This window comes from Microbacterium sp. CFSPD4_SD4 (assembly GCF_057364585.1).
Genome location: NZ_JBNFOC010000003.1, coordinates 223,248 through 311,985 on the forward strand (window position 1 = coordinate 223,248; position 88,738 = coordinate 311,985).

87 protein-coding genes, 1 tRNA gene, 6 pseudogenes and 1 riboswitch (1 of these 95 running past the window's edge) are annotated in these 88,738 nt (G+C 71.5%); of the genes and pseudogenes, 64 read left to right on the plus strand and 30 right to left on the minus strand.

Annotated features, from left to right (window positions below; translation table 11 throughout):
• Positions 1–119, plus strand: partial view of a carbohydrate ABC transporter permease gene (locus AC2W7E_RS07405; RefSeq protein ID WP_025104419.1) — the 3' portion only. It extends 715 nt beyond the left edge of the window; only the last 119 of its 834 coding nucleotides appear in the window; the start codon falls outside the window, past its left edge; the stop codon is at positions 117–119.
• Positions 116–736: pseudogene (locus AC2W7E_RS07410) on the plus strand (glycoside hydrolase family 3 N-terminal domain-containing protein); the annotation flags it as partial. The gene AC2W7E_RS07405 and the pseudogene AC2W7E_RS07410, both read left to right, overlap by 4 nt.
• 56 nt (positions 737–792) lie before the next feature.
• On the opposite strand, the pseudogene AC2W7E_RS07415 reads toward AC2W7E_RS07410, so the two are convergent.
• The 3 genes and pseudogenes from AC2W7E_RS07415 to AC2W7E_RS07425 form a co-directional block, all read right to left on the minus strand.
• A pseudogene (locus tag AC2W7E_RS07415) lies at positions 793–1,392 on the minus strand (phosphoenolpyruvate-utilizing N-terminal domain-containing protein); the annotation flags it as partial.
• Positions 1,389–1,670 (minus strand): HPr family phosphocarrier protein, encoded by a 282-nt coding sequence (locus AC2W7E_RS07420; RefSeq protein ID WP_062636567.1) that lies wholly within the window; start codon positions 1,668–1,670, stop codon positions 1,389–1,391. The gene AC2W7E_RS07420 and the pseudogene AC2W7E_RS07415, both read right to left, overlap by 4 nt.
• Positions 1,667–1,984, minus strand: a complete 318-nt coding sequence (locus AC2W7E_RS07425) for a PTS sugar transporter subunit IIB (protein ID WP_025105675.1) — start codon at positions 1,982–1,984, stop codon at positions 1,667–1,669. The genes AC2W7E_RS07420 and AC2W7E_RS07425 overlap by 4 nt, the downstream gene beginning before the upstream one ends.
• 163 nt (positions 1,985–2,147) lie before the next feature.
• Here AC2W7E_RS07425 and AC2W7E_RS07430 point away from each other — a divergent pair, with 163 nt between their 5' ends.
• A complete protein-coding gene (locus AC2W7E_RS07430) occupies positions 2,148–4,070 on the plus strand; it encodes a BglG family transcription antiterminator (protein WP_062764717.1) in 1,923 nt (640 codons plus the stop codon).
• 3 nt (positions 4,071–4,073) lie between these two features.
• On the opposite strand, the gene AC2W7E_RS07435 is transcribed toward AC2W7E_RS07430, so the two are convergent.
• Genes AC2W7E_RS07435 through AC2W7E_RS07445 form a run of 3 tightly spaced genes read right to left on the minus strand, consistent with a single transcriptional unit; the run spans position 4,074 to position 6,840 of the window.
• The gene (locus AC2W7E_RS07435) at positions 4,074–4,337 is read right to left on the minus strand and encodes an HPr family phosphocarrier protein (protein ID WP_062636571.1); all 264 of its coding nucleotides are present in this window, start codon (positions 4,335–4,337) and stop codon (positions 4,074–4,076) included.
• A gap of 2 nt (positions 4,338–4,339) precedes the next feature.
• Positions 4,340–6,010 (minus strand): phospho-sugar mutase, encoded by a 1,671-nt coding sequence (locus AC2W7E_RS07440; RefSeq protein ID WP_303709475.1) that lies wholly within the window; start codon positions 6,008–6,010, stop codon positions 4,340–4,342.
• Positions 6,007–6,840: a purine-nucleoside phosphorylase gene (locus tag AC2W7E_RS07445; protein WP_485988839.1), complete on the minus strand. Its 834-nt coding sequence runs from the start codon at positions 6,838–6,840 to the stop codon at positions 6,007–6,009. Before AC2W7E_RS07445 ends, AC2W7E_RS07440 begins: the two co-directional genes overlap by 4 nt.
• A 48-nt stretch (positions 6,841–6,888) precedes the next feature.
• Between AC2W7E_RS07445 and AC2W7E_RS07450 the strand changes: the two genes are divergently transcribed.
• Entirely contained in the window at positions 6,889–8,337 is a 1,449-nt protein-coding gene (locus AC2W7E_RS07450) for an NAD(P)H-quinone dehydrogenase (protein WP_025105680.1), read from the plus strand.
• An 81-nt stretch (positions 8,338–8,418) separates the two neighbouring features.
• On the opposite strand, the gene AC2W7E_RS07455 is transcribed toward AC2W7E_RS07450, so the two are convergent.
• Positions 8,419–10,185: an acetyl-CoA carboxylase biotin carboxylase subunit gene (locus AC2W7E_RS07455; protein ID WP_485988840.1), complete on the minus strand. Its 1,767-nt coding sequence runs from the start codon at positions 10,183–10,185 to the stop codon at positions 8,419–8,421.
• A 78-nt stretch (positions 10,186–10,263) separates the two neighbouring features.
• On the minus strand, positions 10,264–10,899 hold the full coding sequence (locus tag AC2W7E_RS07460) for a Maf family protein (RefSeq protein ID WP_062766938.1): 636 nt from the start codon (positions 10,897–10,899) through the stop codon (positions 10,264–10,266).
• A 23-nt stretch (positions 10,900–10,922) separates the two neighbouring features.
• On the opposite strand from AC2W7E_RS07460, the pseudogene AC2W7E_RS07465 reads away from it, so the two are divergent.
• From AC2W7E_RS07465 to AC2W7E_RS07485, 5 genes and pseudogenes are all read left to right on the plus strand, one after another.
• Positions 10,923–11,006, plus strand: a pseudogene (locus AC2W7E_RS07465) (hypothetical protein); the annotation flags it as partial.
• Positions 11,007–11,995: 989 nt separating this feature from the next.
• On the plus strand, positions 11,996–12,166 hold the full coding sequence (locus tag AC2W7E_RS07470; protein WP_485988872.1) for a hypothetical protein: 171 nt from the start codon (positions 11,996–11,998) through the stop codon (positions 12,164–12,166).
• A 43-nt stretch (positions 12,167–12,209) separates the two neighbouring features.
• Positions 12,210–12,867, plus strand: a pseudogene (locus AC2W7E_RS07475) (response regulator).
• The gene (locus AC2W7E_RS07480) at positions 12,857–14,092 is read left to right on the plus strand and encodes a sensor histidine kinase (RefSeq protein ID WP_485988841.1); all 1,236 of its coding nucleotides are present in this window, start codon (positions 12,857–12,859) and stop codon (positions 14,090–14,092) included. Before AC2W7E_RS07475 ends, AC2W7E_RS07480 begins: the two are co-directional and overlap by 11 nt.
• Positions 14,089–15,111 (plus strand): hypothetical protein, encoded by a 1,023-nt coding sequence (locus AC2W7E_RS07485; protein ID WP_025105328.1) that lies wholly within the window; start codon positions 14,089–14,091, stop codon positions 15,109–15,111. The genes AC2W7E_RS07480 and AC2W7E_RS07485 overlap by 4 nt, the downstream gene beginning before the upstream one ends.
• A gap of 196 nt (positions 15,112–15,307) precedes the next feature.
• Here AC2W7E_RS07485 and AC2W7E_RS07490 read toward each other — a convergent pair whose 3' ends face one another.
• The 5 genes from AC2W7E_RS07490 to AC2W7E_RS07510 form a co-directional block, all read right to left on the minus strand.
• Positions 15,308–15,550, minus strand: a complete 243-nt coding sequence (locus AC2W7E_RS07490; RefSeq protein ID WP_253247416.1) for an acyl-CoA carboxylase subunit epsilon — start codon at positions 15,548–15,550, stop codon at positions 15,308–15,310.
• Entirely contained in the window at positions 15,547–17,136 is a 1,590-nt protein-coding gene (locus AC2W7E_RS07495) for an acyl-CoA carboxylase subunit beta (protein ID WP_374209026.1), read from the minus strand. The genes AC2W7E_RS07490 and AC2W7E_RS07495 overlap by 4 nt, the downstream gene beginning before the upstream one ends.
• Positions 17,137–17,223: 87 nt before the next feature.
• Positions 17,224–18,213, minus strand: a complete 990-nt coding sequence (locus AC2W7E_RS07500; RefSeq protein ID WP_485988842.1) for a hypothetical protein — start codon at positions 18,211–18,213, stop codon at positions 17,224–17,226.
• Positions 18,214–18,292: 79 nt separating this feature from the next.
• The gene (locus tag AC2W7E_RS07505) at positions 18,293–18,985 is read right to left on the minus strand and encodes a phosphocholine cytidylyltransferase family protein (protein WP_060923420.1); all 693 of its coding nucleotides are present in this window, start codon (positions 18,983–18,985) and stop codon (positions 18,293–18,295) included.
• A gap of 187 nt (positions 18,986–19,172) precedes the next feature.
• Positions 19,173–19,880 carry a hypothetical protein gene (locus AC2W7E_RS07510; protein WP_485988843.1) on the minus strand — a complete coding sequence of 236 codons (708 nt, stop codon included), beginning with the start codon at positions 19,878–19,880 and terminating at the stop codon, positions 19,173–19,175.
• Between AC2W7E_RS07510 and AC2W7E_RS07515 the strand changes: the two genes are divergently transcribed.
• From AC2W7E_RS07515 to AC2W7E_RS07525, 3 genes are read left to right on the plus strand one after another with little or no spacing between them, the layout of a single operon-like run.
• Positions 19,855–21,237 (plus strand): ABC transporter ATP-binding protein, encoded by a 1,383-nt coding sequence (locus AC2W7E_RS07515; protein WP_485988844.1) that lies wholly within the window; start codon positions 19,855–19,857, stop codon positions 21,235–21,237. The two genes, AC2W7E_RS07510 and AC2W7E_RS07515, sit on opposite strands and share 26 nt — an antisense overlap.
• Positions 21,213–22,778 carry a hypothetical protein gene (locus tag AC2W7E_RS07520; RefSeq protein ID WP_025105321.1) on the plus strand — a complete coding sequence of 522 codons (1,566 nt, stop codon included), beginning with the start codon at positions 21,213–21,215 and terminating at the stop codon, positions 22,776–22,778. The genes AC2W7E_RS07515 and AC2W7E_RS07520 overlap by 25 nt, the downstream gene beginning before the upstream one ends.
• 40 nt (positions 22,779–22,818) lie before the next feature.
• Positions 22,819–23,085: a DUF3039 domain-containing protein gene (locus tag AC2W7E_RS07525; RefSeq protein ID WP_025105320.1), complete on the plus strand. Its 267-nt coding sequence runs from the start codon at positions 22,819–22,821 to the stop codon at positions 23,083–23,085.
• Between the two features lie 6 nt (positions 23,086–23,091).
• On the opposite strand, the gene AC2W7E_RS07530 is transcribed toward AC2W7E_RS07525, so the two are convergent.
• Positions 23,092–24,417, minus strand: a complete 1,326-nt coding sequence (locus AC2W7E_RS07530; protein ID WP_025105319.1) for a nicotinate phosphoribosyltransferase — start codon at positions 24,415–24,417, stop codon at positions 23,092–23,094.
• Between the two features lie 63 nt (positions 24,418–24,480).
• On the opposite strand from AC2W7E_RS07530, the gene murI reads away from it, so the two are divergent.
• The 4 genes from murI (at position 24,481) to AC2W7E_RS07550 (ending at position 27,704) form a co-directional block, all read left to right on the plus strand.
• The gene (murI, locus tag AC2W7E_RS07535; protein WP_060923537.1) at positions 24,481–25,317 is read left to right on the plus strand and encodes a glutamate racemase; all 837 of its coding nucleotides are present in this window, start codon (positions 24,481–24,483) and stop codon (positions 25,315–25,317) included.
• Between the two features lie 33 nt (positions 25,318–25,350).
• Entirely contained in the window at positions 25,351–26,088 is a 738-nt protein-coding gene (rph, locus tag AC2W7E_RS07540; protein ID WP_315107371.1) for a ribonuclease PH, read from the plus strand.
• 2 nt (positions 26,089–26,090) lie between these two features.
• The gene (gene rdgB, locus AC2W7E_RS07545; RefSeq protein ID WP_126893625.1) at positions 26,091–26,684 is read left to right on the plus strand and encodes an RdgB/HAM1 family non-canonical purine NTP pyrophosphatase; all 594 of its coding nucleotides are present in this window, start codon (positions 26,091–26,093) and stop codon (positions 26,682–26,684) included.
• Between the two features lie 99 nt (positions 26,685–26,783).
• Positions 26,784–27,704, plus strand: coding sequence for a cation diffusion facilitator family transporter (locus AC2W7E_RS07550; RefSeq protein ID WP_025105315.1), 921 nt, complete (start codon positions 26,784–26,786; stop codon positions 27,702–27,704).
• A gap of 12 nt (positions 27,705–27,716) precedes the next feature.
• On the opposite strand, the pseudogene ligD reads toward AC2W7E_RS07550, so the two are convergent.
• Positions 27,717–29,695: pseudogene (gene ligD, locus AC2W7E_RS07555) on the minus strand (non-homologous end-joining DNA ligase).
• A 57-nt stretch (positions 29,696–29,752) separates the two neighbouring features.
• Here ligD and ku point away from each other — a divergent pair.
• Positions 29,753–30,565, plus strand: coding sequence for a non-homologous end joining protein Ku (gene ku / locus AC2W7E_RS07560; RefSeq protein ID WP_025105313.1), 813 nt, complete (start codon positions 29,753–29,755; stop codon positions 30,563–30,565).
• Between the two features lie 12 nt (positions 30,566–30,577).
• Here the strand turns inward: ku and AC2W7E_RS07565 are convergent, their stop codons facing one another.
• The 6 genes from AC2W7E_RS07565 to AC2W7E_RS07590 form a co-directional block, all read right to left on the minus strand.
• Positions 30,578–31,342, minus strand: a complete 765-nt coding sequence (locus AC2W7E_RS07565) for a DedA family protein (protein ID WP_249520872.1) — start codon at positions 31,340–31,342, stop codon at positions 30,578–30,580.
• 78 nt (positions 31,343–31,420) lie between these two features.
• Positions 31,421–31,502 (minus strand) — tRNA-Leu (locus AC2W7E_RS07570).
• A 67-nt stretch (positions 31,503–31,569) separates the two neighbouring features.
• Positions 31,570–32,151: a DUF2238 domain-containing protein gene (locus AC2W7E_RS07575; protein WP_485988845.1), complete on the minus strand. Its 582-nt coding sequence runs from the start codon at positions 32,149–32,151 to the stop codon at positions 31,570–31,572.
• Complete coding sequence (locus AC2W7E_RS07580; RefSeq protein ID WP_315109089.1) at positions 32,148–32,996, minus strand: endonuclease/exonuclease/phosphatase family protein; 849 nt, start codon at positions 32,994–32,996, stop codon at positions 32,148–32,150. Before AC2W7E_RS07580 ends, AC2W7E_RS07575 begins: the two co-directional genes overlap by 4 nt.
• The gene (locus tag AC2W7E_RS07585) at positions 32,993–33,790 is read right to left on the minus strand and encodes a glycosyltransferase (RefSeq protein ID WP_485988846.1); all 798 of its coding nucleotides are present in this window, start codon (positions 33,788–33,790) and stop codon (positions 32,993–32,995) included. Before AC2W7E_RS07585 ends, AC2W7E_RS07580 begins: the two co-directional genes overlap by 4 nt.
• Positions 33,791–33,884: 94 nt before the next feature.
• Entirely contained in the window at positions 33,885–34,277 is a 393-nt protein-coding gene (locus AC2W7E_RS07590; RefSeq protein ID WP_485988847.1) for a hypothetical protein, read from the minus strand.
• Between the two features lie 101 nt (positions 34,278–34,378).
• Here AC2W7E_RS07590 and AC2W7E_RS07595 point away from each other — a divergent pair, with 101 nt between their 5' ends.
• The 4 genes from AC2W7E_RS07595 to AC2W7E_RS07610 are packed head-to-tail and all read left to right on the plus strand — an operon-like array spanning position 34,379 to position 37,683.
• Positions 34,379–35,557: a TadA family conjugal transfer-associated ATPase gene (locus AC2W7E_RS07595; protein ID WP_315109082.1), complete on the plus strand. Its 1,179-nt coding sequence runs from the start codon at positions 34,379–34,381 to the stop codon at positions 35,555–35,557.
• Complete coding sequence (locus AC2W7E_RS07600) at positions 35,554–36,411, plus strand: type II secretion system F family protein (RefSeq protein WP_085603500.1); 858 nt, start codon at positions 35,554–35,556, stop codon at positions 36,409–36,411. The genes AC2W7E_RS07595 and AC2W7E_RS07600 overlap by 4 nt, the downstream gene beginning before the upstream one ends.
• Complete coding sequence (locus tag AC2W7E_RS07605; RefSeq protein ID WP_315109079.1) at positions 36,408–37,346, plus strand: type II secretion system F family protein; 939 nt, start codon at positions 36,408–36,410, stop codon at positions 37,344–37,346. Before AC2W7E_RS07600 ends, AC2W7E_RS07605 begins: the two co-directional genes overlap by 4 nt.
• Before the next feature lie 40 nt (positions 37,347–37,386).
• Positions 37,387–37,683 carry a DUF7882 family protein gene (locus AC2W7E_RS07610; RefSeq protein WP_025105304.1) on the plus strand — a complete coding sequence of 99 codons (297 nt, stop codon included), beginning with the start codon at positions 37,387–37,389 and terminating at the stop codon, positions 37,681–37,683.
• 24 nt (positions 37,684–37,707) lie between these two features.
• Here AC2W7E_RS07610 and AC2W7E_RS07615 read toward each other — a convergent pair whose 3' ends face one another.
• Complete coding sequence (locus AC2W7E_RS07615; RefSeq protein ID WP_485988848.1) at positions 37,708–37,980, minus strand: hypothetical protein; 273 nt, start codon at positions 37,978–37,980, stop codon at positions 37,708–37,710.
• A 10-nt stretch (positions 37,981–37,990) separates the two neighbouring features.
• A complete protein-coding gene (locus tag AC2W7E_RS07620; protein WP_485988849.1) occupies positions 37,991–38,170 on the minus strand; it encodes a hypothetical protein in 180 nt (59 codons plus the stop codon).
• A 596-nt stretch (positions 38,171–38,766) separates the two neighbouring features.
• Here AC2W7E_RS07620 and AC2W7E_RS07625 point away from each other — a divergent pair.
• Genes AC2W7E_RS07625 through AC2W7E_RS07635 form a run of 3 tightly spaced genes read left to right on the plus strand, consistent with a single transcriptional unit; the run spans position 38,767 to position 40,011 of the window.
• The gene (locus AC2W7E_RS07625) at positions 38,767–39,150 is read left to right on the plus strand and encodes a TadE/TadG family type IV pilus assembly protein (RefSeq protein ID WP_485988850.1); all 384 of its coding nucleotides are present in this window, start codon (positions 38,767–38,769) and stop codon (positions 39,148–39,150) included.
• Positions 39,140–39,574 carry a TadE family protein gene (locus AC2W7E_RS07630; protein WP_485988851.1) on the plus strand — a complete coding sequence of 145 codons (435 nt, stop codon included), beginning with the start codon at positions 39,140–39,142 and terminating at the stop codon, positions 39,572–39,574. Before AC2W7E_RS07625 ends, AC2W7E_RS07630 begins: the two co-directional genes overlap by 11 nt.
• Entirely contained in the window at positions 39,571–40,011 is a 441-nt protein-coding gene (locus AC2W7E_RS07635) for a pilus assembly protein TadG-related protein (RefSeq protein ID WP_485988852.1), read from the plus strand. Before AC2W7E_RS07630 ends, AC2W7E_RS07635 begins: the two co-directional genes overlap by 4 nt.
• A 12-nt stretch (positions 40,012–40,023) precedes the next feature.
• Here the strand turns inward: AC2W7E_RS07635 and AC2W7E_RS07640 are convergent, their stop codons facing one another.
• Positions 40,024–41,265, minus strand: a complete 1,242-nt coding sequence (locus AC2W7E_RS07640; RefSeq protein WP_085603589.1) for an MFS transporter — start codon at positions 41,263–41,265, stop codon at positions 40,024–40,026.
• A 122-nt stretch (positions 41,266–41,387) separates the two neighbouring features.
• On the opposite strand from AC2W7E_RS07640, the gene prfB reads away from it, so the two are divergent.
• Positions 41,388–42,497, plus strand: coding sequence for a peptide chain release factor 2 (gene prfB, locus AC2W7E_RS07645; RefSeq protein ID WP_025105296.1), 1,110 nt, complete (start codon positions 41,388–41,390; stop codon positions 42,495–42,497).
• 57 nt (positions 42,498–42,554) lie between these two features.
• Here prfB and AC2W7E_RS07650 read toward each other — a convergent pair whose 3' ends face one another.
• Positions 42,555–43,886 carry a DUF2510 domain-containing protein gene (locus AC2W7E_RS07650; RefSeq protein WP_485988853.1) on the minus strand — a complete coding sequence of 444 codons (1,332 nt, stop codon included), beginning with the start codon at positions 43,884–43,886 and terminating at the stop codon, positions 42,555–42,557.
• Between the two features lie 174 nt (positions 43,887–44,060).
• On the opposite strand from AC2W7E_RS07650, the gene ftsE reads away from it, so the two are divergent.
• The 3 genes from ftsE to smpB all read left to right on the plus strand — a co-directional run bounded on the left by ftsE (position 44,061) and on the right by smpB (position 46,621).
• A complete protein-coding gene (gene ftsE / locus AC2W7E_RS07655; protein ID WP_485988854.1) occupies positions 44,061–45,077 on the plus strand; it encodes a cell division ATP-binding protein FtsE in 1,017 nt (338 codons plus the stop codon).
• 84 nt (positions 45,078–45,161) lie between these two features.
• Complete coding sequence (gene ftsX / locus AC2W7E_RS07660) at positions 45,162–46,076, plus strand: permease-like cell division protein FtsX (protein WP_025105294.1); 915 nt, start codon at positions 45,162–45,164, stop codon at positions 46,074–46,076.
• Between the two features lie 68 nt (positions 46,077–46,144).
• Positions 46,145–46,621 (plus strand): SsrA-binding protein SmpB, encoded by a 477-nt coding sequence (gene smpB / locus AC2W7E_RS07665; RefSeq protein ID WP_050722832.1) that lies wholly within the window; start codon positions 46,145–46,147, stop codon positions 46,619–46,621.
• 10 nt (positions 46,622–46,631) lie between these two features.
• Here the strand turns inward: smpB and AC2W7E_RS07670 are convergent, their stop codons facing one another.
• Complete coding sequence (locus AC2W7E_RS07670; protein ID WP_485988855.1) at positions 46,632–48,494, minus strand: S9 family peptidase; 1,863 nt, start codon at positions 48,492–48,494, stop codon at positions 46,632–46,634.
• 184 nt (positions 48,495–48,678) lie between these two features.
• On the opposite strand from AC2W7E_RS07670, the gene AC2W7E_RS07675 reads away from it, so the two are divergent.
• Positions 48,679–49,626 carry a methylenetetrahydrofolate reductase gene (locus AC2W7E_RS07675; RefSeq protein WP_062764648.1) on the plus strand — a complete coding sequence of 316 codons (948 nt, stop codon included), beginning with the start codon at positions 48,679–48,681 and terminating at the stop codon, positions 49,624–49,626.
• A 21-nt stretch (positions 49,627–49,647) separates the two neighbouring features.
• Positions 49,648–51,957: a 5-methyltetrahydropteroyltriglutamate--homocysteine S-methyltransferase gene (gene metE, locus AC2W7E_RS07680; RefSeq protein ID WP_485988856.1), complete on the plus strand. Its 2,310-nt coding sequence runs from the start codon at positions 49,648–49,650 to the stop codon at positions 51,955–51,957.
• Between the two features lie 82 nt (positions 51,958–52,039).
• Here metE and lexA read toward each other — a convergent pair whose 3' ends face one another.
• The gene (lexA, locus tag AC2W7E_RS07685; protein WP_025105289.1) at positions 52,040–52,726 is read right to left on the minus strand and encodes a transcriptional repressor LexA; all 687 of its coding nucleotides are present in this window, start codon (positions 52,724–52,726) and stop codon (positions 52,040–52,042) included.
• 283 nt (positions 52,727–53,009) lie between these two features.
• Here lexA and AC2W7E_RS07690 point away from each other — a divergent pair, with 283 nt between their 5' ends.
• The 6 genes from AC2W7E_RS07690 to AC2W7E_RS07715 all read left to right on the plus strand — a co-directional run bounded on the left by AC2W7E_RS07690 (position 53,010) and on the right by AC2W7E_RS07715 (position 57,418).
• Positions 53,010–53,378: a LysM peptidoglycan-binding domain-containing protein gene (locus tag AC2W7E_RS07690; RefSeq protein ID WP_025105288.1), complete on the plus strand. Its 369-nt coding sequence runs from the start codon at positions 53,010–53,012 to the stop codon at positions 53,376–53,378.
• A 59-nt stretch (positions 53,379–53,437) separates the two neighbouring features.
• Complete coding sequence (locus AC2W7E_RS07695) at positions 53,438–54,532, plus strand: histidinol-phosphate transaminase (RefSeq protein WP_172400031.1); 1,095 nt, start codon at positions 53,438–53,440, stop codon at positions 54,530–54,532.
• Complete coding sequence (gene hisB / locus AC2W7E_RS07700; protein ID WP_025105286.1) at positions 54,529–55,146, plus strand: imidazoleglycerol-phosphate dehydratase HisB; 618 nt, start codon at positions 54,529–54,531, stop codon at positions 55,144–55,146. The genes AC2W7E_RS07695 and hisB overlap by 4 nt, the downstream gene beginning before the upstream one ends.
• Entirely contained in the window at positions 55,143–55,778 is a 636-nt protein-coding gene (hisH, locus tag AC2W7E_RS07705) for an imidazole glycerol phosphate synthase subunit HisH (RefSeq protein ID WP_085603532.1), read from the plus strand. The genes hisB and hisH overlap by 4 nt, the downstream gene beginning before the upstream one ends.
• Before the next feature lie 112 nt (positions 55,779–55,890).
• A complete protein-coding gene (gene priA, locus AC2W7E_RS07710; protein WP_025105284.1) occupies positions 55,891–56,637 on the plus strand; it encodes a bifunctional 1-(5-phosphoribosyl)-5-((5-phosphoribosylamino)methylideneamino)imidazole-4-carboxamide isomerase/phosphoribosylanthranilate isomerase PriA in 747 nt (248 codons plus the stop codon).
• A complete protein-coding gene (locus AC2W7E_RS07715; RefSeq protein WP_025105283.1) occupies positions 56,621–57,418 on the plus strand; it encodes an SseB family protein in 798 nt (265 codons plus the stop codon). The genes priA and AC2W7E_RS07715 overlap by 17 nt, the downstream gene beginning before the upstream one ends.
• An 18-nt stretch (positions 57,419–57,436) precedes the next feature.
• Here AC2W7E_RS07715 and AC2W7E_RS07720 read toward each other — a convergent pair whose 3' ends face one another.
• Positions 57,437–57,835, minus strand: a complete 399-nt coding sequence (locus AC2W7E_RS07720) for a DUF1844 domain-containing protein (RefSeq protein ID WP_025105282.1) — start codon at positions 57,833–57,835, stop codon at positions 57,437–57,439.
• A gap of 257 nt (positions 57,836–58,092) precedes the next feature.
• On the opposite strand from AC2W7E_RS07720, the gene infC reads away from it, so the two are divergent.
• The 24 genes and pseudogenes from infC to argH all read left to right on the plus strand — a co-directional run bounded on the left by infC (position 58,093) and on the right by argH (position 82,612).
• Positions 58,093–58,707, plus strand: coding sequence for a translation initiation factor IF-3 (gene infC / locus AC2W7E_RS07725; RefSeq protein ID WP_102209100.1), 615 nt, complete (start codon positions 58,093–58,095; stop codon positions 58,705–58,707).
• Between the two features lie 72 nt (positions 58,708–58,779).
• On the plus strand, positions 58,780–58,974 hold the full coding sequence (rpmI, locus tag AC2W7E_RS07730) for a 50S ribosomal protein L35 (protein WP_025105280.1): 195 nt from the start codon (positions 58,780–58,782) through the stop codon (positions 58,972–58,974).
• 32 nt (positions 58,975–59,006) lie between these two features.
• Positions 59,007–59,393, plus strand: a complete 387-nt coding sequence (gene rplT / locus AC2W7E_RS07735) for a 50S ribosomal protein L20 (RefSeq protein ID WP_025105279.1) — start codon at positions 59,007–59,009, stop codon at positions 59,391–59,393.
• An 88-nt stretch (positions 59,394–59,481) separates the two neighbouring features.
• The gene (locus AC2W7E_RS07740; protein ID WP_062764629.1) at positions 59,482–60,294 is read left to right on the plus strand and encodes a TrmH family RNA methyltransferase; all 813 of its coding nucleotides are present in this window, start codon (positions 59,482–59,484) and stop codon (positions 60,292–60,294) included.
• Between the two features lie 22 nt (positions 60,295–60,316).
• Positions 60,317–60,988: a response regulator transcription factor gene (locus AC2W7E_RS07745; RefSeq protein ID WP_025105277.1), complete on the plus strand. Its 672-nt coding sequence runs from the start codon at positions 60,317–60,319 to the stop codon at positions 60,986–60,988.
• Positions 60,989–60,991: 3 nt separating this feature from the next.
• Positions 60,992–62,017 (plus strand): HAMP domain-containing protein, encoded by a 1,026-nt coding sequence (locus AC2W7E_RS07750; RefSeq protein WP_485988857.1) that lies wholly within the window; start codon positions 60,992–60,994, stop codon positions 62,015–62,017.
• The gene (locus tag AC2W7E_RS07755; protein ID WP_485988858.1) at positions 62,014–62,364 is read left to right on the plus strand and encodes a sensor histidine kinase; all 351 of its coding nucleotides are present in this window, start codon (positions 62,014–62,016) and stop codon (positions 62,362–62,364) included. The genes AC2W7E_RS07750 and AC2W7E_RS07755 overlap by 4 nt, the downstream gene beginning before the upstream one ends.
• Positions 62,361–63,323, plus strand: coding sequence for a TAXI family TRAP transporter solute-binding subunit (locus tag AC2W7E_RS07760; RefSeq protein ID WP_485988859.1), 963 nt, complete (start codon positions 62,361–62,363; stop codon positions 63,321–63,323). The genes AC2W7E_RS07755 and AC2W7E_RS07760 overlap by 4 nt, the downstream gene beginning before the upstream one ends.
• 262 nt (positions 63,324–63,585) lie before the next feature.
• Complete coding sequence (locus AC2W7E_RS07765) at positions 63,586–64,332, plus strand: amino acid ABC transporter ATP-binding protein (RefSeq protein WP_025105274.1); 747 nt, start codon at positions 63,586–63,588, stop codon at positions 64,330–64,332.
• Between the two features lie 46 nt (positions 64,333–64,378).
• Positions 64,379–65,293: a glutamate ABC transporter substrate-binding protein gene (locus AC2W7E_RS07770; RefSeq protein ID WP_025105273.1), complete on the plus strand. Its 915-nt coding sequence runs from the start codon at positions 64,379–64,381 to the stop codon at positions 65,291–65,293.
• An 85-nt stretch (positions 65,294–65,378) separates the two neighbouring features.
• Positions 65,379–66,026 (plus strand): amino acid ABC transporter permease, encoded by a 648-nt coding sequence (locus AC2W7E_RS07775; RefSeq protein ID WP_062636670.1) that lies wholly within the window; start codon positions 65,379–65,381, stop codon positions 66,024–66,026.
• Positions 66,023–66,947, plus strand: a pseudogene (locus tag AC2W7E_RS07780) (amino acid ABC transporter permease). Before AC2W7E_RS07775 ends, AC2W7E_RS07780 begins: the two are co-directional and overlap by 4 nt.
• 49 nt (positions 66,948–66,996) lie before the next feature.
• Entirely contained in the window at positions 66,997–68,037 is a 1,041-nt protein-coding gene (gene pheS, locus AC2W7E_RS07785) for a phenylalanine--tRNA ligase subunit alpha (protein WP_025105270.1), read from the plus strand.
• Positions 68,037–70,577, plus strand: coding sequence for a phenylalanine--tRNA ligase subunit beta (gene pheT / locus AC2W7E_RS07790; protein WP_485988860.1), 2,541 nt, complete (start codon positions 68,037–68,039; stop codon positions 70,575–70,577). Before pheS ends, pheT begins: the two co-directional genes overlap by 1 nt.
• Positions 70,578–70,636: 59 nt before the next feature.
• Positions 70,637–71,446, plus strand: coding sequence for a DUF402 domain-containing protein (locus tag AC2W7E_RS07795; RefSeq protein WP_315107964.1), 810 nt, complete (start codon positions 70,637–70,639; stop codon positions 71,444–71,446).
• Between the two features lie 186 nt (positions 71,447–71,632).
• A complete protein-coding gene (locus tag AC2W7E_RS07800; RefSeq protein WP_485988861.1) occupies positions 71,633–72,604 on the plus strand; it encodes an NAD-dependent epimerase/dehydratase family protein in 972 nt (323 codons plus the stop codon).
• A gap of 7 nt (positions 72,605–72,611) precedes the next feature.
• A riboswitch (TPP riboswitch) is annotated at positions 72,612–72,705 on the plus strand.
• Positions 72,696–73,544: a hydroxyethylthiazole kinase gene (gene thiM, locus AC2W7E_RS07805; protein WP_485988862.1), complete on the plus strand. Its 849-nt coding sequence runs from the start codon at positions 72,696–72,698 to the stop codon at positions 73,542–73,544. Its footprint overlaps the riboswitch before it by 10 nt.
• The gene (locus AC2W7E_RS07810; protein ID WP_485988863.1) at positions 73,541–75,688 is read left to right on the plus strand and encodes a bifunctional hydroxymethylpyrimidine kinase/phosphomethylpyrimidine kinase; all 2,148 of its coding nucleotides are present in this window, start codon (positions 73,541–73,543) and stop codon (positions 75,686–75,688) included. Before thiM ends, AC2W7E_RS07810 begins: the two co-directional genes overlap by 4 nt.
• A 239-nt stretch (positions 75,689–75,927) precedes the next feature.
• Positions 75,928–76,989, plus strand: coding sequence for an N-acetyl-gamma-glutamyl-phosphate reductase (argC, locus tag AC2W7E_RS07815; protein ID WP_485988864.1), 1,062 nt, complete (start codon positions 75,928–75,930; stop codon positions 76,987–76,989).
• The gene (gene argJ, locus AC2W7E_RS07820; RefSeq protein WP_101844878.1) at positions 76,986–78,143 is read left to right on the plus strand and encodes a bifunctional glutamate N-acetyltransferase/amino-acid acetyltransferase ArgJ; all 1,158 of its coding nucleotides are present in this window, start codon (positions 76,986–76,988) and stop codon (positions 78,141–78,143) included. Before argC ends, argJ begins: the two co-directional genes overlap by 4 nt.
• Entirely contained in the window at positions 78,140–79,057 is a 918-nt protein-coding gene (gene argB / locus AC2W7E_RS07825; protein WP_025105262.1) for an acetylglutamate kinase, read from the plus strand. Before argJ ends, argB begins: the two co-directional genes overlap by 4 nt.
• A complete protein-coding gene (locus tag AC2W7E_RS07830) occupies positions 79,054–80,259 on the plus strand; it encodes an acetylornithine transaminase (RefSeq protein ID WP_249520849.1) in 1,206 nt (401 codons plus the stop codon). The genes argB and AC2W7E_RS07830 overlap by 4 nt, the downstream gene beginning before the upstream one ends.
• On the plus strand, positions 80,256–81,185 hold the full coding sequence (gene argF, locus AC2W7E_RS07835; protein ID WP_025105260.1) for an ornithine carbamoyltransferase: 930 nt from the start codon (positions 80,256–80,258) through the stop codon (positions 81,183–81,185). Before AC2W7E_RS07830 ends, argF begins: the two co-directional genes overlap by 4 nt.
• Complete coding sequence (gene argH / locus AC2W7E_RS07840; RefSeq protein WP_249520848.1) at positions 81,185–82,612, plus strand: argininosuccinate lyase; 1,428 nt, start codon at positions 81,185–81,187, stop codon at positions 82,610–82,612. Before argF ends, argH begins: the two co-directional genes overlap by 1 nt.
• 22 nt (positions 82,613–82,634) lie before the next feature.
• On the opposite strand, the gene AC2W7E_RS07845 is transcribed toward argH, so the two are convergent.
• Positions 82,635–83,219 carry a DUF1349 domain-containing protein gene (locus AC2W7E_RS07845; protein ID WP_249520847.1) on the minus strand — a complete coding sequence of 195 codons (585 nt, stop codon included), beginning with the start codon at positions 83,217–83,219 and terminating at the stop codon, positions 82,635–82,637.
• A 59-nt stretch (positions 83,220–83,278) separates the two neighbouring features.
• Between AC2W7E_RS07845 and AC2W7E_RS07850 the strand changes: the two genes are divergently transcribed.
• The 4 genes from AC2W7E_RS07850 to AC2W7E_RS07865 all read left to right on the plus strand — a co-directional run bounded on the left by AC2W7E_RS07850 (position 83,279) and on the right by AC2W7E_RS07865 (position 86,880).
• Positions 83,279–83,923, plus strand: a complete 645-nt coding sequence (locus AC2W7E_RS07850; protein ID WP_025105257.1) for a SatD family protein — start codon at positions 83,279–83,281, stop codon at positions 83,921–83,923.
• Positions 83,924–84,095: 172 nt separating this feature from the next.
• Positions 84,096–84,701 carry a hypothetical protein gene (locus tag AC2W7E_RS07855; protein ID WP_485988865.1) on the plus strand — a complete coding sequence of 202 codons (606 nt, stop codon included), beginning with the start codon at positions 84,096–84,098 and terminating at the stop codon, positions 84,699–84,701.
• A gap of 52 nt (positions 84,702–84,753) precedes the next feature.
• Positions 84,754–86,055, plus strand: a complete 1,302-nt coding sequence (gene tyrS, locus AC2W7E_RS07860; RefSeq protein WP_157524065.1) for a tyrosine--tRNA ligase — start codon at positions 84,754–84,756, stop codon at positions 86,053–86,055.
• 12 nt (positions 86,056–86,067) lie between these two features.
• Positions 86,068–86,880 (plus strand): DUF4184 family protein, encoded by an 813-nt coding sequence (locus AC2W7E_RS07865; protein WP_485988866.1) that lies wholly within the window; start codon positions 86,068–86,070, stop codon positions 86,878–86,880.
• A 33-nt stretch (positions 86,881–86,913) separates the two neighbouring features.
• On the opposite strand, the gene AC2W7E_RS07870 is transcribed toward AC2W7E_RS07865, so the two are convergent.
• On the minus strand, positions 86,914–88,248 hold the full coding sequence (locus AC2W7E_RS07870; protein WP_485988867.1) for a CoA transferase: 1,335 nt from the start codon (positions 88,246–88,248) through the stop codon (positions 86,914–86,916).
• Positions 88,249–88,738: the final 490 nt, after the last annotated feature.

The following is an 88,738-nucleotide window of genomic DNA, read 5'->3' on the forward strand; positions in this document are numbered from 1 at the left end:
ACGACTGGGGCAGCATCATGGCGGCCTCGACGATCATCACCGTGCCCGTCATGATCTTCTTCGTCATCGTGCAGCGCCGGCTCTCCGCCGGCATGGTCGCGGGGGCGGTGAAGGGATGACCGACGAGCTCGAGCGCCTCGCGAACGGCGTGCTCTGGCCCGGATTCCTCGGCACCACGGCCCCCGCCTGGCTCCTGGAGGAGCTGCGCGACGGCCTGGCCGGTGTCGTGTACTTCGGCCAGAACGTCGGCGAGGGACTGCCCGCGCTGAGCGCGCAGATCCTGGACGCGAACCCGGACGCCCTGATCGGCGTCGACGAGGAGGGCGGCAGCGTCACGCGCCTGGAGTCCGGGAGCGGCTCCACCCTTCCCGGTGCCGCGCAGCTCGGCGCCCTCGACGACGTCGTCGCATCGGAGCGGACCGGGTCGGAACTCGCCCGCCGCGTGCGCGCCGTCGGGGCGAACGTCGTGCTCGGTCCGGTCGCCGACGTCAACACCGACCCGCGCAACCCCGTCATCGGCGTGCGCTCGTTCGGGGCCGAGGAGGCGCTGGTGACGCGTCACGTCGTCGCCACGGTCGACGGCATCCAAGACGGCGGGGCGGCCGCGTGCGTCAAGCACTTCCCCGGTCACGGCGACACCCACCTCGACTCCCACCACGCACTGCCCGAGATCGCGCTCGACGTGGCCGAGTACGAGCGCGTGCACCTCGAGCCGTTCCGCGCCGCCGTGGAGGCGGGGGTGGACGCGATCATGACCGCGCACATCGTCGTCCCCGCGTGGGGCGCGCAGCCGACGCCGACCACGGCCACGATGCCCTTCTCCCTGGCGAGGATCGCCGTGTGGGAGGTCGGGCCGCCGTCGGTGGTGACGAGGGCGAGCACCTGGTCGAGGTTCAGCAGTGCGGTGTCGGCGGGCGCGAGGTCACGCGCCACGAGGACGAACGGGTGCCCAGGGTCGGGCACGCCGGGGGCCTCCACGCCGCGCAGCCGGGCGAGCACCCGCTGCGCGATGTCGTCGAGATCGGCGGCGCGCTCACCGAGGTAGCCGCCGACGGCTTCGAGCGTGGCCCGGAAACCCGCGAAGGCGTCGTGCACGGCCCACTCCGCGGTGGCGCCGGCGTCGATCCTGCTGTCGACCTCGTCCTGCAGGGTGGGGTCCTCGGCGATCATCGCCTGCGCCTCGAGCACCTCCTGCGCCGCACCACCGGCGGCCTCGCCGCGCTGGGTCAGCTCCTGCGCCACGACGGCGACGGCCTCGCGGACCCGCGCACGCTCGGTGTCCGCCCCCGCGGTGCTCGGCGTGTTCTCGGGCGCGGGCAGCGCCTCAGTCATGCGGACGACCGGTCCCTGCGCGACGCCGAGACCGATGCCCACCCCTCGCAGCGCGCTCATCCGGCGGCGTCCTGGTCGTGGTCGGTGGTCAGCAGCTCGGTGAGCGTGTCCAGGACCCCCTCTGCGCCGTCGCCGTCGGCCGTGAGCGTCACGTAGTCGCCGTGCTCGATGGCCAGGGCGATCACCCCGAGGATGCTCGCGGCGTTGACCGGCTTGCCGGAGTCCTTGGCGATCGTGACCGCGAGGCCGGAGTCCTTCGCGGCCTGCGCGAAGATCTTGGCGGGCCGGGCGTGCAGTCCATGCGAGGAGCCGATGCGGACGGTGCGGGTGGCGGTCATGGTGTTCCTTTCGGGGCCCCGCCGGCAGCGGCGAGGGTCGACTGGGCGAGGAGAAGCGTGCGGCCGCCGTCGCGATCGGCGAACACGTCATCCGGCAAGACCGCGACGGGCGCGCGGGTCAGGTCGCGGATGGCGCCGAGGCGCTCGCGGAGGTGTGGGCCCACGAGGACGAGGTCGTGCCCTCCGAGGGAGACGGTGCTCTCGACGCCGGCGTCCGCGTCCCAGTCCAGTCCCGCCGCGGCGGCGGCGGTGCGCAGGCGCTGGGCGACGAACGTGCTCGACGCCCCGGCGCCGCAGACCACGAGAATCCTCATCGATGTCACCTTCCTGAGAACAGTCTGGGAAACCAGGCCGCGGTGGCACCAACACGTTCTCTTCCGCCCCTGCGGAACCCTGCTCGCCGCGCCCCTGTCGCCGGAGGCTGTCATCATGGAGAGCAGTCGGACAGTGCCGTCAGCACGGGAACTCGGAGGGATCATGTCGCGCCAGCGTCAGGACCAGCTCCTCGCCGCCCTGCTGCGCGAGGAGGGCTGGGCGACCGCGGGCACGCTGGCCGACCTCCTCGGCGTGACGCCCCGCAGCATCCGTTCCTACGTCGCGGCCCTGAACGCCCGCACGCCCGGCGCCGCGGTCGTCGAGTCCGGCCCGGCGGGCTATCGGGCGGGCCCCGGTGCCCGCGGTGCGCTCCGGGTGCGGCAGGGCGGCGACTCCGCGCCCCGCGAACGGCTGCACGCCCTGGTCCGGCTGCTGCTGGACGCGGAGGAGGGGATCGACGTCTTCGACACCGCGGACGCCCTGCATGTGAGCGAGGCGACGCTGGAGGCGGACCTCGTGCGGGTGCGCGGCCTCCTCGACGGCACGGACCTCACGCTCGAACGCGCACGGGAGCGGGTGCGGCTCCGCGGAGACGAGGCCGCCCAGCGCCGGCTGCTCAGCCGCCTCGCGCACGACGAGATGGACGACGCCTCCTTCCACCCCGAGATCTTCCGGCGGGCCCTCTCCGGCACGGCGGTGGATGCGCGGGCGGTGGGACCCTTCAAGTCCGCCCTGGTGGGAGAGCTCGGCGAGCTCGGCTACTACGTCAACGAACTCGCGATCGCCGACGTGCTGCTGCACATCGCGATCGCCGCCGAGCGGGTGGCCGCCGGGCGCGCCCTCGACGCGCCGCCGGTGGGAGCCCGACCGGAGATCCCGCGGGTGGGCGCGGTGATCGCCCGCCTCGCGGCCGAGCACTTCACTGTGGTCCTGGGCGAGGGCGACAGCGGTCACCTCGCCTCCCTGGTCCTCACCCGGATCGTCGCCCCCGGTGGCGAGGCGGCGCAGGAGCTCGCCCGCAGCGGCGTCGCCCCGGACGTGGAGGCGGCGGTCCGCGCGGAGATCGCGCGGGCCGCGGAGGACTACCGCGTCGACCTCGTCGACGAGACCTTCGTGCTCCGTCTCGCGCTGCACGTGCAGAACCTCCTGCGCCGCGCCGAGGAGAGCGCCCTCACCCGCAATCCGCTGACCCGCTCGCTGAAGACGACCTACCCGATGATCTTCGAGGTCGCGGTGTCGATCGCGAGCGGTCTGCACGACCGGCTCGGCACGCCCATCCACGACGACGAGATCGCCTACATCGCCATGCACGTCGGGGGCCGGCTGGAACGGAGCCGCAAGGCGGAGTCCATCCTCACCGCGACCATCGTCTGCCCCGGCTACTACGAGCTCCACGAACTCCTGCGCTCGAGCGTGGACCGTTCCCTGGGCTCCGCGATCGAGGTCACCAGCGTCGTCACGAACGTCGACCCGGACTGGGCGTCGTTCGACACCGACCTGGTGCTGAGCACGATCGAGCCCGGGGCCTCGGGCGACCGGTTCGTGCGCATCCAGCCGTTCCTCACGGACGCGGACGTCGACCGCATCCAGCAGGCCGCCGGGCGCCTGCGCCGGGGGCGGCGGCTGGCACGGCTCCGAGAGGAGCTCGCGCGCTACTTCCACCCCGACGCCTTCGTGCATCCTCTTCCGGACGAAGGGGAGGAGGCCATCATCCGGCGGCTCGGCGCGCCGCTCGTGCGGGCCGGCCTGATCGGCGACGACTACGTGGAGAACACGATCGTCCGGGAGCGCATGTCCTCCACGGCGTTCACCGACGCGCTGGCCGTGCCGCATGCGCTGCAGATGACCGCGGCCCGCACGGCGATCGCACTCGGCGTGGCGGAGGGGTCGGCGGCCTGGGGCGAGGGACGCGTGCAGGTCGTCGCGCTGGCCGCCTTCAGCGAGAGCGACCGCGCCGCCTTCCAGACCGTGTTCGAGCAGCTCGTGGAGGTGTTCAGCGAGCGCGAGAGCGTGCAGCGGATCGTCCGGCGCAGCGCGACCTTCGAGGGCTTCCTCGACGAGCTCGTCGCCGTGATCGACGGCTGAGGCTCAGGCGTCGGGGGCCAGCACCAGGGCGAGCTGGTCGAGGACGCTCTCCGATGCCGGGCCCGCCGGCGTCTCCAGCGTCACGGCGTCTCCGGGGGCGAGGGCGAGGTCCATCACCGCGAGGACGCTGCGCAGATCCACGGCCGCGCCGTCCGCGGTGCGCAGCGTGACCGGGAGCTCGTGCGCCTGCGCGAGGCGCACGAGCTCCGCGACCGGTCGTGCGTGCACGCCGTTGTGGGCGCTGACGACGACGTGGCGGACGGGCATGGTCAGGAGCGCTCGTCCAGGAGGACCCGGACGCCCGCCTCCAGCTCGGCGACGGCCGTTGCGGCCGCCTCGGCGGAATCACCCGTGGCGTCGATGTACACCTTGAGCTTCGGCTCCGTGCCGCTCGGCCGGACGATCACCCGCGAGCCGTCCGAGAGCCGGTACCGCAGCACGTCTCCGGAGGGCTGCCCCGGAGCGCTCTGCAGCAGGTCCTCGGCCGACGCGATCGAACGCCCCGCGATCTGCGTGGGCGGAAGCGAGCGCAGCGACAGCATCACCGTGCCGATGAGCGACAGATCCGCCACCCGGACCGACACCTGGGCGCTCGCGAAGTGGCCGTACGTGTCGCCCACCTCGCGGACGAGGTCGGCGAGGGTGAGCCCGCGCTCCTGGGCCTCGGCGGCCAGGCCGAGCACGGCGACCGCGGCGGAGATGCCGTCCTTGTCGCGCACGGTCTCGGGGTTGACGAGGTAGCCCAGGGCCTCCTCGAAGCCGAAGACGATGCCAGGGGCCCGGGAGATCCACTTGAACCCGGTGAGCGTCTCGTGGAAGTCCAGCCCGTGCTGCGCGGCGATGGCGCCGAGCCCGGGGGAGGAGACGAGCGAGCAGGCGAGCGAGGCGCCCGGGGTGCCGTCCGCGGCGCGCGCGGCGCGGGCGCCGAGCAGCAGGCCGACCTCGTTGCCCGTGAGGCGGCGCCAGCCGTCCGCGGCGGTCTCGTCCGGGATGGCCACGGCGAGGCGGTCGGCGTCCGGATCGTTGGCGAGGATGAAGTCCGCCTTCGCCCCCCGGGCCCTGGCGAACGCGAGATCCATGGCCCCCGGCTCCTCCGGGTTCGGGAAGGAGACCGTGCGGAACGTCGCGTCCGGATGCAGCTGCTCGTCGACCACGATCGGTCGCGGGTAGCCGGCGGCATCGAGGATGCGGGCGACCGTCTCCCAGCCGACGCCGTGCATCGCGGTGTAGACCCAGCGCAGGCGGCGGGCCCCCGCGGGCGCCGGGGCGACGGCGGCGGTGGCGGCGACGTAGGCCTGGACGAGATCCTCGCCCGCGGTCTCGTAGGCGGTGGACCGCGGCAGAGCCCGCACGTCGCCGCTGTCCGCGACCCGCTGGATGTGGGCGGCGATCTCGGCGTCGGCGGGAGCGACGATCTGCGAGCCGGCATCCGCGCCGCCGAGGTACACCTTGTAGCCGTTGTCGTCCGGCGGGTTGTGGCTCGCGGTCACCATCACGCCGGCGTCGGCGCCGAGGTGCCGCACGGCGAAGGCCAGCACGGGCGTCGGCAGCAGGCGGGGGAGCAGGATCGCGCGCAGGCCGGCCCCGGCGAACAGCTCCGCGGAGTCCTGGGCGAACACCCGGGAGTTCCGGCGTCCGTCGTAGCCGATCACGACCGTCGGCGTCGCCCCGGCGGCCCGCTCGCGCAGGTACGCCGCGAAGCCCGCCGCGGCCTGGGAGACGAGCACCCGGTTCATCCGGTTGCTCCCGGCCCCGAGGGCGCCGCGCAGTCCCGCCGTCCCGAACGCGAGACGGCTGCCGAAGCGGTCGTCGAGCTCCGCCAGAGCGGCCTCGTCCCCGGAGGCGGCCCGGGTGACGATGCCGGCGAGCTCGTCGCGGGTCTGCGGATCCGGGTCCTGGCGGAGCCAGGCGCGGGCCTGGGCGAGCCGCTCCTCGCTCACAGGGCCTCGACCACCCGGGCCAGCAGGGCGGAGATCACCGGCTCCGCCTCGCGTCCGGCTTCGATGACCTCGGCGTGGCTGAGCGGCGTCTGCTGGATGCCGGCGGCGAGGTTCGTGATGAGCGAGAACCCGAGGATCTCCATGCCGGCCTCGCGCGCGGCGATCGCCTCGAGTGCGGTGGACATGCCGACGATGTGCCCGCCGATGTGCTTCGCCATCTGCACCTCGGCCGGGGTCTCGTAGTGCGGGCCGCGGAACTGCGTGTAGACGCCCTCGTCGAGCGTGGGGTCGACCGTGCGGGCGATGTCGCGCAGGCGCTTCGCGTACAGGTCGGTGAGGTCGATGAACGTCGCGCCCTCGAGCGGGGAGTCGGCGGTGAGGTTGATGTGGTCGCTGATGAGCACGGGCTGACCGGGCTTCCACGTCTCGCGGATGCCGCCGGCGCCGTTGGTGAGGACCATGATCTTCGCCCCGGTCGCCGCGGCGGTGCGGACGCTGTGCACGACCCGGCGCACGCCGTGGTTCTCGTAGTAGTGCGTGCGGGCGCCGATGACGAGGACGTTCTTCCCGCCCGGCGTCCGGATGCTGCGCAGGGTGCCGACGTGGCCCTCCAGAGCGGGCTTCGAGAACCCGGTGACCTCGGTCGCGGGGATGGTCGCGACGGTCTCGCCGATGAGGTCGGCCGCCTTGCCCCAGCCGCTGCCGAGCGTGAGGGCGATGTCGTGCTTCTCGACGCCGGTCAGCCGCGCGATGTCGGCGGCGGCTTCGGCTGCGACCTCGAACGGGTTCGCAGTGGAGTCGTCGAGGGGGTTGCTGTGGGTTTCAGGCATGGATCCACTCTAGGAAGTGGCAGGCTCCGGTGCCAGGATTGCGGAAGAATGGAGAGCATGTCTTCCACCACTTTCGAGCGCACTCAGCGCGTCGCCGTCCTCGGCGGCGGACCCGGCGGTTACGAGGCGGCCCTGGCGGCCGCCCAGCTCGGAGCGGAGGTCACCCTCGTCGAGCGCGTCGGTGTCGGCGGTTCGGCCGTGCTCACCGACGTCGTGCCGTCGAAGAGCCTCATCGCGACGGCGGACGCCGCGGTCGCCATCTCCGAGGCCAGCGACCTGGGCGTGAACTTCTACGCCAAGGGCGAGAACGGCAAGCCGCTCAAGCCGGAGATCGCCATCAACCTCGCCGCCGTGAACAAGCGCCTCGTGGCGCTGGCCGGTCAGCAGTCCGAGGACATGCGCACCACCCTCCTCGACGCGGGCGTGCGGATCCTCTCCGGTCACGGCCGGCTGGAGGGTCCGAACGCGATCGTCGTCTCCACGGGCGAGCGGGGCACGGACTTCGACCGCGTCGAGGCCGACACCATCGTCGTCGCGGTCGGCGCCTCGCCGCGCGAGCTCGACTCCGCCAAGCCCGACGGCAAGCGCATCCTCACATGGACCCAGCTCTACGACATGAAGGCGCTGCCCGAGCACCTCATCGTCGTCGGCTCCGGCGTGACCGGCGCGGAGTTCGCGTCCGCCTACATGAACCTCGGGGCGAAGGTCACGCTCGTCTCCAGCCGCGAGCAGGTCCTCCCCGGCGAGGACCAGGATGCGGCGCGCGTGCTGGAGAAGGTGTTCAAGCGCGGCGGCATGCAGGTGCTGTCCAAGTCGCGGGCCGAGAAGGTCGAGGTCACAGGCGACGGCGTCACCGTGACCCTGTCGGACGGTCGCACCGTCGAGGGCAGCCACTGCCTCATGGCTGTCGGCTCCATCCCGAACACCGCGGGCATCGGCCTGGAGGAGGCCGGCGTCGAGCTCGACGATTCCGGTCACGTCCGGGTGAACCGCGTCGCGCGCACTTCGGTGCCGAACGTGTACGCGGTCGGGGACTGCACGAACTTCTTCCCGCTGGCCTCGGTGGCCTCGATGCAGGGGCGGACGGCGGTGTTCCACGCGCTGGGCGACATCGTCATCCCGCTCGAGCTCATCAAGATCACCTCCAACATCTTCACGGCGCCGGAGATCGCGACCGTCGGCTACGGCGTCAAGGACGTGGAGGACGGCCTCGCCGACGGCATGGTCTACAAGCTCCCGCTCGCCGCCAACCCCCGGGCGAAGATGATGGGCATCAAGGACGGCTTCGTCAAGCTCATCGCCCGCAAGGGCTCCGGCACGGTGATCGGCGGCGTGATCGTGGCCCCGAAGGCCTCCGAGCTCATCTACCCCATCGCGATCGCGGTCGAGCGTCGCCTCACCGTGGACCAGGTCTCCCGCGTGTTCGCCGCGTACCCCTCGCTGTCGAGCAGCATCACCGACGCGAGCCGCGCGATGCACCTCGTGAACATCTCCTGACCGAGACCCCGCGCAATCGCCGAGACCCCGGGCTGCAGACATCTGCAGCCCGGGGTCTCGGCGTGAAAGCGGGGTCTCGGGTCAGGAGATCGTGAGGAGCTGGTGGCCGGCGGAGACCGTGGTGCCCGCGGCGGCGTCGATGTTGCCCACCACGCCGTCCTTGTGCGCCTGCAGCGGCTGCTCCATCTTCATCGCCTCCAGGACGACGACGAGGTCGCCCTTGACGACCTGCTGCCCCTCCTCGACCGCGACCTTGACGACCGTGGCCTGCATCGGCGACTTCACCGCGTCACCGGACGCACCGGCGTTGGCGACAGTGGCGTGGCTGCGGCGCGACGGCGGCACGGCCGCCGGGCGGCCGGTGGTGCCGGGCGCGACCGCGACGCGATCGGGCAGGCTGACCTCCAGGCGCTTGCCGCCGACCTCGACGACGACGGTGTGCCGGGCGTTTGCCGGAGCCGGCGCCTCCAGCTCGCCGTCCCACGCGGGGATGTCGTTGTCGAACTCGGTCTCGATCCAGCGCGTGTACACCCCGAACGTCCCGTCCTCGGCCGTGAAGGCGGGGTCGCGGACGACCTTGCGGTGGAAGGGGATGACGGTGGGCAGACCCGCGACCTCGAACTCGTCGAGGGCCCGACGCGCGCGCTCCAGGGCCTCGGCGCGGTCCTTTCCGGTGACGATGATCTTCGCGAGCAGCGAGTCGAACGCGCCGGAGACCGCATCCCCGGCCGTCACACCGGAGTCGAGGCGGATGCCGGGGCCGCCGAAGGTCTTGAAGACGTGGATGGGGCCCGGCTGGGGGAGGAACCCGCGACCCGGGTCCTCGCCGTTGATGCGGAACTCGATGGAGTGGCCCTGCGGCTGGGGGTCGGCGTAGTCGATCGTGCCGCCGGCGGCGATGCGGAACTGCTCGCGGACGAGATCGATGCCGGTGACCTCCTCGGACACCGGGTGCTCGACCTGGAGGCGGGTGTTCACCTCGAGGAAGGAGACCGTGCCGTCGGCGCCGATGAGGAACTCGCACGTGCCCGCGCCGACGTAGCCGACCTCCTTGAGGATGGCCTTGGACGCCGAGTAGAGCTTCTCGTTCTGCTCGGGCGTGAGGAACGGGGCCGGTGCCTCCTCCACGAGCTTCTGGTGCCGGCGCTGCAGCGAGCAGTCGCGGGTCGAGATGATGACGACGTTGCCCTCGGCGTCGGCGAGGCACTGGGTCTCGACGTGGCGGGGCTTGTCGAGGTACTTCTCCACGAAGCACTCGCCGCGGCCGAAGGCGGCGACGGCCTCGCGGGTGGCGGATTCGAACAGCTCCTCGACTTCGTCGAGCTCGCGGGCGACCTTGAGGCCGCGTCCGCCGCCGCCGTAGGCCGCCTTGATCGCGATCGGCAGACCGTACTCCTGGGCGAAGGCGACGACCTCGTCGGCACCGGAAACCGGGCCGGGGGTGCCGGGCGCGAGGGGCGCGCCGACCTTCTCGGCCACGTGGCGGGCGGTGACCTTGTCGCCGAGCGCCTCGATCGCCTCCGGGGAGGGGCCGATCCAGATCATCCCGGCGTCGATCACCGCGCGCGCGAATTCGGCGTTCTCTGCGAGGAAGCCATAGCCGGGGTGCACGGCGTCGGCACCGGCGCGGCGGGCGACGGAGAGGATCTTCTCGATCTGGAGGTACGTCTCGGCGCTGGTCGCGCCACCGAGCGCATACGCCTCGTCGGCCAGGCGCACATGCAGCGCGTCCCTGTCCTGGTCGGCGTAGACGGCGACCGAGGCGATCCCGGAGTCACGAGCGGCACGGACGATGCGGACGGCGATCTCGCCGCGGTTGGCGACGAGCACCTTCGCGATTTCAGGCATGGTTGCCAGCCTAGCGAGTAGCATCCCGATACTTTTGACGACTCTCGACAAGAAAGAGGGAAAAACGTGGAGGGGAGTCTACGACCACAGATCCGTCCACCGGACCCCGAGGTCGGCGGTGAGGCGGCGCACGGTGGACAGCGACATGCCCACCACGGTGGAGGGATCGCCCTCGACCCGGGTGATGAAGGCGCCGCCGAGGCTGTCCACGGTGAAGGCCCCGGCGACGTGCAGCGGTTCCCCCGATGCCACGTACGCGGCGATCTCCTCATCGCTGATGTCCTCGGCGAACGTCACGGCGGCCTCCGCGACCGCGGTCGCCTCGACGAGAGCCGCGCCGGGGGAGACACGGAACACGGAGTGCCCGGAGTGCAGCACCCCCGTGGCGCCGCGCATCTCCTGCCACCGGCGCGTGGCCTCCTCCGGCGTGTAGGGCTTGCCGTACACCCGTTCCCCGAGCGCGAACATCGAGTCCCCGCCGATGACGATGCCGTCGAACGCGCCCTCGGCGGCCAGCCGCTCGGCGACGGCCGCGGCCTTGGCGCGGGCGAGCAGCAGCACCAGGTCGGCGGGTGCGACGGGACCCATGCGCTCCTCGGCCGCGGCGGCGAGGGCGTCCTCGTCCACCTCCGGCGACAGCGTGAGGGGTTCGATGCCGGCCTGACGCAGCAGCATGAGCCGGGCGGGGGAGGTGGAGGCGAGGCAGACGCGCATGGAGACCACCGTATCCTCGAAGGATGATTTCCTCCGCAGCCGACGTGCTCGATCTCGACATCACCGGCATCGCCCACGGAGGCACCTTCATCGCCCGTCACGAAGGCCGCGTGATCTTCGTCTCGGACGCGATCCCGGGCGAGCGCGTCCGTGCCCGCCTGCTGGATCCGTCCCCCGCCGCCGGGGAGCCGGACACCCGGAGCTTCTGGCGCGCCGAGACGCTCGAGGTCCTCGACGCCTCACCGCATCGCCGGCCGCACATCTGGCCGGAGGCGGACGTCGCGCACGACCCCGCCCAGCGACCCGGCGGCGCCGACCTCGGGCACATCGAGCTCGACCACCAGCGCGCGCTCAAGCGACAGGTGCTGGCGGAGGCGTTCGACCGCTTCGCCGGTCCCGGACTCGACGCCCCGGAGATCGAGGCCGTGGAGTCCGGCGACGGGACGGGGTGGCGCACGCGGGTGACCCTGCACGTCGACGATGCCGGGCGGATCGGTCCCTTCGCCGCCCGCAGCCACCGCGTCGTGCCGGTGTCGACCTACCCGCTCGCCCGCCCCGCGATCGCCGAGGCCGCCCTGGCCCTGCAGGGCGAGAAGCCCGGGCGCATCGAGCTCGTGGAGCCCGCGGACGGTCGCGTGCGCATCCTCCGGCACCCCGAGGCCGAGCGCCGGGCGCCCAGGGACCGCCGCCCCCGGCCGAAGCCCGAGGTGGTGCAGGAGCGCGTCGGCGACCGCACGTTCGACGTCGACGCCGGCGGGTTCTGGCAGGTGCACCCCCGCGCCGCCTCCGTCCTCGACGGCGCCGTGTACGGGCTGCTCGACGGACACGTGGTGCCGGACGCGACGCACTACGACCTGTACGGCGGAGTGGGCCTGTTCGCGCGGACTCTCGCGGATCTCGGCGGCACCGACGTCGTGACCGTCGAATCCAGCCGCCGCGCGACGCAGCACGCCGCCGCGAACCTCGCCCCGCTCGACGTGACCGCCGTCACGGCCCGGGTCGACCGCTTCCTGCAGCAGCCGCGGCGCGGGGCGCGACGGGGGCGGTGGTGCTCGACCCGCCCCGGTCCGGCGCCGGGCGCGCGGTCGTGGAGGGCGTGCATGCGCTGGCTCCGTCCGCGATCGCCTACGTCGCCTGCGACCCTGTCGCCCTCGCGCGCGACCTCGGTACCTTCCGCGGTCTGGGGTGGCAGGTCGACGCGCTCCGCGGGTTCGACCTCTTCCCGCATTCGCATCACTTCGAGGTCGTCGCCCTGCTCACCCGGTGAGCGCATTCCCGGCCCCCGGTCCGCGACTCACTAGGCTGTGGGCATGAGCACCGTCGCCCTCATCGACGACCACGAGTCCGTCCGCCTCGGCCTCGAGGCGCGTGCGCCAGGGACGGGCAGACCGTCGTGTTCACCGGGAGCACGGTCGGCTCCTACCTCGTGTGGCGGTCCTCCATAGGCGCCCCGCCGGCCGACGTCGTCGTGCTCGACCTCACGCTGGGGGACGGGACGACGGTGACGGAGAACGTCGTGTCCCTCGTCGCCGACGGCGCCAGCGTCGTGATCCACAGCGTCGCCGACCGGCCCGCAGCGGTGCGGGAGGCCCTGGCGGCGGGGGCGGCCGGTGTCGTCAGCAAGTCGTCGGCCCTCGACGACGTGCTGGACGCGATCCGCACCGTGGCGCAGGGCGAGGCGCTGAACAACGTCGAATGGGCGAGTGCGGTCGACGGCGACCGCGCGTTCGCCGATGCCCAGCTGTCCAGCCGCGAGCGGGAGGTGCTGCGCCTGTACGCGACGGGCCTGCCGCTGAAGGCCGTGGCCGAGCGTCTCGGCGTCGCGTACTCCACGGCGAAGGAGAACATCACCGGATCCGGGTGAAGTACGTCGAGGTCGGTCGGCCGGCGCCCACCAAGGTCGATCTGCTGCGGCGCGCGATGGAGGACGGCATCGTGACGGCCGACGGGGCGCCGAGTGCCCGCTGAGCCGCTGAGCGTCCGCGACGCCTGGAGCAAGATCCCTTCTCCCGGCAGCGCGGAGAACGGCTTCGAGCGGTTCACTGGCAAGCGGATGGAGCGCATCCTCGCGATCGTCGTCGCCCTGGGGTCGGCCGTGCTCGGAGCGCAGGCGCTGATCGCGGCCGTGCAGACGATGTCCCGCGCGGACGCGCCCCACATCTCGATGCTCGTCGCCGTCTTCGTACCGCTGACCGCGATGCTCGTCGCCTGTCTGGTCGGACGCGGCGTGCGCCTGGCCGCGGGGGTGTTCGCCGTCGTGTACGTGCTCGCGCTCGCGGCGTGGCCCGTCGTCGTCGACCCCACGGACAAGGTGGCGGGCGACCAGCCGTGGATCTTCTTCCTCGTGAACGTGGGCGTGGTGGCGGCGATGCTGGCCTTCCCCGTGCGGTTGCAGTTCGCATGGGCCGTCGGCGTGCCCTTCGTCTACGGGTACGTGCGTCTGGTGCAGGGGGAGTTCTCCCGGGAGTTCTGGGTGACGACGGCGTTCGACGTCTCCTTCACGCTGATCCTCGGCGTCGTGATCGTGTCGCTCGGCTGGATGTTCCGTTCGGTCGCCGCGGGCGTGGACGAAGCGCGGGGGACGGCCGTGGCCTCGTATGCCACGGCGGCCGCGGCCGCGGCTGCGGAGGAGGAGAGGGTCGCGATGTCGGCCCTCATGCACGACAGCGTCCTCGCGGCTCTCATCGCCGCCGAGCGCGCGGAGGGCGAGCGGGCACGGGAGCTCGCCGTGGCGATGGCCAGGGAGGCCCTCACGCGGCTCGCGAACACCGAGGCGGCGGTCGCGGAGGAGGGCAGCGACGAGCCGGTGGGGGCCGCGCAGATCGTCGTGGAACTGCGACGAGCACTCTCCGAGCTGGGCGCGGACGCCATCGTGGAGGAGCGTGGCGGCAGCGGCCTCATCCCGGGGCGGGCCGCGCGGGCCCTCGTGCTCGCCGCCCGCCAGGCGATCGGGAACGCCGTCGCGCACGCCCTTGGTCGTGGTCTGCACATCCTCGTCGTCGGTCACGGTGACGAGGGCATCGCCGTGACGATCTCGGACACCGGTGGCGGCTTCGACGTCGACGCCATCGGTCCCGACCGGCTCGGCATCCGCGCCTCGATCCTCGCCCGCATGGCCGGTGTGGCCGGGACCGCGCACATCTCCTCGGATGCGGAAGGCACCGTCGTGACCCTCGGGTGGGAGCGCTCATGAACCGGACCGTCCGCAGCGTCGCCACCTCGCTCGCCGTCGGCTTCGCGCTGTACTTCGTCGCCCGGGGGATCTGGTGGATCGAGCAGCCGACGGCTCCGCTGCTCATGGTCCTCGCCATCGCCGTGTACCTCGTGGTGGTGAACATCGCGATCCTCGGGAGTCCGGTCACGGTGCGCATGCCGTTGTGGTCGGCGCTCCTCGCCCTCGGAGCGAGCGCGGTCATCCCGGTGCTGGTCACCCTCTCGCTGGATCCCGACGATCGGACGGCGCCCTTCGCCACCTGGTACATCGGAGCCCTGGGGCTGCTCGGCATCGTCTGCGTGGTCCGTCGCCGCGCGTGGGCGGGCTGGGCGACGCTGGTCGTGCTCGTCGTCGCCGCCTCCGCCGCCCTCGGGTTCGGAGTGGCGTTGAACCTCGGCGTCGTGGGGTCGATCATGTGGGTCGCGGTCGCCCAGCTCCTGGTGATGTTCTGGGACCGCGCCGTGAGCGACACGGAGCGTCTGTCGGAGATCCAGCAGGCGGTGTCGGCCTGGCACGCGACGCAACGGGTGCGCCAGCGCGAGCGCCGCCTCCGTACCCAGTTCGCCCTCGCGGTCGCCGGCCCCGTCCTCAGCCGGGTGGTGGCGTCACGCGGCCAGCTCGACGAGGACGAGCGGCTGGAGGCGCGGCTCGCCGAGGGGCGCCTCCGCGACGAGCTGCGCGGGGCGGACCTGCTGAACGACGACGTCCGCAACGCGATCGATGCCGCCCGCCGTCGCGGCGCCTCGGTGACCGTGTTCGACGAGGGCGGACTCGACGGCGTCGACGAGGGCCGCCGCATGGAGATCCGCGACGAGCTCGCGTCGGTGCTCCGCAGCGCCGGGACGGGGCGCATCATCATCCGCTCCGCACGAGACCCGCTCGTCGCCGTCACCGTCGTCGGTCGCGCGGGTCTGCGGGCATCGGACGACGATTCCGTGGACCTGTGGCACGAGATCACGAGGGAGCGGCGCGGGACGACGTCTGACGCGCGGAGATGAGAGTGGGCGAGGGGCGGCGAATCCGCCTGCCCCTCGCCGTGCGGACAGTTACCCGAAAACCGTCCGCTGGTGGCCGATCAGCGTCTGTCTACCCTGGGACAGAGAGACCAGCCGAACGCGAAGCGTCTCCTCTAGTCTGCGGTCCCGAGCAACGGTTGTCTGTAGGTATTTTGGGGGACAAGATCCGGGCCGGAACTCAGCCGGCGAAACGTCCCCAGGGGATGTCCCGGCGCAGGGGCCGGCGCAGCGGACGCTGGGTGCGGGTCCACGCGGAGACCCGCGGCTCCTCGACCGTCGCCTCCGCCTGCTCGTTCGCATAGGCGTCCCCCAGCACCGCGATGAGGGCAGCGAGCTCCTCCTCGTTCGCGGTGCCGCGGGTGACCTCCAGCATCACGGGCGCAGGCGCCGCCCCGTCGACGGCGGGTTCCTGGCCGCTCACAGCGGGATGTTCCCGTGCTTCTTCGGGGGCAGCTCGGCACGCTTGCCCCGCAACGCCCGGAGAGCCTTCGCGATGGCCACCCGCGTGTTCGCCGGCTCGATGATCCCGTCGAGCTCGCCGCGCTCGGCCGCGAGGAAGGGCGAGGCCACGTTGTACGTGTACTCGTTCGCGAGGCGCGTGCGGACCGCCGCCACGTCTTCGCCCGCTTCCTCCGCCTTGCGGATCTCCCCGCGGTAGAGGATGTTGACGGCGCCCTGTCCGCCCATCACGGCGATCTCGGCGGTCGGCCAGGCGAGGTTCACGTCGGCGCCGAGCTGCTTCGACCCCATGACGATGTACGCGCCGCCGTAGGCCTTGCGGAGGATGACGGTCACGAGCGGCACGGTGGCCTCCGCGTACGCGTAGAGGAGCTTGGCGCCGCGGCGGATGACGCCGGTCCACTCCTGGTCGGTGCCCGGGAGGTAGCCGGGGACGTCGACGAGGGTCACGATGGGGACCGAGAACGCGTCGCAGAAGCGCACGAACCGGCTCGCCTTCTCGCCGGCCTCGATGTTGAGCGTTCCCGCCATCTGGGACGGCTGGTTGGCGATGATGCCGACCGAGCGGCCCTCGATGCGTCCGAAGCCGATGACGATGTTCGGCGCGAACAGCGGCTGCACCTCGAGGAAGTCGCCGTCGTCCACGACGTGCTCGATCACGGTGTGGATGTCGTACGGCTGGTTCGGGGAGTCCGGGATGAGCGTGTTGAGCGTGCGGTCCGCGTCGGTGGTCTCGAACTCGAACGCGCTCTCGTAGGAGGGCAGCTCCGCCATGTTGTTGTCCGGCAGGAAGCCGAGGAGCGTGCGGGCGTAGTCGATCGCGTCGTCCTCGTCCTCGGCCAGGTAGTGCGCGACACCGGAGCGGGTGTTGTGCGTGTAGGCGCCGCCGAGCTCCTCCATGCCGACGTCCTCGCCGGTGACGGTCTTGATCACGTCGGGTCCGGTGACGAACATCTGGCTGGTCTTGTCGACCATGATGACGAAGTCGGTGAGGGCGGGGGAGTAGACCGCGCCGCCGGCCGCCGGGCCCATGATGATCGAGATCTGCGGGATCACGCCCGAGGCGCGGGTGTTGAGGCGGAAGATCTCGCCGTACTTGCCGAGGGCGACGACGCCCTCCTGGATCCGCGCGCCGCCCGAGTCGAGGATGCCGATGCAGGGCATGCCGCCCGCCAGGGCGAACTCCATGATCTTGACGATCTTCTCGCCGGCGACCTCGCCCAGCGACCCGCCGAAGGTGGAGAAGTCCTGCGAGTACACGGCGACGGTGCGGCCGTGGATGGTGCCGACGCCGGTCACCACGGAGTCGCCGTACGGACGCGAGCGATCCATGCCGAACGCGGTGGTGCGGTGCCGCACATACTCGTCGAACTCGACGAAGCTGCCGGGATCGACGAGGAGTTCGATGCGCTCGCGGGCGGTCATCTTGCCCTTGGCGTGCTGCTTCTCCTTCGCCTTGGCCTCGGCGTCGACGACGGCCTCGGTGTAGCGAGCGCGCAGGTCCGCGATCTTTCCGGCGGTGGTAAAGGGGTCGGGCTTGTCCGTCACGGATTCCACCCTAGCGTCGGCTCCGCGCCGTCCGTTGGATGATCGGCACAACGGGGCGGCGGATCCTTTGGCGAGGTGCACGCTCCCTCATTCGGCGGTCGTGTCGGAACCCGGGCGCGGTGGCAGTCCGTGATCGCCGTCTCCGGGACGGGCGTCGAGCTCGTCGGCGGAGTGTTCCCGTCGGCGGCCGGCGATCTCGCCGACCCGGTGCCCGACCCATCCCGCGCCGCGCGCCACGGTGCCCGCGGCTCCCGCGACCGCGTTGCCGGCGTAGCGCGCTCCTCTCAGCATCCGCAGCTCCACCTTCTCGGCGCCGGGGATGGGCTCCAGCTCGGCAGGGAGGGTGAGGGGTGCCGCCCCGAAGGCTCGGTGGGAGGTGGTGAGCACGCGGCGTCCGAGGATGTGGTTGCCCGCCCCGCCGATCGCCGCGCCGATCCCGAAGGGCATCGCCTTGCCGATGAAGGAAGCCCCGCCCTTGGCCGCGAACTGCTTCACGAACATCCCTTTGAGCTGGTCGACGAGCGGCCCCACGGCGGCGCGGGGGAGCGACTTCGTCACCAGCTCGCCCCAGTACGCCGACCGGCTGCTGCCGCGACCGGTGACCTGCCGGGCGAGCTGCCCGACGAGGTCGACGCCCTCCTTGCCGAGCATGAGGGTCATGACGAGAGCGCGGGCACGGTCGGGGTTGCCCACCGCGATGCCGTGCACCTCGGCGACCGACTGCGCGAAGAGGGCCGTGGATTCCACGAACCCCACGGTCTCGACGCCGGAGAGCGCGAGGGTGATCCCCGTGCCGATACCCGGCACGACGGCGGTCGCGCCCACCGCGGCCCCACCGGTCGTGACGGCCGCGAGGTAGCGGCGCTCTAGGATCCGGATGATCTCGTCAGGGGTCGCGTGCGGGTTGCGGAGCCGGATGCTGCGGATGTGGGCGAGCACCAGGGGGCGCTGGATCGAGAGCACCCGGTCGAGCCCGCGGACCATCATCGGGTGTTCCGGGGAGCCGACCGGCGGCACGCCCTTGTCCCACGGGGCGTCGTCCGGGAGGGAGTGGATCTTGTGCACCTTGGGGGCCATGTGCCGATCCTATGAAGCCCGTCCGCGAAAACACCGAGAGCCCCGGTCCGTGGCGGATCGGGGCTCTCGGACGGGAGCGTCACACGAAGAGGTTCGCGCGCTCCAGGTCTTCCGCGAAGTCGACCTCGACCGCGTACAGGTCGGAGACGTCCATCGGCTCGAGCAGCAGGCCGTCCTCGGCGATCGCCAGCTCGAGACCCCGCTCGAAGTAGTCCTGGTCCTCGACCCGCTGCAGCTGGCGCATGAACGCCTTCTTGAAGCCCGAGGAGATGTAGTTGATGCCGACCGCCTCGCCGAGGCCGCCCTTGACGGACTTCGACAGCTCCTTGATGAAGCCCTCCGCCGTGACGGTGTACTTCACCTCTTCATCGCTGACCTTGGCGGTGTTGACGGTGACGAACGACTGGTCCCGCTCGATGTACGCGGCGGCGCGACCGAGGATCATCGGGTCGAACACGACGTCGCCGTTCATCCACAGCACGCCGCTCTTGCCGGTGGCGCTCAGGGCGCGCAGCAGGCTCTTCGAGGTGTTGGTCTCGTCGTAGCGGTCGTTGTGGACGTAGTTCACGGAGGGGAAGGCCTCGATGATGGTCTCCGCGCGGTAGCCCACGACCGTCGTGATGCGTGCGTCGGATCCGAAAGCGGCCCGGATGTTGTCGTGCTGCTGGCCCATGATCGTGCGGCCGTCGTTGAGCTCGGTGAGCGGCTTGGGCAGCGCACGGCCGAGGCGGGAGCCCATTCCGGCTGCGAGGATGACGGTCTGAAGAGTCACGAATACTCCTAAGGAAGTTGTGTTCACGGTCGGTTCACCGACCAGACACTTCGTCGTGCCGGGGATCATGCTAGCGATTCCCCCTGGAAAGCCCGGGGCCAGGTGGGCCCCGTTGCCATTTCGTGACCGAGTACACACGCAACGCACAGGGACGACAACCCCCTTGCAAAACCGGCGGAGAAGGGGTTCAGGCGGCGGAATCGCGCGTGGGGCCTTGGCTCTCAGCCACCCGTTGATACCGTAGGACGGTGACTTCCTCCCCTGATGACCCCACCCCCCAGGCAGAGGGAGCCGAGACCCCGGCCGAGGCCCCCGCGCCCGTTCGGAAGCCGGCCGCCAAGCGGCCTGCCTTGTCCTCTGCCGCCGCGAAGAAGGCGGCCGCGACCTCCACCGCGGGCACGTCCGCCGCGGACGCGTCGACGGCGAAGAAGAAGACCGCGGCGAAGACCTCGACGGCGAAGACCCCTGCGGCGAAGACCGCGAGCGCGAAGTCGACGAGCGCGAAGACCGCGACCTCGACGTCCACCGCTGCGAAGTCCCCGGCGGCGAAGACCGCGAGCGCGAAGTCGCCTGCGGCGAAGGCCACCGGTGCGACGTCGACCTCAGGCAAGACCGCGGGTGCGAAGGCCGCTTCGGCGAAGACCACCACGACGAAGTCCTCCACGACGAAGTCGTCCACGACGAAGTCGTCCGCGGCGGCGAAGGCACCCGCGGCGAAGTCCCCCGCGGCGAAGAAGCCGGCCGCCGCGCCGACCAAGGCCGCGGCCGAGAAGGCGGCCCCCTCGTCCGAGGTCGTGGTGGAGCCCACGCCCGCAGCGAGCGTGGATCCCGCCGCTGCGCGCACGGCCTCCGCAGCCCGAACGGCCGCGATGAAGAACACCGCGGCGCGCACCACCGGCTCGAAGCGTCCGTCCGCGACGACCACGAAGCCGAGCACGGCTGCCGCCAGGACGACGGCCGCCAAGACGGCTGCGGCCAAGGCCGCGGCGGCGAAGACGGCCGCCGCGAAGGCATCGGCGGCCAAGACGACGGCCAAGACCACCGCCGCCAAGACCGCGGCGGCGAAGGCGGCCGCGGCCAAGGCGGCTGCCGCGAAAGCCGCGGAAGCAGAGGCGGCGGAAGCACAGGCCGCGGAAGCACAGGTCGCGGACGCCGAGGCCGCTGCGGAGACGCAGCCGGAGGACTCCGGCGCCGTGTCGTCGCCGACCGCGTCCGCAGAGGCCACCGACAACGACACCGACACCGCCTCAGCCGAGACGGCGTCGGACGACGGAACCGCCGAAGCTGCGACGCTCGTCGAGGACCCCGCGGTCACCGAGGACCGTGCCACGGAGCCCGCCGTCGAGGTATCCGACACCGCTCTGCCGGTGACGACGGAGCCCGCGCCCGAAGACGGCCGCGTCGCGGAGGTCGAGATCGTCGAGGTGGTCGACGCGGCGATCGCCGAGGAGCCGCCGGCGGAAGCCGATGACGACGCGGCGGCGGAGCCCGGCACCGAGGCCATCCGCATCCGCGGCCTCGTGAAGCAGTTCGGCGAGAACCGCGCGGTCGACGGCATCGACCTCACGGTGCCCGCGGCCTCCTTCTACGGCATCGTGGGGCCGAACGGCGCCGGCAAGACGACGACCCTGTCGATCGTCGCCGGCCTCCTGCGCGCCGACGAGGGCAGCGTCCTCATCTGCGGCATCGACCAGGCGACCGACCCGCTCGCTGCGAAGCGCGTGATGGGCGTGCTGCCCGACCGGCTGCGCACCTTCGACCGCCTCACCGGGCGTCAGCTGCTCTATTACTACGGACTGCTCCGCGGGCTCGCCGCCGACGTCATCGAGAAGCGCACCGGCGACCTCGCCAGGGCCTTCGACCTCGGCGACGCCCTGAACCGGGTGGTGTCCGATTACTCGGCCGGCATGACGAAGAAGATCATGCTCGCGGGCGCGATGATCCACTCGCCCCGCGTGCTCGTCCTCGACGAGCCGTTCGAGTCCGTCGACCCCGTGTCGTCCGCCGTGATCCTCGACATCCTGCGGGCGTACGTGTCGCACGGTGGCACGGTGATCCTGTCGAGCCACGGCATGGACCTCGTGGAGCGCGTGTGCTCCCGGGTGGCGATCATCGTGAACGGCGAGGTGCTCGCCGAGGGCACGATCGACGAGGTGCGCGCGGGCCAGACGCTCGAGTCCCGATTCGTGGAGCTCGCGGGCTCCAGCGGCGAGGTGGAGGGGCTCGAGTGGCTGCACACGTTCTCCGACTGAGGTTCGCGCTCCTCCTGGGCGCTCTGCGCGGGGAACACCGGGTGCGCACCCTGCTCTCCTTCGGTGCGGTGATCGCGGTCACCGTGGTGGTGTGCGTGGCGGTGTTCAGCCTCGGCGGCGCCCCCGTCCCGGTATCCAAGGCGGTGACGGTGCTCGGCGGGGCGGCCGTCCTGCTCGGCTTCCTCGTGGGGCCGCTGCTCGTGGGAGCCGTCGACCAGCTCGATCCGCGGCGCTTCGCGGTGTTCGGCGTCGACGAGCGGAAGATGCCCTGGGTGCTCGCGATCGCGTCGCTCGTCAGTGTCCCAAGCCTCGCACTCCTCGCGGTCTACATCAGCGTGACCGTCGTCGCGATCAGGGCCGGCGCGCCGTGGCTCCCGGCCGTCCTCCTGGCGCTGATGGGGCTGCTGTCGACCATCCTCCTCTCGCGGGTGGGGATGGCGCTCAACGCGCTCCTGCTTCCGGAGCGTCGCTCCCGGGAGCTGACCGCGCTGTTCGCCCTCGCCCTGATCGTCATCGCGTTCCCCGTCGCGGTGTTCCTCGGCTCCCTCCGCTGGGACGGCGAGGTGCCGGCATCGCTGGCGACCCTGACCTCCGTGATCGGCTTCACCCCGCTCGCGGCCTCCCCGGCGGCGATGTTCGCGGCGGCGGAAGGGGAGACGGCCGCGGCCTGGATCAGCGGCCTGGTGGCCGTGGTCACCCTGGCGCTGCTGTGGCTCGCCTGGACCTGGTTCGTGCGTCGCCTGCTCACCACGACCGAGCGTCCGGTGGCGGCACGGGAACGGAGCGGACTCGGCTGGTTCGGTCTCCTGCCCTCGAACGCCTTCGGCGCCATCGCGGCCCGGAGCCTCGTGTACTGGCTGCGCGACCGCCGGTACATCATGAACATCATCGTGGTGCCGGTGGCGGGCGTGCTCACCGTGTTCCCCCTCATCGTCGCGGGTGTGCCGGTCGAGATCGCCGCCCTCGTGCCCGTGCCCGTCATGGCCCTGTTCTTCGGCTGGCTGCCCCACAACGACGTCGCCTACGATTCCACGGCCCTCTGGACCCACGTCGCGAGCGGCGTCCGCGGTCTTCCTGACCGTCTCGGGCGCCTCGTGCCGGTGCTGCTCGTCGCCGTCCCCGTGCTGGCGATCGCGGTGCCGCTCTCGCTGCTCCTCGCCGGTCGGTGGAGCCTCCTCCTGCCGCTGGTCGGTCTCGGAGCGAGCCTGCTGTTCAGCGCCCTCGGGATCTCGAGCGTGGTGTCCGTGGTCGCGCCCTACGCGGTCTCCCGCCCGGGGGACAGCCCGTTCCAGCAGCCGCAGCGGCCGACGTCCCGCGGCGTGTACGGCCCCGCGGCGGCGTTCCTCGGCGCGATCGTGCTGAGTGTGCCGACGATGTGGCTGTTCGCGGCGAGCATCGTCGCCGATTCCGGCTACGCGCCCGCCGCGTTCTGGGTCGGCATCCTCACCGGGATCGCGGTGTTCCTCGGGGGAGCCGTGCTGGGCGGCCGCATCTTCGAGCGCAGCGGCGAACGTCTGATGGAGTTCGTCGAGACCGCGTGAGACCGCCCCGCCGAGGGGGAGACGCGGCTAGAATCGCGGGATGAGTACTCCGCTGGACAGCCCCGATCAGGGTGGCGTGGCAACGCTTGATCGCGAACTGGAAGAACTCCTCCGCGAGGAGAACATCGAACCGGGCGACCACGAGCGCTTCTCGCACTACGTCAAGAAGGACAAGATCCTCGAGTCGGCGATCACGGGCAAGCCCGTCCGCGCCCTCTGCGGCAAGAAGTGGACGCCGGGCCGCGACCCCGAGAAGTTCCCGATCTGCCCGACGTGCAAGGAGATCTACGAGTCGATGGTCCGCTGACCCCGGTCAGTCGGCCTCGACGTAGACCGTCGGGATCGCGGGGTCGGACTTGCTGAGCGCGAGGGCGCGCACCGGCAGCTCTTCGCGGACGCGCAGGTGGTGTGCGCGGGCAGCGGCGGTCCCTGCAGCACCCTCGAAGGCGCTGTCGATCTCCCCGCCGTCGACGAGGGTCACCTGGAGCGGGCGTCCGTCCGGGTGCTCGGCAGGCGTGTCGAGTGCTTCGAACCCGTCGGAGACGACGACCGTCTCCGCCGCGGCGACTCCGTCGCTGAGCGTGCGGAACGCCGCCTTGCGGCCGCCGAACGAGGCCTTGTCGGCGGACGCCTTGGCGACCCCGATCCACGAGCCGTCGGCATCCTGCCGGGCCACGAGCTTGTAGACCATGCTCGCGGTGGGATAGCCGGAACCCGTCACGACGGACGTGCCCACGCCGTACGCGTCCACGGGCGACGCGGCGAGAGCGGCGATCGCGTACTCGTCGAGATCGCTCGTGACCGTGATGCGGGTCTCGGTGGCGCCGAGCTCGTCGAGCTGTGCGCGCACCTCTGCGGCGACGATCGGGAGGTCACCGGAGTCGATGCGGACGCCGCCCAGCCCGGTCCCGGCCACCCGGATCGCGGTCTCGACGCCGGTGCGGATGTCATAGGTGTCCACGAGGAGGGTGGTGTCCACGCCCATGCTCTCGACCTGCGCGCGGAAGGCGTCCTCCTCGCTGTCATGCAGCAGGGTCCACGAGTGGGCGGCGGTGCCCATGGTCGGGATGCCCCAGGAGCGACCGGCCTCGAGGTTGCTCGTGGCGCCGAAGCCGGCGATGTAGGCCGCCCGCGCCGCGGCCACGGCGGAGCGCTCCGCCGCGCGGCGCGAGCCCATCTCGGCGAGCGGTCGCTCCCCGGCAGCGATGCTCATGCGCGCGGCGGCCGTGGCGACGGCGGAGTCGTGGTTGAGCACACTCAGCGCCAGCGTCTCCAGGACCACCGCGTCCGCGAACGAACCCTCGACCGTGAGGATGGGCGACCCGGGGAAGTAGAGCTCGCCCTCGCGGTAGCCGCGGATGGTCCCGGTGAAGCGGTAGCGCTCCAGGGAGGCGAGGGTCTCGGCGTCGACGACGTGCTCGTCGCGGAGGAAGCGCAGCTCGTCGTCCCCGAAGCGGAAGTCACGGAGCAACCCGAGCAGCCGCCCGGTGCCGGCCACGACGCCGAAACGGCGTCCGCCGGAGAGACGCCGGGAGAAGAGCTCGAAGACGCTCGGTCGGGACGCGGTGCCGTCCCGGAGCGAGGCGGCGAGCATCGTGAGCTCGTAACGGTCGGTGAGCAGCGCCGTCGACGTGGTCATGCGCTCAGCTTAGTGAGCGCCGCGATGCACGCGGCGCCGCGCACGCGGGTAGGCTTGGGGGTCATGAACGACGCGCCGATCGGGATCTTCGACTCCGGTGTCGGCGGGCTCACGGTGGCCAGGGCCATCCGGGCCCAGCTGCCCCGCGAATCGTTCGTCTACATCGGCGACACCGCCCACTCGCCGTACGGCCCCAAGCCCATCGCCGACGTGCGCCGCTACGCGCTCGAGGTGCTGGACACGCTGGTCGACCAGGGCGTGAAGATGCTCGTGATCGCCTGCAACACCGCGTCCGCGGCCATGCTGCGCGATGCGCGCGAGCGCTACGACGTGCCCGTCGTCGAGGTGATCGGTCCGGCAGTGCGACGCGCGGTGTCCACGACGAGGAACGGCCGGGTCGGCGTGATCGGCACGGTCGGCACCATCGGCTCGCGGGCCTACCAGGACATGCTCGAGGTGAACGAGCGCCTGCAGGTGTTCACGGCGGCCTGCCCCCGGTTCGTCGAGTTCGTCGAGGCCGGCGTGACCGGGACCCCCGAGGTGCTCGCCGTGGCCGAGGAGTACCTCGCGCCGCTGCGGGAGGCCGACGTGGACACGCTCGTCCTCGGCTGCACGCACTACCCGTTCCTCCGTGGCGCCATCAGCTACGTCATGGGGGAGGGCGTGACCCTGGTCTCCAGCGACGACGAGACCGCGGGCGACGTGTACCGCCAGCTCGTGCGCGGCGATCTGCTGGCGCCGCCCGACGCCACCGCGACCTACGTGTACGAGGCCACGGGCGACTCCGCCGACGACTTCACGGCGCTCGCGAACCGGCTCATGGGCCGCGAGGTGCGCGACGTGCAGCTCGTCCAGACCGGCGTCATCACGCTTCCCGATTCCGCCCTCGACGCGCGCTGAGCCCGTCGCTCCATCCCCGACCGAGAGAAGCACATGACCGACATCGTCCGCGCCGACGGCCGTTCCACCTCGCAGCTCCGCGAGATCACCATCGAGCGCGGCTGGAGCGCGCAGGCCGAGGGCTCGGCTCTCATCAGCTTCGGCGGGACGAAGGTGCTGTGCACCGCCTCGTTCACGAACGGCGTGCCCCGGTGGCTCACCGGCAAGGGCAAGGGCTGGGTCACGGCGGAGTACGCGATGCTCCCGCGCGCGACGAACAGCCGCAACGACCGGGAGAGCGTGAAGGGGCGCATCGGCGGCCGCACGCACGAGATCTCCCGCCTCATCGGACGCGCCCTCCGCGCCGTCGTCGACACCAAGGCGCTGGGCGAGAACACCATCGTCATCGACTGCGACGTGCTCCAGGCCGACGGCGGCACCCGCACGGCGGCGATCACCGGCGCCTACGTCGCCCTGGCCGATGCCATCGAATGGGGCCGGGACAAGAAGTTCATCGGCAAGAACTCGACGCCGCTGCTCGACTCGGTCTCCGCGGTGTCGGTCGGCATCGTCGACGGGGAGCCGATGCTCGACCTCGCCTACGTCGAGGACGTGCGGGCCGAGACCGACATGAACGTCGTCGTGACCGGCCGCGGCCTGTTCGTCGAGGTGCAGGGCACGGCCGAGGGAGCGCCGTTCGACAAGCGCGAGCTCGACGCGCTCCTCGACCTCGGGGTCGCCGGCTGCGCGGAGCTGAAGGACCGGCAGCTCGCCGCTCTGGCGGAAGCCTGAGCATGCGCGTCGTCCTCGCGACCCACAACCCGCACAAGGTCGGGGAGTTCCAGCAGATCGTCCAGCAGACGCGGCCCGACCTGGAGGTCGTCGGCTACGACGGTCCCGAGCCGGTCGAGGACGGGGTGACGTTCGCCGAGAACGCGCTCCTCAAGGCGCGAGCGGCCGCCGCGCACACCGGCCTCGCGGCGCTCGCCGACGACTCCGGCATCTGCGTGGACGTGCTCGGCGGGTCGCCCGGGGTGTTCTCGGCGTACTGGGCAGGACAGAAGAAGGACGCCACGGCGAACCTGGAGCTGCTGCTCGACCAGCTGCGTGACATCGCCGACCCGCATCGCTCGGCGCACTTCACCTCGACCATCGCCCTCGTCCTCCCGGACGGTCGCGAGCACGTCGTCGAGGGGATCTGGCCCGGACGCCTCGCCCACGACGCCTCCGGGGGCGGCGGTTTCGGCTACGACCCGATCTTCATCCCGGACGGCCAGCCCGACGGCGCGGAGCGCACCGTGGGGGACTTCACGGCCGAGGAGAAGCAGTCGCAGTCGCATCGCGCCCGCGCCTTCGCGGCGCTCGTGCCGCTGCTCGCCGCGCTCTGAGGATCCCGCGGAAGAACCCCTGCTGACGGTGAGAATCGTTACTGTTCCCGACTAGGCGGAACGGCCTCTCCGCACCCGATGCCGGGCTAGCCTGGGGGCATGCACGATCACGCGCCCGCGCCCGGCGGTCTCCGTTCGGCGAGCAGCCGTCGCCTGCTCGCGATCTCGTTGACCCTCACGGCGACCGTGATGATCGTGCAGGTCGTCGGAGCCCTTCTCACGGGCTCGCTCGCGCTGCTCGCGGACGCCGCGCACATGTTCACGGACGCCTCGGCGCTCGTGATCGCCCTCATCGCCGCGACCGTGGCGGCGCGGCCCGCGGACGACCGGCGGACGTTCGGCTATCAGCGGGCCGAGGTGTTCGGCGCCCTCATCAACGCGGTCATCCTCATCGCCCTCGCCACCGTCGTCGCCGTGCAGGGGGTGCAGCGGCTGCTGAACCCCTCCGAGGTCGAGGTCGCGGGCGGGCTCATGCTCGTCGTCGCGGTCGTCGGCCTCGTCGCCAACGCGGTGTCGATGTGGCTGCTCAGCCGGGCCCAGCGCACGAACCTGAACGTGCGGGGCGCCTACCTCGAGGTGATGGGCGACCTGCTCGGCTCGCTCATGGTCATCATCGCGGCGGGCGTGATCCTCGTGACGGGCTGGATGCCGGCCGACGCGCTCGCCTCGCTGTTCATCGCGGCGATGATCATCCCGCGGGCGTTCGTGCTGCTCAAGGAGGTGTTCTCCGTGCTCGCCGAGTCGGCCCCGAAGGGCATGGCCGTCGGCGAGATCCGCACCCACCTGCTCGGCTACGACGGCGTCGTCGGGGTCCACGACGTGCACGTGTGGCAGCTCACCCGCGGGGCGCCCGTCTTCACCGCGCACGTCAGCGTGCGACCGGACCTGCTGGCGGACGGCCGCTCGGCGGCGCTGCTGTCGGAGATGCAGGCGTGCCTCGCGGATCACTTCGACGTCGCGCACTCCACGTTCCAGATCGAGCCGGCCGAGCAGAGCGACTGCGAACCGCACCACGCCTGAGCAGCGTGCCGCTCACGCCTCGACGGTGATCTCGCCGACGGTCTTGTCCGGGCGCAGACCTCGCCAACGCGCGTGCCGGAGGATGCCGTCCGGCGTCCAGTTCGCGAACTCCACCTCGCCCACGAGCTCGGGGCGCACCCACAGGGCGTCGGAGGAATCGGGTCGGGGCACGCCGTCGAGCGGTGCCCGCGGCACGCGCAGCGGCTCCAGGCGCGCGATGAGATCGCGAAGGATCCGGTCGGTGAATCCGGTGCCCACGCGGCCGATGTAGCGGAGGTCGCCGCCCTCCGGGACCGCGAGGAGGAGAGAGCCGAGAGTGCCCTCCCGCTCGCCCTTTCCCGGGCGGATGCCGACGATCACCGCCTCCTGCATGCGGGTGTTCTTGAGCTTCAGCCAGGAGGGCGAGCGCTGGCCGGCGCGGTACCGCGACGCCGGATCCTTCACGACGACGCCCTCCAGACCGAACTCCTCGCTCGCCGCCAGTGCCGCGTCCACGTCGTCGAAGACGGGTGGGACCTGGATGGGCGCGTCGACTCCCGCCACGATGTCACCCAGGAGCGTGCGGCGCTCGCGGAGCGGCATCCCGGTGAGGTCGTGGCCGTCGAGGCGGAGCAGGTCGAACAGCATGTACACGACCGGTGTGCGCACCACCTCACGCTCGATCTCCCGGGGCCGGGTGAGGTGCATGCGGTTCTGCAGCAGGGAGAAGCTCGGCCGGGCGGCGCTGTCGAAGGCGACGATCTCCCCGTCGACGATCGCCTCGTCGACCGGGAGGAACGGGGCGCCGTCGGCCGTCAGCTCGGGGTAGCGGGCGGTGATGTCGGTGCCGCGACGGGCGTGCAGCGACATGTGCCCGTCGCGCCAGGTGCCGATCGCACGGATGCCGTCCCACTTCACCTCCACCCAGGACGGGGTGCTGAGGTTTCGAGCGATCGCGGGGGTGCCGTTCTCGGCGAGCATCGCGGCGAGGGAGGGGAGGGTGGTCCCGGCGGGTGACGGTGCGGGCGCGGCGAGCGGCCGTCCGCGGCGGGTGGGGGCGGGGGCCGCCGCCCGGATCGCGGGAGCCGGGGGCGAGGCGGGCACGTTCGAGGGCAGTGCCGGAGCGTCGGGGCGGAGCGACGAGAGGGGGTCGAACCCCGCAGCCGCGCGTGCGAGCACGTCGTCCAGTTCGAGGTGGGCGAGCCCCGGGTCGTCGAGCTCCTCCCACGTGCGCGGCGACGCGACGCCGGGGCGGCGCGCCCGCGCAGGGAGTACGGGGAGATCGTCGTCTTCTTGCCGTTGTTCTGGCTCCAGTCGAGGAACACCTTGCCCCCGCGCACGGCCTTGGACATGACGCTCGTCGCGAGGTCGGGGTGGTCGTTCTCGATAATGCGGGCCAGTTCTTTGACCACGGCGGAGACCTCGGCGCTGGTCTGCTCGCCGGGCAGGGACGCGTAGAGGTGGATGCCTTTGCTGCCGCTCGTCACGGGCAGGGGGTCGAGGCCCATGCCGGTGAGCAGCGTCCTGGCGATCCGGGCGACCTCGGCGCACTGCGCGAGGTCGGCGCCGGGTCCGGGGTCGAGGTCGAGCACGAGACGGTCCGGGCGTCCGGGCAGACCCTCCGGGGTGAACCGCCACTGCGGTACGTGCAGCTCGATCGCCGCGACCTGCGCGAGCCACACGAGCGTGGGCACGTCCTCCACCAGCGGATACGCCTTGGGGCCGTCGGAGTGCTGGATGTCCTGCCGCGGGATCCAGTCCGGAGCCCCGGGCTCGAGCTGCTTCGTGAAGAACGAGTCTTCGGGGGCGGCCGCGGTGCCGACGCCCTCGACCCAGCGCTTGCGGGTGACCGGGCGGCCGTCGAGGAGCGGTAGGAGCAGCGGCGCGATGGCGGTGTAGTAGGCGATGACCTCGCCCTTGGTCGTGCCCGTCTCTGGATAGACGACCTTGTCGAGGTTGGTCACGCGCAGTCGCCGGCCGTCGACCTGTACGACCTGCGCCTCTCCCACCATGGAGCCAGCGTAGTCAAGGGGTGGTCGTGACGGGTGGGGCTGGTGTCTACTGGTGTGATGAGGACGATCTGGAAGGGCGCCCTGACGTTCGGGCTGGTGAACGTGCCGGTCAAGGTGTACTCCGCGACCGAGGACCACGACGTGCCGCTGCATCAGGTGCACGACAAGGACGGTGGCCGCATTCGCTACCAGCGGACGTGTGAGGTGTGCGGCGAGACGGTCGCCTACTCCGACATCGACCGCGCCTACGTCGACGACGGGCAGACGGTCGTGCTCACCAAGGACGACCTCGCCGCGCTGCCGGCGGAGAAGAGCCGCGAGATCGACGTGGTGGAGTTCGTGCCCTCCGAACAGGTCGATCCGCTCACCCTCGACAAGCCGTACTACCTGGAGCCCGACTCGAAGTCGCCCAAGGCGTACGTGCTGCTGCGCAAGACCCTGGAGCAGACCGACCGCACCGCGATCGTGCGGTTCACGCTGCGCCAGAAGACGCGGCTCGCCGCCCTGCGCGTGCGGGGCAAGGTGCTCGTGCTCCAGACGCTCCTGTGGTCGGACGAGGTCCGGGAGGCAGAGTTCCCGTCCCTCGACGAGGACGTGCGGATCTCGAAGAAGGAGCTGGAGCTGTCGTCTTCGCTCGTGGACAGCTACTCGGCGGACTTCGACCCTGAGGAGTTCGTCGACGAGTACCAGAAGGAGCTCCGCACACTCATCGACGCGAAGATCGAGGCCGGGGAGACGTTCGATGTGGCCGAGACGTTCGGCGGCGACGGCGAGAAGGCGGCGGACGGCGGCGAGGTCATCGACCTGATGGAGGCGCTGCGCGCGAGCGTTGCCCGCTCCAAGGAGAAGCGCTCGAAGAACGCGGGCTGATCCGCGACGGGGTCAGTGCTTGCCGTCGCCGTCGAGGTCGGGGGCCCGGTCGAACACGTCGGCGTCGAGGACGAGCTCCTCCGCCTCCTCGTGGTCGGTCACGACGTCTTCGCCCGCGGCCGCGGCCTTCTTCGCCTTGTGGCGCTCGGTGAGGTAGTGCCACAAGGTGACGATCGCCGTACCGCCGACGGCGATGAGCAGGATGATGTCGATGTACTCGACGACGAGGTGCCGGATCCACGGGATGTAGGCGATGAGGTAGCCGACCATCGTGAGGCCGAAGCCCCAGATCATCGCCCCGATGAAGTTGTAGAGCGAGTAGCGCCGCCAGGGCATGTGGCCCACGCCGGCCGCGACCGGAGCGAACGTGCGCACGATCGGCACGAAGCGCGCCAGGATCACGGTGAGTCCGCCGAAGCGCTCGAAGAACGCGTTGGTGCGCTCGACGTTCTTCCTGCTGAACAGGCCGGACTCCTTGCGTTCGAACACCGCGGGGCCGCCCTTGTGCCCGATGACGTAGCCGACCTCGCCGCCGATGAACGCCGAGAGGGCGATGAGCAGCGAGACGACCCAGATGTTCACGCCGAAGACGTTGCTCGTGTGGGTCAGCAGGCCCGCGATGATGAGCAGCGTGTCACCGGGCAGGAGGAAGCCGACCAGCAGACCGGTCTCGGCGAAGATGATGAAGCAGACCACGAGGAGCGCCCACGGACCCGCCGCCCCGATGATCGTCTGCGGATCGAGCCACGGGATGAGCGCGGTGGGGGCGTGCAGCATGCTTTCGAGCACTGGCGGGATTCCCGTCGGTCGTGAGGTGTCGGCGGTGGAGCGATGCGGGCGCCGAAGCACCCGTCGTGCGGAAGGTGGGACTTGAACCCACACGCCCTGGGGCACAGGAACCTAAATCCTGCGTGTCTGCCAATTCCACCACTCCCGCGCGGTGGCTTCAGTCTACTGACCCGCGCGCTGTTCGACCCTGGGGATCGTCCCGCAGTTCCGCGCCGTCACGCAGGGCGATGACGCTCCAGTCGGACGACGGCGACGAGGACTCCCGCCGCGAGCGCACCGAGTCCGCCCATCGCCATGTCGCCGATGGTGTCCTCGTAGGTGACGAAGATCTCGTCGGTGACGAAGGTGCGCCCCGCCCACTCGATCATCTCCCACACGGCGCTGGCCGCGAGCCCGATGACGGTGCAGAGGACGATCGGGATGCGGGGGCGGAACGCGGGTGACTCCTGCGCGGTGACGATGCCGAGGCGGGAGAGCACGAGGTAGGCGCTGGCGGCGAGGGCGCCTGTGCAGACGAAGTGCACGACGAGGTCCCACCCGGTGAGCGTGCGGTACAGGTCGAACACGTTGCTCGCCGCCGCGATGAGCACGATCAGGCCGATCGCGAGGTCGATGCCGCCGCGCATCCCGAGGACGCGGGGGAGCATGAGGGCGGGAAGGGCGAGCGCGAGGATGCCGGCGTCGGTCGGGGTCGACCAGATCGCCGCGACGAGGACGCTGAGGATGCCGATCACCCGGACGGCGTCGGCGCCGTACTCCGCCACGGACTGCGGCGGGCGGAGGAAGTCCTCCTTCATGCGGGCTCCTCGGGTACGGCAGCGGCGGGCGGGGCGAGATCGATCAGGGCGTGCAGGGGGAGGTGATCCGACGGCCAGCCCCCTCCATACTGCCGCGCATCGATGCCGGCCCGGCGCACGGGAAGCGCGGGGGAGACGAGGATGCCGTCGATGCGGCGTCCGCGGCGGGGCGACCGGTAGCCGGAGAACGTGCTCCAGGCGGGGGTGCGGCGGGAGACGGCGGCCGTCCACGAATCGCGGAGGACGCCGTCGGCTTCCAGGGCGCGCCACGGTGCCGAGCCCGCGGCGGCGTTGACGTCCGCGAGGAGGATGACGGGTGTCGCAGAGGCGACGGCGAGGTCGTGCACCGCCTCCGCCTGACGGAGCCGCGCCCACGGCGAGAACGCGTCGAGGTGGGTGTTGAGCACGGTGACGGGGGCGTCCGTGCGGCGGTCGCGGAAGGACGCCTCCACCGCCACCCGCGGCGCGACGCTCAGCCAGGAGCGGGAACCGGGGCGATCGGGGGTGCGGGAGAGCGCGACCTGTCGCCAGGTGCGCAGCTCCAGCCGATCGGCGTCGTAGAAGAGGGGACAGCCCTCGCCGCGGGGTCCGGGGAGGCGACCGTGGCCGACACGGCGGAACGACGGGCCGAGCGCGGCGGAGACGGCGGCAGCCTGCGTGGGAAGGGCCTCCTGCACACCGAGGAGGTCCGGCCGCTCGGTGCGCAGGAGCGCGGTGAGCCGGGGGCGTCGGATCTCCCAGCGGTCGGCGCGCGGCCAGGCGAGGGCACCGAGGTCGCGGCGGATGTTGAGGGTCATGACGTGCAGCTCGGTGGCGGACGGTGTTCCGAGGAGCGGGGCGGTCATCGGCGGGCTCCGGGCGCGGGGACGCCGAGGCGGTGCAGTACCCGGCGGAGGGCGAGCCGCACCCAGCGCACGGGAGGGAAGTCCTCCGGCCAATGTACGAGGACGGTGCGGGCGCCGATCCAGGCCCGACGGGCGAAGGAACGGCCGCTGCCGAACGGGCGCATGGAGATGCCCATGTCGGTGTGCAGGAGCCAGCGGATGCGGTGGCGCTCGCCGACGTGGAAGGCGAGGTCGAGGTCGTCGTGGAGTTCGGCGTCGGCGCGGTGCACGCGGGCCCGGACGGCGAGCCAGGCCGTGCGGCGGAGTGCGAGGTTCGACCCGAACAGCGGTGCGTGGCCGAGGGCAGAGCCGCAGACGACGACGTAGGAGAAGAGGTAGGCCGCCGCGAGGGGGCGGCGCAGGAACCGCGGGCCGTCCACGAAATGTGCCCCGCCGGTCCAGGCGCCGACCCGCGGGTCGCGTGTGCACGCGGTCGCCATCGTCTCGATCCATCGCGGCCCCGGGACGCCGTCCGCGTCGAGCCGCAGGATCACGTCGCCCGTCGCCGCGTCGTACCCGGTCGCGCTCGCCGCGGGGATGCCCGGGGTGTCGCACCGCACGACCCGTGCACCGTGCTGGGCGGCCACGGCGGCCGACTCATCGGTCGAGGCGTTGTCCACGACGATGATCTCGTCGGGCGGGAGCGTCTGCCGGGCGAGGGCGCGGAGACACCGCCGCAGTTCCGCCGCGTCGTCCTTGACCGGGATGACCACGCTCAGGGTCGGTTCGGGGGCGGCTGGTGTGGCGCGGTGCACGTCGTCTCCTCGCAGGTCTGCTCCTCAGCCTAAGGAGCGCGACGACGGGGGACGTACCGGTTGACACCGGGGCGGGCGGCTCGATACGGCGGCGTCAGGAGGAGCTCTCGATGCAGACCGCTTGTCCCTCGACGAACGTATCGATCGCGGTCCGGCGGAGTTCCTGTTCGCGGTCGGGGTCCGCGTCGTCGCCGTTCTGGACGCCGACACGGTAGTCGTAGAGCGCGCGCAGGTCGTCACTCACCGCCGTCGCCGCCTCCTGCACCTCGCCGTCGACGTCCAGCTCGGCGTACTCGTCGGCGAGCTCCTTCAGGCGCTCGGTCTGCTCCGGGCTCGGCCTGCCGCCGACCGTGTCCTTGGCGAAGAAGGCCTCGAGCTCCGTATCGACGGCGGCCACGCTCTGGCACTGCAGGAGATCGGCACTACTGGTGCAGCCTGACAGGACGAGAACGCCGAGGAGCCCGCACGAGACAGTGAACCGCTTCATGCCTGCACGGTACCGGGTGCCGGACGGCCTCCGTTCGAAGGCGGCGGATGGGGTGTGGATAACTCCACAGGCCGGGAGCGGAACGTTGCGAGGATGCAGGGATGGAGCAGCCCGCGTCGATCATCGCCGACCTCGTGAGGCGTCGGCTGCGGACCGAGGGGGTGGATCCGGCGACGGACCCGGAGCGGGCGCGGGAGGTCGCCCGGGCGGAGGTGCGGCGTCACGATGATCGGGCGCTCGCGCGGGGCGGCGTGCTGGTCGAGGACGAGGCGGCGTGCGTGCGGGACGTGCTGGCGGCGGTGAGTGGCTTCGGTGCTCTGCAGCCGCTGCTCGACGACCCGGGCATCGAGGAGGTGTGGGTCAACGGCGACGGGGTCGTGCACACGGCGCGGGGTGGGGTCGCGGAGCGGACGGCGCTGCGGTGGGACGGGGCGACGGTTCGGGATCTGGTGGAGAGGATGCTGCAGGCGACGGGGCGGCGGGTGGACATCGGGCAGCCGTTCGTCGATGCCTCGCTGCCGGACGGTTCGCGGCTGCACGTGGCGATCGCCGATGTCGTGCGCGGGGCGTGGGCGGTCAACATCCGCAAGTTCCTTCCCGGGCACCGCTCACTCGACGCTCTCACGGCGCAGGGCGCACTGACTCCCGATGCCGCGCGGGCCCTCGGTGAGGCGATGCGGACGGGCGCATCCGTGATCGTGTCGGGAGCGACCCATGCGGGCAAGACGACGATGCTCGGAGCGCTGCTCGCCGCCTGCGCGGCCGAACAGCGCATCATCACGGTGGAGGAGACGTTCGAGCTCGCGGTGGACGGCCCCGATGTGGTCGCGCTGCAGGGGCGTCAGCCGAGCCTCGAGGGGACCGGCGAGATCACGCTGAGGCGGTTGGTGAAGGAGGCCCTGCGGATGCGACCGGACCGGCTCGTGGTGGGGGAGGTGCGCGATGCGGAAGCACTCGACCTCGTGCTGGCGCTCAACACCGGAGTGCCCGGGGCCTGCACGGTCCACGCCAACTCCGCCGCGGAGGCGCTCGACAAGCTGTGCCTGCTGCCCCTCCTCGCCGGCCGGAACATCGACCGCGGCTTCGTCGCCCCGGCGATCGCGTCGTCCGTCGACCTCGTCGTGCACTGCACGCGCGATGCGGCGGGGCGCCGATACGTCGAGGAGATCGTCGCCCCGACGGGCGAGGTGATCGAGGGGCGGGTGCTCAGCACGCCGGTCTTCGGAGCCGGGCGCCCCCGCGGCCGATCGGGCCCGGTCGGCTCGGAGCCTCTCGCATGACGATCCTCCTCGGCGCGACGCTCGCGGCCGGCGTGCTCCTGATCCTGTCACCGTGGCTGTGGCCGGCGGGAGAACGCTCCGCTACTGCTCCGCATCGCGGTCGTCTGGCTCGTCTCGCGGGCGAGGCGGGGTTCCCGGCGGTGCAGACCCGCTCTCTCCTGATCGGCATCGCCGGTGCCGCGCTCGGCGCCGCCTCCCTCGCCTGGCTCGTCACGGGGAGCGCCGCGCTCGCGATCCTCGCCGGGCTGGCCGGAGGCACGGCGCCGATCGCCTACCTGCGTGGCCGCCGTCTGCGGCTGCGGCGTCTGCGGCGCCAGCTCTGGCCCGATGTCTGCGACCTGCTGATCGCCGCGATCCGCGTCGGTCTGTCGCTCCCCGATGCGGTGGCCACCCTCGCGGAATCGGCTCCACCGCCGCTCCGCCCCGCGTTCGACGTGTTCGCCCGAGACCTGCGGAGCAGCGGACGGTTCGACGCCAGTCTCGACCGGCTGAAAGCCGTCCTCGCTGATCCTCTCGGGGACCGGATCATCGAGACCCTGCGGATGGCGCGGCAGGTCGGCGGGACCGAGCTCATCGGCGTGCTGCGGGCGCTCTCCTCGTCGGTCCGTGCCGACGCGGCGCTCCGCGGCGAGGTCGAGGCGCGGCAGTCGTGGATCCGCGGGGCGGCCGTCCTCGGAGCCGTGGCGCCGTGGGTCATCCTCACCCTCCTGATCCTGCGCCCGGAGGGGGCCAAGGCCTATGGCACGCCGGAAGGGATCGCCGTGATCGTCGTGGGCGCGGTCGTGTCCGTCGTCGCGTTCCGCCTCATGATCCGGATCGGTCGGCTGCCCGAGCCGCGTCGGTGGTTCGGGTGAGCGGGCTCTCTGCGCTCGCCGTGGCCGTGCTGCTCGGCGGGGGATTCGCCGCGGGTGTCCTCTCGCTTCTGGCGGGCCTCCCGCGGTGGCGGGCGGCGTCGCTCGCGTCGCGGATCGCGCCGTACGTGCGGGACGTCGTCGACGACGAGGTGTTGCCGCGCGATGCCTTCCCCAGACCAGGCACCCTGCCCGCCGGAGGGTTCCGCCTCGGTGCGCGCGGGGCGCGGGCGCTCGACCGTCTGCTCGGCGGGACGGATGCTCTCCGACGGCGGCTCGCGCAGGCGGGGTCGACACTCGATCCCGTCGCCTTCCGCGGTCGTCAGCTCGCGGTGATCGTGAGCGGAATCGTCGCCGGGGCGCTCGCCGTCATCGTTCTCGTCGTGATGGGTCGGTGGTCGCTTCCGGTCGGGTCGATCCCGCTCCTCGCGGGAGCGGCGGCCGGTGTGGGGTACGACATGCGACTGTCGGCGCGGGTGCGTGCGCGGAAGGTGCGTCTGACCGAGGAGCTTCCGACGACGCTGGAGTTCCTGGCGCTCTGCCTCTCGGCGGGGGAGGGGTTCCTCGATGCCGTGAAGCGCGTGGCCGGTGTGGGATCCGGGGAGCTCACCGTGGAGCTGCGTCGCGTGGTGCTGGAGGTCGGGACAGGGTCGCCGCTCGCCGACGCGCTGAGCGCCATGGCGGCTCGGCTGGAGCTGCCGGGACTGACCCGGGCCGTGGACCAAATCGTCGCCGCGCTCGAGCATGGAGCTCCGCTCGCCACCGTCCTCCGCGCGCAGGCCGACGACACGCGGGAGGAGGCCAAGCGCACGCTCATCGAACAGGCCGGACGGAAGGAGATCTTCATGCTCTTGCCGTTGGTGTTCCTCATCCTGCCGTTGTCCGTCGTGTTCGCAATCTACCCTGGTCTGTTCATCCTGCGCCTCGGCATCGGGTGAGTGGTCGGCCGAGGCGGTCCCGGGGGCCTAACGTTTGTCTATGGGAAGTCTCGAGTACAACAGCTCTCGTCCGCCGATCGATGTCGAGGACACCCTGCTGGCGCATCTGAAGATCGTTATCTCCACGAAGCTGCGGCGCCAGGAGAGCTTCATGATGACGTGGCCGTCGGGGAAGAAGAGCCCCGGTCGGCTCTCCGCGTGGATGCACCCGGCCATCCCGCTGGTTCTCGAGTTCGACGCCGACCCGGTCCCGGCGATCGACCCGGCCCGGGTCAGTCACATGATGGAGCGCTTGAACGCGCGCGGCGAGCTCCTCATCGACGAGTTCACCTCCTGACGCTGCCGCGGCTTCCCGCGGCGCTCAGACGTCCCAGTCCGGTAGTCCCCCGAGGTCTTCGGCGATGCTTCCCTCGCCGGCTACCTTGACCCGGAAGAGGAACACTCGCGACGTCGGGTGGACGAGGACACTCGCGAGGCCGTCCGACGTGGCGAACGAGACGAATGTCGGCTCGGTACGTGCGGCGGCTTCGATCCGTTCTCGGAGGGCGACGACATCGGTGCCGCGAGGCAGAGGATAGGTGAGCCCGTCGATCTCGACCCGCGCCCGCATCTCATCGTCAGGTCCGGGGCGCATGCGTGACAGGCTATCCCTCGTCGTGGTGTCCGGACCCGGGGTTGTGCGAATCGTGCGACGGGAGTACAGAACCCCGCCGCTTCGCCCTTCGCGCAGCGACGACGATGATGATGACGAAGACGAGGATCACCACGCCGACGACGATCGCGATCAGCACCGGAATCGACGGCAGCAGGGGGTTGGGTTCCATGGGGCAGGAGCCTATTGCGCTCCCGCGGCTTCCGGTAGACGACCATGAAGGCCGCCCCTGTGGATAACGTCCGCGCCGCGGCGGGTCTCCGATGCACACTGGCGGCATGATCTCTCGTGCGCGCTCGATGCTCCGTGCCCTCCACGACGACGAACGGGGAGACGTGCCCGGCTGGGCTGTGGTTCCGTTCCACCTATGTCAGAGGGCGACGGGGCTGGTGCCGCTCGAACCCATCTTTGATACGCTCAACTCGACCTCGCCCAAGGTGCTTCTACACGGTACGGACGTGCCCGGCCCGCAGCCTGGTGGGGGTGGCAGCCCGTTCGAGCCGGGCCGAGGGCCGAGGAACTCGGGGCACTGCGGGAGCCCGAGTTCCCGCCAACGATCGTGGCGGAATGCGTCGCAATGGGCCGCTGACAGCGTTCGCGACCTGGCGGAGGACGAGACCGGAGACGTCCCCGGGTGGGTGCTCGTGACCCTGATGACCGCGGGCCTCGTCGTGCTCATCTGGGCGGTCGCCGGACCCGCGCTCACCTCCCTCTTCGAGCAGGCCATCCAGCGGGTATCGGGGCTCTGACATGCGTGCGCCTGCGGGGGTGACCGACGACCGCGGATCGAACCCGGTGGAGTTCCTCCTCGTCGGCACCCTGCTCACCGCGCTCACCCTCGCGGTGCTGCAACTGGCGTTCGCGATCTACGTGCGCAACGTCGTCCATGACGCCGCGGTCGAGGGGGCGTACTACGCGGCTCTCGCGGACACGACGGCGGCGGAAGGGGAGGAGCGGGCGCGTGAGGTCATCCGTCGTGCGGTCGGCCCCTCCTATGCCGACGACATCACGGTGGCCTCGGCACGGCGGGGCGGACAGGAGACCGTCGAGGTCCGCATCCGGACGACGCTCCCGGTGTTCGGGCTCGTCGGTGTGCCTGCGGCCTTGCAGGTGGAGGCTCACGCACCGGCGGAGTCGTTCGATGCGCGATGACGCGGGCTCGAGTTCGCTGGAGTTCATCGCCGTCGGGGTGATCATGCTCGTGCCGCTGCTGTACCTCGTGATCGCCGTGGGCTCGGTGCAGGAGCAGTCGCTGGGCGTCGAGGCTGCGGCCCGCCAGGCCGCACGTGCCATCGCCTCGGCACCCGACATCGCGGCGGCGTCCGACCGAGGGGAGGAGGTGCTGGACGGGGTCGTCTCGGAGTACGGCATCGATCGCGGAGCGGTCGACGTCTCCGTGTCGTGCCGTCCCCGGACCTCGCCCTGTCCGGCGGCGGGAGCGACGGTGGTCGTCACGGTCTCGACGCGGGTACCGCTGCCGCTCGTGCCGGGTGTGCTCGGACTCGACCAGGCGACGTCCGTTCCCGTGGAAGCCGTATCGGTGCAGAAGGTGTCGCGGCGATGGGGCGGGGGATGAGGCGACGCGTACCGGCCCTGAAGCAGCATCGTGAGGGCGGCGACGACGGGAGCGTGCTGCTGCTCGTGCTCGGCTACCTCCTCCTCGCGCTCGCGGTGCTGTTCGTGTGCATCTGCGCCACGGATCTCTACATCGCCCAGAAGCGGCTGGACGGGCTCGCGGATGCGGCGGCGCTCGCCGGAGCGGACGGCTTCACGCTGCAGGTGGAGGGGGAGGTGCCGCGCGCGACGCTCACCGACGCGGGGGTGGCCGAGCAGGCGGTGCCGCTCGTCCTCGGAGCGGGGTTCGAGGCGACCGTCGTCGACGCGGGCACCCCGGACGGCGTGAGCGCGCGCGTCACCGTCGCGGCGACCTGGCACCCGCCGCTGCTCTCGCCGTTCGTGCCGGACGGGGTGCCGCTGCAGGCGACGGCCACGAGCCGGACGGCGCTGCGCTGAGCGACCGGGTACTCAGTCGTCGCCCGGGTCCGGCGTGCGCGGCGGCGTGCGGGGCACGAACCGGGGGATCCAGCGGAGGAACCCGGCGGCGCCGACGAGTCCGATCAGGCCCATGGCTCCCGCCGCGAACGACAGGGACGCGACCGCGGTGATGCCCGAGACGAGGAGCGGGGCGACCGCGCCGCCGGCATCGGTCAGCGTGCGCCACGACCCGAGGAACGCGGCCGGGTCGTGCTTCGGGGCGACGTCCGCGCCGAGAGTGAGGAGGATGCCGCTCGACAGTCCGTTGCCGACGCCGAGGACCGCGGCGAACATGCCGAACCAGAGCACGGCGGAGTCGAGGTCGTGCGTGACCGACAGGGCGAGGAACCCGGCGCCCATCAGCACCATCGCGGGCATCGCCGCCCAGAGCCGGCCGAAGCGGTCCATCACCTGGCCGCTGGCGTAGAACAGGGCGAAGTCGATGGCTCCGGACACGCCGACGACGAGAGCGATGGTCGACGCGTCGAGGCCCAGGGAGAGCCCCCACAGCGGCAGGACGACCTGCCGTGCCGACCGCACCGCCGACAGCGAGGCCGCGGCGAGTCCGAGCCGACCGAGCACTCCGCGCTGCCGCCACATGGTCTGGAAGATCCCGGCCCGCTCGACGGTGGGGATCGAACCGGTCACGGCCTCTCCGCTGTCCTCCGCGAACCGGATCGTCGTCCGCAGCGGGGCGACCGTCTTCTCGGGATCCGGTCCGAAGAGCACGAGCACGACCATGACCACGAGGCAGGCGAGGAAGAACCAGATCGCCGCGGCCTCGGTGCCGAAGAGCTGCAGGAGACCGGCGGAGACGAACGGGCCGATGAAGATGCCCAGACGGAAGCTGCCGCCGAGCAGGGAGAGCGAGCGGGCGCGGAACGCCAGCGGCACCCGCGTGGTCATGAACGCGTGCCGAGCGAGCCCGAACGCCGCGGCGCACAGGCCCAGGAGGAACACGGACGCCGCGAGCACCCCGAGCGACGGCGCGAACACCATGCCGACGGCGGCGAGGATGGCGATGACGCCTGCGATCACCATCGTGAAGCGCTCGCCGATGCGCCCCACAGCCCAGCCGGCCGGGAGATTGCCGCACAGCTGACCGACCACGAGCGCCGAGGCGACGAGGGCGGCGAAGGCGACGTCGGCCCCCATGGACGCGGCGATGACCGGGATGAGCGGGATCACAGCGCCCTCGCCGAGGGAGAAGAGGACGGTCGGCAGGTACACCATCGGCCCGAACTGGCGGAGGACCGTGGATGCACTGCTCACGCCCTTCACGCTACTCCGGTCGGCGCGGACGACCGGACACCACCGTCCCCGCGCGCGCGGGCGGCACGTTAGGCTGAGGTGTCATGCTCGAACTAGATCTCTCCGCCGAAATCCAGGCGCTCAGGCACACCTTCGGCGACATCAGCGAGGTCGTCGATGTCAACCGTCTCCGCGAGGACATCGCGCGTCTCAGCGAGGAGGCCGGCGCGCCCGACCTCTGGGACGACACCGAGAACGCCCAGAAGGTCACCAGCGCGCTGAGCCACCGTCAGTCGGAGCTCGCCCGCATCACCGGCATCGCCCAGCGCCTCGACGACCTCGAGGTGCTCGTCGATCTGGCGAACGAGATGGGTGACGAGGAGTCGGCGATCGAGGCGCGCAAGGAGCTGCAGACGCTCACCGACCTCATCAACCAGCTCGAGGTGCAGACGCTGCTCGACGGCGAGTACGACGAGCGCAGCGCCATCGTCACCATCCGCTCCGGCGCCGGCGGCGACGACGCCACCGACTTCGCCGAGATGCTCATGCGCATGTACCTGCGCTGGGCGGAGCGTCACAAGTACCCCGTGAAGGTCATGGACACCTCGTACGCGGAGGGCGCGGGCATCAAGTCGGCGACCTTCGAGATCGACGCGCCGTACGCTTTCGGCACGATCTCGGTCGAGGCCGGCACGCACCGCCTCGCCCGCATCAGCCCGTTCGGCTCCGCGGACAAGCGCCAGACGTCGTTCGCCGCCGTCGAGGTCATCCCGCTCATGGAGGAGGCGACCGAGGTCGACATCCCCGAGAGCGACATCCGGGTCGACGTCTTCCGCTCTTCCGGCCCCGGCGGCCAGTCCGTCAACACGACCGACTCCGCCGTGCGCATCACGCACCTCCCGACCGGAATCGTCGTGTCGATGCAGAACGAGAAGTCGCAGATCCAGAACCGCGCCGCGGCCATGCGCGTGCTGCAGAACCGCCTCCTCCTGCTGCAGAAGGAGCAGGAGGCCGCCAAGAAGAAGGAACTCGCGGGCAACATCACCGCAAGCTGGGGCGATCAGATGCGCTCCTACTTCCTCTACGGACAGCAGCTCGTGAAAGACCTCCGTACGGGCCAGGAGTCCGGCAACCCCGCCGCCGTGTTCGACGGCGACCTCGACGACTTCATCTCGGCGGGCATCCGCTGGCGCAAGCGCAAAGACGAGGACTGATCCTTACGACGAAGGCCCCGGGAGTTCCCGGGGCCTTCGTCGTGCGGTGCGGACGGGTCAGCGAGCCGACGCCTCGACGGTCACGCGCGCGACCTCCTGCAGCATCTCGTCCGTGATGACGACCACGTAGGACGAGCTCTCGGCGACGTCGAACGAGACGGTGCCCTCCGCCGTGGACCCGGCGTCCTGCTCGCTGGACTCCAGCGTCGCCTCGCCGAAGATGTCGTAGTCGCCCTCGGCGCCGTCTGCGGTCTCGACGGAGAAGTAGAGCGGGTTGACGTAGGTCGTCCCGTCGAGCGTCTCCCAGGCGACATCGATCACCAGGTAGCCGCCGTTCGCGGGCTCGAAATCCGTGCCGTTGGTCGGGCCGAACGTGGCGGACCGGATGGTGACCTCGGCCGTGCCCTCGAGCTGCGGCACGGTGACCGGCTCTCCCAGCGTGCCCTCGGCGACCTCACCCGTACCCGCGTCGCCGGAGTCGTCGGTCTCCGGCGCCGGGCTCTGAGTCGTGCCCTCGTCGTAGTCGGGAAGCGTGACCGGACGCACGGTGTTCGCGACGGCCAGCACGAAGAAGATGCTCACGACGATCGCGACGATGCCGCCGAGCACCGACACCCCGAGCCCCGTGATCCCCGGCCACTTGGTGCCCTTCAGGAAAAGGGAGATGAGCGAGACGATGAATCCGGCCGCCAGGAGGAACCAGGCGAACGGCAGCGTCACGGGGATGAACGCGAGGAGGAGGCCGAGCGCGGCGAGCCCGAGGCCGACGAGTCCGAGCACCGAGACCTTCTTCGGCGCCGCGGGAGCCGGCGCCTGACCGGGGTACGCGCCCTGACCGGGGTACGCGCCCTGGCCGGGATACGATCCCTGCCCCGGATACGTTCCCTGAGCGCCCGGTGCCTGGCCCGGGTATCCGCCGGCGCCCTGCGCACCCGGGTACGCGCCCGGTGCCGGGTAGCCGCCCTGGCCCTGGTACGCGTCCTGACCGGCACCGGCCGGCGGGGCGATCGGCGCCGCGCCGGGGAGGTCGTGCGCGCCGCTGGTCGGTGCGGTCCAGTCCTGTGCCGGCTCAGGCGCGACGATGAACTCGGTCGCGGGCTCGTCCGGAGCGATCTCGCGCTCAGCGGCGACGGGCTCGGGAGCGACGGTCTCCGCCGACGCCGTCGGCTCCTCTCCGAGGGGAGCGCGGTCGTCGGTCGCCGCGGCGGGGCTCTCCGTCGGGGTGCCCTCCGCGCCCGCGTCTTCGGTCGCTGTGGTGTCGTCAGTCGCCGTCGCGGTGGTGTCGCCTGTCGCCGTCGTCTCCGGGGCGAAGTGCTCGGTCCACTGCTGGCCGTCCCACCAGCGCAGGCGCCCGGACCCGTCGTCGTACCAACCAGCAGGTGTCGTCATGGGGATCCCCTCCGTGTGTGCGCTCGCGTGGGGCACGCGAATCGACACTCCATGTATAGCAGCGGGCGACGACGCCGGTGGGGCCCGGGGTGCGGAGGAATCGCGGGGCGGCGTGCTGCGCGGCGGGGTGTCGTGCCGAGCCGGAGGCGGTGGCGCGCTTAGGCTCGATTCGCCATGATTCGGTTCGAGAACGTCACGAAACGCTACCGCGGGACGTCGAAGCCCGCCCTGTCCGGTGTCGACTTCGAGGTGCAGCGCGGGGAGTTCGTCTTCCTCGTCGGCGCCTCCGGGTCCGGCAAGTCCTCCTGTCTGCGCCTCATCCTCCGCGAGGACGTGCCGACGAGCGGTCGGGTGGCCGTCCTCGGCCGCGACCTGCGGGCGCTCGCGAACCGGAAGGTGCCGTACTTCCGTCGGCACATCGGCTCGGTGTTCCAGGACTTCCGGCTGCTGCCGTCCAAGACTGTCTATCAGAACGTCGCCTTCACGCTGCAGGTCACCGGCTCGTCCCGCGGCTTCATCCAGCAGGCCGTTCCCGAGGCGCTCGCCCTCGTCGGGCTCGACGGCAAGGAGAAGCGCATGCCGCACGAGCTCTCCGGCGGGGAGCAGCAGCGCGTCGCGATCGCCAGGGCGCTCGTCAACCGTCCGCAGGTGCTGCTGGCCGACGAGCCCACCGGAAACCTCGACCCTGCGACCTCCGTGGACATCATGCAGCTGCTCGCCCGGATCAACGCGGGCGGCACGACGGTGCTCATGGCCACGCACGAGGCCGGCTTCGTCGACCAGATGCGCCGCCGCGTGATCGAGCTCCGCGACGGCGAGATGGTCCGCGACGAGGTGCACGGCGGATACGGCGACACCTCGAACATCCCGCGCCTGGTGCCGGAGGAGGTCCGCGGTGCCGCGGCCGCCGCCGCCCTCACCGCCGTGCAGGAGGTGCAGCGCCAGACCGCCGACCTCTCCGTGGTGCGCGCCGCACTGGCCGAGGAGCTGGACGCCCAGCGCCGGGCCGCGGCCGCGTCTCCCGCGGTCACCAAGCCCGCCGCCGACCCGGCCCCGCAGGTGGTCGAGCCGCCGGAGCCGCGCGGGAGCCGGGCGTGGTCGAACCGCCGGACGTGGTGCATCCCCCGGCCGCGCCGCCGTCCGCCGCCGCGCGCCCCGCCCCCGGGGCGCCGGGGACGCGTCCGATCGTGATCCCGGACGTGGACGTCGCGAGCTCGGCGTGGCGGACCGCCTCGGCCTGTCGGACCAGGACGACGAGGAAGTGGGCCCGACCTCATGAGAATCGGCCTGATCCTGACCGAGGCCCTCGTCGGCCTGCGGCGCAACATCTCGATGGTGATCTCCGTCGTGCTCGTCACGTTCGTGTCGCTGACGTTCGTCGGCGCCGCGATCCTCATGCAGTCCCAGATCGGCGTCATGCGCGGGTACTGGTCCGAGCGCGCCCAGGTGGCCGTCTACATGTGCTCCGCGGTGTCTGAGTCGGACACCTGCGTGGACGGCGCGGCGAGCGAGGAGCAGGTGGCCGCCGTGCGCGCCCAGCTCGAGGGCGACGCGCTGTCGCCGCTCATCAGCTCCATGACCTTCGACACGAAGGAGGAGACGTACGCCAAGCTCGTCGAGCAGGTGGGGGAGGAGCAGGCCAGCGTGCTCTCGCCCGACCAGGCGTTCGAGGTCTTCTTCGTGACCATGAAGGACCCGGGCCAGTCGCAGGTGCTCGCCGAGGCGTTCAGCGACCAGGCCGGAGTGGAGCAGGTCCAGGACCAGCTCCAATACCTCGAACCGCTGTTCTCCGCGCTGACGGTGGCCACCTACATCGCCGTCGGCATCGCCGTGCTCATGCTCATCGCCGCGACGCTGCTGATCGGCACGACGATCCGGTTGTCGGCCTACGCGCGGCGCAAGGAGATCGGCATCATGCGCCTCGTGGGCGCGTCGAATCGCTTCATCCAGACCCCGTTCGTGCTGGAGGGCGTGTTCGCCGCGCTGCTGGGTTCCGCCCTCGCCAGTGCCGCCGTCGTCGCGGGCATGCACTTCGGCGTGAACGGCTACCTGCGCGGCCGCGTGCCCTTCATCACCACCTGGGTGACCATGCAGGATGCGGCGCTCGTCGTCCCGGTCCTCGTCGGGATCGGCGTGGTCCTCGCGGCCCTGTCGGCGGGCTTCGCGATCCGACGGTGGCTGCGCACCTGATACCCTGAAAGGCTGCTCGGCCGATCCGCTGCCGAGCCGTCCACGGCACCACAGCACAGGAGATCATCATGCCCAGGGAACGCGGGGAGAAGGTCATCGCGACCAATCGTCGCGCGCGTCACGACTACAACATCGAGAAGTCGTACGAGGCGGGGATGGTGCTCACCGGCACCGAGGTGAAGTCGCTCCGTCAGGGGCGCGCGAACCTCAGCGACGGGTACGCGTTCGTGAAGGGCAACGAGGTCTTCCTCGACGCCGTGCACATCCCGGAGTACTCGCAGGGGCACTGGACGAACCACTCGGCCAAGCGCATCCGCAAGCTCCTCCTGCACCGGGAGGAGATCGCGAAGCTCGCCCACGCCGTCTCCGCGGGCGGATACACGCTCATCCCGCTCAAGCTGTATTTCTCCGACGGTCGCGCCAAGGTCGAGATCGCTCTCGCGAAGGGCAAGCGCGAGTACGACAAGCGTCAGACCCTCCGCGAACGCCAGGACACCCGTGAGGCCGAGCGGGCGATGCGGCTGCGCAACCGGGTGGGCGAGTAGCCGCCCACGCTCAGAGGCTCGGCGTGAAGCCGAACACCCGGCCGAGGAACGCGAGTTCGCGTTCCAGCGCGTCGACGATGGTCTCGGCGCTGCGGAACCCGTGACCCTCGCCCGGGTACAGCACGTACTCGTGGTCGATGCCGTTCGCCGCCAGCGCGTCGCGGATGGCCTCCGACTGGGACGGCGGCACGACACGGTCCTCCCCGCCCTGCAGCAGCAGCACCGGCACGTCGATGCGGTCGGCGTGGGTCAGAGGCGAGCGCTCGATGTACACGTCCTCGGCGGCGGGGAGCGGACCGACGAGCCCGTCGAGGTACGACGCCTCGAAGTCGTGGGTCTCGGCGGCGAGCATCCGCAGATCCGCGACGCCGTAGCGGCTGATGCCCGCGGCGAACGTGCCACCCCGCACGAGCGCCGAGAGCACCGTCCAGCCGCCCGCCGAGCCGCCGCGGATGGCGATGCGCGCGGGATCGGCGAGCCCGGCGTCGGCGAGCCCGCGGGCGGCCGCGACCACGTCGTCCACGTCCACGACGCCCCACTCTCCCTGCAGGCGGTCGCGGTACGCCCGACCGTAACCGGTGGACCCGCCGTAGTTCACGTCGAGGACCCCGACTCCCCGGCTCGTGAAGAAGGCGATCGAGGCGGAGGCCGCTCCCGTGACATGGGCGGTGGGCCCGCCGTGCACGAGCACGATGTAGGGCGGGAGCTCGCCGTCGGCGCCGCGGGGCTCTCCGGGCGCGGCGGGCGGATAAGCGAAGGCGTGCACGGGGCCGTGCGCCCCCTCCACGACGAGCTGCTGGGCCGCCGGCATCCAGTCCTCGTCGACCGGAGCGCCGCCGGTGACGGTCTCGACGGCCCCGCTGTCGACGTCGACGCACCAGATGCCGGAGGTCACGCGCGAGCCGTCTCCGCTGAGCAGCACGCGGGAGCCGGAGACGTCGTCAACGCTGAGATGCCCGTCGCCCGGGACCGCGATCGCGCGCGTCTCGCCGTCCGGGGACACGAGCTGCACCTCGTCGCGCCCGTCGGTGCGGACGGCCACGAGGCTGCCGTCCGCCAGCGGCTGGAACCAGCGGTTGCCGAGCACCCACAGGCCGTAGCCGGTGTCCGCGTCGGATGAGGTGAGCGGGCGGGAGGCACCGGCCTGGAGGCCGTCGAGCGCGAGGTGATGGAGCTGCCAGCGTCCCGAGCCGTCGTCGGCGAACACGAGCGCGTCGTCGCCGATCCATTCCGGCTGCAGGGCGGCGGAGGTGGGGACCCGGGTGATCGTCCCGCCGGCCGCCGATCCGATCGCGAGCGCGGCGCTCTCCCAGGGCATGCTGTCCGCCTGCCATTCGACCCAGGCGACGCGGCTGCCGTCGGGCGAGAGCGCGGGATGGGCGAAGAAGCCGGGACCCTCGACGATCACCCGGATCGCGGAGGCGTCCTCGGCGGCCGAACCGTCCACGGGGATCTCCACGATCGCGCGGCGGTGCGGGTCGGTCGAGAGGTCTTCCCGCACGGCCAGCAGTCGGCCGCTCTGCACGCGCAGCCCGCCGTACGCGGGGCCGGCGGCGGTGAGGGGGCGCGGTTCCGTCCCGCGGTCCATCCGGTGCACGCGCTGGTCGGCCCCGGAGACGAAGTACAGGGTGTCGCCGTCGACGGTCCAGGCGCCGCCCCCGTACTCGTGCACGCGGGAGCGGGCGTTCCAGGGTGCCGGGAGGATCTCCGCGCCCGTCGAGCTACGCACCGTGACGCGTCCGCCCTCGGCGGGCACGGACTCGGCCCACCACACCTCGTCGCCCACGAAGCGGGCCCCGTCGATGCGCGGTGCCGCTCCTGCGACGGCTGCGGCGGTGAAGGGGGAGGACCAGGAGCCGAACGGTGAGGACATGCCTCGAGCCTACGGGCGGTGACACACGACGTCACACTCGTGCGGCGGGCCGAGGGCGTGCTCTAGGTTTCTGGAAACGCCCGGTTCATCCCGGGCGTGGAGCGACAGCCGAGCCCGGCACCCGCCCGCGAACGACGTGCTCTTCGTCGTGCGCGGACCCCGGCCCCTGTCCCCTGGAGAGAAGATGTCTTCCACGTTCGACGCCTCCCGCGCCTCCCGCGTGCCGTTCTCCTTCGAGCTCTACCCGCCGCGCTCGGAGTCGAGCCAGGAGGCCCTGCACGAGACCGTCCGTCGTCTCGCCGCGGCCGGCCCGGAGTTCCTGTCGGTGACCTACGGCGCCGGCGGCTCGACCGGTGGCCGCTCGCTCGATGTGCTGCGCTTCATCCGGGAGCACACCGACGTCGAACCCCTCGCTCACCTCACCTGCGTCGGCAACACCTACGCCGGAGCCACCGCGCTCATCCGGGAGTTCCTCGACGCCGGGATCCTCCGCTTCCTCGCCCTGCGCGGAGACCCGCCCGCGGGGCAGAGCGAGCCGTTCCTGGGCGACCTGGAGAGCGCCGCCCAGCTCGTACAGCTCATCGATCGCGTCCAGGCCGAGCGCGCGCCGTACCAGGAGTCTCCGGTCCCCGGTCTCCCCGGGGCCGCACTCGTCGCCCCGCGGCAGAAGGTCGACATCGCGGTGGCCGCGTTCCCGAAGGGGCACCCCCGGGCCACGCACCGCACGCAGGATGTCGAGGCGCTGCTCGCCAAGCAGGCCGCGGGGGCGACCTTCGCCATCACGCAGCTCTTCTTCCACCCCGATGACTACCTCGCCTTCGTGGAGCGCGCTCGCGCCGGAGGCGTCACCATCCCGATCCTCCCCGGCATCATGCCGATCACATCGCCGGCCCGGCTCGCCCGGGTGCTGGAGCTGACCGGGGAGGACCTGCCCAGCGAGCTCGCGATCGCCCTCGATGTCGAGCCGACCGCCGAAGGGCGCCGGGAGATCGGGATCTCCTGGGCCGCGCGCCTCGCCGCCGACGTCGTCGCCGGCGGGGCCCCCGGCGTGCATCTGTACGCCTTCAACCAGCACGAGACCGTCCTGACCGTCCTCGCCGAAGCCGGCATCGTCCCGGCGCTCCGGCACTAGTCCCCGCCGAAAGGAAACACCATGACCGCATTCCCCGAGGGCACCATCCTCGGCTACCCCCGCATCGGCCGTCGCCGCGAGCTCAAGAAGGCCGTCGAGGCGTTCTGGGCCGGCCGCATCGACGAGCAGGAGCTGGAGCGGACGGCCGCGGAACTGCGCGCGGCGACCCGCGAGCGCCTGGCGGGGCTCGGCCTCGGCCGCACGGACTCGTCCATCCCGGAGTCCTTCTCCTTCTACGACCAGGTCCTCGACGCCGCTGTCACGGTCGGCGCGATCCCTGCCCGCTTCGACGACCTCCGCGAGGCCGACGGGTCGATCGGCCTCTCCGCCCTATTCACCGTCGCCCGCGGCGAAGGCGAGCGGGCGCCGCTGGAGATGACGAAGTGGTTCGACTCGAACTACCACTACCTCGTGCCGGAGATCGGCCCGGAGACGGTGTTCTCCCTCGCCAGCGACCGCCTGGTGCGCGAGGTCGCCGAGGCCGTCGCCGCCGGCTTCGTCACGCGTCCCGTGGTCGTCGGACCGGTCACGCTGCTGGCGCTCGCGAAGGCGTCGGACGACGCGCCGGAGGGCTTCGAGCCGCTCTCGCGGCTGGAGGACGTCCTGCCGGTCTACGTCGATCTGCTCGCCCGTCTGCGCGCCGCGGGCGCCGAGTGGGTGCAGCTCGACGAGCCCGCCCTCGTGAGCGAGTCCCTGCCGGCGACGACCGCGCAGCTCGCGTCCGCCGCGGAGCGCGCGCTCGCAGTGCTCGGGAACGCCGAAGAGCGGCCCTCGATCCTCGTCGCGGCCCCGTACGCGAGCCTCGGCGCGACGTTCGCGACCGTGGCCGCCGCCCCCGTCGAGGCCATCGCCGTGGATCTCGTGCGCGGCACCGTGCCCGACGCGGTGCCGGGCCTCGAGGGCAAGACCCTCGTCGGCGGTGTGATCGACGGTCACAACATCTGGCGTGGCGACCTGTCCGCGGCGTTCGATTCTCTGGAGGCGCTCCGTGCGCTCGGGGCCCCGGTGTCGGCATCGACCTCGACCTCGCTGCTGCACGTGCCGCACGACGTGGAGGACGAGACGGCGCTGGACGCGCGCCTCGTCTCCTGGCTCGCCTTCGCGGATCAGAAGGTGCAGCAGGTCGTGACCCTCGCCCGCGGCCTGTCCGAAGGGCGCACGGCGATCGGGGCCGAGCTGGACGCCGCGACCGCTGCGCTGCAGGACCGCCTGACCGCTCCCGGTGTGCGCGACGGTGCGGTGCGTTCCCGTGCGCTGAGCGACGCCGACTTCGCCCGTGCCCCGTACCAGGAGCGGGAGGAGGCGCAGAACGCCCTCGGCCTGCCGGCGCTGCCCCTGACGACGATCGGCTCCTTCCCGCAGACCGGCGACATCCGCCGCGCCCGCGCCCAGTTCCTCCGCGGCGAGATCCCCGAGGACGACTACGAGGAGTTCCTGCGCCGTGAGGTCGCGGCGGTCGTCTCCCTGCAGGAGGACCTCGGTCTCGACGTCCTCGTGCACGGTGAGCCGGAGCGCAACGACATGGTGCAGTACTTCGCGGAGAACCTCGACGGCTTCGCGGTCACGCAGCACGGCTGGGTGCAGTCGTACGGCTCGCGAGCCACGCGCCCGTCGATCCTCTGGGGAGACGTCTCGCGTCCCGCGCCCATCACGGTCGGCTGGTCGGCGTACGCGCAGTCGCTCACGGCGAAGCACATGAAGGGGATGCTCACGGGCCCCGTCACGATCCTCGCGTGGTCCTTCGTCCGCGACGACCAGCCGCTGGGGGAGACGGCGAACCAGGTGGCGCTCGCGCTCCGCGACGAGATCGCCGATCTGGAGGCCGCGGGCATCCAGGTGATCCAGGTCGACGAGCCGGCGCTCCGGGAGCTGCTCCCGCTGAAGCAGGCCGACCAGCCGGCGTACCTCGACTGGTCCGTCGCCTCGTTCCGTCTGGCCACGGGCGGCGCTGCGGCGGCGACCCAGGTGCACACCCACCTCTGTTACTCGGAGTTCGGCGTCGTGATCGACGCGATCCGTGCGCTCGACGCGGACGTCACGTCCATCGAGGCGGCCCGGAGCCGCATGGAGGTCGTCGCGGACATCGCCGAGGTGGGCTTCGACCACGGCATCGGCCCCGGCGTGTACGACATCCACTCGCCGCGCGTGCCCACCGTGGAGGAGGTCGAGTCCCTGCTGCGGCGTGCGGTGGAGGAGATCCCCCTCCGTCAGCTCTGGGTGAACCCGGACTGCGGTCTGAAGACCCGCGGATACGCCGAGACCACGGCGTCGCTGCGGAACATCGTCGAGGCCACGCGGCGCGTGCGCGAAGACGTGGTGGTCACCGCCTGACGCGGTCGTCCCCGGACACACGAAGGCCCTCCCGGTGCACCCGGGAGGGCCTTCGTCCTCGTCTGACCGACGATGCGGTGTCTCAGACGGCGCGCATGACCGCGACGACCTTGCCGAGCACGACCGCCTCGTCGCCCAGGATCGGCTCGAACGCGGAGTTGCGGGGGAGCAGCCACGTGTGGCCGTCGCGACGCCGGAGCACCTTGACGGTGGCCTCGCCGTCGAGCATGGCGGCCACGATCTCGCCGTTCTCCGCCGTGTTCTGCGAGCGCACGACGACCCAGTCGCCGTCGCAGATGGCGGCGTCGATCATCGACTCCCCGGAGACCTTGAGCATGAACAGGTCGCCCTTGCCGACGAGCTGCCGGGGGAGCGGGAAGATCTCCTCGACCTGCTGATCCGCCGTGATCGGCACGCCCGCGGCGATACGCCCCACCAGTGGGACCAGTGCGGCATCGCCCACGGGGGTCGCCACGTCCGCCGGGTTCTCCGCGCCCGTGCCGGGCAGGTCGATGAGGACCTCCATGGCACGCGTCTTGCCCGGGTCGCGACGCAGGTAGCCGCTGAGCTCGAGCTGACCGAGCTGGTGGGTGACGCTGGACAGCGACTTGAGCCCGACGGCGTCGCCGATCTCGCGCATGCTCGGCGGATAGCCGTTCTGCGCGATCGAGGCCTGGATGACCTCGAGGATCGCCATCTGCTTCGGGCTGAGGCTCTTGCGACGGCGGGTGCGCGGCGCCTCGGACTCGAGGGCTGAGGTGTCGCTCATGGTGCTCCTTCACTGCGTGATCCGACGTGCCGCTTCGAATGTCGGTGGCCCGTGGTGGGGTGTCCTTATCGAAACCGTATCCGAGAAAAGCGCCGATCTGGAAGATCTGTTCGAGCGTGTCGGCTGATTCGCGGGGCATGGTTTCGAAGACAGCTTGACAGATGTTCGAACTCGAAGATATCTTCGGAACGTAGCTTCGCATCCACGGCTCCCGGCCGAGGCGCGGATGCGAAAGCTACGCCAACCTCCCCGGGCTCCGGCGCCGGGACAGTAAGGAGCAGACATGAGCAGCATCAGCCTCAGCACCGCGACCGCCCTCCCGGCATCGGCCCGTCCGGCCACCCGGCTGCGGATCACGGCACGCGGCCGTCGCACTCTGCTCGCGCTCGCGTCGGTCCCGCTCGCGGCGGGCATCGCCTTCGCCGCCCTCAGCGGGGGCAGCGCGACCGCTTCCGGCGCGGATGCGCCGGCCGTCTCCGTCGAGACCGTCACGGTCATGCCTGGCGACACCCTCTGGTCGATCGCGAGCAGCATCGCTCCCGAGGCCGACCCGCGGGATGTCATCGGTGAGATCACCCGCATGAACCTGCTGCGCGGCGGGGAGCTCCAGGTCGGCCAGGAGCTCGCACTGCCGGCGCGGTACACCGACTGACGCCGAGTCCTCCCGGCCGAATCGTCACGATGACCTCGGCTCTCCCTGCTCCTCTTAAGATGGGAAGGGTGACCTTCTCCCTCAACGATCTCCCGCTCCGCGACGATCTGCGCGGACTCACCCCGTACGGAGCGCCGCAGGCCCCGCTGCCGGTGGCGCTGAACGTCAACGAGAACACGCATCCGGTTCCCGACGAGGTCGCGAGCGACATCCTCGATGACATCGCCGTGGCGATCCGAGACGTGAACCGGTACCCGGACCGCGAGTTCACGACGCTGCGGGAGGCGTTCGCCGACTACCTGGGTCACGGCCTCACGCCGGAGCAGATCTGGGCGGGCAACGGGTCCAACGAGGTGCTGCAGCACATCTTCCAGGCGTTCGGCGGGCCGGGACGCACGGCCTTCGGATTCGCGCCCACGTACTCCATGTACCCGCTCATCGCGAAGGGGACGGGCGCGTCCTGGATCGCGGGCACCCGTCAGCCCGACTACACGGTCACCCCGGAGGAGGCGGCGCAGCAGGTGCGCGCGGCCGACCCCGACATCGTGATCCTCTGCTCGCCGAACAACCCGACCGGCACCCCGCTGGGGCTCGACGTCGTGGAGGCCGTCTACGAGGCGGCCCGCGGCGTCGTGATCGTCGACGAGGCCTACCAGGAGTTCGCGCCACGGGATGCGGCGTCGGCCCTCACCCTCCTGGAAGGACGACCGCGCCTCGCCGTCTCCCGAACGATGAGCAAGGCCTTCGCCTTCGCCGGCGCCCGCGTCGGCTACCTCGCGGCCGACCCGGCGTTCATCGACGCGCTCCGGCTCGTGCGACTGCCGTACCACCTCAGCGCTCTGACGCAGGCCGCCGCGGTCGCCGCCCTCCGCAACGCCGACGTCATGCTCGGCATGGTGCAGGAGATCGTGGAGCAGCGGGACCGCATCACGGCGACGCTCGAAGCCCTCGGGTACACCCCGCACCTCTCGTGGTCCAACTTCGTGCTGTTCGGCGGCGTCGCGGATCCGCAGGCGACGTGGCAGCAGCTGTACGACCGCGGTGTGCTCGTCCGCGACGTCGGCATCCCCGGCCACCTGCGGGTGAGCGCCGGCACGGAGGCGGAGACGACGGCGTTCCTGGACGCCCTGGCCTCGATAGGATCGGCATCATGACCATCCCCGCGCCCACCGCACGCACCGCGAGCCGCGTGCGCAGCACGTCGGAGTCCACCGTCGAGGTCGAGCTGAACCTCGACGGCACCGGTGCGAGCCGCATCGACACCTCGGTGCCGTTCTTCGACCACATGCTCACGGCGTTCGCCAAGCACTCGCTGACGGATCTCACCGTGCGGGCCTCCGGGGACACCCACATCGACGCGCACCACACCGTGGAGGACGTCTCGATCGTGCTCGGCCAGGCGATCCTGGCCGCCCTCGGAGACAAGTCCGGCATCTCCCGGTACGGCGACGCCCTCGTCCCCCTGGACGAGGCGCTCGCGCAGGCGGTCGTCGACATCTCCGGCCGCCCGTACCTCGTGCACGAGGGGGAACCCGCGGGCTTCGAGCACCACCTGATCGGCGGGCACTTCACGGGATCCCTCGTGCGGCACGTCTTCGAGGCCATCACCTTCAACGCCGCGCTGACCGTGCACGTGCGGGTGCTGAGCGGGCGCGACCCGCACCACATCGCCGAGGCCGAGTTCAAGGCGTTCGCGCGAGCGTTCCGCCAGGCGAAGGCCCTGGATCCGCTCGTCGACGGCATCCCGTCGACCAAGGGGGCGCTGTGAGCGCCGCGCCGCGGGTCGCCGTCTTCGACTACGAGTCCGGGAACGTCCACTCCGCTGTGAAGGCGCTCGTCGCCGCGGGAGCCGATGCCGTGCTGACCCGCGACCGCACCGAGGCGCTGGAGGCCGACGGGTTCGTCGTGCCCGGTGTCGGCGCCTTCCAGGCTGTGCGGGACGCCCTGCACGCCCACGGCGGCGACGAGATCATCGGCCGTCGTCTCGCGGGGGGCCGACCGGTACTCGGCATCTGCGTCGGCATGCAGGTGCTGTTCGAGCACGGCGTCGAGCGGGGGCACGACACCGCGGGCCTCGGCGAGTGGCCGGGTGCTGTGACGGAGCTCGACGCCCCGGTCCTGCCGCACATGGGCTGGAACACGGTGGAGCCGGGGGAGGACACCGTCCTGTTCCGCGGCATCGAGCAGGAGCGCTTCTACTTCGTGCACTCCTATGCCGCGCAGTCCTGGGAGCTGGACGTGATCCCGCCGTTCCCGCAGCCCGTGCTCACGTGGGCGACCTACGGCGGCCCCTTCCTCGCGGCCGTCGAGAACGGCCCGCTCTCGGCGACGCAGTTCCACCCGGAGAAGTCCGGGGACGCCGGCATCCAGCTGCTCCGGAACTGGGTGCAGAGCCTCTGACCCCCAGCCGCGTCGGCGCCCGGCGTCACGCGGTTTGTCCCGCGCCCCCCGGCGGACTACCCTCGTCTCTCGTGCCCGCTCGGGCCGCAGACCCACCCGAACCAAGGACCCCATGAACGACTTCGCGCAGTCCCCCTCGCTCACGCTCCTTCCCGCGGTCGATGTCGCCGGCGGCAAGGCGGTCCGTCTCACGCAGGGGGAGGCCGGGACCGAGACGAGCTACGGCGACCCGCTCGACGCGGCAGGGGAGTGGGTGTCGCAGGGGGCCTCCTGGATCCACCTCGTCGACCTCGACGCGGCGTTCGGACGCGGCAGCAACGCGCCGATCCTGCGCAAGGTCATCAAGCAGTTCAAGAACGTCAACGTCGAGCTCTCCGGCGGCATCCGGGACGACGCGAGCCTGGAGGCCGCTCTGGAGAGCGGCGCCGCCCGCATCAACCTCGGCACGGCCGCTCTGGAGAACCCCGAGTGGGCGGCCGACGTGATCAGCCGCTTCGGCGAGGCGATCGCCGTCGGCCTCGACGTCCGCGGCACGACCCTCGCGGCGCGCGGCTGGACGAAGGAGGGCGGCGACCTGTGGGAGGTGCTCGAGCGCCTCGAGGACGCCGGCTGCAGCCGTTACGTCGTCACCGACGTGACCAAGGACGGCACGCTGCGCGGCCCGAACCTGGAACTCCTGCGCGAGGTGACCTCGCGCACGCCGAAGCCGGTCGTCGCGTCCGGCGGCATCTCGAACCTCGACGACATCGCCGCGCTGCGCGACCTCGTGCCCTTGGGCGTCGAGGGCGCCATCGTCGGGAAGGCTCTGTACGCGGGCGCCTTCACGCTCGCGGAGGCCCTGGATGTCGCCGGAGACTGATCCGCACGCCTGCGGTCCGGAGTCGCACAACCGGGCCGATTCCGCCGGCGTCCCCTGGGAGGGGCGCAGCTTCGAGTCGAATCCGCACGCGGCCGACGACGGCTCGGCGGACCCGGCTCTGCTCGCCGCGCTGCATCGCTTCCGTGCGGGCGAGGGGAGTCAGGCCGAGGTCGTCGACGCGTTCCGCTCCGCCCGGGTGCTCGTGCCCCTGATCGCGGAGAAGGGCGAGGAGGGCGTGGCGCCCAGCGGTCTCGCGGTGGACAAGACGCAGGAGCTCTCGATCGTCACCGTGGCCGCACCGGACGGGCGCCGCGTCCAGCCGGTGTTCTCGTCGGTCGAGACGATGCAGCGCTGGGACCCGTCGGCCCGCCCCATCCCGGTCGAGGCCGTTCGCGCGGCCCTGGCCGCGTCGTCGGAGGATACCGATCTCATCGTGCTGGACCCCACGTCCGACACCGAGTTCGTGATCCGCCGCCCCGCCGTCTGGGCCGTGGCGCAGGGGCACGCGTGGGAGCCGAGCTTCCTCTCTCCCGAGGTCGTCACCGCCCTTCGGGAGAGCATCGCCCACGAGCTCGCCGTGATCGACGTCTCCGTCGCGCCGGGTGACCCGGACGCGCGCCTCCGCGGACCGGAGCTCATCGTGGTCCTGGAGCTCGTCGACGGCCTAGAGCGAGAGGTCCTGGATGCCGTGCTCGCGCGGCTCGCTCAGCGCTGGGCGGCGGACGACCGGATCGCCGTCCTCGCCGACTCGCTGACAGTCAAGCTCCGCCGCAGCATCTGAGGCGGAGCGTCAGCCGGATCAGGTGACGGGACCGGTCCACTTCTCGCCCGGCCCCTTGCCGATCGGGTCGGGGATCGTCGAGGCCTCGCGGAAGGCGAGCTGCAGCGACCGGAGGCCGTCTCGCAGCGACCGGGCGTGCATGTCGCTGATCTCCGGGGCGCCGGCGGTGATGAGCCCCGCGAGGGCATTGATGAGCTTGCGCGCCTCGTCCAGGTCGAGCTGGGCCGCGGCGTCCGGGTCGTCCGCGAGGCCGAGCTTCACGGCCGCCGCGCTCATGAGGTGCACGGCGGCGGTGGTGATCACCTCGACGGCCGGGACGTCGGCGATGTCACGGACGGCCGAGGAGGCTGCCTCCTCCTGCCGAGCCCATCGCTCCTCGCGCTCGCGGGCCGCCTCGTCCGATGCCTGGTTCGTCACTTCGCCTTGCTTTCTGTTAGACTTTGGCGGGCTCCGGAGCGTCGTGCTCCGGAACGAAAGAGGATTCACTTCCCACCCGCGCTTGCCGTTCCAGGCTACCGGGTCTTGCACTCCGCCGGCTCCGCTCGTCACGAGAGGACCGGTAGACAGGGTGCGGAGCCGGCGTCTGAGAGCCGGTGGGTGGGGGACGACTCCGATTTCGCCCGGGATGCAGACAGCATCGCGGTGGCCGAATCACATCGTCTAAGGAGCTCCGCATCAGCGATCCCCGTACCAATGAGCGCATCCGCGTCCCCGAGGTCCGCCTCGTCGGCCCCGCGGGTGAGCAGATCGGCGTTGTCCGCATCGAGGCAGCGCTGCGTCTCGCCCAGGAAGCCGATCTCGACCTCGTCGAGGTCGCCCCGAACTCGAAGCCGCCCGTCGTCAAGATCATGGACTACGGCAAGTTCAAGTACGAGGCCGCGCAGAAGGAAAAGGAAGCGCGTCGCAACCAGGCGAACACGATCCTCAAGGAAGTCCGCTTCCGTCTGAAGATCGAGGCGCACGACTACACGACGAAGCTCAAGCGCGCCGAGGGCTTCCTCAAGGCCGGCGACAAGGTCAAGGCCATGATCCTCTTCCGCGGTCGCGAGCAGTCGCGCCCGGAGCAGGGTGTCCGTCTGCTGCGCAAGTTCGCCGAGGACGTCGCCGAGTTCGGCACGGTCGAGTCGAACCCGACCATCGACGGCCGCAACATGGTGATGGTCGTCGCGCCGCACAAGAGCAAGTCCGAGGCGAAGCAGGAGCAGAACGCCGTGCGCGCCGCGAACAAGCAGGCCGCGCGCGACGCGAAGAACGACGCGGACGCCTCCGCGGACGCCAAGGCGGAGTAGGTCCGCCCCCAGAACTCCCGCACCGCGGGTTGACACCGTCGCCTGAGAAGGCGCCATACGAAGGAAGAGAAGATGCCGAAGCAGAAGACCCACTCGGGTGCTAAGAAGCGCTTCAAGATCACCGGCAGCGGCAAGCTGAAGAAGCAGCAGGCCGGGATGCGCCACAACCTCGAGCACAAGTCGAGCCGTCGCACCCGTCGTCTGAACCAGGACCAGGTGCTCGCGAAGGCGGACTTCAAGGTCGCGAAGAAGCTTCTCGGTCGCTGACGCGCCCGATCGCAGGATAGGAACACAGGAAAATGGCAAGAGTCAAGCGGGCGGTCAACGCCCACAAGAAGCGTCGGGTCATCCTCGAGCGCGCCTCCGGCTACCGCGGTCAGCGTTCGCGCCTCTACCGGAAGGCCAAGGAGCAGGTCATCCACTCCCTGGTCTACTCGTACCGGGACCGCCGCAAGCGCAAGGGCGACTTCCGTCGTCTGTGGATCCAGCGCATCAACGCTGCGGCCCGCCAGAACGGCATGACGTACAACCGCTTCATCCAGGGGCTGGGCCTCGCGGGTGTCACGGTCGACCGTCGCATGCTCGCCGATCTCGCGGTGAACGACGCCGCGACGTTCGCGACGCTGGTCGAGACGGCGAAGAAGGCTCTGCCTTCCGACGTCAACGCGCCCAAGTCCGCGGCGTAAGCATCTCGCTTCCGAACGGGCGTCTTCCTCCGGGAAGGCGCCCGTTCCGCGTATCCGGACGGTGTCGGGCTGACCGTAGACTGAGTTCGTGCTGGAGAACCCCCGTTCCCCCCGAGTCCGTGCCGTCGCCAAGCTGACCAAGCGCAGCGCCCGCACCGAGACCGGTCTTTTCCTGCTGGAAGGTCCGCAGTCCGTCCGCGAGGCGCTGACGTACCGCCCGGAGGCGATCGTCGAGCTCTTCGCGACCCCGCACGGCTGGGAGAAGCACGCGGACATCCGCGCGAAGGCGGCGGACGCCGACGTCGAGGTGGAGTACGTGAGCGAGGACGTGCTCAACGCGATGGCCGACACGGTGACGCCCCAGGGACTCGTCGCGGTGGTCCGCCAGACGCCGACCTCGGTCCGCGAGATCTTCGACGGCACGCCGCGCCTCATCGCGATCTGCGAGGAGGTGCGCGACCCCGGCAACCTGGGCACGATCATCCGCGCGGCGGACGCGGCGGGCGCCGACGCGGTGGTGCTGACCGGCCGCACCGTCGACCCGTACAACCCCAAGGTGGTTCGGGCGACGACCGGCTCGCTCTTCCACCTCCCGGTCTCGGTGGGCGGCGAGCTCGACGAGGTCGTCCGGCGGGCGCACGAGGCGGGAATGCAGATCCTCGCGGCGGACGTGAAGGGGGACGACCTCCTCGCCGCACGCGCCGACGGCGTCCTCGGCGAGCCGACCGCGTGGCTGTTCGGCAACGAGGCGCGCGGACTCGAGGACGAGGCTCTGACCAGGGCCGACCGGGTGCTCCGGCTGCCGATCTTCGGGCGTGCGGAGTCGCTGAACCTGGCCACCGCGGCGAGCGTGTGCCTGTACGAGAGCGCGTTCGCCCAACGCGCGGCTCCGGCCGGCTGAGCGTGAGGCGGGGCGCGGGGAGATGAGGATTCTGATCGTCGAGGACGACGAGCGGGTGGCGGGGGCCTTGCAGGCCTTCCTCGCGCGCTCGGGCTATGCCACCGTGCACGCGGCCGATGGGAACGCGGCGCTGGAACACCTCGATGCCGACACCGAGGTCGTGCTGCTCGATCTCGGGCTGCCGGATGTCGACGGCATCGACCTCTGCCGCCGCATCCGCGGGCGCTCCGACGTGCCGATCGTCATCGTCACCGCGCGCAACCAGGTCGCCGAGCGCATCAAGGGACTGCGCGCCGGCGCCGACGACTTCGTGGTGAAGCCCTACGACGTGCACGAGCTCCTGGCGCGGATCGAGGCGGTCACTCGGCGGTCGCGGCCGCTGCGGACGGAGCCGGACACCCGCGTGCTGCTGCATGGCGGCGCGGTGCAGATCGACCTCGTCGCGCGGGAGGTGCAGGTCGGCGGGGTGCCGCTGGCGCTCACCCGCAAGGAGTTCGACATCGTGGGCGTGCTCGCGCGGTATCCGGGTGTCGCGGTGCCGAAGGAGCGCCTCATCCGCGAGGTCTGGAACACCGACTGGCGCGGCTTCGGCCACTCGCTGGAAGTGCATGTGGCGGCCATCCGGAAGAAGAGCGGCGACCGCGCGTTCATCGAGACCGTGCGCGGCGTCGGCTACCGGCTCGCGGGGTCCTGACACGTGCGCCGCCGCCTGACCGTCGTCTTCCTCGTGCCGCTGATCGTGGTGCTCGTCGCGCTCGGCGGCGTGACGGGGTGGAGCGCGGCTCGCAGCGTCCAGCAGTCGTTCTACGCCGAGCAGCTCGGCGACCTCGGGTACTTCGCGACGAGCGCCCGACAGGCGCTGCGCTCCGGGAGCCCGGCGGTGATGGACGCCGAGGTCCGCCGCTTCCAGCAGGTCTACGGGATCGAGGTGACCGTGTTCGATCTCACCGGCAGCCCGTGGGCGGCGGGGGACCACGGAGACACGGTCCTGTCGGAGGGGGATGCGCAGCGGGTGCGGCTGGCGCTCTCCGGACGCCGCGCCGAGCAGCCGACCTCTTCCGCCTGGATCGTGTCCGATGCGGCGCTCGTGGAGCCGGTGTTCGACGACGGCGACGTGATCGGCGCCGTGCTCGTGACCGGAGGCACCCAGACGCCGCAGACCGTCATCCTCCGGCAGGCGCTCGTGCTCGGCCTCATCGTCGTGCTGCTGTGCGCGCTCGGCATCCTCCTGGTCGCCGGGCTGGCCCGTTGGGTGCTCTCCCCGGTGCGCCGCCTCGACGAGACGATGGCGGCGATCGAGCGGGGGGAGATGGACGCGCGGGTGGCCGAGGGCACCGGACCGCCCGAGCTGCGGCGCATGACGCGGGTCTTCAACGGCATGGCCGACGAGATCGAGCGCGTCATGACCCGGCAGCAGGAGTTCGCGCTGAACGCCTCGCACGAGCTGCGGAATCCGCTCAACGCGCTGCTGCTGCGCGTCGAGCACCTCGCGACGGGTCTGGGACGCGAGTGGGACCACGACGTGGAGGAGACGAGGGAGGAGGGCCGGCGGATGGCCCGCATCCTGGAGACCCTCCTCGGCTCGCCCGCGGCGGTCGCACCGACTCCACCATGTCGGCGGTCGATCTCGCCGCCGTCGCCGGACGCCGGGTCGAGGCCTGGCAGGAGGTGGCGGCGCAGCGGGCCATCGTGCTGCGCCGGACGGGGGAGTCGTCGGTCATGACGATCACCGACCGCACCATCGTGGAGAGCGCGCTCGACGCCGCGATCGACAACGCGGTGAAGTACTCGCCGGAGGGCTCGTCCATCGAGGTCGGCGCGCAGCGCGCGGGTGACGAATGCCGTCTCACCGTGCGCGACCACGGCCCCGGACTGTCGCCGGAGGATGCGTCGGCGGCGGCCGATCGCTTCTGGCGGAGCGCGGACAGCGGCGACATGCCGGGGACCGGGCTCGGGCTGGCGATCGCGACCGACCTCCTCGCGACGGTCGGGGGCGAGCTGCGGGTGCAGGGGGCCGACGGCGGCGGGCTCCTCGTGGCCCTCGTCCTCCCGACGGAGGCGGCGGCATGAGCGCGTGGGGGCGGCGTGTCGTCGCCGGCATGCTCGCGCTGGTCACCGCCGTCGGGCTGAGCGCGTGCAGCCCGCGCTCCGCGGACTGGACGGACACCGTCGCCGTGCTCGCCGCCGGCAGCCCCACCGGTGTCTACCACGACTACGGCAGCCACCTCGCGGCCGAGCTGTCGCGTGAGCTCGACGTCGACCTCACGGCGGAGGTGACGGCGGGATCGGTGGACAACCTGTTGCGCGTGAGCGCGGGGGACGCCCTCCTCGGCTTCGCGCAGGGTGATGCGGCGGCGGATGCGGTGGCGGGGACGGGCGCCTTCACCGAGGCCTTGGACGTGCAGGCGATCGCCCGTCTCTACGACGAGTACCTGCAGATCGTCGTGCGCGACGACTCGGCCCTGGACGACCTGGCCGACCTCTCCGGGCGGAGGATCTCCCTCGGAGCCGAGAACTCGGGGGTGAACGTCATCGCCACCCGGGTGCTCCACGCTGCCGGCGTCGCCGCCGACGCGATCGACGATCCGCAGCTCGACCTCGGCGGGTCCATCGCCGCCATGGAGCGCGGCGAGATCGACGGCTTCTTCTGGGTGGGCGGGCTGCCGACGCCCGGAATCGCGGACCTCGCGGAGACCGTGGATGTGCGCCTGCTCCCGGTCGAGCAGGACTGGGTGAACGCGGTCAACGAGCGGTACTCCCACGCGTATCGGCCCGCCGACGTGCCTGCGGGCACCTACGGACTCGACGTCTCCGTCACGACGATGGCGGTGCCGAACTACCTCGTCACCGCCGGGAGCACCCCGACCGGCGTCGTCCACGATCTCGTCGCGGGCCTGTTCGCCGCGCGTACCGCGCTCGCGGCCGACGTGCCGGCGGCGGCGCTGCTGGACCGTCGGTCGGCGATCTTCACCGGACCGGTGCCCCTGCACCCCGGTGCCGAGCAGTACTACCGCGACCTGCGCCGGTGACCGGCGCCCCCTCAAGAAATCCTCAAGATCCCTGACAGCCGTGCGCCGGCTCTGCCAGGGTGAGGTCGATCGCACACGATCGGACACCTGCTGCCTGCTGTCGCTGGGAGCGTGGCAGCAGGGCGATCCCGCGGCCCGAGGGGGCGGGCCGTGGGGTGCCCCTGCGAGGATGCATTGGCGCCGCGATCAGGTGATTACGAACGTGTAAACCTCACCGTGGTGCCTGGAACCGCGCGCATCGCGTGGCTAGTTTGGAGAAATGATGACCTCTGAAACCCCGCTCGTCGTCGTCGAGAACGTCCAGAAGCACTACGGCGAGTTCCAGGCGCTCAGCGACATCGACCTCACCGTCAACGCGGGGGAGGTCGTCGTCGTGATCGGCCCCTCCGGCTCGGGCAAGTCGACGCTCTGCCGCACGATCAACCGTCTGGAGACCATCACCAGCGGCTCGATCCGCATCGATGGCAAGGAACTGCCCGCGGAGGGCAAGGCGCTCGCGCACCTGCGCGCCGACGTCGGCATGGTCTTCCAGTCCTTCAACCTCTTCGCGCACCTCACGATCCTCGAGAACGTGACGCTCGGCCCGATCAAGGTCCGCGGCCTGAAGAAGTCCGACGCCGAGGCGGAAGCCATGATGCTCCTCAAGCGCGTCGGCGTCGCGCAGCAGGCGAACAAGCTCCCCGCGCAGCTCTCCGGCGGCCAGCAGCAGCGCGTCGCGATCGCACGGGCCCTCGCCATGCAGCCGAAGGTCATGCTCTTCGACGAGCCGACAAGCGCGCTCGACCCGGAGATGATCAACGAGGTCCTCGACGTCATGGTCGAGCTCGCCCAGGAGGGCATGACCATGATCGTCGTCACCCACGAGATGGGCTTCGCCCGCAAGGCGGCCGATCGCGTCGTCTTCATGGCGGACGGCCGGATCGTCGAGGAGGCCAAGCCCGAGGAGTTCTTCACGAACCCGAAGAGCGACCGCGCCAAGGACTTCCTCTCGAAGCTCCTCACGCACTGACTTCCCAGACCCAGCACCCACAGCACAGCACACGAAGGAGACGCACATGCGACGCACACGGACACTGGCCGGATTCGGGATCGCCACGGTGGCGCTGCTCGCGCTCACGGCCTGCAACAGCGGCACGCCGTCGAGCACCGGCACGTCGGGAAGCGACGAGGGCGACACCTCGAGCAGCACGCCCTGGACCGTCGAGGAGGACGTCACGATCGAGGGGAGCCCCACGTTCGACCGCATCTCCTCGTCGGGCACCGTCAAGGTGGGCGTCAAGGAGGACCAGCCCGGTCTCGGCTACCTCGACCCCGTGACCGGGGAGCGGACCGGCTTCGACGTCGACATCGCCCGCTGGATGGCGGCGTCCCTCGGAGTCGACCCGGAGAAGATCGAGTTCCAGGCGATCGCCTCCGCGAACCGCGAGCAGGCCATCGTCAACGGTGACATCGACTACTACGTCGGCACCTACTCCATCACGGACAAGCGCAAGGAGCAGATCGCCTTCGCCGGTCCCTACTTCGTCACCGGCCAGGGCCTCCTCGTCGCCGCCGACAGCGACATCGCGAGCGTCGACGACCTGGACTCCTCGACGACGGTCTGCTCGGCGACGGGTTCGACGCCGATCCAGAACATCAAGGAGAACTACCCCGAGGTGAAGACGAAGGAGTACGACACGTACTCCAAGTGCGTCGAGGACCTCAAGAACGGTCAGGTCGACGCGGTCACCACCGACGAGGCCATCCTCATCGGCTACGCGGCGCAGGACCCCGACAACCTCAAGGTCGTCGGCGAGCCGTTCAGCGAGGAGCGCTACGGCATCGGTGTGGCGAAGGGCGACGACGCGCTCGTCGAGTACTTCAACACGCAGCTCACCGACGGTGGCGACATCTGGCAGCAGATCTTCGACAACAACCTCGGCGCCTCCGGTGTGAAGGCCGAGCAGCCCGAGGTCGACCCGGTCGGTTGATCTCTCCGGGGGCGGTCGGTCCGACCGGCCGCCCCCGTCCTCCTCGGCGTCGATCTGACGCGGAAACGAACCGAAAGGCACAGCAGTGGGAGTGATCTCGGACCACCTCGACCTCTGGGGTGAAGCGCTGTGGGGAACCATCGCGCTGTTCCTCGGCGGTGGCCTCATCGCCGTGGTGCTCGGACTCATCGTCGGAGCGGCCCGCGTGTCCCCGGTCCCGATCGCGCGCGGCGTGGGCGCCGTGTACGTGAACTGGATCCGGAACACCCCGCTCACGCTGGTGATGTTCTTCTTCGCGTTCTGCCTTCCGATCCTGCTGGGGGAGCGGGTCAACTCCCTGCTGCTGGCCACGATCGCCCTCGGCATCTACACCGCCACGTACGTCGCGGAGGCGATCCGCGCCGGCATCAACACGGTGCCGGTCGGACAGGCGGAGGCGGCACGCGCCATCGGCCTCAACTTCGGCCAGGTCATGCGCTTCGTCGTGCTGCCCCAGGCCACGCGGTCCGTGGTCCCGCCGCTCATGAGCGTGCTGATCGCCCTCATGAAGAACACCACGGTGGCCGCCGGCTTCTCGGTGGTCAACCTCGGCACGATCCGGGCGGCGCTCAGCGAGCGGGGCGAGAACGCCCTTGTCGTGCTGCTCTGGGTGATGGTCATCTTCGTCGTGCTCGTGCTGCTCCTGAGCTGGGTGCAGCGCGTGCTCGAGAACAAGTGGAGGATCGCGCGATGAGTTCCGTCCTGTTCGACGTCCCGGGCCCCGCGCGTCGCCCGCAACCGGATCATCGGTGCCGTCACGATCCTCGTCGTCCTCGCCGTGCTCGGCTGGGTGGTCTGGCGCCTGTACGCCACCGGCCAGTTCTCCGCGGAGAAGTGGAACATCTTCACCTACTCGGCGGTCTGGGTGCGTTTCGGGGAGGGCCTGCTCAGCACGCTCTCCGCCTTCGCCGTCGCCGGTGTCGGCTCGCTGGTCCTCGGCTTCGTCCTCGGCATCGGCCGCCTCTCCGAGCACGCCTGGGTGCGCGAACCGGTGCGGTGGATCATCGAGATCATGCGGGCGATCCCCGTCCTGATCCTCATGATGCTGCTGTACTACGGCCTTCCGGTGATCGGCATCCGGATGCCCCCGTACTACGCGGTGGTCATCGCGCTCATCGTCTACAACGGCTCCGTGCTCGCGGAGGTGCTCCGCGCCGGGATCGAGTCGCTGCCGCGCGGACAGAAGGAGGCCGGCTACGCGATCGGCCTGCGCAAGACCGGGGTCATGTACTTCATCCTCATCCCGCAGGCCGTCCGGGCGATGATGCCCGTGATCATCGCGCAGCTCGTGGTGGCCCTGAAGGACACCGCGCTCGGCTTCATCATCACGTACCAGGAGCTGCTGTACGTCATCAACCAGATCGGCAACCAGGCGCCCTACGGGTCGCCGCTGATCCCCGCCGCGATCGTCGGCGGCTCGATGTACGTCGCGGTCTGTCTGGTGCTGTCCTACATCGCCTACCGCCTGCAGCGTCGGGCGAAGCGCTCGGCCAAGGCCGGACCGGACGAGGCGGACCCTCGCCAGCACGACGGCGAGACGAACACGTCGCTCATCGTGGCGCAGCGCGGGCTGGGCAAGTTCGACGCCAACAGCTCCGGCGCTTCCGGCCTCTGAGCCGCTACCGGCGCGGGGCGCCCGTCCCGCGCCGGTAGACTCGACTCCCGTGTCAGAGTCTCCGGAAATCACCCCCGAAGCGGTCGAAGCCGCTGTCGCCGACGCCCTCGCGGCGATCGACGCGGCCGCCGACACCGCCGCGCTGAAAGCCGCCCGTGCGGCGCACGTCGCGGAGGGATCGCCGCTCGCGGTCCTGAACGCCTCGATGCGCCAGGTCGCCCCCGAGAACAAGGCCGCGTTCGGCAAGCTCGTCGGCCAGGGCCGCGGTCGTGTGAACCAGGCGCTCGCGGCGAAGGAGGCCGAGCTGGCCGCCGCCGAGGTCGCCGCGCGCCTGGAGGCCGAGCGCGTCGACATCACCGCCGTCCCGTCGCGGACGCGTGTGGGCGCCCGGCACCCGCTCGCTCTCCTGCAGGACCACGTCGAGGACATCTTCGTCGGCATGGGGTGGGAGATCGCGGAGGGGCCGGAGCTCGAGCACGAGTGGTTCAACTTCGACGCGCTGAACTTCGACGTCGACCACCCCGCCCGCCAGGAGCAGGACACCTTCTACGTCGACCCGACCTCGCGCCACCTCGTCATGCGCACGCACACGAGCCCGGTGCAGGTGCGGTCGATGCTGAACCGCGAGGTCCCCATCTACGTGCTGTGCCCGGGCCGCGTGTACCGCACCGACGAGTTCGACGCCACGCACCTCCCCGTCTTCACGCAGTTCGAGGGACTGGTCGTCGACAAGGGCATCACGATGGCGCATCTCAAGGGCACGCTCGACCACTTCGCGAAGCAGCTCTTCGGTCCGGAGGCCAAGACCCGCTTCCGCACGAACTACTTCCCCTTCACCGAGCCCTCCGCCGAGCTCGACCTGTGGCACCCGACCTTCAAGGGCGGCGCGCGCTGGATCGAGTGGGGCGGCTGCGGCATGGTCAACCCGAACGTGCTGCGCGCGGCCGGGATCGACCCCGAGGTGTACAGCGGCTTCGCGTTCGGCATGGGCATCGAGCGGGGCCTGATGTTCCGCAGCGATGTGCAGGACATGCGCGACATGGCCGAGGGCGATGTCCGTTTCAGCGAGCAGTACGGGATGGTGGTGTGATGCGCGTCCCGCTTTCGTGGCTGCGTGAGTACGTCGATCTGGCAGCGGATGCCACGCCCGAGGACGTCCTCGCGGCGCTGGTGACCGTCGGCTTCGAAGAGGAGGACGTGCACCGCTTCGACATCACGGGTCCCGTGGTGGTCGGCCAGGTCGTCTCGCTCGAGCCAGAGCCCCAGTCGAACGGCAAAACGATCAACTGGTGCCAGGTCGACGTCGGCCCCGAGCACGGCGGTGTCCGCGGGATCGTCTGCGGCGCGCACAACTTCGTCGCCGGCGACAAGGTCGTCGTGACCCTGCCCGGCGCCGTGCTTCCCGGTCCGTTCCCGATCGCCGCCCGCAAGACCTACGGTCACGTCTCCGACGGCATGATCGCCTCCGCGCGCGAGCTGGGTCTCGGCGACGAGCACAACGGCATCGTCGTGCTGAGCGACCTCGGCATCGATGCGCCCGTGGGCACGGACGCGATCGCGCTGCTGGGCCTCGACGACGTCGCGGTGGAGATCAATGTGACGCCGGACCGCGGCTACGCGTTCTCGGTGCGCGGCGTCGCCCGTGAGTACTCCCACGCCACGGGGGCGGCCTTCCGCGACCCCGCCGAGCGCGACTTCGCCGAGCTGCAGCCCGGTTCCGGACACACGGCCGTGGTCGACGACCAGGCGCCGGTGCGCGGCAAGGTCGGCGCGAGCGAGTTCGTCACCCGGGTCGTGCGCGACGTCGATCCGTCGCGGCCCACCCCGCCGTGGATGATCGCGCGCCTGAGCCTCGCGGGCATGCGGTCGCTGGGTGTGCTCATCGACATCACGAACTACGTCATGCTCGAGCTCGGGCAGCCGCTGCACGGCTACGACCTCGACAAGCTCACGGGCGGCATCACCGTCCGGCGTGCGACGCCGGGGGAGAAGATGACCACGCTCGACGGCGTGGAGCGGAAGCTGCACGTCGAAGACCTCCTCATCACCGACGACTCCGGCCCCATCGGCCTCGCCGGTGTCATGGGCGGCGGCACCACCGAGATGAGCGACACCACGCGGAACGTGCTCATCGAGGCGGCGACCTTCGACGCGACGACCATCGCCCGCACGGCCCGCCGGCACAAGCTCCCGAGCGAGGCGTCCAAGCGCTTCGAGCGCGGCGTCGACCCGCTGATCCCGTTCGTCGCGGCCCGGCGCGCGGCCGACCTCATGGTCGAGCTCGCCGGTGGCACGCTCACGGAGGAAGGTGGCGCGCTCTTCGCCGAGGTCTTCGTCGCCGAGATCGAGCTCCCGCGCGGTTTCGTGCAGGGACTGATCGGCGTCGACTACACCGACGACGAGATCACCGGGGCGCTCACGACGATCGGGGCGGAGGTCAGCCCTTCGACAGGCTCAGGGACCCAGGCGGACGGCGAAGGGGCCCAGGGCGGGTGGACGGTCATCCCGCCGACCTGGCGCCCGGACCTCACCGACAAGTGGACGCTCGCCGAGGAGGTCGCCCGCATCCACGGGCTCGACCGCATCCCCGCGGTGCTGCCGACGCCGCCGTCCGGCCGCGGCCTCACGGCCCACCAGCAGGGGCGTCGCCGCGTGGCGAACGCTCTCGCAGCCGCCGGGTTCGTGGAGACTCCGGCGTTCCCGTTCACGACCGAGGCGCAGAACGATCTGCACGGCTCCGCGTCCGGTGAGCACCTGCCCAGCATCCGCCTCGCGAACCCGCTCGACGGGCAGGTGCCGTTCCTGCGGCGCTCGCTCATCCCGGGTCTGCTGCAGACCGCGCACCGCAACATCTCGCGCGGGCTCACGGATCTCGTGCTGTTCGAGACCGGGGCCGTGTTCGTCCCGGAGCCCGGCGTGGAGTACGGCACCGCCGAGGTCCCGCCGCTGGGTGTCCGGCCGTCGGATGAGGTGCTCGCCGAGCTCGACGCCTCCATCCCCCCGCAGGAGCGCCACGTCGCGGTGCTGCTGACCGGCAATGTGTCGCCGCGTCAGCCGGGTCGTGCCGCCGAGGCCGCCGGGCTCGTCGAGGCGCTCGACGCGGTCCGCGTGATCGGGGCCGCCGCGGGCATCGAGATCGACGTCGTGCAGACGCAGCGCGCCGCGCTCCATCCCGGACGCACCGGTGCGCTGGTCGCCGCCGGCGAGGAGATCGGCTATGTCGGCGAGCTGCATCCCGCCGTCGCGGAGGAGGCCGACCTGCCCGGCCGCGCCACCGTACTGGAACTCGACCTCGACCGGCTGCTCACGCTCGCCGGAGGACGCATTGTTGCGGCGTCGCTGTCCACGTTCCCGGCCGCGACGCAGGACGTCTCGCTCACGCTGCCGGCCGAGGTGCCGGCGGGCGAGGTCCGCGCGGCTCTCATCGAGGGCGCCGGCGCGCTGCTGGAGTCGGTCCGGCTCGTGGACGACTACCGCGGCGAGGGCGTGCCCGAGGGATCGAAGTCGCTGACGTTCGCCCTGCGCTTCCGGGCCGACGACCGCACGCTGACCGCCGCGGAGGCCTCCGAGGCGAAGATGGCGGGCGTCGCCGTCGCCGCGGAGCGCTTCGGCGCCGCCCTCCGCGACTGATCGGGAGAGCGCACGGCCCCTTTCCGGGGAGCCGTGCGCTCTCGCGATAGCGTGGCCGGATGACGAGCCTCCTCCTGCAGCCCACGCCACCCTCGGTCCCCGCCGGAGCGCGATCGCTCGGGGAGGGACCGTTCCTCTCGCCGGGTGCGGAGCTCGACTGGCACTACCGCAAGCCGGGGTGGACCACGGGGGAGGCGGCGACCGTCACCCCCATGCGCGTCGTCCGTGACGATGAGCGCGGTCTCGTCGCGTGGCTCGCCGCCGGGACGCGGCAGGAAGGCCAGGGCACGCGGGACGGGGAGCGCATCCGGACCGTCCCGCTCGATCGGCGGTGGCGGGAGCCCCGGCGCCGGATCGTCGAGGAGTGGTGGGGCAACGGCATCCTGCGCATCGCGCCCGCGGGAGTGCCGTGGTCGGTCTGGCTGTTCTGGAGCTCGGTCACCGGGACGACGTGGGACTTCGCCGGCTGGTACGTCAACCTCGAGAACGCGCACCTGCGCACCGACAGTGCCACCTACACCTCCGATCACGTCCTCGACGTCGAGATCGCACAGGACGGGCGCGTGGCGATGAAGGACGAGGACGAGCTGGTCGCCGCCGTCGACCAGGGACGGCTGACCGCCGCGCAGGCCGCGCAGATCGAGCGGCACGCGGTCGCGGCCATCGCGTCGTTCCATGCCGGCGACTGGCCGTTCGATCGGGAGTGGATCGACTGGCGACCGGACCCGTCGTGGACGATCCCGGTGTTGGACGGCCTCGACCAGATCGTCGTCCCCGACCGCTTCGGGGCCGGCCTCCGCGACGGCGCCGAGCCCGCGCGGCATCAGGCGTTCGCGCGGCATCAGGCGACAGCAGCGCCCACGGCCTGAGCTCGCGTGAGGGCCTGAGCTCGCGCGGTGGGCGGTGTTCGCGAGGTGGCCTGTGTTCGCGTGAGGGCCTGTGTTCGCGTGGTGGCCTGTGCTCGCGTGATGGCCTGTGCTCGCGCGGTGGCCTGTGTCGCTCCGCTCTGAGCGGAGGCCCTTCCCCCGAGTCGTCGATCCTGATGACATGGGCACATGACGGATGTGCTGATCCTGGGGGGAACCGGATGGCTGTCGGGGCGCATCGCCGCGCACGCGTTGGGGGCGGGGGCGTCGGTGACCTGCCTCGCCCGCGGCGGGCGGCCGGCGCCACCGGGAGCGACCCTCGTGCTCGCCGACCGCGACGACGAGGACGCCTATGACGTCGTCTCGCGGACGGACTGGGACCACGTCGTCGACGTCTCCTCCCGCGTCGATCACGTCTCCGGGGCGGTCCGCGCACTCGGCGACCGTGCCGCCCGGTGGACCTACATCTCGTCGATGTCGGTGTACCGCGACGACATGACGGTCGGAACGGACGAGTCGGCCCCGCGGCACCCGGCGGCGCAGGCCGGTGAGGACGACGACTACGCGCGGCAGAAGGTCGCGGCGGAGGACGCCGTGCAGGAGGGCCTCGGCGACCGCGCGCTCCTCGTCCGTCCCGGCCTCATCGTCGGCGACGGCGACCCGAGCGATCGCTTCGGCTACTGGGTGACGGCGTTCCTCCGGGCCCTGGACGAGCCGGTGCTGCTCCCGCCGCTCGACGGGCGCACGGCGCAGGTCATCGACGTCGAGGACGTCGCCGCCTTCGTCGTGTCCGCCACCGTCACCGGTGCCGTCAACGCGATCGGCGACGTGCGCGACCTGGAGGACGTGCTGCGTACGGTGCGCGCTTCCACCGGGCACACCGGTCCGGTCGTCGTCGGCACGGAGGAGCGTCTCGTCGCGGAGGGTGTCGCGTACTGGGCGGGGTCGCGCTCGCTCCCGCTGTGGCTGCCGCCCGAGATGAGCGGATTCATGACCCGCTCGAACGCGCGGTACCGGCGCAGCGGAGGCAGGATCCGGCCCCTCGACGAGACGGTGGAACGCGTCGTGGCGGACGAGCGCGAACGGGGCGTGGGCCGGGAGCGTCGCGCCGGACTCACGCGGACGGAGGAGCGGGCGCTGCTCAACGCCTTCGCTCGCTAGACTGCGAGGCAGTGACACGGGGTGCCGCATCCGCGGCTGAGATCACACCCGTCGAACCTGATCTAGTTCGTACTAGCGAAGGGATGTCGCAATGAGCGATCCTGTGCGTCCGGAATCCGTCCTCGACCTCGCTGTCACGGCGGGAAGGCTGCGGGAGGAGGTCCGGGCTGCGCCGCCGTTGACGCACTGCCTCACGAACGCCGTCGTGACGGGGTTCACCGCCAACGTGCTGCTCGCGCTCGGTGCGGCGCCGGCCATGGTAGACATCATCGGCGAGGCCGAGCCGTTCGCCGCTGCCGCCTCGGGGCTCCTCGTCAACCTCGGGACGCCGACCCCGGAGCAGCGGGAGGCGAGTCGGGAAGCCGTGGCCGGAGCGCTCGCCGCCGCCACGCCCTGGGTGCTCGATCCCGTCGCGATCGGCACGCTCCCGGTGCGGACGGCACTGGCCCACGAGCTGGCCGCGCGGCGCCCGACCGCCATCCGCGGCAACGCGTCGGAGATCCTCGCGCTCGCCGGGCACAGCACGGCGGCCGCGGCGGTCGACGCGACGGACGGCACCGAGGCGGCGGCCTCGTCTGCGCGCGAGCTCGCCGACCGGTACGGCTCCGTGGTCGCCGTCTCCGGCCCGGTCGACCTCCTCACCGACGGGGAACGGGTGATCCGCATCGCCAACGGGCACGAGCTGCTCACGCGGGTGACGGGCGGCGGCTGCGCGCTGGGGGCCGTGATGGCGGCCTTCCTCGGGGCGTCCCGCGGTAGCGGGACCGATGCGCTGACGGCGGTGGCCGCGGCGACCCTCGTCTACACGGTCGCGGCCGAGCAGGCGGCGGAGACCTCCCGCGGACCGGGCAGCTTCGCCGTCGGACTGCTCGATGCGCTGTCCGCCGTGACCCCAGCGGATCTCCGGGACCGCGCCCGCGTCGAGGAGGAGACCCGATGACCGTCGACCTGTCCCTCTACCTCGTCACCGATCGGTCGCTGTGCGGCGCACGCGGGGTGGTCGCGACCGTCCGCGAAGCGGTGGCCGGCGGCGTCCGCATCGTGCAGCTGCGCGACAAGGAGGCGACGGACGAGGAGACCGTCGTGCAGCTCCTCGCTTTGTCCGCGGCCATCGACGGTCGTGCGCTGCTCGTCGTGAACGATCGCCTCGATGCGGCTGTCGAGGCCCGTCGTCGCGGCGCCAGGGTGGACGGGGTGCACCTCGGTCAGGCGGACGCCTCGGTGCTCCGCGCGCGCGAGCTCCTCGGCCCGGAGGCCCTGATCGGGCTGACCGCGAACACCTCCGCGCACCTCGAGGAGGTCGCCGCGCTGCCGCCCGGCACGGTCGACTACCTCGGGGTCGGCGTGATCCGCCCCACGCGCACCAAGCCCGACCACCCGGCCCCGCTCGGCATCGACGGCTTCGCCGCGTTCGCCGCGCGCAGTGCGCTGCCGTGCGTCGCGATCGGCGGGGTGGAGCTCGACGACACGGCGGCGCTGCGCGCGGCCGGCGCGGCCGGGATCGCGGTGGTGTCGGCGCTGTGCGGCGGCGGCGACCCCCGGACAGCCGCCGCGGCCTTCCGTCGGCGCTGGCTCGGGCGGGCGGTGCCGCACGTGCTCAGCATCGCCGGCAGCGATCCGTCCGGGGGCGCGGGCATCCAGGCCGACCTCAAGGCGATCGCCGCGAACGGGGGCTACGGCATGGCGGCCCTGACGGCCCTGACCGCCCAGAACACGCAGGGCGTCCGCGCCGTGCACGTTCCTCCCGCGGACTTCCTCCGGGCGCAGCTCGACGCCGTCGGTGACGACATCCGCATCGACGCCGTGAAGGTCGGCATGCTCGCGGACGTGGAGGTGATCCGGACGGTCGCCGCGTGGCTCCGAGACACACAGCCCCCGATCGTCGTGCTCGACCCGGTCATGATCGCGACCTCGGGGGATCGGCTGCTCCACCCCGATGCGGAGCGCGAGCTGCGGAGCCTGCTGTCCCTGGCGACCGTGGTCACCCCGAACCTCGCCGAGCTCGCGGTGCTCGTCGGTCACGAGGTGACGGACTGGGCGGACGCGCTCGCCGCGGCGCGAGAGCTGTCGGCCGCGATGGGGACCGCGGTGCTGGTGAAGGGCGGGCATCTGCCCGGGGACGAGGCACCGGACGCCCTGATCGACACGGCAGCCGGTACGCACGCCGAGTTCCCCGGCGCGCGCATCCGCACGGCGAACACCCACGGCACCGGCTGCTCGCTGTCCGCGGCTCTGGCCACACGACTGGCGACGGGCGACGATCCCGCGACTGCGGTGCGCGCCGCGCGCGCCTGGTTGCGGGAGTCCCTCCGCGCGGCGGACGACCTGGAGATCGGGCGAGGACACGGCCCGATCCATCCCTTCTCGGGACTCTGGGCGCGCGGCGGGGTCGAGACCCGGCCGACACCGGAGGAGGTGGCCGCGGCCTGGTGGGACGAGACCGCCGCGATCCGCCGCGACATCGACGCGCTGCCCTTCGTGCGCGCGCTCGCCGGGGGGACCCTCGACCGCGACGCCTTCGTCTTCTACCTCGCGCAGGATGCCCTCTACCTCCGCGAGTACGCCCGGGTGCTCGCGGAGGCGTCACGTCTCGCTCCGACCCCCGACGAGCAGGCGTTCTGGGCCGAGGCCGCGCACGGCGCGATCCGCGGCGAGCTGGAGCTGCACGCGTCGTGGCTGACCCCGGAGACCGGGGTGAGCGGCGCGACCTTCGCCGCCGAGCCCGCCCCGGCCACGGTCGCCTACCTCGACCACCTGCGTGCCGTCGCCTTCGGCGGGGACTACGCCACGGTGATCGCGGCCGTGCTGCCGTGCTTCTGGCTCTACACCGACCTGGGGGAGCGGCTCCATACCGGAGCGTTCGGCGCGGCGCCCCGCGACCCCCGGCATCCCTATGCATCGTGGCTGGCGACCTACGCGGATCCGGCTTTCGCGGAGGCCACCCGGCAGGCCGTCGCGCATGTCGCCGCCGCGGCCGCGAGGGCCGACGACACCGGCCGAGAGCGGATGCGGCGAGCCTTCCTCGCATCGAGCGCGCACGAACGGGCCTTCTTCGCCGCACCGGTCGCGCGCGCTGTCGTGTGACGCCCCGGATTTGCGGTGCCGAACACGCCCGCGCTATCGTCGCCGCATGCCTTCGGTCGCCACCGCTCCTTCGACGCTCGTCCCGAGCGTCATCGCCGTGCGCCGACGTCGCGGCCGCCGATTCTAGGCGACCCCGCCCTTCTGCCTGCGTCCGCGCGGCGGTCGAGTGCCGGTGTCGCCGCCTCCGGCCCCGCCCCCGGTCCCGAGATCGTCGAGGACCCGACCGTTAAGGTAGAAGCATGACGTATTCCGTCGCCGTCTCCGGCGCCTCCGGCTACGCAGGCGGCGAGATCCTGCGCCTCCTGGCCGCTCACCCCGACGTCGAGATCCGCACCGTCACGGCGCACTCGAACGCCGGACAGCCCCTCGTCGCCCATCAGCCGCACCTCCGTTCACTCGCCCACCTGACGCTGCAGGACACCACACCCGAGGTCCTCGCCGGACACGACATCGTGTTCCTGGCCCTCCCGCACGGCCAGTCCGGGCAGTACACGGACGCCCTCGGCGACACCCCGCTGGTGATCGACGCCGGAGCGGACCACCGGCTCACCTCGTCGGCGGAGTGGGACGCGTTCTACGGCGGGTCCTTCCATGAGCCGTGGACGTACGGCGTGCCCGAGCTCCTCGTCGGAGGGGGCAAGCAGCGGGACGCGCTCCGCAGCGCGACCCGGATCGCCGCACCCGGGTGCAACGCCTCCACGGTGAGCCTGAGCCTCGCCCCCGGTGTCGCGGCCGGCGTGATCGACCCGGGCGACATCGTCTCCGTCCTGGCCGTCGGCCCGTCCGGGGCGGGCAAGAGCCTGAAGACGAACCTCCTCGCCAGCGAGATCCTCGGCTCCGCGAACCCCTATGCCGTCGGCGGCACGCACCGCCACATCCCGGAGATCCGTCAGGCGCTCGCCGCCGCCCGCCCTTCGACGGGCTCAGGGACCCAAGACATCCGGATCTCGTTCACTCCGGTCCTCGTGCCGATGTCGCGCGGCATCCTCGCCACGTCCACAGCGCCGATCGTCGAGGGTGTGAGCGACGCCGAGATCCGTCAGGCATGGGAGAGCGCCTACGGCGACGAGACCTTCGTCCAGCTGCTGCCGGAGGGGAGCTTCCCGCGCACGGCCGACGTGCTCGGGGCGAACACGGCCCTCCTCGGCCTCGCGATCGACCGCGCCGCGAACCGCGTGACGGTGGTCACCGCCGTCGACAACCTCGTCAAGGGCACCGCCGGAGCTGCCGTCCAGTCCATGAACATCGCGCTGGGGCTTCCCGAGACCCGCGCCCTCTCAGTGAACGGAGTCGCCCCGTGAGCGTCACCGCCCCCGCAGGATTCGAGGCGGCCGGGGTCGCCGCCGGACTCAAGTCCACCGGCAAGCCCGATGTCGCCGTCGTGGTCAACCGCGGCCCCCGCAAGGTCGGCGCCGCCGTCTTCACGAGCAACCGCGCCAAGGCCAACCCCATCATCTGGTCGCAGCAGGCCGTCGCGGACCGCGTGGTCGAGGCCGTCGTCCTCAACTCCGGCGGTGCGAACTGCTTCACCGGGAGCTTCGGGTTCCAGACGACCCACCAGACCGCGGAGAAGGCGGCCGAACTGCTCGGCATCAGCGCGGGCGACGTGCTCGTCTGCTCCACGGGGCTCATCGGGACGGGGGACGAGGTCTTCCGCGAGAAGGTCCTCGCGGGCACCGCGCAGGCGATCACCGAGCTGAGCGCGGACGGCGGGGAGAGCGCCGCGCACGCCATCATGACCACGGACACGGTCGCGAAGACCGCTGTGGTGACCCGCGACGGCTGGACGATCGGCGGCATGGCGAAGGGCGCGGGCATGCTCGCCCCGGGTCTGGCGACGATGCTCGTGGTGCTCACCACCGACGCCGTGCTCGAACCGCTCCAGGCCGACGAGGCGCTGCGCCGGGCGACGGGGCGCACGTTCGACCGCCTCGACTCCGACGGCTGCATGTCGACCAACGACCAGGTGACGCTGCTCGCCAACGGCGCCTCCGAGGTCGTCCCCGACCTCGACGACTTCGCCGAGGCGCTCACCGCGCTCTGCCAGGAGCTCGCGGTCAAGCTGCAGGGCGACGCGGAGGGCGCGAGCCACGACATCACGATCGAGGTGCAGCACGCCGTCTCCGAGCAGGACGCCGTCGAGGTCGGCCGCTCGGTCGCCCGCAACAACCTGTTCAAGGCGGCCATCTTCGGCAACGACCCGAACTGGGGCCGCGTCCTCGCGGCGATCGGCACGACGGCCGCGCAGTTCGACCCCTACGACGTCGACGTGTGGATGAACGGTGTCCGCGTCTGCACCGCCGGCGGGCCGGACCGCCCCCGTGAGGAGGTCGACCTGACGCCGCGGGCCACGCACCTGATGATCGACCTCAAGGTCGGAGAGGCCACCGCCACGGTGCTCACCAACGACCTCACCCACGACTACGTGCACGAGAACAGCGCCTACGCCTCATGACCGACATCCAGGACACCACGCCGGACATCGCGGCGCAGAAGGCCACCACCCTCATCGAGTCGCTGCCGTGGCTGAAGAAGTTCCGCGACCAGATCGTCGTCGTCAAGTACGGCGGGAACGCCATGGTCTCGGACGAGCTGCAGGAGGCCTTCGCCCAGGACATCGCGTACCTCCGCTACGTCGGTGTGCAGCCCGTGGTCGTGCACGGCGGCGGGCCGCAGATCTCCGACATGCTGCAGCGGCTGGAGATCCCCAGCGAGTTCAAGGGCGGGTACCGCGTCACCAACACCGAGGCCATCGGCGTCGTGCGGATGGTCCTCACCGGCCAGGTGAACCCGCAGCTCGTCTCGAAGATCAACTCGCACGGCCCCATCGCCACCGGACTCAGCGGCGAGGACGCCGGGCTCTTCGGCGGCCGCCGTCGGGGTGTGATGATCGACGGCGAGGAGGTGGACCTCGGCCGCGTGGGCGACGTGGTCCAGGTCGACCCGACACCGGTGCTCGATCACCTCGCCGCAGGGCGGATCCCGGTCGTGTCGAGCATCGCGCCCGACCTCGACCACCCGGGGCAGTCGCTCAACGTCAACGCGGATGCCGCGGCCGCCGCGCTGGCCGTGGCCCTCGGTGCGCGCAAGCTCGTCATCCTCACCGACGTGCCGGGGCTGTACGCCGACTGGCCCAACCGGGACTCGCTCGTGTCGCACCTGACGTCGGACGCGCTCGTCGAGATGCTTCCGCGCCTCGAGTCGGGGATGATCCCGAAGATGCGCGCGTGCCTCGATGCGGTCGAGGGCGGCGTCGACGCGGCGGCGATCATCGACGGACGGGTGCCGCACTCGGTGCTCGTCGAACTGTTCACCAGCAAGGGAATCGGGACCGAAGTGGTCCTGGGAGAGAAAGGGGCGACGGCATGACCGTCTGGCAGGACGACGCGGCACGTGATCTCGTGCTCAACGCGGGGGAGCGCCTCGCGCTGCTGACCCGCGGTGAGGGCTCGTACCTGTGGGACGCCGAAGACCGACGCTACCTCGACTTCCTCGCCGGCATCGCGGTGACCTCCCTCGGCCACGCGCACCCGGTGTTCGTCGATGCGGTGTCCCGGCAGGCCGCCACCCTCGCGCACGTCTCCAACTACTTCGCGACCCCGCCGCAGCTCGCGCTCGCCGCCCGACTCAAGCGCCTTGCCGGCGCGGGGATCGATGGTCGCGTGTTCTTCTCGAACTCGGGTGCCGAGGCCAACGAGGCCGCGTTCAAGCTCGCCCGTCTGCACGGCGGGGCGGAGCGTCCGCGCATCCTCGCACTGGAGAACGGCTTCCACGGCCGGACGATGGGCTCGCTCGCGCTCACGGCCAAGGAGTCGATGCGTGCGCCGTTCGCGCCGATGCCCGGAGGCGTGGAGCACATCCCGGCCACGATCGAAGCGCTGGAGGCCGCGATGGACGACCGGGTCGCCGCCGTCATCGTGGAGCCGATCCAGGGTGAAGCCGGTGTCGTCGAGCTGCCCGAGGGCTACCTCGCCGCGGCACGCTCGCTGACCCTCGCGCATGGCGCCCTGCTCATCGTCGACGAGATCCAGACCGGCGCGGGCCGGACCGGCGCCTGGTTCGGATTCAGCCACGAGGGCATCACGCCCGACGCCATCACGCTCGCGAAGGGCATCGGCGGCGGATTCCCGATCGGCGCCCTCGTCACCTACGGGGCCGCGAGCGCCCTGTTCACCCCCGGTTCGCACGGCTCCACGTTCGGCGGCAACCCGCTCGCGACGGCCGTGGCGGACGCGGTGCTGGCCGAGATCGAGCGCGCCGACCTCGTCGACAACGCCGCGCGCCGTGGCGCAGAGCTGCGGGACATCATCCTCGGCATCGACTCCCCGCTGGTCGGCGGCGTCCGCGGCCGCGGACTCCTCGTGGGCGTCGCGCTCTCGCAGCCCGTGGCGGGTGCGGTGGTCGCCGCCGCGCAGGACCGCGGTCTCATCGTCAACGCCGCCAACCCCGAGACCGTGCGCGTCGCGCCGGCGCTCACCATCGGCGACACGGAGCTGGCGGAGTTCCGCGAGCTGTTCGCCGCCGCTCTCTCCGACGTCCACACCTCCGCCACCGGAAAGGTCCCCGCATGACCCGCCACCTGCTGCGCGACGACGATCTGACGCCCGCCGAGCAGGCGGAGATCCTCGATCTCGCGCTCGAGCTCAAGAAGGATCGCTGGGCGGACAAGAGCCTCGCCGGCCCGCAGACCGTCGCCGTGATCTTCGACAAGTCGTCCACCCGGACGCGCGTCTCGTTCGCCGTCGGTATCGCCGACCTCGGCGGCACGCCGCTCATCATCTCCACGGCGAGCAGCCAGCTCGGCGGGAAGGAGACGCCGTCCGATACGGCCCGCGTGCTCGAGCGCCAGGTCGCCGCGATCGTGTGGCGGACCTACGCGCAGTCGGGGCTGGAGGAGATGGCCGCCGGCACCCGGGTCCCCGTGATCAATGCGCTGTCCGACGACTTCCACCCCTGCCAGCTCCTCGCCGACCTGCTGACGATCCGTGAGCACAAGGGCGACCTCAAGGGCCTCACGCTGACGTTCTTCGGCGACGGCCAGAGCAACATGGCGCACTCCTACGCGCTCGCGGGCGTCACGGCCGGCATGCACGTGCGCATCGCCTCGCCGGAGGACTACGCGCCGCGCGCCGACGTGATCGAAGCGGCCGACCGCCGCGCCGGGGAGACCGGCGGATCGATCACGCTCTTCACCGACCCGGTCGAGGCGGCCGCCGGCGCCGACGTCGTCGTCACCGACACCTGGGTGTCGATGGGCAAGGAGGAGGAGAAGCTCGCGCGGATCCGCGATCTCGGGGGCTACAAGGTCACGCCCGAGACCATGGAGCTCGCGCACGACGACGCGATCTTCATCCACTGCCTGCCCGCTGACCGCGGCTACGAGGTGGACTCCGCGGTCATCGACGGTCCGCAGAGCGTGGTGTGGGACGAGGCGGAGAACCGCCTGCACGCCCAGAAGGCCCTGCTGGTCTGGCTTCTCGGGAAGAAGGACGCGTGATGGCCGGTTCGCACGAAGGCACCAACGAGGGCGCGCTCTGGGGCGCGCGGTTCGCCACCGGTCCGTCGCCGGAGCTCGTCGAGCTGAGCCGGTCGACGCACTTCGACTGGATCCTGGCGCCGTACGACATCGCGGGATCCCACGCGCATGCCACGGCGCTGGCCGCCGCGGGGTACCTGGAGCCGGATGAGGCCGCCCGGATGCACGAGGGCCTCGACGCCGTCGCGCGCAAGGTCGCCGACGGCACCCTGCAGCCGCTGCCCACCGACGAGGACGTGCACGGCGCACTCGAGCAGGCGCTGATCGCCGAGCTGGGTCCGGAGCTGGGCGGACGCCTCCGCGCCGGCCGCAGCCGGAACGACCAGATCGCCACGCTCGTGCGGATGTACCTGATCGACCACGCCCGGGTGATCGCGCGCGACCTGCTGCGCGTGATCGATGCGCTCGTGGCACAGGCGGAGGCGCATCCCGACGCGATCCTGCCCGGCCGCACGCACCTGCAGCACGCACAGCCGGTGCTGCTCGCCCATCACCTCCAGGCCCACGCCTGGCCGCTGGTGCGCGAGCTCGAGCGCCTCGTCGACTGGCGCCGTCGCGCCGGTGTCTCGCCGTACGGCGGGGGAGCACTCGCGGGGTCGACCCTGGGCCTGGATCCCGCGCTCGTCGCGACGGAGCTCGGCCTCGACCGGCCGGCGGAGAACTCCCTCGACGGCACCGCTGCGCGGGACGTCGTGGCGGAGTTCGCGTTCATCGCGGCGATGACGGGGGTCGACCTCTCCCGCCTGTCCGAGGAGATCATCCTCTGGAACACGCGGGAGTTCGGCTTCGTCACCCTCGACGACGGCTACTCCACGGGATCCAGCATCATGCCGCAGAAGAAGAACCCGGACATCGCCGAGCTCGCGCGCGGCAAGTCCGGGCGTCTCATCGGCAACCTGTCCGGCCTGCTGGCGACCCTCAAGGGCCTGCCCCTCGCGTACAACCGCGATCTGCAGGAGGACAAGGAGCCGGTGTTCGACTCGGTGCGGACGCTCGAGGTCGTGCTGCCGGCGTTCGCCGGGATGATCGCGACGCTGCGTTTCCACACGGAGCGGATGGCCGCGCTCGCCCCCCAGGGGTTCTCCCTGGCGACGGATGTCGCCGAGTGGCTGGTGAAGCGGCGCGTGCCGTTCCGCGACGCCCACGAGATCTCCGGCGCGCTCGTCCGTGCCTGCGAGGAGCAGGGGATCGGGCTGGAGGACGCCTCCGACGAGCTGCTGCTGTCGGTGTCGCCGCACCTCGTCCCCGAGGTCCGCGAGGTGCTCACGATCGAGGGCTCCGTCGCGTCGCGCACGGGCGTCGGCGGCACCGCTCCGGAGCGCGTGGCCGAGCAGCGCGCGGAGCTCGTCGCCCGCGCGCAGGCCGCTGCGCACGCGCTCGGCCTGTAATCGCTCCGGCGGCGGCCTCGCCTCAGTGCAGGTCGCCGTCGGCGGCCGAGCGTTCCCACCGGGTGAACCGGACGGTCAGACCCGCGCGGGTGGGCGCGGCGAGGAACGGTCCCGCGGAGACGGTCGCATCGCCGGAGAAGGGAGCCACCCTGACCAGGCGCCAGGGGCCGTCGTCCGCCCGGGCGCGCACGATCATCGCGTCCGCCCAGCGGCTGACCCTGACCGTGATCTCGCTCTCGCGCCAGTCGTCGACGTAGCCGACCGACCAGTCGGATCGGCCGGCGGTCACGACGGCACCGAGACCGAGGTGGCCATCGGCGAACTCGACGCCCGCTTTGATCCAGTGCTCCTCATCGGCGCGCACGAAGAGCCCCGCCTGGTCGAACTGCCCCTCCCACGGCGCACGGAACGCGACCTCGATCGCCTCGCCGACCGCGAGCGGCGCGAGCAGCGCGTGCTCCGTGTCGTGCACGAAACCGTAGGCGGTGTGGCGCCAGGCGTCGCTGCCCTCGGCCGCGGTGGCGTCGAGGTGACCGTCGACGTGTGTCCAGGCGGGGGCATGGGTCCAGGTGGCATCGGTCCAGTTGATGATGCGTGATTCAGGCATATTTCCCATCTATAGCTGATAAGGGCATAAACAGCGAATATTCGTGCTACGGTTATGTCATGGTCGTCGCTGTGATCGCCGACATCGTCGGGTCCCGGGAACTCCGGGACCGCGGTGCTGCGCAGCGCGCGCTGGACGAGACCATCGCACAGGTGGAACAGGATCGCCCGCTGGCCATCCACCCGCTCACGCCCACGGTAGGGGACGAGCAGCAGGGCGTCTACCGCGCACTGCCTGACGCGCTCCTCTCCCTCCTCATGGTCCAGCTCCGCCTCCCGGAGGGTCTCGCCTTCCGCTTCGGCATCGGCGTCGGCGAGGTCAGGCCGGTCACCTCGGTGCACGGCGAGCTGGCCGACGGACCCGGGTGGTACGCGGCACGCGCCGCGATCGAGACCGTCCACGCACGCGAACAGCGCGCCGTGCCGCGCACGCGCACCTGGATTGTCGGCGCCCCGGGTCAGGATGAGGTCATGGAGACCGTGATCGCCGCGTCCAACGCCTACGTCCTCGCGCGCGACGAGCTGGTGGGGGCGATGAGCACGCGCGAACGCCACCTCACCTACGGACGCCTGGTCGGCCGGTCCCAGCAGGAGCTCGCCGCCCAGGAGGGCATCTCGCAGCCGAGCGTCTCCAAGTCGCTGCGGAGTGCGGGAGCCGCCGCTCTCATCGAAGGCGTGGCCGCGCTCCGGGGGGAGTCCGCATGATCCTCGCCGGCTTCGTCCTCCTCGCCGTCGGCGCGACCGACCTCGTCCGGCAGTTCGTGCCGCGGCGGTGGATCGGCTTCGTCGTGGCCGCGGCCGTGGTCCTCCTCCTCGGCATCGGCGGCGATGCGCTGCTGCCCGCGCTCCTGGGGCTCGGTGCCGGGGCGCTGTGGGCGTGGAGCATGCCGGACGAGGGGCCGTCCCGGGCCGGTTCTGGCCGGCGGTCGCGCTGGCCGCCCTCAGCATCGCCGCCGTGGTCTGGGGCGGGTCGAGGAGCGCGTCCGGTCTCATCGGCGAGCTCTGGACGCTCCGCTCGCCCTTCGGCGAGGTGCCGTTCGATCTCGCCGTGCTCGCGCTCGGTGCCGGCGTCTTCCTCCTCGAATCCGCGAACCTCGTCGTCCGTGCGGCTCTCGACGGCGAGCACACCTGGCGCCCGGCCGAGGTCTCGGGGACCGTCGCGCCCGAGCCCGTACCCTCCGACCGGTCGGAGGCCGACGCCCCTGCGGTGTCCGCCGTGATCCCCGCCGATCCCCGCCACGGCTTCAAGGGCGGGCGGCTCATCGGCCCCCTGGAACGCGTGCTCGTGATGATCCTCACGCTCGCCGCGGCCTACCCGGTGCTCGCAGCCATGCTCGCCGCCAAGGGCATCGTCCGCTTCCCGGAGATCTCCCGCGACGGGGAGACCGGCGCGCGTGCCGAGTACTTCCTCGTCGGCAGCCTCGTGAGCTGGGTGATCGGCCTCGGTGCCGCGTTCCTCGTCTGGTGGGCGGCGCACAGCTGACACCCCCGCCCGCGACGCAGCGGGACGGTTGCGCGCTGCTAGCCTGGAGCGCGTGTCAACTCCCGCTCTGACGACCGCGCCGCAGGCGATTGACCCCACGTTCGAGAACGTGTGGGACGAGATCGTGTGGCGTGGCCTCGTCCACGTGTCCACCGACCAGGAGGCGCTGCGCGCCCTGCTCGCGGGAGACCCCGTCACGTATTACTGCGGCTTCGACCCGACGGCACCGAGTCTGCATCTCGGGCACCTGGTCCAGCTGCTCCTGCTCCGCCGCCTCCAGCTCGCCGGGCACAAGCCGCTCGGTCTCGTCGGCGGCTCCACCGGCCTGATCGGCGATCCCCGGCCGACGGCGGAGCGCACGCTCAACACCCGCGAGACGGTGGCGGAATGGGTCGACCGCCTGCGCGGCCAGGTCGAGCGGTACCTCAGCTTCGAGGGCGACAATGCCGCCCGCATGGTGAACAACCTCGACTGGACGGCGCCGCTCTCCGCGATCGACTTCCTGCGGGAGATCGGCAAGCACTACCGCGTCGGCACGATGCTGAAGAAGGACGCGGTGGCCGCGCGCCTGAACTCCGACGCCGGCATCAGCTACACCGAGTTCAGCTACCAGATCCTCCAGGGGCTCGACTTCCTCGAGCTCTACCGCCAGTACGACTGCGTGCTGCAGACGGGCGGCTCGGATCAGTGGGGCAACCTCACCAGCGGCACCGACCTCATCCACCGGGTCGAGGGGGCCTCGGTCCACGCGATCGGCACGCCGCTGATCACCAACAGCGACGGCACGAAGTTCGGCAAGAGCGAGGGCAACGCGATCTGGATCGACGCGGAGCTCACGAGCCCCTACGCGTTCTACCAGTTCTGGCTCAGCACGGCCGATGCCGACGTGATCGAACGCCTCAAGGTCTTCACGTTCCTGACCAGGGCCGAGATCGAGGAGTACGCCGAACTCGTGGCGACGGAGCCGTTCCGCCGCGCCGCCCAGAAGCGCCTCGCGCTCGAGGTCGTCGCGACGGTGCACGGCGTGGAGGCGACGGCGGCCGTGATCGCGGCGTCCGAGGCGCTGTTCGGGCAGGGCGACCTGACCACTCTCGACGCGGCGACGCTGCGCACGGCTCTGGACGAGCTCCCGCACGCGACGGTCGCCGCCGGCACTCCGGTCGTCGACGCACTCGTCGCGACCGGGCTGGTGTCGAGTCTGTCGGAGGCCCGTCGCGCCATCGCGCAGGGCGGGGTGTCCCTCGACGGCGAGCGGGTGGAGGACGACTCCGCGACCGTGCAGGGCACGCTTCCCGGTGGTGTCTCGGTGCTGCGTCGCGGGAAGAAGACTCTCGCCGGCGTCTTCCTCGGCTGATCCCGGTCAGGCATGCCGTTCACCCCGAGTCACGCGATCGTGGCGTTGCCGTTCGTGCGCACGCCCCTGGTTCCCGCGGCGATCGCGATCGGAGCGATGACGCCGGACATCTCGCTGTTCCTGCGGAACATCGGGCTCAACTACGGCTTCCTGCACGATCCGGTCAACGTCCTGTGGACGGCTCTGCTCGCGCTCGTGCTCTTCCTGCTGTGGCGTGTGCTGCTGCGCCCCGCGACCCTGGAGCTGCTGCCGGACTGGGTGAGCACGCGGCTACCCGCCGGGTGGGGCGCGAGCGGATTCCGGGCCGGGGTCGAGGCGTTGACCCGCGACGATCGTCCCCGGTATCGGGGTGCGCGGTCGCTGTATCCGGTCCTGCTCGTGCTCTCCGCGATGCTGGGGGTGCTCTCGCACATCCTCTGGGACGCGTTCACGCATGAGTCGCGGTGGGGCGTCGATCTGGTGCCCGCGCTCGCGAACTCGTGGGGTCCGTTCGACGGCTACAAGTGGCTCCAGTACGTCTCGAGCGCGCTCGGCCTGCTGGGTCTGGCGATCTGGGCGGCACTGTGGCTGCGTCGTGCGACCCCGCGAACGCATGCGCCCCGGATCCTTCCGACGGTCGTGCGGATTGCGTGGTGGCTCTCGCTGCCGGTGATCCTCGTGCTCGCCTGGGTCGGCGGACTGCTCGCGTTCGGCCCGCTCTCCGCCGATTTCACGGTGCAGCATCTCGCGTATCGGGTGCTGCCGCCGGCCTGTGCGGTGTGGGGCCTGTTCACCCTGGTCCTCTGCGTGGTCCTCGCCGTGCGGCGGCCGCGCTCCGCGGTCTGACCCGCAGCGGACCCGGCACGTCGGGAAGCCGGGTCACCAGCGTGGTGCGTCCGTACCCCATGCGTGCGGGGCCTCGAACCTGAGCCCGGGGAGAGCGGGTGCCGCCGTCACGACCGCCGTCCCGTCCACGTCGAATCGCGCGAGATGCGCCGAGGCGTCGATCTCCGGCGCGCGCACGGCAGCGGTCGTGCGCGGCATCCCCAGCAGTTCGGCGGCGACCCGGCGCAGGGAGGTGCGCACGATGCGCGAGCGCCCGTCGCGGGAACGGAGCAGGCGGGTGAGCGCGGCGGCGAGAAGATATCCGCTGCTGTGATCCAGCGCCTGGGCGGGGAGGGCGCCCGGCCGTCCGTCGTCGCCCTCGATCATCGCGATGCCGCTCTCCGCCTGGACGAGACTGTCGAAACCGGCGCGCTCGGGATGATCGGGTCCCCAGGCGCTGAGCTCCGCGACGAGGAGACCCGGGTGCTGCTCGACCAGAGCGTCGGGGGAGAGGCCGAGCCGGTCCAGCGAGGCGGGCCGATATCCGAGCACGACCGCATCCGTCGACTGCAGGAGGGCGTGCAGCTCCGGGGACCGGGCGTCGAGGCGTGCGGAGCGCTTGCCATGGCCGGTGTCGAGGTGCTGCCACGGGAGCTCGGGGAGCTGCGGCGGGTCGAGACGCAGCACCTCGGCGCCGAGGAGAGCGAGCGTCCGTGTGCACACCGGCCCCGCGATCACTCGGGTGAGGTCCAGGACACGGAGGCCGGCGAGCGGAGCGCGCGCCGAGACGGCGGGAGACGAGGTCCGTCGGTCCTTCGTTCGTCCGCCCTCGGGGTCGGCGACCGCGACATCGAGGAGCGGAGCAGCTCGCTGCGCCCGGTCGGCCTCGGGGTCCTCGTGACGCACGGCCACCGCGAGTCCGCCCGCCGCGGAGATGAGGCCCACGGCCTCGTCGGTCGAGAGGGTCGACATCCTGCGGGTCACGGCCTCCGCACCCGCCGAGCCGGACAGACCGAGTGCGCGGCGAAGCGCTCGAGCGTGGTGCGGGTAGTTGCCATGTGTGCGGACCCACCCGTCGCCGCTCTCCCAGAACCCGGAGAGCGGCGCCCACACCGGCGGGGGAGTTCCGTCGACCAGCAGGTAGCGGTCGCTCCGGTAGGCGACGGCCACGCGTCGGGGATCGATGGACCCGGGGTCGAGTCCGGCGGCCACGGTCACCGCGGCCACACTGGCGAGAGCCAGCTCTGCGGTCGCCGTGCGCGAGGCGAGGGGCACCGGATCGAGAGTGCGGAGTGACGCGAGGGAGTCCGCGGGGAGGGGCGCGACGCCCGTGTCCCGCCACACACGGACGAGCAGATCGGCAGTGGTGTCGGAGGAGGGAGTGCGCATGGGCGTGATGCTACTCCGCCCCCGGATACCGCCGGAAACAGCCGCTGATCCGGCCGAATCCCGGCGCGGGGCGCCCGCGACACGCCCGGGGTGGTGCGCCCGATTTGCCAGACCCCCGGAATCCACGTAACTTATTACTTGTTCGCCCCACAGGGAAGCGGAGAAGCCCAGAGCTTCACCCCCCTCAAGCGGAGAACCACTCCCGATCCACTCTCACTTGAGAGATCCGGCGCTTGCGCCTAAGATGGGAGATCCACCCCTTCTGCGGCTGTCACCGGCTGCGCAGCGGATCCAAGATCCGCGCGGCGCGCCGATTTGACAAGCGGGTCGGGATGGCTAAGATAGAGAAGTTGCCCTGCGGGCCTGGTCGTGATGGCTGGGTCGTGGGAGCATCCGATCCTTGAGAACTCAACAGCGTGCACTTGTCAAATGCCAAATTATCCTCGTCTAGCTTCGGCTGGGTGAGAATTCCTTTGGATCAAAGACCAAC

Excerpts from the sequence above, each read along its gene's own strand:
- AC2W7E_RS07420 (WP_062636567.1), bottom strand. The coding sequence starts at position 1,670 with ATGACCGCCACCCGCACCGTCCGCATCGGCTCCTCGCATGGACTGCAC.
- AC2W7E_RS07425 (WP_025105675.1), bottom strand. The coding sequence starts at position 1,984 with ATGAGGATTCTCGTGGTCTGCGGCGCCGGGGCGTCGAGCACGTTCGTC.
- AC2W7E_RS07430 (WP_062764717.1), top strand. The coding sequence starts at position 2,148 with ATGTCGCGCCAGCGTCAGGACCAGCTCCTCGCCGCCCTGCTGCGCGAG.
- AC2W7E_RS07435 (WP_062636571.1), bottom strand. The coding sequence starts at position 4,337 with ATGCCCGTCCGCCACGTCGTCGTCAGCGCCCACAACGGCGTGCACGCA.
- AC2W7E_RS07445 (WP_485988839.1), bottom strand. The coding sequence starts at position 6,840 with ATGCCTGAAACCCACAGCAACCCCCTCGACGACTCCACTGCGAACCCG.
- AC2W7E_RS07450 (WP_025105680.1), top strand. The coding sequence starts at position 6,889 with ATGGAGAGCATGTCTTCCACCACTTTCGAGCGCACTCAGCGCGTCGCC.
- AC2W7E_RS07455 (WP_485988840.1), bottom strand. The coding sequence starts at position 10,185 with ATGCCTGAAATCGCGAAGGTGCTCGTCGCCAACCGCGGCGAGATCGCC.
- AC2W7E_RS07460 (WP_062766938.1), bottom strand. The coding sequence starts at position 10,899 with ATGCGCGTCTGCCTCGCCTCCACCTCCCCCGCCCGGCTCATGCTGCTG.
- AC2W7E_RS07485 (WP_025105328.1), top strand. The coding sequence starts at position 14,089 with ATGAACCGGACCGTCCGCAGCGTCGCCACCTCGCTCGCCGTCGGCTTC.
- AC2W7E_RS07500 (WP_485988842.1), bottom strand. The coding sequence starts at position 18,213 with ATGGCCCCCAAGGTGCACAAGATCCACTCCCTCCCGGACGACGCCCCG.
- AC2W7E_RS07515 (WP_485988844.1), top strand. The coding sequence starts at position 19,855 with ATGAAGAACACCGCGGCGCGCACCACCGGCTCGAAGCGTCCGTCCGCG.
- AC2W7E_RS07525 (WP_025105320.1), top strand. The coding sequence starts at position 22,819 with ATGAGTACTCCGCTGGACAGCCCCGATCAGGGTGGCGTGGCAACGCTT.
- AC2W7E_RS07530 (WP_025105319.1), bottom strand. The coding sequence starts at position 24,417 with ATGACCACGTCGACGGCGCTGCTCACCGACCGTTACGAGCTCACGATG.
- murI (WP_060923537.1), top strand. The coding sequence starts at position 24,481 with ATGAACGACGCGCCGATCGGGATCTTCGACTCCGGTGTCGGCGGGCTC.
- rph (WP_315107371.1), top strand. The coding sequence starts at position 25,351 with ATGACCGACATCGTCCGCGCCGACGGCCGTTCCACCTCGCAGCTCCGC.
- rdgB (WP_126893625.1), top strand. The coding sequence starts at position 26,091 with ATGCGCGTCGTCCTCGCGACCCACAACCCGCACAAGGTCGGGGAGTTC.
- AC2W7E_RS07550 (WP_025105315.1), top strand. The coding sequence starts at position 26,784 with ATGCACGATCACGCGCCCGCGCCCGGCGGTCTCCGTTCGGCGAGCAGC.
- ku (WP_025105313.1), top strand. The coding sequence starts at position 29,753 with ATGAGGACGATCTGGAAGGGCGCCCTGACGTTCGGGCTGGTGAACGTG.
- AC2W7E_RS07565 (WP_249520872.1), bottom strand. The coding sequence starts at position 31,342 with ATGCTGCACGCCCCCACCGCGCTCATCCCGTGGCTCGATCCGCAGACG.
- AC2W7E_RS07575 (WP_485988845.1), bottom strand. The coding sequence starts at position 32,151 with ATGAAGGAGGACTTCCTCCGCCCGCCGCAGTCCGTGGCGGAGTACGGC.
- AC2W7E_RS07580 (WP_315109089.1), bottom strand. The coding sequence starts at position 32,996 with ATGACCGCCCCGCTCCTCGGAACACCGTCCGCCACCGAGCTGCACGTC.
- AC2W7E_RS07590 (WP_485988847.1), bottom strand. The coding sequence starts at position 34,277 with ATGAAGCGGTTCACTGTCTCGTGCGGGCTCCTCGGCGTTCTCGTCCTG.
- AC2W7E_RS07595 (WP_315109082.1), top strand. The coding sequence starts at position 34,379 with ATGGAGCAGCCCGCGTCGATCATCGCCGACCTCGTGAGGCGTCGGCTG.
- AC2W7E_RS07600 (WP_085603500.1), top strand. The coding sequence starts at position 35,554 with ATGACGATCCTCCTCGGCGCGACGCTCGCGGCCGGCGTGCTCCTGATC.
- AC2W7E_RS07610 (WP_025105304.1), top strand. The coding sequence starts at position 37,387 with ATGGGAAGTCTCGAGTACAACAGCTCTCGTCCGCCGATCGATGTCGAG.
- AC2W7E_RS07615 (WP_485988848.1), bottom strand. The coding sequence starts at position 37,980 with ATGCGCCCCGGACCTGACGATGAGATGCGGGCGCGGGTCGAGATCGAC.
- AC2W7E_RS07620 (WP_485988849.1), bottom strand. The coding sequence starts at position 38,170 with ATGGAACCCAACCCCCTGCTGCCGTCGATTCCGGTGCTGATCGCGATC.
- AC2W7E_RS07630 (WP_485988851.1), top strand. The coding sequence starts at position 39,140 with ATGCGCGATGACGCGGGCTCGAGTTCGCTGGAGTTCATCGCCGTCGGG.
- AC2W7E_RS07635 (WP_485988852.1), top strand. The coding sequence starts at position 39,571 with ATGAGGCGACGCGTACCGGCCCTGAAGCAGCATCGTGAGGGCGGCGAC.
- AC2W7E_RS07640 (WP_085603589.1), bottom strand. The coding sequence starts at position 41,265 with ATGGTGTACCTGCCGACCGTCCTCTTCTCCCTCGGCGAGGGCGCTGTG.
- prfB (WP_025105296.1), top strand. The coding sequence starts at position 41,388 with ATGCTCGAACTAGATCTCTCCGCCGAAATCCAGGCGCTCAGGCACACC.
- AC2W7E_RS07650 (WP_485988853.1), bottom strand. The coding sequence starts at position 43,886 with ATGACGACACCTGCTGGTTGGTACGACGACGGGTCCGGGCGCCTGCGC.
- ftsE (WP_485988854.1), top strand. The coding sequence starts at position 44,061 with ATGATTCGGTTCGAGAACGTCACGAAACGCTACCGCGGGACGTCGAAG.
- ftsX (WP_025105294.1), top strand. The coding sequence starts at position 45,162 with ATGAGAATCGGCCTGATCCTGACCGAGGCCCTCGTCGGCCTGCGGCGC.
- smpB (WP_050722832.1), top strand. The coding sequence starts at position 46,145 with ATGCCCAGGGAACGCGGGGAGAAGGTCATCGCGACCAATCGTCGCGCG.
- AC2W7E_RS07670 (WP_485988855.1), bottom strand. The coding sequence starts at position 48,494 with ATGTCCTCACCGTTCGGCTCCTGGTCCTCCCCCTTCACCGCCGCAGCC.
- AC2W7E_RS07675 (WP_062764648.1), top strand. The coding sequence starts at position 48,679 with ATGTCTTCCACGTTCGACGCCTCCCGCGCCTCCCGCGTGCCGTTCTCC.
- metE (WP_485988856.1), top strand. The coding sequence starts at position 49,648 with ATGACCGCATTCCCCGAGGGCACCATCCTCGGCTACCCCCGCATCGGC.
- lexA (WP_025105289.1), bottom strand. The coding sequence starts at position 52,726 with ATGAGCGACACCTCAGCCCTCGAGTCCGAGGCGCCGCGCACCCGCCGT.
- AC2W7E_RS07690 (WP_025105288.1), top strand. The coding sequence starts at position 53,010 with ATGAGCAGCATCAGCCTCAGCACCGCGACCGCCCTCCCGGCATCGGCC.
- AC2W7E_RS07695 (WP_172400031.1), top strand. The coding sequence starts at position 53,438 with ATGGGAAGGGTGACCTTCTCCCTCAACGATCTCCCGCTCCGCGACGAT.
- hisB (WP_025105286.1), top strand. The coding sequence starts at position 54,529 with ATGACCATCCCCGCGCCCACCGCACGCACCGCGAGCCGCGTGCGCAGC.
- priA (WP_025105284.1), top strand. The coding sequence starts at position 55,891 with ATGAACGACTTCGCGCAGTCCCCCTCGCTCACGCTCCTTCCCGCGGTC.
- AC2W7E_RS07715 (WP_025105283.1), top strand. The coding sequence starts at position 56,621 with ATGTCGCCGGAGACTGATCCGCACGCCTGCGGTCCGGAGTCGCACAAC.
- rpmI (WP_025105280.1), top strand. The coding sequence starts at position 58,780 with ATGCCGAAGCAGAAGACCCACTCGGGTGCTAAGAAGCGCTTCAAGATC.
- rplT (WP_025105279.1), top strand. The coding sequence starts at position 59,007 with ATGGCAAGAGTCAAGCGGGCGGTCAACGCCCACAAGAAGCGTCGGGTC.
- AC2W7E_RS07745 (WP_025105277.1), top strand. The coding sequence starts at position 60,317 with ATGAGGATTCTGATCGTCGAGGACGACGAGCGGGTGGCGGGGGCCTTG.
- AC2W7E_RS07755 (WP_485988858.1), top strand. The coding sequence starts at position 62,014 with ATGACGATCACCGACCGCACCATCGTGGAGAGCGCGCTCGACGCCGCG.
- AC2W7E_RS07760 (WP_485988859.1), top strand. The coding sequence starts at position 62,361 with ATGAGCGCGTGGGGGCGGCGTGTCGTCGCCGGCATGCTCGCGCTGGTC.
- AC2W7E_RS07765 (WP_025105274.1), top strand. The coding sequence starts at position 63,586 with ATGACCTCTGAAACCCCGCTCGTCGTCGTCGAGAACGTCCAGAAGCAC.
- AC2W7E_RS07770 (WP_025105273.1), top strand. The coding sequence starts at position 64,379 with ATGCGACGCACACGGACACTGGCCGGATTCGGGATCGCCACGGTGGCG.
- pheT (WP_485988860.1), top strand. The coding sequence starts at position 68,037 with ATGCGCGTCCCGCTTTCGTGGCTGCGTGAGTACGTCGATCTGGCAGCG.
- AC2W7E_RS07795 (WP_315107964.1), top strand. The coding sequence starts at position 70,637 with ATGACGAGCCTCCTCCTGCAGCCCACGCCACCCTCGGTCCCCGCCGGA.
- AC2W7E_RS07800 (WP_485988861.1), top strand. The coding sequence starts at position 71,633 with ATGACGGATGTGCTGATCCTGGGGGGAACCGGATGGCTGTCGGGGCGC.
- thiM (WP_485988862.1), top strand. The coding sequence starts at position 72,696 with ATGAGCGATCCTGTGCGTCCGGAATCCGTCCTCGACCTCGCTGTCACG.
- AC2W7E_RS07810 (WP_485988863.1), top strand. The coding sequence starts at position 73,541 with ATGACCGTCGACCTGTCCCTCTACCTCGTCACCGATCGGTCGCTGTGC.
- argC (WP_485988864.1), top strand. The coding sequence starts at position 75,928 with ATGACGTATTCCGTCGCCGTCTCCGGCGCCTCCGGCTACGCAGGCGGC.
- argB (WP_025105262.1), top strand. The coding sequence starts at position 78,140 with ATGACCGACATCCAGGACACCACGCCGGACATCGCGGCGCAGAAGGCC.
- AC2W7E_RS07830 (WP_249520849.1), top strand. The coding sequence starts at position 79,054 with ATGACCGTCTGGCAGGACGACGCGGCACGTGATCTCGTGCTCAACGCG.
- argF (WP_025105260.1), top strand. The coding sequence starts at position 80,256 with ATGACCCGCCACCTGCTGCGCGACGACGATCTGACGCCCGCCGAGCAG.
- argH (WP_249520848.1), top strand. The coding sequence starts at position 81,185 with ATGGCCGGTTCGCACGAAGGCACCAACGAGGGCGCGCTCTGGGGCGCG.
- AC2W7E_RS07845 (WP_249520847.1), bottom strand. The coding sequence starts at position 83,219 with ATGCCTGAATCACGCATCATCAACTGGACCGATGCCACCTGGACCCAT.
- AC2W7E_RS07850 (WP_025105257.1), top strand. The coding sequence starts at position 83,279 with ATGGTCGTCGCTGTGATCGCCGACATCGTCGGGTCCCGGGAACTCCGG.
- AC2W7E_RS07865 (WP_485988866.1), top strand. The coding sequence starts at position 86,068 with ATGCCGTTCACCCCGAGTCACGCGATCGTGGCGTTGCCGTTCGTGCGC.
- AC2W7E_RS07870 (WP_485988867.1), bottom strand. The coding sequence starts at position 88,248 with ATGCGCACTCCCTCCTCCGACACCACTGCCGATCTGCTCGTCCGTGTG.